Origin of the sequence: Lutibacter citreus (assembly GCF_003260195.1) — a bacterium.
GTDB classification, from domain to species: domain Bacteria; phylum Bacteroidota; class Bacteroidia; order Flavobacteriales; family Flavobacteriaceae; genus Lutibacter; species Lutibacter citreus.
The window spans coordinates 115,344-230,686 of sequence record NZ_QEIH01000001.1 but is presented as its reverse complement, the minus strand read 5'-3'; the positions used below and the strand labels follow the sequence as shown (position 1 = coordinate 230,686).

Annotated in this window: 97 protein-coding genes (1 of these 97 only partly in view); 49 read left to right on the top strand and 48 right to left on the bottom strand. The window is 30.0% G+C overall.

Annotated features, from left to right (window positions below; translation table 11 throughout):
• The 3 genes from DAD81_RS00865 to DAD81_RS00855 form a co-directional block, all read left to right on the top strand.
• Positions 1 to 1,121: the 3' end of a sialate O-acetylesterase gene (locus tag DAD81_RS00865; RefSeq protein WP_111706335.1), read on the top strand. 2,125 nt of this gene lie to the left of the window's left edge; only the last 1,121 of its 3,246 coding nucleotides appear in the window; its start codon lies beyond the left edge, outside the window; the stop codon is at positions 1,119 to 1,121.
• A 93-nt stretch (positions 1,122 to 1,214) separates the two neighbouring features.
• Positions 1,215 to 3,803, top strand: a complete 2,589-nt coding sequence (locus tag DAD81_RS00860; RefSeq protein ID WP_111706334.1) for a phosphoenolpyruvate carboxylase — start codon at positions 1,215 to 1,217, stop codon at positions 3,801 to 3,803.
• Positions 3,804 to 3,808: 5 nt separating this feature from the next.
• On the top strand, positions 3,809 to 4,324 hold the full coding sequence (locus tag DAD81_RS00855; protein WP_111706333.1) for a DinB family protein: 516 nt from the start codon (positions 3,809 to 3,811) through the stop codon (positions 4,322 to 4,324).
• Positions 4,325 to 4,407: 83 nt separating this feature from the next.
• Here the strand turns inward: DAD81_RS00855 and DAD81_RS00850 are convergent, their stop codons facing one another.
• The 8 genes from DAD81_RS00850 to DAD81_RS00815 all read right to left on the bottom strand — a co-directional run bounded on the left by DAD81_RS00850 (position 4,408) and on the right by DAD81_RS00815 (position 19,095).
• Positions 4,408 to 4,752 (bottom strand): hypothetical protein, encoded by a 345-nt coding sequence (locus tag DAD81_RS00850; protein ID WP_179950005.1) that lies wholly within the window; start codon positions 4,750 to 4,752, stop codon positions 4,408 to 4,410.
• Between the two features lie 41 nt (positions 4,753 to 4,793).
• Entirely contained in the window at positions 4,794 to 5,708 is a 915-nt protein-coding gene (locus tag DAD81_RS00845; RefSeq protein ID WP_111706331.1) for a hypothetical protein, read from the bottom strand.
• Positions 5,709 to 5,782: 74 nt separating this feature from the next.
• Entirely contained in the window at positions 5,783 to 14,353 is an 8,571-nt protein-coding gene (locus tag DAD81_RS00840) for a LamG-like jellyroll fold domain-containing protein (RefSeq protein WP_111706330.1), read from the bottom strand.
• 10 nt (positions 14,354 to 14,363) lie between these two features.
• A complete protein-coding gene (locus tag DAD81_RS00835) occupies positions 14,364 to 15,263 on the bottom strand; it encodes a phage tail protein (protein ID WP_111706329.1) in 900 nt (299 codons plus the stop codon).
• 60 nt (positions 15,264 to 15,323) lie between these two features.
• Entirely contained in the window at positions 15,324 to 15,989 is a 666-nt protein-coding gene (locus DAD81_RS00830; protein WP_111706328.1) for an ANTAR domain-containing protein, read from the bottom strand.
• 134 nt (positions 15,990 to 16,123) lie between these two features.
• Positions 16,124 to 16,768, bottom strand: a complete 645-nt coding sequence (locus tag DAD81_RS00825) for a response regulator (RefSeq protein WP_245949159.1) — start codon at positions 16,766 to 16,768, stop codon at positions 16,124 to 16,126.
• A 2-nt stretch (positions 16,769 to 16,770) separates the two neighbouring features.
• On the bottom strand, positions 16,771 to 18,792 hold the full coding sequence (locus tag DAD81_RS00820) for a sensor histidine kinase (RefSeq protein ID WP_111706327.1): 2,022 nt from the start codon (positions 18,790 to 18,792) through the stop codon (positions 16,771 to 16,773).
• Between the two features lie 102 nt (positions 18,793 to 18,894).
• Positions 18,895 to 19,095: a helix-turn-helix transcriptional regulator gene (locus tag DAD81_RS00815; protein WP_111706326.1), complete on the bottom strand. Its 201-nt coding sequence runs from the start codon at positions 19,093 to 19,095 to the stop codon at positions 18,895 to 18,897.
• Positions 19,096 to 19,240: 145 nt separating this feature from the next.
• On the opposite strand from DAD81_RS00815, the gene DAD81_RS00810 reads away from it, so the two are divergent.
• The 3 genes from DAD81_RS00810 (at position 19,241) to DAD81_RS00800 (ending at position 22,184) form a co-directional block, all read left to right on the top strand.
• The gene (locus DAD81_RS00810; RefSeq protein WP_111706325.1) at positions 19,241 to 19,549 is read left to right on the top strand and encodes a hypothetical protein; all 309 of its coding nucleotides are present in this window, start codon (positions 19,241 to 19,243) and stop codon (positions 19,547 to 19,549) included.
• A complete protein-coding gene (locus DAD81_RS00805; RefSeq protein ID WP_111706324.1) occupies positions 19,542 to 20,576 on the top strand; it encodes a LacI family DNA-binding transcriptional regulator in 1,035 nt (344 codons plus the stop codon). The genes DAD81_RS00810 and DAD81_RS00805 overlap by 8 nt, the downstream gene beginning before the upstream one ends.
• Positions 20,577 to 20,648: 72 nt before the next feature.
• Positions 20,649 to 22,184 (top strand): YifB family Mg chelatase-like AAA ATPase, encoded by a 1,536-nt coding sequence (locus DAD81_RS00800; protein WP_111706323.1) that lies wholly within the window; start codon positions 20,649 to 20,651, stop codon positions 22,182 to 22,184.
• Positions 22,185 to 22,471: 287 nt separating this feature from the next.
• Here the strand turns inward: DAD81_RS00800 and DAD81_RS00795 are convergent, their stop codons facing one another.
• The 3 genes from DAD81_RS00795 to ahcY form a co-directional block, all read right to left on the bottom strand.
• Positions 22,472 to 23,314, bottom strand: a complete 843-nt coding sequence (locus DAD81_RS00795; protein ID WP_394340144.1) for a DMT family transporter — start codon at positions 23,312 to 23,314, stop codon at positions 22,472 to 22,474.
• A gap of 322 nt (positions 23,315 to 23,636) precedes the next feature.
• Entirely contained in the window at positions 23,637 to 24,431 is a 795-nt protein-coding gene (locus DAD81_RS00790) for a universal stress protein (protein ID WP_111706322.1), read from the bottom strand.
• Positions 24,432 to 24,469: 38 nt separating this feature from the next.
• Positions 24,470 to 25,786, bottom strand: a complete 1,317-nt coding sequence (ahcY, locus tag DAD81_RS00785; RefSeq protein ID WP_111706751.1) for an adenosylhomocysteinase — start codon at positions 25,784 to 25,786, stop codon at positions 24,470 to 24,472.
• 87 nt (positions 25,787 to 25,873) lie between these two features.
• Here ahcY and DAD81_RS00780 point away from each other — a divergent pair, with 87 nt between their 5' ends.
• The 5 genes from DAD81_RS00780 (at position 25,874) to DAD81_RS00760 (ending at position 30,803) form a co-directional block, all read left to right on the top strand.
• On the top strand, positions 25,874 to 26,512 hold the full coding sequence (locus DAD81_RS00780) for a 4'-phosphopantetheinyl transferase family protein (RefSeq protein ID WP_111706321.1): 639 nt from the start codon (positions 25,874 to 25,876) through the stop codon (positions 26,510 to 26,512).
• 115 nt (positions 26,513 to 26,627) lie between these two features.
• Entirely contained in the window at positions 26,628 to 27,260 is a 633-nt protein-coding gene (gene pnuC / locus DAD81_RS00775; RefSeq protein ID WP_111706320.1) for a nicotinamide riboside transporter PnuC, read from the top strand.
• Positions 27,221 to 27,811 (top strand): AAA family ATPase, encoded by a 591-nt coding sequence (locus DAD81_RS00770; protein ID WP_111706319.1) that lies wholly within the window; start codon positions 27,221 to 27,223, stop codon positions 27,809 to 27,811. Before pnuC ends, DAD81_RS00770 begins: the two co-directional genes overlap by 40 nt.
• A gap of 6 nt (positions 27,812 to 27,817) precedes the next feature.
• Positions 27,818 to 28,222: an alternative ribosome rescue aminoacyl-tRNA hydrolase ArfB gene (arfB, locus tag DAD81_RS00765; protein ID WP_111706318.1), complete on the top strand. Its 405-nt coding sequence runs from the start codon at positions 27,818 to 27,820 to the stop codon at positions 28,220 to 28,222.
• A 205-nt stretch (positions 28,223 to 28,427) separates the two neighbouring features.
• A complete protein-coding gene (locus DAD81_RS00760) occupies positions 28,428 to 30,803 on the top strand; it encodes a TonB-dependent receptor (RefSeq protein ID WP_111706317.1) in 2,376 nt (791 codons plus the stop codon).
• Between the two features lie 59 nt (positions 30,804 to 30,862).
• Here the strand turns inward: DAD81_RS00760 and DAD81_RS00755 are convergent, their stop codons facing one another.
• From DAD81_RS00755 to DAD81_RS00665, 19 genes are all read right to left on the bottom strand, one after another.
• Entirely contained in the window at positions 30,863 to 31,315 is a 453-nt protein-coding gene (locus DAD81_RS00755; protein WP_111706316.1) for a hemerythrin domain-containing protein, read from the bottom strand.
• A gap of 112 nt (positions 31,316 to 31,427) precedes the next feature.
• Positions 31,428 to 31,652: a hypothetical protein gene (locus DAD81_RS00750; protein ID WP_111706315.1), complete on the bottom strand. Its 225-nt coding sequence runs from the start codon at positions 31,650 to 31,652 to the stop codon at positions 31,428 to 31,430.
• A gap of 113 nt (positions 31,653 to 31,765) precedes the next feature.
• Positions 31,766 to 31,975 (bottom strand): YgaP family membrane protein, encoded by a 210-nt coding sequence (locus DAD81_RS00745; protein WP_111706314.1) that lies wholly within the window; start codon positions 31,973 to 31,975, stop codon positions 31,766 to 31,768.
• 3 nt (positions 31,976 to 31,978) lie between these two features.
• Positions 31,979 to 32,257, bottom strand: coding sequence for a heavy-metal-associated domain-containing protein (locus DAD81_RS00740; RefSeq protein ID WP_111706313.1), 279 nt, complete (start codon positions 32,255 to 32,257; stop codon positions 31,979 to 31,981).
• Positions 32,258 to 32,468: 211 nt separating this feature from the next.
• Positions 32,469 to 33,926, bottom strand: a complete 1,458-nt coding sequence (locus tag DAD81_RS00735; protein ID WP_111706312.1) for an NAD(P)/FAD-dependent oxidoreductase — start codon at positions 33,924 to 33,926, stop codon at positions 32,469 to 32,471.
• Positions 33,927 to 33,929: 3 nt separating this feature from the next.
• A complete protein-coding gene (locus DAD81_RS00730; RefSeq protein ID WP_111706311.1) occupies positions 33,930 to 34,496 on the bottom strand; it encodes a Tll0287-like domain-containing protein in 567 nt (188 codons plus the stop codon).
• A 1-nt stretch (position 34,497) separates the two neighbouring features.
• Positions 34,498 to 34,908, bottom strand: coding sequence for a rhodanese-like domain-containing protein (locus DAD81_RS00725; protein WP_157961048.1), 411 nt, complete (start codon positions 34,906 to 34,908; stop codon positions 34,498 to 34,500).
• Positions 34,909 to 35,026: 118 nt separating this feature from the next.
• Positions 35,027 to 36,442, bottom strand: a complete 1,416-nt coding sequence (locus DAD81_RS00720) for an MBL fold metallo-hydrolase (RefSeq protein WP_111706309.1) — start codon at positions 36,440 to 36,442, stop codon at positions 35,027 to 35,029.
• A gap of 109 nt (positions 36,443 to 36,551) precedes the next feature.
• Positions 36,552 to 38,288, bottom strand: coding sequence for a SulP family inorganic anion transporter (locus tag DAD81_RS00715; RefSeq protein WP_111706308.1), 1,737 nt, complete (start codon positions 38,286 to 38,288; stop codon positions 36,552 to 36,554).
• 11 nt (positions 38,289 to 38,299) lie between these two features.
• Positions 38,300 to 40,027 (bottom strand): SulP family inorganic anion transporter, encoded by a 1,728-nt coding sequence (locus DAD81_RS00710; RefSeq protein WP_111706307.1) that lies wholly within the window; start codon positions 40,025 to 40,027, stop codon positions 38,300 to 38,302.
• A 77-nt stretch (positions 40,028 to 40,104) separates the two neighbouring features.
• Positions 40,105 to 41,127, bottom strand: coding sequence for a Holliday junction branch migration DNA helicase RuvB (gene ruvB, locus DAD81_RS00705; protein WP_111706306.1), 1,023 nt, complete (start codon positions 41,125 to 41,127; stop codon positions 40,105 to 40,107).
• Between the two features lie 73 nt (positions 41,128 to 41,200).
• Positions 41,201 to 42,952, bottom strand: a complete 1,752-nt coding sequence (locus DAD81_RS00700) for a cytochrome c oxidase subunit I (RefSeq protein WP_111706305.1) — start codon at positions 42,950 to 42,952, stop codon at positions 41,201 to 41,203.
• Between the two features lie 36 nt (positions 42,953 to 42,988).
• Positions 42,989 to 43,996 (bottom strand): cytochrome c oxidase subunit II, encoded by a 1,008-nt coding sequence (locus tag DAD81_RS00695; RefSeq protein ID WP_111706304.1) that lies wholly within the window; start codon positions 43,994 to 43,996, stop codon positions 42,989 to 42,991.
• A 92-nt stretch (positions 43,997 to 44,088) separates the two neighbouring features.
• Positions 44,089 to 45,399, bottom strand: coding sequence for a quinol:cytochrome C oxidoreductase (locus DAD81_RS00690; RefSeq protein ID WP_111706303.1), 1,311 nt, complete (start codon positions 45,397 to 45,399; stop codon positions 44,089 to 44,091).
• Between the two features lie 28 nt (positions 45,400 to 45,427).
• Positions 45,428 to 45,982, bottom strand: a complete 555-nt coding sequence (locus DAD81_RS00685; protein WP_111706302.1) for a c-type cytochrome — start codon at positions 45,980 to 45,982, stop codon at positions 45,428 to 45,430.
• An 8-nt stretch (positions 45,983 to 45,990) separates the two neighbouring features.
• Entirely contained in the window at positions 45,991 to 46,512 is a 522-nt protein-coding gene (locus DAD81_RS00680) for a DUF3341 domain-containing protein (protein WP_111706301.1), read from the bottom strand.
• Between the two features lie 11 nt (positions 46,513 to 46,523).
• On the bottom strand, positions 46,524 to 48,233 hold the full coding sequence (gene nrfD, locus DAD81_RS00675) for an NrfD/PsrC family molybdoenzyme membrane anchor subunit (protein ID WP_111706300.1): 1,710 nt from the start codon (positions 48,231 to 48,233) through the stop codon (positions 46,524 to 46,526).
• Positions 48,234 to 48,268: 35 nt separating this feature from the next.
• Complete coding sequence (locus DAD81_RS00670; RefSeq protein ID WP_111706299.1) at positions 48,269 to 51,334, bottom strand: TAT-variant-translocated molybdopterin oxidoreductase; 3,066 nt, start codon at positions 51,332 to 51,334, stop codon at positions 48,269 to 48,271.
• Between the two features lie 32 nt (positions 51,335 to 51,366).
• Positions 51,367 to 52,935 (bottom strand): c-type cytochrome, encoded by a 1,569-nt coding sequence (locus DAD81_RS00665; protein ID WP_179950003.1) that lies wholly within the window; start codon positions 52,933 to 52,935, stop codon positions 51,367 to 51,369.
• A gap of 216 nt (positions 52,936 to 53,151) precedes the next feature.
• Between DAD81_RS00665 and DAD81_RS00660 the strand changes: the two genes are divergently transcribed.
• Positions 53,152 to 53,523 (top strand): SPOR domain-containing protein, encoded by a 372-nt coding sequence (locus DAD81_RS00660; protein ID WP_111706297.1) that lies wholly within the window; start codon positions 53,152 to 53,154, stop codon positions 53,521 to 53,523.
• On the opposite strand, the gene dnaG is transcribed toward DAD81_RS00660, so the two are convergent.
• The 3 genes from dnaG to clpP all read right to left on the bottom strand — a co-directional run bounded on the left by dnaG (position 53,524) and on the right by clpP (position 57,590).
• Positions 53,524 to 55,566, bottom strand: coding sequence for a DNA primase (gene dnaG / locus DAD81_RS00655; protein ID WP_111706296.1), 2,043 nt, complete (start codon positions 55,564 to 55,566; stop codon positions 53,524 to 53,526). It lies immediately after the preceding gene.
• A gap of 107 nt (positions 55,567 to 55,673) precedes the next feature.
• On the bottom strand, positions 55,674 to 56,915 hold the full coding sequence (clpX, locus tag DAD81_RS00650) for an ATP-dependent Clp protease ATP-binding subunit ClpX (RefSeq protein ID WP_111706295.1): 1,242 nt from the start codon (positions 56,913 to 56,915) through the stop codon (positions 55,674 to 55,676).
• A gap of 15 nt (positions 56,916 to 56,930) precedes the next feature.
• Positions 56,931 to 57,590 carry an ATP-dependent Clp endopeptidase proteolytic subunit ClpP gene (clpP, locus tag DAD81_RS00645; RefSeq protein WP_111706294.1) on the bottom strand — a complete coding sequence of 220 codons (660 nt, stop codon included), beginning with the start codon at positions 57,588 to 57,590 and terminating at the stop codon, positions 56,931 to 56,933.
• A gap of 193 nt (positions 57,591 to 57,783) precedes the next feature.
• On the opposite strand from clpP, the gene DAD81_RS00640 reads away from it, so the two are divergent.
• From DAD81_RS00640 to DAD81_RS00625, 4 genes are all read left to right on the top strand, one after another.
• A complete protein-coding gene (locus DAD81_RS00640) occupies positions 57,784 to 58,290 on the top strand; it encodes a hypothetical protein (RefSeq protein ID WP_111706293.1) in 507 nt (168 codons plus the stop codon).
• 108 nt (positions 58,291 to 58,398) lie between these two features.
• Positions 58,399 to 59,997, top strand: a complete 1,599-nt coding sequence (locus DAD81_RS00635) for a M1 family metallopeptidase (RefSeq protein ID WP_111706292.1) — start codon at positions 58,399 to 58,401, stop codon at positions 59,995 to 59,997.
• A 117-nt stretch (positions 59,998 to 60,114) separates the two neighbouring features.
• The gene (locus tag DAD81_RS00630) at positions 60,115 to 61,446 is read left to right on the top strand and encodes a DEAD/DEAH box helicase (RefSeq protein ID WP_111706291.1); all 1,332 of its coding nucleotides are present in this window, start codon (positions 60,115 to 60,117) and stop codon (positions 61,444 to 61,446) included.
• A gap of 65 nt (positions 61,447 to 61,511) precedes the next feature.
• Entirely contained in the window at positions 61,512 to 63,344 is a 1,833-nt protein-coding gene (locus DAD81_RS00625) for a pyruvate kinase (protein ID WP_111706290.1), read from the top strand.
• Positions 63,345 to 63,441: 97 nt separating this feature from the next.
• On the opposite strand, the gene DAD81_RS00620 is transcribed toward DAD81_RS00625, so the two are convergent.
• The 5 genes from DAD81_RS00620 to DAD81_RS00600 all read right to left on the bottom strand — a co-directional run bounded on the left by DAD81_RS00620 (position 63,442) and on the right by DAD81_RS00600 (position 67,485).
• On the bottom strand, positions 63,442 to 63,996 hold the full coding sequence (locus DAD81_RS00620) for a metallophosphoesterase family protein (RefSeq protein ID WP_111706289.1): 555 nt from the start codon (positions 63,994 to 63,996) through the stop codon (positions 63,442 to 63,444).
• A 170-nt stretch (positions 63,997 to 64,166) separates the two neighbouring features.
• A complete protein-coding gene (tig, locus tag DAD81_RS00615; RefSeq protein ID WP_111706288.1) occupies positions 64,167 to 65,489 on the bottom strand; it encodes a trigger factor in 1,323 nt (440 codons plus the stop codon).
• Between the two features lie 93 nt (positions 65,490 to 65,582).
• Positions 65,583 to 65,936, bottom strand: a complete 354-nt coding sequence (locus DAD81_RS00610) for a phage holin family protein (protein ID WP_111706287.1) — start codon at positions 65,934 to 65,936, stop codon at positions 65,583 to 65,585.
• A gap of 54 nt (positions 65,937 to 65,990) precedes the next feature.
• Entirely contained in the window at positions 65,991 to 66,755 is a 765-nt protein-coding gene (locus DAD81_RS00605; RefSeq protein WP_111706286.1) for an alpha/beta fold hydrolase, read from the bottom strand.
• Positions 66,756 to 66,768: 13 nt separating this feature from the next.
• Entirely contained in the window at positions 66,769 to 67,485 is a 717-nt protein-coding gene (locus tag DAD81_RS00600) for a pyridoxine 5'-phosphate synthase (RefSeq protein ID WP_111706285.1), read from the bottom strand.
• Between the two features lie 99 nt (positions 67,486 to 67,584).
• Between DAD81_RS00600 and DAD81_RS00595 the strand changes: the two genes are divergently transcribed.
• The 8 genes from DAD81_RS00595 to murI all read left to right on the top strand — a co-directional run bounded on the left by DAD81_RS00595 (position 67,585) and on the right by murI (position 75,514).
• Complete coding sequence (locus tag DAD81_RS00595; protein ID WP_111706284.1) at positions 67,585 to 68,244, top strand: CBS domain-containing protein; 660 nt, start codon at positions 67,585 to 67,587, stop codon at positions 68,242 to 68,244.
• Positions 68,245 to 68,246: 2 nt separating this feature from the next.
• On the top strand, positions 68,247 to 69,128 hold the full coding sequence (locus tag DAD81_RS00590; protein ID WP_111706283.1) for an NAD kinase: 882 nt from the start codon (positions 68,247 to 68,249) through the stop codon (positions 69,126 to 69,128).
• Positions 69,129 to 69,261: 133 nt separating this feature from the next.
• A complete protein-coding gene (gene porG, locus DAD81_RS00585) occupies positions 69,262 to 69,942 on the top strand; it encodes a type IX secretion system protein PorG (protein WP_111706282.1) in 681 nt (226 codons plus the stop codon).
• Positions 69,942 to 70,694: an isoprenyl transferase gene (locus DAD81_RS00580; RefSeq protein ID WP_111706281.1), complete on the top strand. Its 753-nt coding sequence runs from the start codon at positions 69,942 to 69,944 to the stop codon at positions 70,692 to 70,694. The genes porG and DAD81_RS00580 overlap by 1 nt, the downstream gene beginning before the upstream one ends.
• Positions 70,691 to 73,246, top strand: coding sequence for an outer membrane protein assembly factor BamA (gene bamA / locus DAD81_RS00575; RefSeq protein WP_111706280.1), 2,556 nt, complete (start codon positions 70,691 to 70,693; stop codon positions 73,244 to 73,246). The genes DAD81_RS00580 and bamA overlap by 4 nt, the downstream gene beginning before the upstream one ends.
• A 67-nt stretch (positions 73,247 to 73,313) precedes the next feature.
• Positions 73,314 to 74,105, top strand: a complete 792-nt coding sequence (locus DAD81_RS00570) for an OmpH family outer membrane protein (RefSeq protein WP_111706279.1) — start codon at positions 73,314 to 73,316, stop codon at positions 74,103 to 74,105.
• 36 nt (positions 74,106 to 74,141) lie between these two features.
• Entirely contained in the window at positions 74,142 to 74,642 is a 501-nt protein-coding gene (locus DAD81_RS00565) for an OmpH family outer membrane protein (RefSeq protein ID WP_111706278.1), read from the top strand.
• A gap of 83 nt (positions 74,643 to 74,725) precedes the next feature.
• Entirely contained in the window at positions 74,726 to 75,514 is a 789-nt protein-coding gene (gene murI, locus DAD81_RS00560) for a glutamate racemase (RefSeq protein WP_111706277.1), read from the top strand.
• Positions 75,515 to 75,646: 132 nt separating this feature from the next.
• Here murI and DAD81_RS00555 read toward each other — a convergent pair whose 3' ends face one another.
• The 3 genes from DAD81_RS00555 to DAD81_RS00545 all read right to left on the bottom strand — a co-directional run bounded on the left by DAD81_RS00555 (position 75,647) and on the right by DAD81_RS00545 (position 79,209).
• Positions 75,647 to 76,159 (bottom strand): gamma carbonic anhydrase family protein, encoded by a 513-nt coding sequence (locus tag DAD81_RS00555; RefSeq protein WP_111706276.1) that lies wholly within the window; start codon positions 76,157 to 76,159, stop codon positions 75,647 to 75,649.
• Between the two features lie 50 nt (positions 76,160 to 76,209).
• A complete protein-coding gene (locus DAD81_RS00550; RefSeq protein WP_111706275.1) occupies positions 76,210 to 76,944 on the bottom strand; it encodes a LytR/AlgR family response regulator transcription factor in 735 nt (244 codons plus the stop codon).
• Positions 76,945 to 77,031: 87 nt separating this feature from the next.
• Positions 77,032 to 79,209, bottom strand: a complete 2,178-nt coding sequence (locus DAD81_RS00545; protein WP_111706274.1) for a histidine kinase — start codon at positions 79,207 to 79,209, stop codon at positions 77,032 to 77,034.
• A gap of 303 nt (positions 79,210 to 79,512) precedes the next feature.
• On the opposite strand from DAD81_RS00545, the gene DAD81_RS00540 reads away from it, so the two are divergent.
• Positions 79,513 to 80,625 (top strand): vWA domain-containing protein, encoded by a 1,113-nt coding sequence (locus tag DAD81_RS00540; protein WP_111706273.1) that lies wholly within the window; start codon positions 79,513 to 79,515, stop codon positions 80,623 to 80,625.
• Positions 80,626 to 80,656: 31 nt separating this feature from the next.
• Here the strand turns inward: DAD81_RS00540 and DAD81_RS00535 are convergent, their stop codons facing one another.
• From DAD81_RS00535 to leuC, 7 genes are all read right to left on the bottom strand, one after another.
• The gene (locus tag DAD81_RS00535; protein ID WP_111706272.1) at positions 80,657 to 81,643 is read right to left on the bottom strand and encodes a PorP/SprF family type IX secretion system membrane protein; all 987 of its coding nucleotides are present in this window, start codon (positions 81,641 to 81,643) and stop codon (positions 80,657 to 80,659) included.
• Between the two features lie 205 nt (positions 81,644 to 81,848).
• Complete coding sequence (locus DAD81_RS00530; protein ID WP_111706271.1) at positions 81,849 to 85,505, bottom strand: ABC transporter permease/M1 family aminopeptidase; 3,657 nt, start codon at positions 85,503 to 85,505, stop codon at positions 81,849 to 81,851.
• Positions 85,506 to 85,536: 31 nt separating this feature from the next.
• Complete coding sequence (locus tag DAD81_RS00525) at positions 85,537 to 86,430, bottom strand: ABC transporter ATP-binding protein (RefSeq protein ID WP_111706270.1); 894 nt, start codon at positions 86,428 to 86,430, stop codon at positions 85,537 to 85,539.
• A 178-nt stretch (positions 86,431 to 86,608) separates the two neighbouring features.
• A complete protein-coding gene (gene leuB, locus DAD81_RS00520; protein WP_111706269.1) occupies positions 86,609 to 87,664 on the bottom strand; it encodes a 3-isopropylmalate dehydrogenase in 1,056 nt (351 codons plus the stop codon).
• A 70-nt stretch (positions 87,665 to 87,734) separates the two neighbouring features.
• Positions 87,735 to 89,255, bottom strand: a complete 1,521-nt coding sequence (locus DAD81_RS00515) for an alpha-isopropylmalate synthase regulatory domain-containing protein (RefSeq protein WP_111706268.1) — start codon at positions 89,253 to 89,255, stop codon at positions 87,735 to 87,737.
• Positions 89,256 to 89,407: 152 nt separating this feature from the next.
• A complete protein-coding gene (gene leuD, locus DAD81_RS00510) occupies positions 89,408 to 90,004 on the bottom strand; it encodes a 3-isopropylmalate dehydratase small subunit (protein WP_111706267.1) in 597 nt (198 codons plus the stop codon).
• A 16-nt stretch (positions 90,005 to 90,020) separates the two neighbouring features.
• Positions 90,021 to 91,415 (bottom strand): 3-isopropylmalate dehydratase large subunit, encoded by a 1,395-nt coding sequence (gene leuC, locus DAD81_RS00505; protein WP_111706266.1) that lies wholly within the window; start codon positions 91,413 to 91,415, stop codon positions 90,021 to 90,023.
• 526 nt (positions 91,416 to 91,941) lie between these two features.
• On the opposite strand from leuC, the gene DAD81_RS00500 reads away from it, so the two are divergent.
• From DAD81_RS00500 to DAD81_RS00385, 24 genes are all read left to right on the top strand, one after another.
• Complete coding sequence (locus tag DAD81_RS00500; RefSeq protein ID WP_111706265.1) at positions 91,942 to 92,355, top strand: DUF134 domain-containing protein; 414 nt, start codon at positions 91,942 to 91,944, stop codon at positions 92,353 to 92,355.
• A 2-nt stretch (positions 92,356 to 92,357) separates the two neighbouring features.
• Entirely contained in the window at positions 92,358 to 92,708 is a 351-nt protein-coding gene (locus DAD81_RS00495) for a NifB/NifX family molybdenum-iron cluster-binding protein (protein ID WP_111706264.1), read from the top strand.
• 8 nt (positions 92,709 to 92,716) lie between these two features.
• Positions 92,717 to 93,313, top strand: a complete 597-nt coding sequence (ribA, locus tag DAD81_RS00490; protein ID WP_111706263.1) for a GTP cyclohydrolase II — start codon at positions 92,717 to 92,719, stop codon at positions 93,311 to 93,313.
• A gap of 21 nt (positions 93,314 to 93,334) precedes the next feature.
• The gene (locus DAD81_RS00485; RefSeq protein WP_111706262.1) at positions 93,335 to 93,748 is read left to right on the top strand and encodes an acyl-CoA thioesterase; all 414 of its coding nucleotides are present in this window, start codon (positions 93,335 to 93,337) and stop codon (positions 93,746 to 93,748) included.
• 1 nt (position 93,749) lies between these two features.
• Entirely contained in the window at positions 93,750 to 94,538 is a 789-nt protein-coding gene (locus tag DAD81_RS00480) for an MBL fold metallo-hydrolase (protein ID WP_111706261.1), read from the top strand.
• Positions 94,539 to 94,840: 302 nt separating this feature from the next.
• Positions 94,841 to 95,791, top strand: a complete 951-nt coding sequence (locus DAD81_RS00475) for a tRNA-dihydrouridine synthase family protein (protein ID WP_111706260.1) — start codon at positions 94,841 to 94,843, stop codon at positions 95,789 to 95,791.
• Positions 95,792 to 95,808: 17 nt separating this feature from the next.
• Positions 95,809 to 96,690, top strand: a complete 882-nt coding sequence (locus tag DAD81_RS00470) for a zinc-dependent peptidase (protein WP_111706259.1) — start codon at positions 95,809 to 95,811, stop codon at positions 96,688 to 96,690.
• 132 nt (positions 96,691 to 96,822) lie between these two features.
• Positions 96,823 to 97,887, top strand: a complete 1,065-nt coding sequence (locus DAD81_RS00465) for a hypothetical protein (RefSeq protein WP_157961046.1) — start codon at positions 96,823 to 96,825, stop codon at positions 97,885 to 97,887.
• Between the two features lie 107 nt (positions 97,888 to 97,994).
• The gene (locus DAD81_RS00460; protein WP_157961045.1) at positions 97,995 to 98,258 is read left to right on the top strand and encodes a hypothetical protein; all 264 of its coding nucleotides are present in this window, start codon (positions 97,995 to 97,997) and stop codon (positions 98,256 to 98,258) included.
• Positions 98,259 to 98,454: 196 nt separating this feature from the next.
• On the top strand, positions 98,455 to 98,910 hold the full coding sequence (locus tag DAD81_RS00455) for a hypothetical protein (RefSeq protein ID WP_111706256.1): 456 nt from the start codon (positions 98,455 to 98,457) through the stop codon (positions 98,908 to 98,910).
• A gap of 550 nt (positions 98,911 to 99,460) precedes the next feature.
• Complete coding sequence (locus DAD81_RS00450) at positions 99,461 to 100,870, top strand: alpha-L-fucosidase (protein ID WP_111706255.1); 1,410 nt, start codon at positions 99,461 to 99,463, stop codon at positions 100,868 to 100,870.
• Between the two features lie 50 nt (positions 100,871 to 100,920).
• Positions 100,921 to 103,380, top strand: a complete 2,460-nt coding sequence (locus DAD81_RS00445; RefSeq protein ID WP_111706254.1) for a sugar-binding domain-containing protein — start codon at positions 100,921 to 100,923, stop codon at positions 103,378 to 103,380.
• Between the two features lie 299 nt (positions 103,381 to 103,679).
• A complete protein-coding gene (locus DAD81_RS20795) occupies positions 103,680 to 103,883 on the top strand; it encodes a P-loop NTPase family protein (protein WP_179950002.1) in 204 nt (67 codons plus the stop codon).
• Between the two features lie 354 nt (positions 103,884 to 104,237).
• Positions 104,238 to 104,570: an ArsR/SmtB family transcription factor gene (locus tag DAD81_RS00435; protein WP_111706253.1), complete on the top strand. Its 333-nt coding sequence runs from the start codon at positions 104,238 to 104,240 to the stop codon at positions 104,568 to 104,570.
• Positions 104,571 to 104,618: 48 nt separating this feature from the next.
• Positions 104,619 to 105,086, top strand: coding sequence for a DUF6428 family protein (locus tag DAD81_RS00430; RefSeq protein WP_111706252.1), 468 nt, complete (start codon positions 104,619 to 104,621; stop codon positions 105,084 to 105,086).
• A 23-nt stretch (positions 105,087 to 105,109) separates the two neighbouring features.
• Positions 105,110 to 105,742, top strand: coding sequence for an arsenate-mycothiol transferase ArsC (locus DAD81_RS00425; protein ID WP_111706750.1), 633 nt, complete (start codon positions 105,110 to 105,112; stop codon positions 105,740 to 105,742).
• Between the two features lie 3 nt (positions 105,743 to 105,745).
• Complete coding sequence (arsB, locus tag DAD81_RS00420) at positions 105,746 to 106,792, top strand: ACR3 family arsenite efflux transporter (protein WP_111706251.1); 1,047 nt, start codon at positions 105,746 to 105,748, stop codon at positions 106,790 to 106,792.
• Positions 106,793 to 107,168: 376 nt separating this feature from the next.
• Positions 107,169 to 108,230 carry a pyridoxal-phosphate dependent enzyme gene (locus DAD81_RS00415; RefSeq protein ID WP_111706749.1) on the top strand — a complete coding sequence of 354 codons (1,062 nt, stop codon included), beginning with the start codon at positions 107,169 to 107,171 and terminating at the stop codon, positions 108,228 to 108,230.
• 86 nt (positions 108,231 to 108,316) lie between these two features.
• Positions 108,317 to 109,303 carry a DUF1611 domain-containing protein gene (locus DAD81_RS00410; protein WP_245949158.1) on the top strand — a complete coding sequence of 329 codons (987 nt, stop codon included), beginning with the start codon at positions 108,317 to 108,319 and terminating at the stop codon, positions 109,301 to 109,303.
• Positions 109,300 to 110,814, top strand: coding sequence for a hypothetical protein (locus DAD81_RS00405; RefSeq protein ID WP_111706249.1), 1,515 nt, complete (start codon positions 109,300 to 109,302; stop codon positions 110,812 to 110,814). The genes DAD81_RS00410 and DAD81_RS00405 overlap by 4 nt, the downstream gene beginning before the upstream one ends.
• Positions 110,801 to 111,601 carry a creatininase family protein gene (locus DAD81_RS00400; RefSeq protein WP_111706248.1) on the top strand — a complete coding sequence of 267 codons (801 nt, stop codon included), beginning with the start codon at positions 110,801 to 110,803 and terminating at the stop codon, positions 111,599 to 111,601. The genes DAD81_RS00405 and DAD81_RS00400 overlap by 14 nt, the downstream gene beginning before the upstream one ends.
• A gap of 1 nt (position 111,602) precedes the next feature.
• Positions 111,603 to 112,667, top strand: coding sequence for a mandelate racemase/muconate lactonizing enzyme family protein (locus tag DAD81_RS00395; RefSeq protein WP_111706247.1), 1,065 nt, complete (start codon positions 111,603 to 111,605; stop codon positions 112,665 to 112,667).
• Between the two features lie 392 nt (positions 112,668 to 113,059).
• The gene (gene corA / locus DAD81_RS00390) at positions 113,060 to 114,124 is read left to right on the top strand and encodes a magnesium/cobalt transporter CorA (RefSeq protein ID WP_111706246.1); all 1,065 of its coding nucleotides are present in this window, start codon (positions 113,060 to 113,062) and stop codon (positions 114,122 to 114,124) included.
• Positions 114,125 to 114,169: 45 nt separating this feature from the next.
• Positions 114,170 to 115,051: a mechanosensitive ion channel family protein gene (locus DAD81_RS00385; RefSeq protein WP_157961044.1), complete on the top strand. Its 882-nt coding sequence runs from the start codon at positions 114,170 to 114,172 to the stop codon at positions 115,049 to 115,051.
• The last annotated feature ends 292 nt before the right edge of the window (positions 115,052 to 115,343 follow it).

The window sequence follows — 115,343 nt, the reverse complement described above, 5'->3', positions numbered from 1 at the left end:
CTGATATTATGGCTGCAGAAGGAATACCTATTGCATTTGTTCCTACCGCCAAAGGAGGAACATCAATTTCTCAGTGGCAACCTGGAACAAATCATTCTAATGCTTCCACGCTTTACGGATCCATGAATAGACGAATTTCTGCAGTTGGAGGAAAAGTTAAAGGTATTTTATTCTTTCAAGGAGAATCAGACTCAAGCAACGGAGTTACCCAAGCAAATTATGAAACAGGTTTAAATACTTTTGTAAACACAGTTGAAAATGACTTTTCAGGAACCAAAACCCTTATAGGGCAAATTGGTCATTCTGGATTTGCTGGAAATGATAAAATTAGAGCCGGTCAAATTTCAGTTATAAACTCAAACCCCAATGCTCTTTTAGGTCCTGCAACTTATGACATAGATCTTTCTGATGGAGATACGCTTCATTTTAAATCAGACCCAGCTATGCAAGAGTTTGCAAGAAGATGGTATCTTGCTATTAACAAAGAGTTTTATTCGGGAAGTAACGGTTACGGACCAATTTTAAGTGATCCTGAGCTTGTTTATGACTCTGCATTAAATAAAATTCAATTGGTCTTTACAGATGATACTTCAACAGTAATAAATCCTGCCTCTACCGTAACTTCTAGTTCTTTTAAATTAACAAATAATGGAAATGTGGCAATTTCTGCTATTAACATTGTGAATAATACAATTGAAATTACTCCAACTAGCACTCTAAATACAGGGCAACCTATATTATTAACGTACGCTTCTTTAAATACTGCCATTAGCAAAGCTATATATGATAATGATAATTTACCTGCTCAACCTTTTTATAATAAGACCGTTAATGTAGGTACATTATCAGTGGAAAGCCTCTTATTAAATAAATCTATTACATTATATCCAAATTGTTCAACCTCAATTTTAAAATTGAAAAATAACAATGAATTTTCAATTAATAGCATTGAAATTTTCAATATTCAAGGTAGATTAATACAACAATCTGGAAGCATAAACCCTAATGATTTGTGTGAAATTGATATTTCTTATTTAAAAGATGGTTTATATTTTTTAAGAATTGGAACCAAAATAGGGAATATTACTAAAAAGTTCATTAAAGAATCAAACTTAAATTAATAACTTTTTATAACGATTTCGTTAAATTTGCATTTTAAAAGGCTTAATTTAAAAGAACCTTTCGTAATTTTCACGTCTAGAACTAAAAAAAATATGCACAAACAACCAAAATTAACAAGGTTTAACGAGAATGTTTTGTCTAAATATCAAATTTACAACAGTATATTTATGACGCTTCCATTTGATACAATTACCAAAACAGGTGTGTTGCTTCCGTTATTTCATGAGGTATGTCAAGATGGGTTTTCAAACAAAAAAAATGCAACTGAAATAGTTGAAACTTTTTTTAAGACCTATCAAAAAAGTCCATCGGAAGAAGAAAAACTAAACCTACTTTTTAAATTTATTCAATATATTGAACGTCAAGTAGTTTTATTTGACGCCATTGAAGATGCCGCATTTCCTGTTGTAAATAATATGGATGGTGTTGGAACATTAAGAAATAGTAAAGAAATGGCTGCTTTAGAAAATAAATCAGCGGCTCTTAAAAAACATTTAGAAGACTTTAAAATTCGTGTTGTTTTAACGGCTCACCCTACTCAATTTTACCCAGGAGCTGTTTTAGGTATTATAAATGACCTTACTGAAGCTATTGAAAATAATGACTTATTAGTAATAAACCAATTACTGGCTCAATTAGGAAAAACACCTTTCTTTAAAAAAGAAAAACCTTCTCCATATGATGAGGCTGTTAATTTAATTTGGTACCTAGAAAACGTATTTTATCATTCAGTATCTACTGTTTATGATTACATCCAAAGTAATATTTTTGGCGGAAAACCATTTAACAATGAAGTAATTGATCTTGGTTTCTGGCCAGGAGGTGACCGTGATGGAAATCCTTTTGTAACAACAGAAATTACATTAAATGTTGCCAAACGTTTAAAACAAACAATATTAAAAAATTATTATAGAGACGTAAGAAAACTTAAAAGAAGATTAACTTTTGATGGTGTTGAGCAAGCAATCTCTGAATTGGAAACAATATTATTTGAAAATAGTGTAAATCCTAGTAGTAATAAAATGATTCCTTTAGAATTGTTTAAAGAAAAACTTAATGGAATAAAAGAAACTTTAATTAACAAACATCAATCTTTATATATTGATGAAATTACTGATCTTATAAATAAAGTTCAAATTTTCGGTTACCACTTTGCTACTTTAGATATTAGACAAGATAGTAGAGTGCATCACAATGTATTTTCTAATATTGTTAAAACTCTACACGAAAATAGAAACACTAGCTTCCCTAAGGGATATTTAGACCTTTCAGAAGACGAGCAAATTGATATTCTTTCAAAAGTATCTAATTCTGTTGATATTTCTATATTTAAAGATGAAATGGCAGCCAAAACCTTAGGTTCTATTTATGCCATAAAAACAATTCAAGAAAACAACGGTGAAAAGGGTGCAAACCGCTATATTATAAGTAATAATCAAACTGCCGTAAATGTTATGGAAACATTTGCAATGTTTAACTTATGTGGTTTTAATCATAATATTACCGCTGATATTATTCCTCTTTTTGAAACAGTTGATGATTTAACAAATGCTGCAGATGTAATGAGAAAATTATACTCTAACTCTGCATATAAAAAACACCTAAGCGAAAGAAATAACAAACAAACAATTATGCTTGGTTTCTCTGACGGGACTAAAGATGGTGGTTATTTAATGGCTAACTGGTCTATTTTTAGAGCTAAAGAAAACTTAACAAAAATATCTAGAGAATACGGTATTAAAGTTATTTTCTTTGATGGTCGTGGTGGACCTCCAGCACGTGGTGGTGGAAAAACACATCAATTTTATGCTTCTTTAGGTCCAACAATTGAAGACGAAGAAATACAGTTAACTGTGCAAGGCCAAACTATTAGTTCTAACTTTGGTACTTTAGAATCTTCACAATACAATATTGAACAATTATTAAGTGCAGGAATTTCAAATGAATTGTTTAGCAATGCTAATCATATTATGACGAAAAAAGATTCTGAAATTATGAATGATTTAGCATTAACTAGCTACAAAGCTTATGTTGATTTTAAAAATCATCCAAAATTTATGCCTTACTTAGAGCGCATGAGTACGTTAAAATATTATGCAAAAACTAATATTGGTAGTAGACCCTCAAAACGTTCTTCATCTAGTGAATTAGAATTTTCAGATTTAAGAGCCATACCTTTTGTAGGGTCTTGGAGTCAATTAAAACAAAATGTGCCTGGTTTTTATGGTGTTGGAACTGCTTTAAAAAAGTATGAAGATAATGGGGAATTTGATAAAATAAAAGCATTTTATAAGGGGTCTGACTTCTTTAAAGCTTTAATTGGAAATAGTATGATGGCGCTTTCAAAATCATTTTTTGAATTGACTGAATATATGGCTGACGATAAAGAATTTGGAGAATTTTGGAATATTATTCATGAAGAATATTTAACTACAAAACGTTTAATTTTAAAACTATCTGATTATGATGTTTTAATGCAAAGTAACCCTGTAGGTAAAGCTTCAATTGATATTAGAGAAAACATTGTTTTACCTCTTTTAACTATTCAACAATTTGCTTTACGTAAAATACAAGAATTACAAAAAAGCGAAAATATTGATCCTGAAGAATTAAAAATTTACGAAAAAATGGTTACTAGATCTCTATTTGGAAACATTAATGCCAGTAGAAATTCCGCTTAAAAATTATGAATTCAGTAAAGTTAAGTGAAAATGAATATGCTCCATTTTATGGTAACTATATTAAAGTTTTAGGAGAAATAGAGCTTCAAAAGGCTTTAAAATCTTCTTTAAAAAATTTAATTAAAACAATTGAAGTTTTACCTGAAGAAAAATTAGCATATAGATATGATGACGGAAAGTGGACAATTAAAGAATTAATACAGCACCTTATTGATACTGAACGTATTTTAAGTTATAGAGCTTTGCGATTTTCTAGAAATGACGCATCTGAGATACTAGGTTTTAATGAAAACTGGTATGTAGATAATTCAAACGGAAATAATAGAAATATAAATGATCTTTTAAAAGAATTTAAATTAGTAAGAAAATCTACTATAGCGCTTTTTAAAAGTTTTCCTGTTGAAATGTTCACTAGACAAGGAACAGCAAATGGTAGCGATATGACAGTAAGAGCATTAGGCTTTATTATTGCAGGCCACCAAACACATCATTTAAATATTATTAAAGAAAAGTATATTTAATAGTTTATTAAATAAAGTATAAAAACCTCGATAAGATTAATTCTTATCGAGGTTTTATTATTTAAGTAACTTTATTAATATAACTACTCTACTAGCTCAAAATCCCCTTGAGAAGGAAAATAAAGACTCCATTCCAAATCCGAATTAACAACTTGTATGATGTTCGTTCCTCCTATAAAATTTACTGGAATTTTTTTTGTCCCAAGTTCTGTAAAAGTGACACTATAAAGATTACCGTTTACGGTATAATTTATTACTTCCTGAGATCTTAATTTCTCTGAATTCGATTTAATGGTTATTTGTACTGCGTACTCATTTTTTGGATCCAAACACCCATCGCCAATTAAAGTGCCATCACTATTTATAAAAACAATTTCCTGCTCAATAACTTGGTCATCATCATCTTTTGAACAGTTCACAAACAACATAAATATTACTATTACAACACTATATAATTTTAATTTCATGATTATTGTTTTAAATTAATCGTTATTTCTTTAACATTTCCTCCAACTTTAACTTTATATGTACCTGTTTCTAGATTACTAAAAACGGCCTCACCATTATGTATTGTTTGAGTTGCATATGTATTACCTTCCTTTATTAAAACAGCTTCAATTTGATTCTCTGTATATAATATTTTAATTGCCCCACCTTGGTAGCAAACTGCATCTTTTTTATAAAAAGTTGCCACTCCTTTACTTAAATTTATGGTTACTTCCCATTGCTTTAAAACAGATTGATCTTCTGAAAGCACTTGAAATTGAACTGGATTACTAAAATCAATTGAGCTATTTCCTGATTCTACATTCTCTGTTCCTTTGAATAATTTTGATCCTGAACTTATTTCAAACAAAGCATTTAAAGCGGTGACATTTTTGTCATTGTTAACATCTATAGATATTTGACTTCCTATAATTGACATGTCATTAATAGTTAGATTATTAAATTTAAAATCAATAATTTCGGCACTTGAACTTAATGAAGGGCTTGCTAAACTAAATGCTTGAAATAAGTTACCATAATGTTCATTAATTTCAAAAGTTTTTGTTTTTGCCACCTCTTTAATAACATCAATTTCTGAATCGTATATTTTAAAATTTAACACCTCACTATTTTCATTTGAAAAAACTGTTAAATAGGCATAATAACTATCTTCACTTGCCACGTATGTTAAATTTGTAACACCTCTACACTCTCCATTTACAAAAGCAGCCACTTTATCATTTGGGCTTGACAACTCATTACCATCTATATTTACAAACGCCACAAAAGACATTGTATACTGAAAATTATTCTCATTAACCGCCCAATTTGAAACTTGGCTAAAAACATTAATTCCAATAAAAAACAGTACAATGGTACTATATATTTTATTTTTCATTTTTATATTTTTTTAATAAGTAACATTTAAATAAACACGTTTAATTGTGATATTTAAATGTTACTTTTTTAATATTATTTCTTAACAACTTTACTTACCAATATGTTCTCTCCCACTTTTACTTGTAACAAATAGATTCCTGATGCAACTTTTGGTGAAATTTTCAACCAATTTGTACCCGTTTCTACTTGTTTTTCTTGAGAATACACTAATTGACTAGAAATACTAAATAGTTGAATTAATACATCTTGAGCTTCAAGAGCATTAATTTTTATTGTTAAGTCATTTTCAAATGGATTAGGAAATACATCCACTTGGTCTGAAAACATTTCCAAAACAATAGGATTTTTAACCGTACCTAGAACACTATTACTTTTAAAGCTTATTGTTTTAGTTGTAGCCTTTTTAGTGCGTCCATCTCCTATAGAGAATACTAAAGGTTCATTAATTTCTCCATAAATTGTAATAAAGTTCAACTCTTTATCATTTACAATTTGATTAATTGATTTACCTTTTAAGTTACCTTCTGAATCATAAATAAACAATTCATTAAAACCTTCAGGCAATTGAACCACTGCATTCATATTTTCAGAATACTTCATAAATGCTGATGCTATATTTGGCTGTCCATTTTCTGCACCAAACTTACTTGGCTTACCTGCACTTGATTTGGCTAAATAGTTAGGATAGCTAAATGTTTGATCTTTACTAGATTTTATCATATAACCAGTGCCTGAAACTAAATAATTTAAAGTTCCATTCCAACCATTTATTGGGTCATAAATTGCAAATAAATTTTGCGATTTAATTACATCTCCATCTACAGCATCAAAATAAGCCAATGCTTCATTTGTAGATTGATTTCCGAGTAATGGATATGGTAACCAGTTCCAATTTTCTTTAATTGGAAATGACCAATTTGAAAGATCTATAGGGGTTCCTTTTATATTTAAAGCCTGTTCATTGGCAAATTTTACTTTGTACATTTTTGAAACAGAAAGACCTCCATTTGCACTTACTGTCCCAGACCATGTACTGTTTGAAGGGACAGATGCATCTTTATAATAAGTTTCTAATTGTGATGGAGAATGACTTAACATTCTATCATCTGTTTCTAATTTTAAACTTTGTGTTAATGCATTTAAATTTGAATAATTTGAATCGTTCACATTCAAAGAAACCCAAGTCCATCCTTTATTCAATTCAATATCTTGAACCAATACATCCGAATTTTCAAAAATTATAGGAATACTTAAACTTCCTTCAACTTCGTTTTCTTTAAACGTTGTTGTTAAATCACCATCAATTTCGGCTTCAATAGTTTTTCCTTGAGAAGCATCCCAAATACTAAATACAATGTTTTCACCGTAAACATTATTACTGTAAACAGTTAAGTAAACATAATATTCTTTAAATGCCTCATTATATACTAAAGATGCGGCTCCTCTAACTTCGCCATTATAAAATGCTGCGATTTTATCATAAGAATCCTCAGAGAACTTACTATCAACTTTTATTCTTCCAACAATGTTCATACTATAATCAAAATCAGTTGGATCAAATTCCCAATCTGGTTCTGGAGCTAAAACTCTCAATTTTACTTGCATTTTTTCATCAAAACCAAAATCGGTTTGCAAGTACATATTCTCTAAATATTCACCCGCTGTCAGTTCTTTATCAATAGTTGCTTTAAGAATTATTTTACTATCTGGAGCAATGGTTCCTGAAGCACTACTTAACTTTAACCAACTTGGCACATTATTAATAGAATATGGCTGCCCACTTCCTCCTTTATTTATTAAGGTAATTTCAAATGATTTCTCTTCGCCAGTATTTTTTACAATATCAACAATTTCATTATAGCCTTCTGCAAACCAACTAACTTCGTTACGCTTTACATAAGCTGTCCAAGTTATTGGAGATTGCTGCCTGTTATTTGCACTATCAAACATTCTGTGCACCGTAATATCCAGAATCTGGCCTTCTAATGAAGCCCAATCTGTAACAACGGGTTCTAAAATCATTTGATCTCCATTAATTACTCTATTAACCTCAAATTTAATAAGTTCTCTTTCTGGTCTTATTGCTGGAACATCATCCGAATAATTCACTTCCCCACTATTCATTCCAGCTAAACTTGCAGCAATTGTTTCATTTACATCTGCATGGAAATATCTCGGTCCACTTCCATTTTCAGGATCTGGTGCATTCATTCTGGCATATAATACCAACCCAATACTTTCAACTTCAACCTCATTAAATCTATCTCTACTTATTTGTTCAACATTTCGCAAGGTATTCCACAATCTAAATTCATCAATTTTACCAGTAAATTCATTATCTACAGTTTCAACACCTGCCAAATCCATACTACCTCTTGCTCCTAACCAAATTTTATTTCCAGAAAAACCACCAATAGTAGCCATTTGATTTGAAGTAACCGGCTCTGCATCTACATACGTTCTTAACGAACCTATTCTATTAAATAATAAAGTAATGTGATGCCAATTATCATCTGCAACAGGTTCACTTGTTAATACATAGGAATTTCCTTCACTCTCAAAGGTTAACATTCCTGAACTAGTCATGTTAATTGCCCATTTATTTGCACGTTCGTTAGACTGTACAACATCAGACCCATCACCTTTACCATTTGAAAATAATGTTGCTTGTTGCCCAATTGGAGTTTTCATCCAAAATGAGATTGTTGCATCCATTTCATTTGTTAACTGTACTAAGCCTACATTATCTAATACTAAGTATTGACCATTATTAAACTCGTAAGAAGTTCCTTTTGGTTTTATATCCCAATCTGCATTAATTTGTGCGTGTTTATATCTTGCCAAATCTTTTGCAATTTCACCTCTACCCTCATCCATTGGCCAGTACCCTACTAAATTAGCTTCATTACCAATTAATTTATCATACATTTTTGCATAGGCATTTTCTAAACTTATTGTTTTATTCCACAATCTAAGTTCTTGTATATTTCCAATAAATGAATTACCTCCTATTACCAATGAGTTATTATTCGTAAAATCTACATTAGCACTGCCAGAATTACCACCAATTTCGGCATCATCTTGATAAATACTAATTTCTCCCGAACTATTTTTATGAGTAAAAGTATAATGATGATACAATCCATCATTAGCAATACTACCTTGCGCAGAAATACCTCCCAATGAAAACAAAATTTCACCATTGTTTAAACTAATATTTAAACCTCCATCTTGTTTAATAATATCGGCGGTTCCAGCAACTGTGCTATTGTTCATCCAAAACTCTAATGTAAAATCTCCTGAAGTAATTTTTGGTTTGTTAATAACAGCTGTATTGCTTTCACCTTCAAAATGCAATGAAACACTATGATTGATAGGTAACTGATTTGTTTGTCCTTTTATTTCAATAGTACTTATTGCAGAATTGTAAAAGATTGGCTCGTTAAAACTTACTTTTAAATCTTCACCTGCTCCTAAAATTCCATCTATTGGTAATGGTGTCCCAAATCTTTGCGGGCTTGTTAAATCTACCCTACCTGTAACAACTTCCGAAATATATTCGGTATCGTTAGTACACGTACTTCTTGCTCTTAATTCATATTCTCCATCTGACAATTGTAAACCAACAATATCCAACGCATAAACAAGTTCCGGACTATCAATTAATGCTATTTCAGATTCATTTGCTGCAACTGCTTCATCATAAAAATCTTGATTTGTATAATACGTTTGCAAACTTGTCCAAGTTGGAGAAGAAGCTAGTCTATATTCTAAATCTAGTTTTTTAAAACTATTAAAACTCGTATCAAAACCTGCCAATTTAATTTGTAACGGATTTACAGATTCATCAATATTATAAGCTGTTTTATTATTATATACCCAATTTGTTAATGGAGCAGTTAATTCTACTTCAGAACATGAAGGAACAAAGTGAGCAGAAATCAATGTTTCAGCAAACACATCTTCATCACATCTTGATCTTAAAACGATTTTAATATCCTCATAATCATAAACGTCAGAAATAGATTTACCCAAGGTCATAGCATACTCTACTTTTTGTCCATACGGAACAAATACTACTGTTCCATTAGGCTCTATATTTATTACTGCATTGCTTGGATTGCTTAAATTATCAACAATTAATTCAAAATAAACATCAGTTTCTGAAACACTATTATTTTCTAATAATAAAATAAACTCCGCATTATTACTCTCTGGAACATTACTTACATCAGCAACTTCAACACTAATCAATGGAAGTTCCGCCCTTTGCGTTGCATAACTTAATTCCTCTTGCTTTTCCTCTATTAATTCATTAATAACTGTTGCTTCTGGATTATAATCTGCATGATTGTAGAATATTGATCGTTCCGGACCTTCATAAGGACATGATGTTACACCTCCAATGGCACTGAAAATAGGTCCATTTCCATCAAATAAATTTACCACATCAACACTTAACAAATTATCTTTATCATTATCCTTTAACGTGTAACTAATTGTAACGGTTGACTCCTGCTCTTCAGATATTCCAGCATTTATATCTTGTTCAAAGAAACCTGTTGTAGTACTAATTAATCCTGTTGAATTAAATGCAAAACCTAATTCTGCTGCAATCCTTTCATTTATATTTAAATTAATTTCTTTTGTACTAGATGAAACAATAGAAGTCTCTATACTTCTAGTAAACTCTCCAACACCAGCATCAAACGAAATATTATCATCAAAATTAGTTTCTAATAAACTTTTAAGATTATTTGAAGCTGTCAACTTCTTATTTAAATTTGCTTCAAGCGCCGGAGTTAAATCACCATCATTAATAGCCGCAGTCAGTTCACTATTAAAATTATTTACTATACTAACTAAACCATCCTTATAAGTTGACCGATTGTTTTTTACTAAATATTTACTTTTCTCATTATCTAATATAACCTTTCTCCATAAATTCACTTGCTGTTGATATTCATTTAAAGGCTGTATTCCAGGATCATCTTCACTTACAATACCGTTTTCATAATTTGAAATAATTAATTGCAATCCAGGAATTAATGTTTCCAAAATATGTTTTTGTGAGAAAATGAAAAAAGTTTCAGATGGCTCTTCTACAAAATACATTGCTTTTTGTTTACTTACAAAAATTGTTTCACCTGCTATATTTGTTAATGGGTATGAATCCGAAGTTCCAATTATTGCTTTTGAAGTTTGAATATCATCATAAGAACCATAAAAATAATTTTTAGATTGCCCTATGTATAAATCACCATTTGAACCAACATAATCAGGATCATCGCTCGTTGAAATAGTTTGAGAAAAACTATATGATTTTGTTAAACTCTTACCATCCGTTGAAGTTCTTGATAATTCTATACCTGCTTGGACATTATCTGTTGTTTCAGTTTCTATCACTGGTCCAGCCAAACCTCCTCCGGTCTTAAACTCAACTCCCAACATTAATTTTAAATCTTCAGATTCTCCTATAGTATTATTAAATTCTGTTTCGGTAGTAAAAGTAATACTCTCGCCACTTTCAATATATGCAAAACTATTTGAACCTGGTGGATCTCTTAAAATAATATCTGGAACATCTGGAGCAGCTGTAGTAAACGTTTGGCTTCCATCAGACTGACCTCCTAATATGATTCCTTTTGGATCATAATCCTCGGCTTCATAATCAATATCATTAATTCTGTATTTTATATCAATTGTTCTGGTAAATGGACTAGAAATAGAAGGTAAACCTCCTTTAAAAGTATAAATAATTATACTTGAATCATTTGCATCTCTTTCAACAATTTCAGACCCTTCAAGAGCCAAATTATTTGTAGGTTTAAATTCTCCATCAATAATAGGCACAATATCCTCAACCGCATCGTCTCCATCATAGTTCAAATAAGGCTCAAAACTTTGCATTTCAATTTCATAATTACCAAACTGGTTGTAAACTAGAAATTCAAATCCTTGTGTACTTATTTTTTCCCCATTTACATCTACCTCTGCTTCAGAAGTTTGATTTAAAACTCTAAGTACTGGTGTTGATCTATAAACAAAACTCTTTTCGTAATGATAAGGTTCTCCAAATTCAAAACTACCATCTGGATATTCAAATTGAGGTATTGTTAATTCCCCTACTTTTGAAAGATTTACTTTTTCATCTGCTTTTAATAGCGAGATATTATCATCATTATATACAATTCTTAAACCATTTAATTGGTTTATAGTATATTTCAACGGCATTACGGATTTCCTGTACTCTCCAGTTAAAATATTTGTAGTGAAATTAAACTCTGTTTCAAGCTCACTTTCAGTTGATCCAGGAGGAATATAACCTAATTTAATAGCAGCTTGCCCAATGTTATTTAAGGCACTAATGGTTATAGTTTCTGGATCCCCATCTGCTCCTGTAATTTGTTTTTGAAATAAACCTTGGTCACCAAAACCAATAGGTTTGGCAGCTTCAACACTCCCTCCAACTACTTTACCAACCAATGTAACCCTTGTACTATCCACAAAAATTACGGCTTCATTTGAGTCTTCGAAAAACTCTTTAAATGTACCAGGTTCCGCAGGAAATCTACCTTCATATTTAAAATTATGCCCTGTTTTTTTCACTGAAATATAGTGATTTCCTATTGGTACTTCTATATCAAAATATCCATATACACCATCTTTAGATTCAGATACAACTGGCAAATTATTTTCATTTAACACAATATTACCATCAATATATACATTTACATCATCTGAGTAAATTGTAGCATACTTATCATACCTATCTGTCACTTCATTATACCAATATTCACCTTTCGATAATTTTCCATCACTTAAGGTTTCATAGTAATTATAGCCTTCTCCTATTATTTTAGAAGCTGGAATATATGCATCTGGATCAGTTGTTTCTACAAAAGATTTAAAAACGCCTCTGGTATCATATAAAATTTTACCTTTAAAACTAAATGAAGAAATATCTGTAAAATCAATTTTATTTACAACTTCAGAACCTTGCCCAAGAAAAACTAATTGCTGTCCTGGCTCAAACTGATGAACACCATATAAAGGTGTTATATTAAAAGACTCTCCAGTTCCAGAATAAGGTATGGAAGTAATTTCATAATTTCCATTAATATCTGTAACTCCTAAAATTCCTAATTGATCAGATGTTGGAAAATTGCCAGATCCTTTTGCCCATAGTACTTTGTCAGCTAAATCAGTTGAAGGCTCCCATAATTCTCCATGGTTTTTATTATAATTAAACCCATCTCTAGATAAATCGTAGGCATAAGATCCTACTTTTTCATTGGCACTTAAATAAGTAACCATTCTAGAATCATTACCACTAATATATCTCGAATAATCTGTTCTTATAGTTGTAGGATCTAAAGCTTCTTTCCAAATCCTTATTTCATCTATAAAAGAATCGTTTTGCCCTCCAACGTATAAATGATTCCATTCTGTAGGCCCCCCCCCAATATTCAAAATATTGGTTTGAGTAGGTATGGTTAATTCGAAATTTAACGGTAAATAATTATCATCTTCTTCAAGAAGTTCTCCATTTGCTGTATTTATTTGTAGCTTATAATCATTTGTTATAGCCCTCCCATTTATGTATAATAATGGAACTTTCCCATTTTCCATTACTACTGAAAAATGAACAAAACTGCTATTAAAATTTGACACAGGTATCATAATGTCATCTCCTCTTGAACTTATTTTTCCTGAAGGATAATAATTATGTAATTCATATTTACTTCCACCAATGTTTACAGAAAGTTTATTTGAGGTATTTAATAAGTTAACTTTAACATCAATAGCGTTGGGAGCTAAATTTGCAAGTTGAAATATATTAATAGGAGTACCCGAATCATTTGTAAATTCATTTTCAGGTTTTACCCAGGCTTGAAATGTTGTGGCATTTGTAATTAGATTACTTAACTCTTCTATTTTTATAGTACTGGTTGCTGGGACATTTAATGAACTCCCTTCGCTAATACTACTGCCATCTGAACTTGCCTTTACAATAACATCTTTAACAGGGTTCCCTCCTTTATAACTAATATTACCTGTAACAACAGCTGTTGGGTTTCTATAACCAATACCAGTAATATAATTATTGTACAAACTTTCAACATCATTAACTCCTTCAGCAACTACTTTATACTCATACAATACACCACCCTCTACATATTTATCTTCATATGTAGTCTCACTTTTAGATACACTTGCAACAAAATCATATTTGTTGGCTACATCTTCAGTATTATTAGCATATTCTCTAAATTCTCTACGATAAATTTTTATACTGCTTATTAAATTGAAATTAGCTCTTAAATCCCAGTTAATTAGTATTTTATCTCCAAAAAACCCTTTTGAAACATCAAACGCCCCTTCTTTTTCCGTAAATGTTGGAAATAAATACAAAATATCCCAAGGAAAACGAATATCCAACGGATTGGTATAACGCTCGAAAGAAGGATTGCTTATACGTTCTACACTGTTATCTCCTAAATAAGGAACACCTACCTGTATGGTAAAACCCTTATTTTGAACAGCTTGCGAAACAGGAACTATCTTAGCCCCAGTATCGTTTTGTGCCCATAGCCCTGTCACCAGCAACCATAGGCCAAAAGTTATAATTATTTTTTTCATAATTATAACTTTATAGTTTTATAATATAGTTTACCCCATGGTTTACCGGTCGTGTCTCTGTTGTTCCAGCATCTCCTGTTCTACCAGTTATTGTATGATTGTGTGCACCATCAAAGTTAGGGGTTGTACGGTCAGAGTCTCGGTGTCTAAAATCATTATCAAGCTGATCCTGATCATCGCCATTGTCATCTCCCATATGTTGTCTCCATCTATCTTTATATGTATGATGGTGTTCTCCTCCCTCTTCAGTATCTAATGTCCCTTTATCATGATCATGCTCTTTAAAGCCTTCTCCTTGAGGAGCATTTAAAGCGGGCCCAGACAAGCCATTTTCAGGGCTTATACCTGTTCCTCTTAAAAACATCCCTTGTAAATTTGGCACATTAGTTGCACCTCCCAAAAACTCTTTTAAATTATTCCCTTTATCTCCAATCGAAGCAAAAGTTTGCCCTTTACATAATACCCAACCCGGTGGCTCACTATCACCCAAATAAGGCATAATAGACCCCGTAGGAACCCCATTATTTGCCGAAATAGCGTAAGGCACATGTTTCAACGGTTCATTGCTAATTTCAGTTAAAGGTGAACCCGCTTCAATTTTTAACCACATCTGAAAATTAGCAAAATCTGAATTTTTTTCAGGATCTACATCTAATACATACGAGAATACACCAAATGCATCTGTTTTTAAGTTTGGATCATCAGAAAACACTGTAAATTCTGTATTGCTATCTGTATAGTAAATAGTGAATAAAAAAGGTATCAAATCTCCCGTTGTTATGGCAGTATTATTGTTATCTCTAGCAATACCTTGTACGGCAATACCAGCTTGTGATGCAGAAGTTTGTGCATAATTTGTTGTAAAAGTAAACAACATTAAAAGTGAAAGTAAAAGTAATTTTGATTTCATGAGTAGTAGTTTTGGTTAATAAGTATTTTTAAATTTTAAATATGAGCTTGCACATAATAGCTACGTAGTACAACGTAAAGAAAAAGCCTTTAAAATATCATTATTTTTTATGCACCATTCCTTTAAACTAATTTGCTGATGCGTTAAATTTAATTTTAATGCAATCTCTTTTAAATTTCTATTTAATAGTACTGATGCATTTGAATCTTGATTAATATCTTTCGTTTTTTTTGTAGCTGCTAAGTCTAATAAAATAGCTATCTCATAATTAGAAAGTGACTCCATAGTTTTCATCATTTTATTATTGAATTTTTTAAATCTTTGCTCTATCAAGTTCCAAAACCAATTTTTGGATTTATGCAAATGAGATAATACTTTAAGTAGAGTTTTAACACTCATGTTGCAATAAAAAACTTCGTTAATTTTTACAAACTGAAGTGGCTCAAACATTGGTAACTCTCTTGTTTTAAGCACTACAATAAATTGAGTTTTAACTTCTTTGCTTTTTGCTGTTTTTATAATATCAAAAGCAGAAAGGAACGGTAATTCAGCTTCAATAATGGCTACTTTGGGTTGATAGCGTAATATAAATTCTAATGCTTCTATACCAGCTACTGATTGTTGTTCAATTAAATAACCATTTTCTGTTAACCCAATAGTTAAACCAAGCGCATAGTTTCTATTACTATGAGCTACAAATAAAGTATGTTGTTGCTTCTCTTGCATCTGATATGCAAGATATTACGTTAAAGTATATTAGGAAATAAGAGTTAATACGTAATCTATACGTGGTACTACGTAGTGCTAACGAAATATTTTTGAAAAAAATTAATTATAAAACTAATAACGCCTTATTCAATTTATAAATTTAAAATGATATTTTTATTTATAAATGCCCAATTAGTTAAGGAATTCGTAGATGCCTTTAAATCTAATTTTTCAATTATATTACTTCTGTGTTTTTCTATTGTTCTTGCGGATACATTTAATTTTTCTGCGATATGCTTTGTTGATACCTGCTTGGAAATGTATTTTAATATTACAACTTCTGATGCTGATAAAAATTGTAATTTTTGAAGTTGACTAGACGCATTTTCAATTGAATTATTTTGTATTGAAGGACTAAAATATTCACATTTATTTATTACCGCTTTTATGCATTTTTCTATTTCTAGAAAAGAATCTTCTTTTAATAAATAGCCTTTAATTTGAAGCGATTTTGCTTGCATTATATAGCTAGATTCTTTATGGAAAGTTTGTATTATAAACTGTGTTGCTGATTTTTTATCAGTTGCCATTTTTACAACTTCAAAACCAGATAATAAAGGCATATCTACATCTAAAATTGCTAATGTTGGCTTCAATTTTAATACTAACTCTAAAGCACTTAAACCATTTTCTGCCTTACCAATTACGTGGTAACCATTTTCTGTAAGCTCTTCAAAAAGGCCCTTTAATAACATTGGATGATCATCTGCAATAATTATTGAAATTTTCTTTTTCATTATCATTTCTTTGGGATTATTAATTCAATAACTGTTCCTTCTCCTTGCTTAGTTTTAATAGCTAATTTAGAATTAATTATTTTAGACCGTTCTAAAATTGTTTTCATACCTAAACTAGTATTTTCTTTTTTAATTTTAAAAAAATCAAAGCCTTTTCCGTTATCCTCTATCGTCATTTTTATAAAGCTAGCATTGTTCACTATAGTAACAAAAACAGTTGTGGCAGCCGCATGTTTTACAATATTATTTAATGCTTCTTGTAAAATCCTATATAAATGAAGTTGAGTTTCTTTATTTAAATTTTCGTCAATATTCTCTATATCATTGGTAAAAAACATATTGGTATGTTCATCAACTTCATTAACTAAAGCAATTATTGCTGATGTGATTCCTAGCTGTTCAATAGTAGATGGATGCAACCCTTTTGAAATATTTCTTAATTCATTTAAAGTACTATCAGCTAATTCATCCATTTCAGTAATTCCAAATAATTTTATTTTCTTTGTTAGTAACATTAATTTTTGACCAACACTATCATGTAATTCTCTTGATAATCTTGTACTCTCATTTTCTTTAACCTCTATCAAGTTTTGTAAAAACTTTTCCTGTAATTTTTGTTTTCTTTTAGCAGTATTTCTAGACCTATATAACATAATAAAACCAAAAACCGAGACAAGTCCCGTACCTCCAAACAACAACCATTGATTTTTTACTTTGTTCTTTTCATTTAACAGCATAATATGCTCAACTTGATTTTCAATTTTAAAATCTCTTTTTTTTGTTTCAAAGAAGGTTTGGTAATAGCTTAATCCATTTATTTTTTGAACACTTGAAACAGAATCTTTGATGGCATAATAATTATTTAGGTGAAAATTTGCTTCAGCTTTATTACCAAGAGCTTTGTAAACTTTTGATAAAAACTTTTCTGCATCTTGAATTCCTTCGGGCTTATTATCCTTTATTTTTGAAGCTAAGTGCTCCTTCGCTAATTTTAGAGATTTTTGATAATTACCTTTTGCAAAAGCCACATATTTTAAAACCTCTAAATAGTTTCCATTATTTAACTCATTTGTATATAAAATTTTATTGGCTTCAATTTCTTGCAAATATTTCTCTAAGCTATTTAAATCTCTACCTTCTGAATATGCCACTATTAATTTACAAATAATAACAGGACGCATATAAAAATCATTATTTGATTTTTCATGAAACTCTAACGATATTAATAAATTAGCAATACATTCTTTTAACTTTCCAACTCTTCTAAAATCCTCTGCTCCATTATAATACAAAGACACTAAGTTCCTATAACCGTTAATTTTCTTAGCCAATATAATTGCTTCTTCACGCTCTAACTCAGCAACTTCATAAAAAGCATTTTTACTGTATAAATTAGCTAATGAATTTTTAGCGGCAATTATGTTAAACGTATCTTTTTCCTTTTGAAATAATTTTTCTGCATTCTGCAATTCAATAGATGCTTCTGGAAAATTTCCTATATCTGAATGAGTATAACCCATATACAAATTAATAAGCCCTAAAAGCCAATAATTTTCAGATTTTTTAGCGTATTTTTTGGCTATATCATAATTTTTTAAAGCGGATTTAAAATCTCCCAGAAAAAAATAACTGTCAGCACCATTTAAATACAATCTTGCCAAAAAATAATTATTATTAATTGGTAATTTTTTTTCTATAAATTGTTTAAAAATTGCTAATCCTTCTTTTGGTTTGTTAACAATGCCATTTTTATAATAAATAAAATCAGCTGTTCTATTTGTTGCAATACTTATAGAATCTAACTGTAAAGCATAATGTATTGTAGCTTTTACAATTGAATCGTATTTTAAACTAGTTTTATAGTTTATTGTTGAACATAAACTATCCATAAGTTTGAGTTTCTCTCCTTTTTCAGACAATTCAATTTTTTCTCTTAAATAATTTACTTTAAGCAAAATTTCTGAATCTTGAGCCGTAAGAATAATACTAAAAAATAGGGAGAAAAATAGAAAATTATGCTTCATAGAGGTTTTGAATGTAATACAAATATATTTCTTAAAATATTAAATATCAGTTTTTTATATAAAACCTCTAAAAACAAATTAATAAATAGCTATAAAATGCTCCTAATCTTTACCATCTAAAAAGAAAATTTCATTCACTGGTTTTTTAAATATTTCCGATATTTTTAAAGCCAAAACCGTTGAAGGCACATACTTATTTAATTCCATAGCATTTATAGTTTGCCTACTTACGCTAATCATTTCGGCAAGTTTGGCTTGGGTTAAGTTATGTATTGCTCGTTCAACTTTTATTAAATTCCTCATATTAAGTTGTAACTTTTTTTTAAAATAATGCTACATTTATGCTTAAATGTAATCTTTCTTTTACTTTTAGACAAGTTATTCTTACTATCTCCTTTTCGTAAAAAATCATTACCTTTGCATAACCTAAAAAAATCGTACATTTTTAATGCAGATTTTAAAAAAAATAGCACTCTTTTTTATTGCCTTTATAGCTTTTGTTATAATTGGTGGGTTTGCACTTTATAATTACCTTAAGCTAAGTCACATAGGTTCACAGAAATTGGCTGAACTTAAAAATAAATTTAGAAACAATATTATTACCGTGCTGGCCGGCCAATTTGGGAATCTATTTTGTAATTATAATAGCTATAATGCTAAAATTTACAACAAAGGTGAATTCAGAAAAATACGATTAAACAAACAGGAAGTCAGAATAAATTCAACCAACCTAACTATTATACCTAAAAATGGCTAAAAGAATAACCATAAAGCAGATTGCACAAGCATTACACGTATCAATTTCTACTGTATCAAAAGCTTTAAATGACAGTTATGAAATTAGTGATGAAACTAAAAGTAAAATACAGGAATATGCTAAATTACACAAGTATAAACCCAACACGCTTGCCTTAAGTTTACAAAACAAAAAGACAAAAACCATTGGTATAATTATTCCAAATATACTTACGTACTATTTTGCACGTGTTTTACGAGGAATAGAAAAAGTTGCTACAGAAAAAGGATACAATATTATTACCTGTATTACCAATGAATCTTATAAAAAGGAAGTAGACACTATGGAAATGCTTTCAAATGGAACTATTGATGGTTTTATTGCTTGTATTTCTGTTGAAACATTACAATTGGAAAACTTTGACCATTTTCATGATATTTTAGATGAAGAAACTCCAATAGTTTTATATGATAGAGTTCACAAAAATATTAATTGTGATAAAGTTGTTACAGACAACATAAAAAGTGCTTATAAAGCAACTCGCTATTTAATGAAATCAGATTGTAAAAACATTGCACTAATTTCAACATCTGAATATTTAAGTATTAATAAATTTAGAGTTAAAGGATATTTAAAAGCATTAACTAAATACGGTATAACACCAAACGAAAATTTAATTATTAGACAAGACGGTGAGGAAAATATAATGGAACGTATTAATAATATGCTTGATAATAATAAAGTTGATGGTATTTTTACTGTTGATGAAGTTTCTGGAGCCCTCACAACACAAGTTCTAAATAAGCGAGGAATTAAAATACCTGAAGAAATTTCAATAATTGGTTTTACAAATGGTATGCTATCTAGATATGGATCACCTCCACTAACAAGTGTTAACCGTTTTGCCCACACCACAGGTGAAGTTGCAGCAACAAGACTTATAGACAAATTAGAAGGTAATATTAAATTTGACGATATTAAAACTGAAATTATTAGAACCGAACTAGTTGAAAGAGATTCTACAAAAAAACTTTTTATAAAATTTTAAGTTAAAAATTATAGATTTTAATTAAAACCGAAACATTAAAACATTTTTTCTATTTTTATAAAAAAAGAAAAAATGCTAGTTAAAGTTTTTGGAAGTGCAGTATTTGGTGTTGAAGCTACAACAATCACTGTTGAAGTAAATATAGATAAAGGAATTGGATACCATTTAGTAGGTCTACCAGATAATGCTGTAAAAGAAAGTAGCTATCGTATTTCTGCCGCTCTTAATAATATTAGATATAAACTCCCAGGAAAAAAAATAACCATTAATATGGCCCCTGCAGATCTTCGAAAAGAAGGCTCTGCATATGATTTAACCCTAGCTATTGGAATTCTCGGAGCTTCAAACCAAATTAAATCTGAAAAAATCGGGGATTATATAATTATGGGTGAACTTTCTCTAGATGGAAGTTTACAACCTATAAAAGGCGCATTACCAATTGCAATTAAAGCAAGAGAAGAAGGTTTTAAAGGCTTTATTTTACCAAAACAAAATGCTAAAGAAGCAGCCATTGTAAATGACATACAGGTTTTTGGAGTTGAAAACATTAAAGAAGTAATTGATTTTTTTGATGAAAAAGAAACCTTAACACCAACCATAATTGATACAAGAGCAGAATTTTATAAAAATTTAGACAACCCTGAATTTGATTTTGCCGATGTAAAAGGACAAGAATCAGTAAAACGCGCCATGGAAATTGCTGCTTCTGGAGGACACAATATAATTTTAGTAGGACCTCCCGGAAGTGGAAAAACCATGCTAAGTAAAAGACTTCCTTCTATTTTACCTCCAATGACTCTTCAAGAAGCGTTAGAAACAACAAAAATTCACTCTGTTGTTGGAAAAATTAAAGAAAATGGATTAATGTGTCAGCGTCCATTTCGTTCTCCTCATCACACAATTTCAGATGTTGCTTTAGTTGGTGGAGGCCAATATCCTCAGCCAGGTGAAATTTCAATGTCACATAACGGTGTACTATTTTTAGATGAATTGCCTGAGTTTAAACGAACAGTATTAGAAGTAATGCGACAACCTTTAGAAGATAGAGAAGTAACTATTTCTAGAGCAAGATTTACCGTAACATACCCAAGTAGTTTTATGTTAGTGGCCAGTATGAATCCTAGCCCAAGTGGTTATTTTAATGATCCTGACGCTCCCGTAACTTCTTCTCCTGCAGAAATGCAACGCTATTTAAGTAAAATCTCAGGTCCGCTTTTAGATAGAATAGACATTCACATTGAAGTGAACCCAGTACCTTTTGAAAAACTATCTGATGAACAATTAGCTGAGCCAAGTAAATCTATAAGAGAACGTGTTACAAAAGCAAGAGAAAAACAATCTGAACGTTTTTTAGAAATTGGAAACGTACATTATAATGCTCAAATGAGTGTAAAACAAATTCGTAAGTTTTGCAAACTTAGTGAAGAAAGTAAAACTCTATTAAAAAATGCGATGGAACGCTTAAACTTATCCGCCAGAGCATATGATAGAATATTAAAAGTTTCTAGAACTATTGCAGACTTGGAAGGTGTTAAAAATATTTCTTCTGACCATATTGCAGAAGCAATACAATATAGAAGTTTAGATAGAGAAGGTTGGCTTGGTTAAACTATTCAAATAAAAAAGGGGGGTATTCCCCCTCCTAAAAATAGGGCAACTACCCTCAGATAACATTACTTCCCTTTGTATATTTACATCATAGAAAAAGATTTATTTATTTTTGATTATTAGGGGAAATTGCAAAATAAAAAAACCACTCAATTATTGAGTGGTTTTTTTAGCTTAAAATAATATTCTAAATTTTATAAATTACCTATTAAAACCAATTACAGAATTATTCTTTCAAAATCTACCTCAACCGTTCTTAGTGAAAATAAAAATATTCCATATTAAAACTAACCTTCTTTTCTCTTTAAATAAATATTATACACTAACCCAATTAAGATTAAAAACACCCCTAACAAAGTCCATAAGTTATAAATTTCATCAAACCAAAAAGCCCCAATAATAATCATAAAAACTACTTCTAAATACTTTAATGGGGCGATTACATTTGTCTCATGAGACTGAAATGCTTTTGTCATATATAATTGACCAACATATCCAAAAACACCTAAACTTAATAAAAGAAGCCATTCTACTTTATTTGGGGTTTTCCAATTATTGATAGACATAATTCCTCCAAACAAAAACGCCATAATCATAAAATAATTAATGATAACTAGTGAATTTTCTGTATCACGGATTTTACGAATTATAACAAATATTAAACCTAAAAAAATTGCGGATAGAATAATTAATAGTAATCCAATAGAATTTACATCTACACCAAAACCTTTAATAATTAAAACACCTATAAACGCTATTAAAAATAGCAACCATTGCATTGGTTTTACTTTTTCTTTCAAAAAAATAAATGCAAAAATTGCGGCAAAAATTGGAGATGTATATCTTAATGAAACCGCAGTTCCTACAGCTAAATAATTAAGAGATTGAAAGAAACAAGTTAGCGATATTACACCTGCAATTCCTCTAAGTAGTAACAATTTTTTATTGTTTCCTAAAAACGGGATTTTATGTTTTATAATTAATGGAATTGTAAATAACAAAGTTCCTATTGATCTAAAAAAAACAATCTGATACGCGCTAAAATCATTTAAATATTTTACAACTGTATTCATTAGCGCAAATGCTATAACACTAAAAATCATATAAAAAATTGCTGTTGAGTTTTTCATGTGTATATATTATTCTTTTAACGTCATTTGCGATTCCCTTAATGATATTTTGTTAGGGGATAATTTTTTTAACATGTTCATTTCACTAAAAAATATTTCATACTATTTAATTGAATTTTAAACACATTGCGAAAATAGTAATTTCTCATTTAATTTTTAAACAAGTAAAAAACCTGTTTTAAGTTGGTTAACATAGTAAACCTAAAATGTGGAATGATCTCATTTAACTATTAGGAAACTGTTCTCAAATAAAAAAACCACTCAACAAATTGAGTGGTTTTTTTATTTGAGAACGTTATTCTTTTTTTACTAAAATAAGCTTTTATAAATTCCCTCTTAAAACTAAGAGCGGGATTCTACTTTCAAAATCTATTTTTTTAATTCGCTTTTTCTCCCATAATTTTGAGAAAAATCCTCGCTTACGTCTAATAACACACAATAAATCTGGGTTTACATCATTTAAATGCTTTAACACACCTTGATAAACAGTAGCATTTTCAGTTTTTATAACTGAATCTGCAATTGCATTAAAATCTTTATGCAAAATATTGTCTTTTTCTTTATTATTTGAAGTAATCACATGAAGTAAATTAACTTTAGATTTAAAGATACTAACCAAATCGTGTAAAGGATCTAACACCCCTCCTCTTTTTATTAATCCAGAACGAACACCTAATAAAATGGTCTTATACGGTTTAAATTGATATCCTTTTGGTATAATAAGAACAGGAAATTCCATTCTTTTAACAATTTCACCAACAACTGGACCAATATAAACTGAAGAATCTGGACTCGTATAATTAGCAGATGAAACAATAAGATCAACATCTAAAGCTTTAGATACTATTTGAATTACATTTGAAATTTCACCTTTAAAAACCTTTGATATAATTTCAACGTTTTTTTTATCTACATTTTCAAGTATTCTTCTTAATTCTTCTTTTGCTTCACTTTCAATAATATCATCTACTTTTTTAAGAATCCCAGTAGTTTTTACAGATCCAAAAACTTGAATTACATAAATTCTTGAATTTGAAACTGAGGCCAAATCTATGGCATATTGCAATGTATCAACCGAATTTTCAATATTACCTAGTGGAACTAAAATTCTTTTCATAAAATTTAATATTACTTAATTTAATTTTTAAAACAACATTAATATCTATAATACTCTGGCTTAAATGGCCCTTCTACTGTTACACCAATATATTCCGCTTGGTCTTCACGTAAAGTTTCTAGTTCAACTCCTATTTTAGCTAAGTGTAAACGTGCAACTTTTTCATCTAAATGTTTTGGCAACATATAAACTTCATTCTTATAAGCTTCTCTATTATTCCAAAGTTCTAATTGAGCCAATGTTTGGTTAGTAAATGAATTACTCATCACAAAACTTGGGTGACCTGTAGCACAACCTAAATTAACTAAACGTCCTTCAGCTAAAACAACAATATCTTTTCCGTTAATATTATATTTATCAACTTGTGGCTTAATAGTATCTTTTGTATTTCCGTGATTTTTATTTAACCAAGCCATATCAATTTCATTATCAAAATGCCCAATATTACATACAATTACTTTATCTTTCATTGCTTCGAAATGATGACCTTGAATAATATCTTTATTTCCTGTAGTAGTAATAATAATATCAGAATTACCAACAACAGTTTCTAATCTCTTCACTTCAAAACCATCCATTGCAGCTTGTAATGCACAAATAGGATCTATTTCTGTTACAGTTACAATAGAACCTGCTCCTTTAAAAGAAGCTGCAGTTCCTTTACCAACATCACCATAACCACAAACTGTTACACGTTTTCCTGCTAACATAATATCTGTTGCTCTTCTAATAGCATCAACAGCACTTTCTCTACATCCGTATTTATTATCAAATTTAGATTTAGTAACGGAATCATTTACGTTAATTGCTGGCATTGGTAATGTTCCCGCCTTCATTCTGTCGTATAAACGGTGAACTCCTGTAGTAGTTTCTTCAGATAAACCATTAATTCCTGCAGCTAATTCAGGATATCTATCTAACACCATATTTGTTAAATCTCCACCATCATCTAAAATTAAGTTTAATGGCTTTTTCTCTTCTCCAAAAAATAATGTTTGCTCAATACACCAGTCAAATTCTTCTTCACTTAAACCTTTCCATGCGTATACTGATACTCCTGCAGCAGCAATTGCCGCAGCAGCTTGATCTTGTGTAGAGAAAATATTACAAGAACTCCAAGTTACCTCAGCACCTAAATCTACTAAAGTTTCAATTAAAACAGCAGTTTGAATTGTCATATGCAAACAACCAGCTATTCTTGCTCCAGCCAAAGGCTTTTGTCCTTTATATTCTTCTCTTAAACTCATTAAACCTGGCATTTCTGCTTCAGCTAATTCAATTTCTTTTCGTCCCCAATCTGCAAGATTGATGTCTTTTACCTTATATTTTACGTAAGTTGATGTTTCTGAACTCATATTTATTAAATTTGTAATGTTATTTAAAACAAGTTTAAATAATGTTTTAAAGTTTTGCAAAAGTACAAAATACATTTTAGATTATAAATGCCTTTATATAAAACAATTAAACCAAATAAGCACACAACAATATATGTGTGGAAAATTGAAGCTTCGCTTTGTGAACTTTCAAAAGAAATTGAATTAAATGAAAGAAGTAAAAAAAGATTGCTCTCAATGAAAAGTAAACTGCACCAACGTGGTTTTTTAAGCGTTAGACATTTACTTCGTGAAGCTGGTTATACTGACTTTGATTTATACTATAATGAAAATGGAAAACCGCATTTAAAAGATGGAAAAAATATTTCCATAACACACTCATTTAATTTTTCAGCAATTATAATTAGTGATTCCGAAGTTGGTATTGACATAGAAATGAATAGAGAAAAAATAAAAATTATTCAACATAAATTTGTCAATTTTGAAAGTGGTTTTATTCATCAAGATGATGATTACATTCAACAATTAACTGTAATTTGGGGAGCAAAAGAAAGTTTGTATAAAATTTATCCGCACGGTGGATTGACTTTTAAAAATGATATTGACATTAATTCATTCCAAATAATAGACAAAAAAACTACTGGATTTATAAAAGCCGAAGACTGGCAAAAAAGTTACAACATTTACTTTGAGCAGGTTGAGAATTTCACTTTAGTTTATGCTATAGATCCTTTATCTAATGACTAAAAATATTTTAGCCAGCTATACAGGAATCTTCAAAAAAATAACTAACAAATACTTATTATAACGGAGTAAATTTGGGAGTAATTGACACTGCTTTTGAAAAATATATAATATAATTATGAACGATTTGTTTAACACCTTATTTGGCCAATACAGTAATTATGAAACTATTGATATTGCACTTGAAATAATAGCTGTAATATTTGGATTTCTATCCGTTTGGTATTCCAAAAACAATAAAATATGGGTGTTTCCAACAGGTATGGTAAGTACAATAATATTTGTGTATTTATTGCTAAAATGGGGATTACTTGGTGACATGATGATTAACGCTTACTATTTTATAATGAGTGTTTATGGTTGGTATATTTGGACCAGAAAAGTTGATGCTTCTCACAATACTCTTATTTCTAAAACTACAAAAAAAGAAAAAATAACATCGGTATTTATATTTATTTCAACATTACTTTTTGTATTTATTGTTTATAAAAGTTTTGATAAATGGACCAGTTGGGTTGCCTATGTTGATACTATTACAACAGCCATATTTTTTGTAGGGATGTGGTTAATGGCAAAAAGAAAACTTGAAAACTGGACATATTGGATTATTGGAGACCTAATTTCTGCTCCTTTATATTTCTATAAAGGTTTTACATTTACAAGTTTTCAATATCTTATATTTACAATAATTGCAATTTCAGGTTATTTATCATGGAGAAAGATCTTAAACAAAAATCAACTAACATCATAAAAATAGTTTTATTTGGTCCAGAAAGCACCGGTAAAACAACAATTTCAAGAAAATTAGCTCGTCATTATCATACTGTTTGGGTGCAGGAATATGCACGTGAATATTTACAAAAAAAATGGAATAACAAACGTAAATTATGCGAAAGCAGTGATCAACTTCCAATTGCCTTTGGACAAATGAAATTAGAAAATAAACTTTCTAAAAAGGCTGATAAAGTGCAAATATGCGATACTGATCTCTTGGAAACTGTTGTTTATTTTGAAAATTATTACGAAAAATCGATTGATCCCAAATTAAAAGAAGCTGCATTAAAAAATCATTATGATTTGTATTTATTAACTTATATTGATACACCTTGGGAAGCTGACGACATTAGAGAAAACCCTCATCAACGAAAAGAAATGTTTAACATTTTTGAAGCTACATTAATAAAATACAACAAACCATATATTTTACTAAAAGGTGATTTAAATACGCGTTTAAAGACTGCCATTAAAGAAATTGATCAACTTTTAAAAGAAAAAGCACAACTTCAAAACTCTACAAAATAAATTAGTTTGGACACTAAAAAAATCATACAAGAACTAGAATTTAAAGCCGTTAGAAGTAGCGGAGCTGGAGGACAACATGTTAATAAAGTTTCTTCAAAAATCGAACTCTTCTTTAATATTGAAAATTCTAATGGTTTAACTTCTGAAGAAAAAGAAATTCTTGAAAAAAAATTAGGTCATAAAATCTCTAAAGAAAACGTACTTATATTAACTTGTTCAGAAAGTAGAAGTCAGCATAAAAATAAAGATCTAGTTATAAAAAAACTATTCGATTTACTTAAAAAAAGCTTGCTAAAACCTAAAAAAAGGAAGCCCACAAAACCAAGTAAATCAAGCATAAAAAAACGTTTAGAAAAAAAGAAAAAACACGCTTTTAAAAAGGCTTATAGAAAGAAGCCTAATTTTGAATAAAATATTTTTTGCTTTTTTCTAAAATTTATTTGTAATATTGCACCATCTCAAAAGGGGTGCCGAAAACGGCTGAGATCAAACCCATTGAACCTGAACAGGTAATGCTGTTAAGGGAAGATAAAAGCACAATAGTGCTGTGGTAAACAGTTAATTATTCAAATCATCGATTAATTACCTCTTTTTACATCGTTTTATTTTATAAAAAATGAAACAATTTTTAAAACAGAACCTTAAAAAAGCAAAGATACTAGTAGCTTTTTTAATTATTTCAAACAATGTATTTGCACAAGAACAATTTACTATTTATGGAAAAGTAGTTGACAAGCAAGAACCAATTCCTGGAGCCAGTATTTTAGTTAAAGGAACTAACCTAGGTACTTCCAGTGACTTTGATGGGAATTTTAGCCTATCACTTAAAAAAGGTGAATACACATTAATTGTTAAAGCTTTAAGTGAACCTAAAGAAGTTGTAGTTAACTTAAACAAAAACACTTCTATAACTGTAGACTTATCAAATAGTTTTGTAAAATTAGATGAAGTTTTAGTATCTGCTGTTAGAGTTAAATCAACATCTCCAGTTACACACAGTAACATAACAAAAGAAGATTTAGAAAATCGTAATTTAGGACAAGATATTCCTGTTCTATTAAATTACTTACCTTCTGTTACAAGTTCTTCAGATGCAGGTGCTGGTGTTGGTTATACGTATATTAGAGTACGTGGTTCTGACGCTACAAGAATTAACGTTACGTTAAATGGAATACCTTATAATGATACGGAAAGTCAAGGTACATTTTGGGTAAATTTAGGTGATTTTACATCCTCAACTCAAAGTATTCAATTGCAACGTGGTATTGGAACTTCTACAAATGGTGCTGGTGCTTTTGGAGCCAGTTTAAACTTGCTAACCGATGCTATTTCAGAGAATTCTTACGGAGAAATAAGTAGCGCAATAGGATCTTACAACACCTATAAAAATACAGTTAAATTTAGCACTGGAAAAATTAATGATCACATTGAAATTGCAGGTCGTCTTTCAAAAATTAGTTCTGATGGATACGTAGATAGAGCCTCTTCTGATCTAAAGTCATACTTTTTACAAGGTTCTTATGTAGACGATAATACATTAATTAAGGCCATAATTTTTGGTAATAAAGAAAAAACTTACCAAGCTTGGTATGGTTTAAGTAAAGAAGAACTAAAAGAGGATAGAAGACAGAACCCTTACACTTATGATAATGAAACTGATAATTACTGGCAAGATCATTATCAATTACATTGGAACGAGAAATTAAACGAAAATTGGTCAACAAATCTAGGACTAAATTATACTAAAGGAAAAGGATATTTTGAGCAATCTAAAGAAGGTAGTGCGGTATCAAAATACAATAATATTGTAGAAGCTACTGGAGTAGATTGGTATGGAACACCGGCTACTGATTTAATTGTGAGAAGATGGTTAGATAATGATTTTTATGTCTTAAATTTTAATACAAATTACAAAAAAGAAGGTTACGAAGTTATTACTGGGGTTTCAGCAAGTAATTATAAAGGAGACCATTTTGGAGAAGTAATTTGGGCAAGAAAATTTGCTGATGATGCAAACGTAAGAGATCGTTATTATTTTAGTGACGCTACAAAAAACGAATTTAGTATTTACTCTAAAGCATCATTTAAACTAAATGAAAATTTAAGTGGATTAGTTGATTTACAAGGAAGATTTGTTAATTATAAAACTGATGGATTAACGTCAGCCAGAGATAATTTAAACATTGATAAATCTTATAGTTTTTTCAACCCTAAGTTTGGTTTAACTTACAAAATAAACAATATAAACAGTATTTACACTTCTTTTGCTAGAGCAAATAGAGAACCTAATAGAGATGATTTTAAAAATGGTTCTAATGTTAAAAATGAAACATTAAATGATTTTGAATTAGGTTGGCGTTTAAATAATAAAACTATTAGCTTAAATACAAACATGTATTATATGCAATACAAAAATCAATTAATTCAAACTGGAGGATTAAATGATGTTGGAGACTATTTAAGAGAAAATATTGAAGACAGTTATAGACTTGGCTTGGAGATTGATGCCAACATTAAAATCTCTAATAAGCTCTCTATTAGTCCAAACTTTACGTTAAGTTCTAATAAAATTAAAAACTTTATTCTAGAAAGAGATGATGTTACCGAAAATATTGGAACAACTAATATTGCATTTTCTCCAAATATTATTTCAGGAAACTCCATAAACTACCAACCAATTAAAAATTTAACTATTAACTTTTTATCAAAATTTGTAGGTGAACAATACCTGAGCAATACAGATACTAAAACCTCAAAATTAGATAGTTATTTTACAAGTGATCTAAATTTAACCTATAAAATAAATCCAAAATCAATATTTAAATCAATTGTATTTTCTGGAGTTATAAACAATGTATTCAATAAAGAATATGTAGATAGAGGATATACTTTTTTAGATAATTGGTCTACTCCTGGAAATTCATTTGAAGTTCAAGGATATTATCCACAAGCTACAAGAAACTTTTTAATAGGAGCAACTTTTAAGTTTTGATAAAAAATTACTATGAAGAAGAAGAAACCTGAACATTAATTTTGTTCAGGTTTTTTTTATTATTTCCAAAAGACATCGCTTAAATTATCTTGAAATTTTTCAACCCTATGAAACTTTTCAATCATTTCAAGTTCTTCTTTATTTGCTTTACTTTGAATTTCATTAAATAAAATACGCTCCTCAAAACGGACATGAGATTTTAATTGCACTTGAATCTCTTTCAATGAATTTTCAATATTATAAGTATCTGTAAATAAATTCAATAACAATTTATGCTGATCCAACGCTTTAATTATAAGTTCATGATTACTACCTAAAATAGGAAAAACATATTTTTCTTCTAGTTGAAAATGTTCCAAAATATGAGTATTATAAAACCAATCAACATATTTTTTTATTCTCTCTGTTGCGACTCCTTTTGAAAATCCTTTTTGAATTTTTAAACAAAGTGATAATGCTTGATAATGATCTTTTGAATATTCTTGTAAAGAATGATGTCTTTTTATTCCCATACTAATCTATATTTCCCTTAATATACAATTAAATTCATTTAAGAATATTACACACAATCTATTTAATAGTAATTACATTTAAATTTTAAAAAATAAAACTTTTTATAATTCCTTATACCTCTACACCTTTTAGAATTAAAGAAGACATCTTTCTGTCTGTTTTTTCAAAACTATAGGCATTTGCTCCAACCAATGTCCAGGCCTGGTGATAATAATGCATATCCGAAGGCTCAATAACTCCTATTTTTAGTGCAGGATCTTTCTTTTTTAACATTGAGGAAACCTTAATCCCTGCTGTTTCACCTCCTATTACGATTACTTGAAAATGTTTTAACATAGGTAAGTATATTATTAAAATTTGTAATTATATAATTAAGAAAATTATATAAAAAAACCTATTTAGTGTGACTTAAATCACTCTAAATAGGTTTTAACAAAATTTTAATTTTTCTATTCTTTTAAATCACAAGTATTCACCTTAAAAATTGAATATAATGGACATTTCCCTACCAATGTAGTTATTAATAATATCGCTGAAATGATATATAGTAAAACTTTTAACCAAGTAGTTTCAATATCAGTTGATAAAGCAAAATACCCTATTGCTACTCCTAAAATCATTCTAACTATTCTATCTGTACTTCCTAAATTTAATTTCATAATTTATTCAGATTTTGATGTCATTCTTCCCGTAGCGCAACTTACAAAAGATTTAGCCTTATGAATTAGTGTATTTGCATCTCCAATTTCAGGATAACCCATTTCAGATAATTTTTGTTTAACAGTGTCTAAGACAACTTCGTTGTCAATATCAACAATCACCATTGAAGTTTCTAACTCAACATTAACCGTTTTAACACCTTCAATTCCTTCCAACCCTTTTTTTATGGAACTCACACATCCGCCACACTTTAAGTTTACTATTTCTATAATTTTTTTCATTATTATTAAATTTTAAATCAATTAATTAGTCGTGTTTAGGAATGTCCCTTTACAACTATCTTCATGACTTTCAAATTTAACTTAAAAAAATTAAAAATTTGAAACAAAAAGAAGGATCTCATAAATTTAACCATTCTTGTAGGTTCTGTTCCATAAGACATATTGCTATATGGAATATTTTTATTTAAACTTTCACTCATAACTTAAAATTTTATTCAGGAATTAACCACCAAAATGGTTTTGCTTTTGCTTTGTAAATAAACATATAATGCATAAATAACTTCATCCAATGACCGGCTGTTCCTACAACTCCAACTGTATCATTTATATCTCTTCCCCATTTAGGATATTTCTCCCAGTCTTGCACTATGGGATTTACGGTCATAACTGCCGCTTGTCCCTTACGAATTCCATAACCTGCAGAAACAATACATGCCGCACCCATTTTAGCCATTGAAGCCTCATGAGGGTGGTCTGTTTTTCCCGTTTTTATTTGATGAATAATATTTTGGGCTACTATTTTACCAATTACTCCAGAAGGCATTCCTGTACGTGGTGGAGTTGGAAATATTTTTGTGCCATTTGGGCTTTGCATTGGCTTAGACATTGAGTGTGGTGGTGCAAATGCAATACCTGCTGCATATATATTTTTATATTCCACACTTTGATATATTAAAGGCCAATCTTTTGCTTTCCATTCTTCATATGGTTTTGTAGTATAATCTGCATCTACTTTCATCATTCCATTCCCTGCAAAAACATCACTACTAATATCATTTCCATGTTTCCCATACGCTTTCATTCCTGCTCCAGCAAAACCTGGGATTAACATTGCAAAATCAAATTCTTGAGTTTTCAATTCTCCTTCCAAATTTTCATAATGCACAATTCCTTTTTCAACTTTTGAAACTCCAGCCTGTTTAATCCAACGAATGCCATATTCTTTTAAGAGAGATTCTGTAAATATTTTAGTTGGTGTTATATAGCCATTACGTTTTACATAGGCTCCACCCATTCCAAAATCCCCTAATTCATATTCATTGGTAATCCACCATAAATCAGCTAAATGATTTAATTTTCTTTTATTTACCTCAAACGCAATATTTAGGATATACTCAAAAGCTGCTCCTTGACAAGTTGCCAAAGGGTGCCCGGTACCCACTAAAAAAGTTTGTTTCTCACCATTCTCCATTTTTTTAAATGACTCTTGTAAATTACTCCAAGCATTTGCAGCGTGATCATAAGTACAAACAGATTGTGTGAATTTTTTAGGCCCTAAACCTTCAGTGGCTTCAAAATTTAATTTTGGTCCAGTTGCATTTATTAAATAATCATATGTTACTTTTTCAACTACATCTTTCTGTTCTTCAGAAACATATTTAATAGTTACAAAACCCTTCTCATTTTCAGCATCACCTTCCGGATTAATTGAAACTCCCAATGCTTGCTTATAATCTACTCCTAATTTTTTATAAACTGGCGCCAATTTAAACTTCACCTGATCCGGAGTCATTAAACCTACTCCTACCCAAATATTGGAAGGAACCCATTGAAAATTACTATTGGGAGAAACTATCACAACTTCATGTCCCTTTTTTAAGTATTTACTTAAATAAGAAACCGCTGTATGCCCCGAAATTCCAGCTCCTAAAACAACAACTTTAGCCATAATTTATTTATTAAACGTTATACTCCATACTCCTCTAATATCACCTTCACTATATCCTGTAGCAATATCAAACGGATATATTGATTTTATAATTGAATCTGTTTTAATTGACATTGTTTCATTTACTTTTCCATGGCATGTTAAACATTTAGCTTGAATTTTAATTGGAGCATAAAAATGTTTATTATTATCGGCATCAATTTCAATAACCGGATTTATTTCTTTATTATGAGATTTAAGATCTTTATACATTTCAATAATTTCTAACTCTCTAATTGTAGGTTCAATCTTACAACTCCTTAATTGATCAGATGATCTTTTAATTATAGCATTGTGCTCTTTGGAAAGTTTTGCTAAAATGTTTCTTGCTTCTTCTTTACAAAAAGGAACTGCTTTAGCTGTTCCTCCTTCCTTCATTTGAGTCATTAAATTAGCATTTAACTCATTAAAAGAAGCTTGAGCAATTGCTTTTCCTTTTGTGGTATACTCTTGTTTTTCTTTTTCTGAAAAACCGCTATCGCAAGCAACTAAACTTATAAGGAAAGAAAATAATAGTACTTTATTTAACATCTTATTTAACTATTTTTAATTTATTTTTAAACCAATTAGTAATCCCTCCATTCAAATCATAAATTTCAGTAAACCCAATCTTTGCCATTTTTCTTGAAGCTGCAGAAGTTCTATTACCCGATCGGCAATAAATAAATATTGGTTCTGAAGTTTTGTATATTGAAACCTTCTCTAAAAAGTCTTTATCATACATATTTATATTTACAGCTCCTTCAATATGACCTTGTTTAAATTCAAGCGGAGTTCTTATATCAATCAATGTGTTATTTTCTAATTTATTTTTAAACTCTAGAGGTGTTACAAGATTAATTTCCCCACTTTGAGTGACTGTTTTTTTTGGTTGTGAATTTGTACAACTTAAACTTACAGTAACAAGAAAAAGTAATATTGTTAATTTCAAATATATTTTCATTTTATTCATTTTATACAAAGGTAGTTTACACAGTATATGTTCTAGTAACTAAAGTTACTAAAATAAAAAAAAGGGAGTTATATAACTCCCTTTTTTTTATTTTAGTAATTAAGAACATTTATAATAATGTAGTAGGACATACGTAATCTGTAAGTTTTACTCCTGTATCTTTTATATCTTTAAACCCACCTCTTACATCCGTTACATTTTTAACACCATTGGCCATAAAAATAGATGCGGCAATTAAAGATCTATAACCACTTGCACAATGCAATGTATACGCCTTATTAGTATTAATTTCTACAAAATTAGAATGAATAGTATCTAAAGGAAAATTCTCAACCCCTTCTACATGCTCCGACAAATATTCAGACTCTTTTCTTACATCTAATGGAGCTTCTATTTTCCCAGCTTTTAACTTATTTGCAAATTCAACTGCAGAAATAGAATTAATTTTATCAACTTCGTGGCCAGCTGCTATCCAAGAATGAATTCCTCCTCTTAAATAACCCAAAGTATTATCATACCCTACTCGTGAAAACCGAGTAACAACTTCATGCTCTCTTCCTTCTTCTGCAATAAAAATTATTTTTTGATTAATATTTTTTATTAATCCACCAACCCAAGGGGCAAAACCACCTTCAACTCCTATATACCAAGCTCCTGGAACAGTTCCTTCTTCTGTAAAAATTTCTTTTGCTCTTGTATCAATAACCAAAACATCGTCCAGCAGGCTCATTTCTTTAAACGAATCAGCGTCAATTGGAGTTGTTCCTCTTGCTAAAATAGCATCAATCCCTAGATTTATTCCTTTATTCATTCTAACATTATTTCCAAAGTACTGTGGTGCAGGTTTTAAACCTTTAGTTACTTCTTCAATAAATTCTTCTTTTGTCATGTCTGCTCTTAAAGCATAATTTGTTTTCTTTTGATTTCCTAGTGTATCAAATGTTTCTGAACTCATGTTTTTACCACAAGCTGAACCCGCTCCATGGTTTGGATAAACTATTGTATCATCAGGAAGAATCATTATTTTATTTCTTAATGACTCAAACAAATGTCCTGCTAAATCTTCTTGAGTTAAATCTGATTTCACCGCCAAATCTGGTCTTCCTACATCTCCAATAAATAAACAATCACCTGTAAACACATATGGAGTTTTTCCTTTTTCATCAATTAATAAATATGAAGAAGATTCCATAGTATGCCCTGGTGTATGTAATAGTTGAAGCGTAAGATTTCCTATCTTAAACTTTTCACCATCAACAGCTTGATGAATTTTGTAATTAGGTTTTGCATTAGGACCAAAAACAATAGTTGCTCCTGTTTTTTTTGCTAAATCAACCTGTCCAGAAACAAAATCAGCATGAAAGTGTGTTAAAAACACATATTTAATTTTAACTCCATCTGCTTTCGCCATTTCTATATATGGTTCCGTTTCTCTTAAAGGATCAATAATTGCTGCTTCTCCATTTGAGTGGATATAGTAAGCCATTTCAGCCAAGCAGCCCGTAAATAATTGTTCTACTTTCATAATTATCTGATTTTATATTAATTATAACTAGTTGTATTATCTCAAAGCTACAAGATTCTTTATGCTTTTTTGTAACTCAGATTACATAATAATCAAACTTTTAGTTTCCTTAATGGTTTGTTTGTTTAATATATTTAGAATATTTAGGTTCAATATTCATATCTTTTTTACGTTTCTCAAAATTATTAACAGCCTCATGAATACCCATAAAGCAATTGATATATCCAATTTTACTCATAATTCCACTTTTATCCAATACATCTCTAACTGGCCCTTTCATTCCGCTAAAAACAATTTCAACACCTACACTCTTATAGTGCTTAATTAAATCTTTTAACATATAAACTCCTGAACTATCAATACTGTTAATACTCTCTCCGTCTATTATTATTAGTTTTAATTTTTTTCCTTTTACTATAACAAATTCTTCTAATTTATCTTTAAAATAGGCTACGTTAGCAAAATAAATTTGAGCATCAAATCGTAAAATTAATATGTCTTCATTTATTTTTAAAAGACCATCAAACCTATCAACGTTTCTATAAAAATGGGTATTAGGAATTTGTCCTAAAATTGCAACATGAGGTTTTGCACTTCTATAAATTAACATTGCTAAAGAAAGAATAATACCTATTAAAACCCCTTCCTTTATCCCAATAGTTGCAGTAACTATTAAGGTTATATTTAAAATTACTAATTCTCTTTTTGAATATCTTAACAATTGTTTTGGCACAGAAAAGTCCAACAAACTATAAACTGCTACAACAATTATTGCTCCTAAAACAGCCTTTGGTAAATAAAAGAAAACAGGTGTTAAAAACAGTAATGTTATTCCTACAATTAAACTAGAAATTATAGCAGCTAAAGGTGTTTTTGCCCCCGCTTGGTTATTAACAGCTGTTCTTGCCAAGCCCCCTGTTGATGGATATGATTGAAAAAAAGACCCTACAATATTCCCTAAACCTATGGCTATTAATTCTTGATTGGGATTTACCTTATAATTATTATGTTTTAATTCAATTGCCTTTGCTACTGAAATAGCTTCTAAAAAAGCAATAAAAGATAGAGTTAATGCAATAGGAAATAATTCAATCAGTGTATTTTTTTCAAATTTAGGAATAGTAAATTCAGGCAATCCTTTTGGAATATCTCCCAATATTTGAACTCCTAATTGTTCTAAATGAAATACTCTAACCAATACAATTCCTAAAACCACAACTACTAAGGCGGAAGGAATTTTAGTTTTCAAGCGTTTTAAAAAAATCAAAATAAATATTGAACCTACACCTATTGCAAAAGTAATCCAATTTATTCCTTTAACCTGTTGAAATACGTCAAGAGCTAATGTCTGAATTTTATTATCTCGCATTATTGGAACACCCAATAAATGTTTTAATTGATTTAAACCAATAATTAATGCTGCCGCTGATGTGAATCCACTTATAACTGGTCTTGATAAAAAATTAACTAAAAAACCCAATTTAAAAAAGCCAAAAACAACTTGTAAAAACCCTATCATAAAAGCCAATAATATCGCAAATTCAATAAAATTTTCAGTACCTATTTGTGCTAAAGTTGCTACTCCAGATGCAACAATTAAAGAATCCATTGCTGCAGGACCAACTGCTAATTGACGTGACGTTCCAAAAATAGCATATGCAATTTGCGGAATCATTGCTGTGTATAACCCATAAATTGGAGGTAAACCAGCAATCATAGCATATGCAATTCCTTGAGGTATTAGCATAATTCCCACTGTTAATCCTGCCCCTAAATCACCTTTAAACCATTCTTTTTTATAATTTGGCAACCAATCAAGTATTGGTATATATTTTTTAAAATTCATCTTCTAAATTTTTATTTACATTCATTAAAAATTTTTGTAGAACATGTTGCGCAAATAGAAGGGTCTAATTTTTTATAAATAGAAGCTATTGCTGTATTTTTATCTTTAAAGAAATTTTTAGTTCCAATCGTTTCTATAAATCCCCCTTTTTTTAAAATATCTTGACTAATAATTTTCAATCCAACAAAATAAATGGCCCCACCTCTTTTTTCCCACTTTTGAGCTTCTTGTGATAACCATTCTGCACCCGCTAAATCAATAAAATTAATACCTGTTGAAATAATTAATAAATTTTTACTTTCGTCATTTTCATATAAATCTGCAAAAAAATCTGAAATTACTTCTATAGCTCCAAAATAAATAGAGCCATCAATTCTTATTATTTTTAATTGAGGACACTCTTTAGTTGTCTTATCTCTAATTTTATAAATAAACTTATTATTTATATTTTTTCCAAAAACGGCTATATGTGGTTGTGATGTTTTTTCTAAATAGAAAAATAATGATATTAAAATACCTGAGAATAGTGCTGTTTCCAATTGAAAAAATAATGTTCCTAGTAAAGTAACCGCTAAAACAATAAATTCCCTTTTACTACTTTTTATAATTTTTTTAATATGGTAAACATCTATTAAACTGTAACCAATCATTAAAATAATTCCTCCCATTGCAGGTTTTGGTAAATAAGAAGCATATTCCGCAAAAAACAGTACTACTATCATTAAACCTATTGCAGCAACTATTGCTGAAAATGGAGTTTTAGCTCCTGCTTGAAAATTTACACTTGATCTAGTAAATGAACCTGAACTAACATATGAAGAGAAAAAACTTGAAATGATATTTGTTAAACCTTGACCTATAAATTCTTGATTATTATCTAATTTTTGATGAGAATGAAGTGCTATTGATCTTCCTATAGAAACTGCCTCAACCAAACCAAGTAAAGCTAATATTACTGCACCTGAACTTAGCATATACATGTTTTCAAAATTAAAATCTGGAATTTCAAACGGTGGTAAATTAGATGGTACAAAACCAACAGTTTCAATACCTAAACTTTCACCTCCAATTAATAAAGTTATAACACTTCCCAAAATCATTGCTATTAGCATATGTAATTTTGAAATAACTTTAATAAATTTTTTTATAATTATTGCTACTAGTAATGTCCCCAAAGCAACCGCTAATACATAAAAATTAGTTTCCTCAATATGAGAAACTATATATTTTAATATTTGATAAAATGAACTCCCTAATGGAACTTTAATACCAAAAACGTGTTGTAATTGTTTTACAGCAATTAATATACCTGCACCTGCCGCAAAACCTATTACTACAGAATTTGAAACAAAATTCACCAATTTCCCCATCTTAGCCAATCCCATTAATAACTTAATGACTCCAGCCATAAATGAAATTAAAATCGCTAATGAAATATAAGCCTGTAATTCGGTTTCAGGGTTTACGTATTTACTAATTATTGCAAATAATACAATTGAACTTGTTGTTGTTGGTCCGGAAATTAAATGGTATGAAGATCCAAATAAAGCTGCAATAACTGGAGTAATCATTGCTGTATAAAAACCATAAACTGGAGGTAAACCTGCAATCATAGCAAATGCTACAGCCATAGGAATAACAACAATTGTTCCCGTTAATCCCGCTATTAAATCACTTTTCCATGTATTTTTTACAAGCGGTAACCAATTTAAAAAAGGAAATATCTTATTTAAACTCATATGTTGAAATTAAGAGTTTTAATTTACGTAAAAATACGATGATAAAAAACAAAGAATGTGATCCAAGTCACAATTAACTAAAATAACTCTCCTTGGGATTTCCCCTTGGTTCTTCCCAAATGTTTATAAGCTAACTCTGTTACTTCTCTTCCTCTTGGAGTTCTCATAATAAACCCTTGTTGAATTAAAAATGGCTCATAAACTTCTTCAATAGTTTCAGAATTTTCACTTACTGCTGTTGAAAGTGTACTTATTCCTACTGGACCACCTTTAAACTTATCAATAATAGTTGTTAAAATCTTATTATCCATTTCATCAAGACCATGGGCATCCACATTTAACGCATTTAATGCATATTTTGCTATTTCAATATTTATAGACCCATTTCCTTTTATCTGAGCAAAATCTCTAACTCTTCTAAGCAATGCATTTGCAATTCTTGGAGTTCCTCTACTTCTACCTGCAATTTCTATAGCTGACTCCATAGAGATTGGAACTTTTAAGATTGTAGCGCTTCGTTGCACTATTGTAGTTAACAGTTCTGTGTTATAATACTGTAATCTACTACTTATTCCAAAACGAGCTCTCATAGGAGCTGTTAATAACCCTGAACGCGTTGTTGCACCAATTAAAGTAAATGGTTCTAAATCTATTTGTACAGTTCTTGCATTTGGCCCAGATTCAATCATAATATCAATCCGATAATCTTCCATTGCAGAATACAAGTATTCTTCAACTATTGGACTTAACCTGTGAATTTCATCAATAAATAAAACATCTCGTTCACTTAGGTTAGTAAGCAGCCCTGCTAAATCACCTGGTTTATCTAAAACCGGACCCGAAGTTATTTTTAACCCAACTTCTAATTCATTTGAAAGTATATGAGCTAAAGTAGTTTTACCTAAACCTGGAGGACCATGAAACAATGTATGATCTAAAGCTTCTCCTCTTAAATTTGCAGCTTCAACAAATATCTTTAAATTCTCTAAAACCTGATCTTGACCAGTAAAATCTTCAAAACTTAAAGGCCTTAATTTTTTTTCAACATCCAATTCCTCGGAAGAGAAATGTTCTTTTTCTGGATTTAGGTTTTCGTTCATATAAACAAAGATAGTTGAAATAAAAAACCTTTCTAAAATATTAGAAAGGTTTTAATTATATATGTTTTTGAAATTAAGATTCTTCTTCTCCTTCTTTTAAAGGTGTAATTTGAGTAACATAATCTTCCTCTTGTCCTGGTTTACTATAATCATAAGCCCAACGGTGTACTTCAGGAATTTTACCTGGCCAATTTCCATGTACATGTTCAATTGGAGTTGTCCATTCTAAAGTATTAGCCTTCCAAGGATTTTGAGTTGCTTTTTTCCCTTTATAAATACTAATAAAGAAATTCGCTAAGAAAATTATTTGAGCAGCACCTCCCATAATTGCAAACATTGTAATTACAATATTTACATCTGCAACATCATCAAACAAAGGAAAAGCTGTATTAGAATAATATCTACGTGGTAAACCTGCTAAACCAACAAAATGCATTGGGAAGAAAACCCCATAAGCAGCAACAACAGTTATCCAAAAATGCCAATAACCTAATGTTTTATTCATCATTCTACCATACATTTTAGGAAACCAGTGATATACCCCAGCAAACATTCCATAAATTGCAGATACCCCCATTACTAAATGGAAATGAGCAACCACAAAATATGTATCATGCACATTAATATCTAAAGCGCTATCTCCAAGAACAATACCTGTTAAACCACCAGAAATAAATGTTGAAACAAATCCAATTGAAAAGAGCATTGCTGTATTCATTTGAATGTTTCCTTTCCACATGGTCGTTATCCAGTTAAAGGCTTTTACAGCTGAAGGAATTGCAATTAATAATGTTGTAAATGTAAATACAGAACCTAAAAATGGATTCATACCTGAAACAAACATATGGTGTCCCCATACAATTGTAGATAAAAATGCAATTGCTATAATAGAACCAATCATAGCTCTATACCCAAAAATTGGTTTACGCGAGTTACACGCAATAACTTCTGAAACAATTCCCATTGCAGGTAGTATAACTATATAAACTTCAGGGTGTCCTAAAAACCAAAATAAGTGTTCAAATAAAACTGGTGAACCTCCTTGATAATGCAATACTTCTCCTTGAATAAATATGTCTGATAAATAAAATGATGTACCAAAACTTCTATCGAAAATTAACAATAGAGCTGCAGACAACAATACTGGAAAAGAAACTACACCAATAATAGCGGTAACAAAAAATGCCCAGATTGTTAATGGTAACCTCGTCATTTTCATTCCAACGGTTCTTAAATTTAAAACAGTTACAATATAATTTAATGCTCCCATTAATGAAGATGCAATAAAAATTGCCATAGAAATTAACCAAAGAGTCATTCCCATTCCTGAACCAGGAATTGCTTGAGGTAGCGCACTTAAAGGTGGGTAGATTGTCCAACCTGCAGAAGCCGGTCCAGCTTCAACAAATAAAGAAATTACCATTATTATACTTGATAAAAAGAATAACCAATAAGACACCATATTTAAAAATCCGGATGCCATATCTCTAGCTCCAATTTGCAATGGAATCAATAAATTACTAAATGTTCCACTCAAACCTGCAGTTAACACGAAAAACACCATAATGGTACCGTGAATAGTAACTATTGCAAGGTAGATGTCTGGTGACATAACACCTCCATCTTGATGATGACCTAAAAAAGCTTCAATTATTGAAAATGATTTTTCTGGCCAGGCTATTTGTAAACGAAATAACATAGACATAAAAACTCCAATTACCCCCATGAAAATACCTGTTACCAAATATTGTTTAGAGATCATTTTATGATCAGTACTAAAAACGTACTTTGTTATAAAAGTTTCTTTATGATGATGATCTGACATATTTTATTTTTTTAGTAAAGTAGTAAGTAGTTAGTTTTATTGAACAACTTGTGCCATAGTTTTTTGACTATTTAACCAAGTGTTAAATTGAGATTCCTCTTCAACAACAATTTTCATTTGCATGTTATAATGTGAAGAACCACAAATTTTATTACATAATAACAAATAATCAAACTCATAAGGATCTTCTCCTTTTTCAGTTCTAATTTTATTTATATTATTAACTTTAGTAATCGTTTTTTCATTCAATCTCATTTCTTCAGTAGTTAATGAAGGCGTGAATGCAAATTGTGTAACCATTCCAGGAACACAATTCATTTGAGCTCTAAAATGAGGCATAAATGCAGAGTGCAATACATCTTGAGAACGAAATTTAAAAATAACTTTACGTCCTTTTGGTAAATGTAATTCTCTAGTAGGAATGTCATCCAAAGCATTTTTATCAGTCATATCAACACCCATAGTGTTAATACCTTTTATATTTCTAACATTAGCTAAACCAAGTTCATTGTCTTCACCCGCATATCTGGCCTCCCACTGGAACTGTTTTGCATATACTTCAACAATAAGTGGATCTTCTGCATCTGATGCATCCATTACATCTATCCAAACAGATAAACCATAAAGCACTAGTCCTGCAAGTACTACAGCAGGAATAATAGTCCAAATCATTTCTAATTTGTGGCTATCCGCATAAAATAATGCCTTTCTACCATTTACTCCTCTATATTTAAAAGCAAAATAGAATAGTAAAAATTGAGTTATTGCTTGAACAACTAGAATTAAGATCATTGTAACGGCGTACAACGTATCATATCTTTCACCTTCAACTGAGGCAGCATCTGGTAATAGAATTGATGAATATTTTACAAAACAAAATATCATCAATCCATAAAAGAAAATTCCAAAAACTGCAAATAAAACTCCTTGCGTATTGTTATCTTTTTCAGTTGCAATAACCCCTTTTAATTTGAGAATACTCGCAACTTGCCATATGGCTACGGCAATAACTATTGCCAGTAAAATATAAAGTAATGCTGTCATTTGTTGATTTTGATTTTTTTAGTGGTGTCAAATATAAAAAAAATCCTGAATTTATAACAATTCAGGACTTTTTTATAAGTGTTTTTTCAATTTTAATAGTGAAATTGTTCGCTTTCTTTAATAAATGGATTTCCTTTCGCTAAAAGTGGTGCTTTTGTTAAGGTTGTGAATACTACATATATAAATAATCCTAACACTAACATTACTGAACTTATTTCTGAAATTCCAATGAACCATTGATCACCTACAGTTGCCGGCATAACCATTACAAAAATGTCTATGTAATGACCAATTAATATAATTATTCCTGTACAAACTATAAACCAGTTTACACGTTTAAAATCACTATTCATTAAAACTAATAAAGGAAAAACAAAATTCAAAACAACCATTCCTAAAAATGGAATCTTATATTCATTAAATCTTGAAACAAAATATGTTACTTCTTCTGGAATATCAGCATACCATATTAACATAAATTGAGAGAACCATAAATATGTCCAGAAAATACTAAATCCAAACATAAACTTAGCTAAATCGTGTAAGTGACTATTATTTACAAATTCTAAATATCCTTTTCCTTTTAAATATATTGAAACTAGTGCTATTGTCGTAATTGCAGATACAATCATACTTGCAAATACATACCATCCAAACAATGTACTAAACCAATGTGGGTCTAAAGACATAATCCAATCCCAAGACATCATAGATTCTGAAACTAAGAAGAATACTAAGAACGCTGCTGAACTTTTGAATAATTTTATATAATTTTTATTATCACTAGCATTATCTTGAGCTAATGTTAACTTTCTTGAATATTGACGGTATAAAATCCATCCTGCAATATAAATTACAGCTCTTAATAAAAAGAAAGGTACATTTAAATATCCTGCCTTATTTTGAATTAACTCATCATTTGATACAACATCTGCATCCATCCATATAAATAAATGATTCATATGTAATGATGATAATACAAAAAAGACAAATAATAATACTGCTCCCACTGGTAAGTAACCTGTAATTGCTTCCATTACTCTAAATAATACAACTGGCCAACCTGCCTGAGATGCATGTTGAATTGCGTAAAAAGCTAATGTTGCCAATGATATCATAAAAAAGAAAAACAATGCAACATATAGTGCTGACCAAGGTTTATTTTTTAAATAATGATATGCATGTTCTGCATGTGTATCATCTGAATGAGCTTCAGCATGATTATCAGAATCGTGAGTTGTTGCTACTCCAGTATCTTCATGTGCATCATGACTTTCTTGCAACATAATTTTAACATCTTCTACTGAACTTGGTGTAGACAAAAAACCGTAAGCAACACCTAATAGACCTACAATCATTAAGGCAAATGAAAATGTTTTTAATTTACTTGAAAAGGTATACATATTAATAAATTCTATCTTAGTAAAAGTGTTATTTTAATAATTCTGCTCTAAGCTGTTGAACATACATCGTAACTTGCCAACGCTCTTTTGATGTTAATTGAGACGCATGAGATCCCATCATATTTCTACCATGCATTATAACATAGTGAATACTTCCTTCAGTTACATCTCTATCTTTATAATTAGGAACACCTAAAAACTTATCTCTTTTAACCAAGGTTCCATCACCAGCTCCCGTTTTTCCATGACAAGAAATACAGTAAATATTATACATTTTCTTACCATTCTCTAAATTAGTATCATTCACCTTTAAAGGATTTTTAGAGTCTAATTTTGCAGCTTCGTAACCTTCATTTGTATTCTCGTAATCATATGGTACTTGACCTCTTGCGATAGTTCCTTCAATAGGAGTTTGAGAAGTTAAACCATTTGCATAATTTGGATTAGGACTGTAAGTCTCATATCCAACCGATTTATACATATCAGGCATATATTGATAATTTGGCTTTGTCTTATCACCCCAACAAGATGATAATGTAAATATAAAAGCCAATGCTATTGTTATTTTTAAAATGTTTCTCATTTTAATTTTTACTTTTCAGTTACTTTAATTTCAACAGTTCCTGTGTTTTCTAAAAACGAAACTAATGATGCTACATTTCCTTCAACTAATACCTCCATAACAAACATGTCGTCAGTAGTTCTAGGATCAGGATTCTCTGCTTTTTTAAATGGCCATAATCTACTTCTCATATAAAAGGTAATAACCATTAAATGGGCAGCAAAAAATACGGTTAATTCAAACATAATTGGAACAAACGATGGCATATTTAAAAAGAAACTAAAACTTGGTTTCCCTCCAATATCTTGAGGCCATTGTTCAATCATCATATAATTCATCATCCAGATAGCAAATGAAAATCCAACACATCCGTACATAAATGCTGTAATTGCAATTCTGGTACCTTTTAAACCCATTGCTTTATCCAAACCGTGAACAGGAAATGGTGTATAAATTTCTTCAATATGATGTTTGGCTGCACGTACTTCTTTTACGGCATCCATTAGAACATCATCATCATTATACATTGCTTGTATTACTTTTGAGCTCATAATTACTCTTATTATTTTTTTAAGTTTTTAGCTTGCCCTGCCCAATCATCACGCTTTGCTCTACCTTTAAATGAATCTAATAAAGAATCTAATAAATCATATTCTTTATCTGTCATTTTACTCACTTGGTCAAAACTATAAATACCTATATTATTTAATATTCCTTCTAATTTAGGTCCTACACCACTTATTAATTTTAAATCATCAGCAGTTTGTGTAGCTTTATCAAATGCCCCTAAACTTCCTAATAAAACATTTTTTTGCTCACTAGTATTTTTAATAATTTCTTTCGTAGGCTTAACTGATTTTACAATTTTAGCTGGTGCTGGATTTTTACCTCCTGCATCTCTAAATAATTTGTAACTCTCTCCAGAAGCTTTCAATATAGATTTTACTTCAGCTTGAGCAATTACGGGGAATGTTCTTGCATATAATAAAAATAGCACAAAGAAAAATCCAATAGTTCCAACATATATACCAATATCAACAAATGTTGGAGAGAACATAGTCCAAGATGATGGTAAGTAATCTCTATGTAATGATGTTACTATAATTACAAATCTCTCAAACCACATTCCAATATTTACTACAATTGAAATAATAAATGAGAATGTAATACTTTGTCTTAATTTTTTAGACCACATAAATTGAGGAGAGAACACATTACAACTCATCATTAATAAATATGCCCACCAATAAGGTCCAGTAGCTCTATTTAAAAATGCATATTGTTCATATTCAACACCTGAATACCAAGCAATAAATAACTCCGTTATATAAGCACAACCTACTATAGAACCAGTAATCATAATTACTATGTTCATTAATTCAATATGTTGTTTTGTAATATATGCTTCTAAGTTTGATACCTTTCTCATAATAATAAGTAAGGTATTTACCATTGCAAATCCAGAGAATACCGCTCCAGCAACAAAATATGGAGGGAATATTGTTGTATGCCAACCAGGAATAACAGAGGTAGCAAAATCAAAAGATACAATTGTATGTACAGAAAGTACTAAAGGTGTAGCTAAACCTGCTAACACCAAAGAAACTTCTTCAAAACGTTGCCAGTCTTTTGCTCTACCTGTCCAACCAAAACTTAATAAACTATAAATTTTCTTTTGAAATGGTTTTACAGCTCTATCACGTAACATCGCAAAATCAGGTAATAAACCAGTCCACCAGAAAACAAGTGAAACAGATAAATAAGTTGAAATTGCAAATACATCCCATAATAAAGGAGAGTTAAAGTTTGTCCAAAGTGTTCCAAATTGATTTGGGATTGGTAATACAAAATGTGCATTCCACACACGTCCCATATGAATTACTGGAAATAAACCTGCTTGAACCACTGAGAAAATTGTCATTGCTTCAGCAGAACGGTTAATACCCATTCTCCATTTTTGACGGAATAACAACAATACAGCGGAAATTAATGTACCGGCGTGACCAATACCTACCCACCATACAAAGTTGGTTATATCCCAGGCCCAACCCACGGTTTTATTTAAACCCCAAACTCCAATTCCTGTTCCAATAGTGTACATAATTGAACCAACACCCCAAAGGAATGCTAAAAGTGCAATTGTAAAAACTGTCCACCATAATTTATTTGCTTTACCTTCAACTGGGGCTGCTACTTCAACAGTAATGTCATGGTAGCTTTTATTCCCAACAATTAACGGTCTTCTAATAGGTGCTTCGTAATGAGACGACATAATCTAATCTAATTATTATCTTTTATTAATATTTTTTATGCTTCCTTAGTATTTCTAACTTTTACATGATAAACCACATTTGGTTTTGTGCCAATATGCTCTAGTAAATGATATGCTCTTTTATCTTCTGCTAAACTTGCTACAGTATCTTCTTTCTTATTTACATCACCAAACACCATCGCTCCAGTTGAACAAGCATTTGAACATGCTGTTTCAAACTCATTTGTATTAACAGGTCTTCCTTCTTTTTTAGCTTTTAGAATTGTTGCCTGTGTCATTTGAATACACATTGAGCATTTCTCCATTACACCACGAGAACGAACAGTAACATCTGGGTTTAAAACCATTTTACCTAAATCATCATTCATATTGTAATCAAACTCACTATTATTAGGATACTCGAACCAGTTAAATCTACGTACTTTATATGGACAGTTATTTGCACAATAACGAGTACCAACACATCTATTATACGCCATATGATTTTGACCTTGACGACCATGTGATGTAGCCGCTACAGGACAAACTGTCTCACAAGGTGCGTGATTACAGTGCTGACACATAACTGGTTGAAAGGCAACTGAAGGGTTATCAGAAGGATGTTCTAATTCCTCCATAGTTTTTTTGTAACCAAAAGGTCCCTCTCCTGTTTTTTCTTTCATCTCATTATCCCCCGCAAAGTCTTCTTCGTGAGAATAATATCTATCAATACGCAACCAGTGCATATCTCTTGATTTTCTAATTTCATCTTTTCCAACTACAGGTACATTGTTTTCAGCGTGACAAGCAACTACACAAGCACCACAACCTGTACAAGCATTTAAATCTATAGATAAATTAAAATGATGCCCTATTGATCTATCAAAAGAATCCCATAAATCTACTGTTGTAGCTTCTACTTCGTTATGGTCTAAAGAAACCATAGGAACTTTATTCCATTCTTTTGAATCTAAATTATTATAATCTTCAATAGTAGTTTCTTTAATAATATCACCCCTACCCATTAAAGTATTTTGTAATTGAACACAAGCATATTCATGCTCACCTTCTACAACTTTAATAGTTACATCTGGTTGGTAATTATTAAACCCTTTATAAAATTGGTAAGCATTCTTACCAGTTTGCATTTCAGTTTTTAAACCTTGTTTACGTCCGTAACCAAGAGCTATACCTAAAGAACCTTTAGCTTGCCCCGGTTGAATTAACGCAGGCAATACTTCTGAAATTCCGTTTACAGTAATTTCAACTAAGCTTCCGTTTAAACCTCCATTTGCAACATTATAATTTTCTACTCCTATTGCATCAGCATCAACTCTAGAAATAGTTAGGTAATTATCCCAAGAAGTTCTTGTTATTGGATCTGGCAATTCTTGTAACCAAGGATTGTTAGCCATTTGACCATCACCTAATCCTGTTTTTGTATATAATGAAAGCTCATATTCACTTCCTTTAATTTTACTTAATTCAGAACCTGCTTCATCAATATTAACTTCATTAAAAACAACTTCTTCTTGCTCTGTAACTTCTGCAGTAAAAACACCATCGTGTAAAGCTTGATTCCAAGACTTACCTCCTAAAATATCTGTATTCCAAGATTCTTTTAAGAAATCATAATAGCTAACCGAGCTTCCAGTCCATTTTAACAATGACTCTTGAAACTGACGCGTATTAAATAATGGTTTTATTGTTGGCTGAGTTAAACTGTAACTACCTTTTTTGATAACTACATCTCCCCAAGATTCTAAGTAATGTGGAGTTGCCAAAGCATATTGAACCACATTTGCTGTTTCATTATCTTGAGTTGAAAATGCAACTGATAATTTCACTTTCTTCAAACCTTCAACAAAATCAGCTGAATTTGGTAATGTATAAACTGGATTAGAATTATTAATAACAATTGCTCCAATTTTTCCAGCTTTCATATCTGAAATTAATTGAGCCACTGCTTTATCATCTCCTTTTCTAATATTCTTAGTGGTTACAACATCAATAACCTCACTTGCAATATGCTTGTTTATAGCCAAGGCTAATAATTGAGCATTTTTATCTTGCAATCCCGTTACTATAACCGCTTTAGGTCCTGCAGCTTTTATCTCTGCTGTTATTTTTACAATTAAGTTATTTAAAGCAGAAGCCTCTTTTGTAGCTATACCTTTAACAACTGCATTGTATAATTTTATAAGTGCTAAATTTTGTTCAGATGGCTTAACCATTAAACGAGTATCAGCATTTGCACCTGATAATGTCATATTAGATTCAACTTGAATATGACGAGACATTTTACCATTTTTAGGTACACGCCCTTTAGCATATCCAGCATCAAATCCCCCTCCTTGCCAATCTCCTAAGAAATCTGCTCCAATAGAAACTATTAAATCTGCTTTCTCTAAATTATAGTCTGGTAACCCTCTTGACCCGTACATTTCTTCAAATGCATCTAAAGCAGCTGATTCAGAAACCGCATCATAAACAACGTGACTTACATTACCATAAGTTTCATTAAATTTATTTATTAATTTATTAGTTGAAGGACTAGCACAAGTCCCTGTTAATACAGCAATAGGTAAACCTAATTCCTTAACTTCATTTAATTTTGAAATTATTTGACTATCTGCATCTGACCAAGAGATATTAGAACCATTTGATTTTGGATCTTTCAATCGAAGACTATCATACAATGATAGAACTGAAGCTTGCACACGAGCATTTGTACTTCCTCCTGCTTCTTTATTTGGTTCAATTTTTATTGGACGTCCTTCTCTAACTTTTACTAAAATATTTGCAAAATCAAAACCATCTGCCATTGTAGTAGCATAATATTCCGCTACACCAGGAATAATATCATCTGGTTTAATTACATAAGGAATTGTCTTAACAACTGGACCTTCACAAGCAGCTAATGATGCTGCAGCTGTAGTAAATCCAACATATTTTAAAAAGTCTCTACGTGTTGTTGATGAAGCCTCTAAATTTTCTTTATCACCTAAAAAATGATCAGTAGGAATTTCCTCAACAAACTCGTTTTGTTTTAACGTATCAACAATAGAGCTATTTGTATTAAGCTCTTCAACACTTTTCCAGTATTTTTTGTTTGATGCCATTTTATATCTTATTATTTACTTCGTAATTACTATTAATAGTGACATTTACCACATTCTAAACCTCCCATTTGAGCTTCAGTCACTTTCTCTACACCGTACTTTTTAGCTAATTGATCGTGAATATTTTTATAATATCCATTTTCAGTCATATCTACTTCAGTTGTTCTATGACAGTCAATACACCAACCCATTGTTAATGGAGAGTATTGATACATATCATGCATTTCCTCTACTGGTCCGTGACATTTCTGACAAGCTAAACCTGCAACTGTTACGTGTTGAGAGTGATTATAGTACGCAAAATCTGCCAAGTTGTGAATTCTAACCCATTCAATAGGTTTTTCTTCATAGCCTTCAATATATTGCACATTTTCTTTATCCCAACCAACAGCATCGTATATTTTTTGAATTTCATTATCTAGATCTTCTTTTGAATGACCTCCAAATAATTCACCGTTATATTCTGAAATTGATTTATGACAGTTCATACAAACATTTGCTGTAGGCACACCTGATGTCTTACTATGTTTTGCGGAAGAGTGACAGTATTGACAATCAATTTTATTATCACCTGCGTGAACCGCATGTGAAAACGCAATTGGTTGAATTGGCTGATAACCTTCGTTTACATCAATTTGTAACAACCATCCAAACAACAACCAAGCACCTAGTAATAATCCAAATATTACAGCTAAGAAACGTAAGAAAGGGTTAAAAATCATTGATTTCAACATACTTTCTGTAGACTCTTCACCCTCAACAACTTTCTTATTAGTTGTTGCTGCAACTATAATAGATAGCAATAAAAATGCTAGAATTGTTAATACAAGAGATGTTAAAACACCAATTCCTGGATTTTCAAATATCTCGACATCCGTAGATGATGAAGTAGCTGCTACTGCAGGTTTCACATCTCCAACTGCTAAATATTTTAAAAGATTATCTAAATCCTCATCCGATAGTTGAGGAAATGGAGTCATTGCGGCTGGTGTACTTTCTTGAACCTCTTTGGCTAATTTATCTCCTGAAGCAACAAGAGCGTTATTATCCTTAATCCAAGCTTTTAACCAATCGGCCTCACGTTTATCTGTGATTTTTAATAACTCAGGACCAATTAACTTACCTTCTAGCTTATGACAAGCAGCACAATTAGTCTTAAAAATTTGTTTTCCAATTTCTACACCTGGATCAACCTCCTGAGCTACAGTGGCTGTTTCTTTTGATGCTGGCTCACCTTTCGTGTAAGCCAAAATATCAATAATATCCTGATCAGATAAATGTGGATTAGGAGTCATTGGCAATTTATTGTTTTCTTCGAAAACCTGAATTGCTAATTTGTCTCCTGACTTGATCATTCCTGGACTATCTTTAATCCAAGAAATTAGCCAATCTTGTTCTCTTCTTTCCGTAACTCCTTTTAATGCAGGACCTACTAATTTTTTATCTAATTTATGACAAGCCGCACATGTAGACTTGAAGAGTTTCTCTCCATTAGCTACATTACCATCTTGCGCTGATAAATTAAGTGAAAATAATAAAAGGAAAGCAAGACTATTAACGACTAATCTTGATAATGGACTGTGTTGTTTCACACTTTTCATACTTAAAAAAAATCTTTTCTTTCTTGTTTGGTACAATATTTTCATGAGATAAATAATGACAAAAGTCATTATTTCAAATGATTTTGACAAAAGTACTATTTAAATGCAGAACACAAAATGTAAAAATTGTGTTAAAGTTAATTTATAACGATTCTAAATAGTGAATTATGCATTTCAATTGAATTGATTATTATAAATTTGAAAAAAATTACGAATATGAAGCTATCACTCAATAAATTTCACATTACCTTTTTATTAATTGTAGTTTTAGGTATAACAACAAGTTACGCTCAAAATTCCAATGCTAAAATTAATGAATTAATTGAACAAAAAAGAAATTTCAACAAAAATAATAAGACTACACTTGTATTTAAAATTCAATTATACAATGGTTCTGAAACCGAAGCTTATAAAATTAAAAATAATTTTATAACTGAATATCCAGAGTATAATGCTAAAATTATATACAAATCACCTGAATGGAAGACTCAAGTTGGAGATTTTGAAACCCGTTTAGAAGCTGATAGGATTTTACTAATTATTAAAGAAAATTTTTCAGGAGCAATTGTACTTGAAGACTACATCTAATTAAACCACCCTATTTAACCTCTCTGAAAGACGTTGTTTTAGGGTGTTATAGTTCATTATAGATTCTAAAATGGATTCTCGGTTATTTTCCTCTTCAATATCTTTTATTAAAGAATAAATTTTATCTTCAATTAAAACTCTACGTAAATTATAAATAGCATCTAATACCATTTTTGATAATTCACCTTCATTTTCTTTAGTTTTAACCTCAATATCTTTGGCTTGCCAATCACTTAACACATATTTTTCATCGTCCATTAATATATTAGTTACTAAAGATGAAATTTTAGAATCGGGATTATTCACTAAAATATCAACTGATATATTTTCTGACTGATTTAATTGACTTATTATTTCGTAATATATTTGTTTAAATATTTCATCTGTAAATTCAACTTCATCTTCTTGAAGATTTAAATAAATCTCTTTTGAAATTACATTCTGAAAATATTCCTTTTTCATTACTTGTAATCCATTTCCTTGTTCCTCTCCTTCTTCAATAAAATCCTCAAATTCAACCTCTTTATTTCCATAAAGCAATAAAATTTTAATAATTTCAAGTTCATACTTTCTAAGATTATTAGGCTTTTCATCTTGCGCTGTTTTTTGAACTTGAACCATTTCTGGATACAAAACATTCATTGGAGGCTCGTTGGGGTCAGCCGCTAAATTATTCTGATTACTTCTTCCTGCAGTTTTACCTCTATTATTTTTTGAAGCCTCTCTTTTGGTTTTATTATCAATTTGAGCTAACTCATTAAATAACACATTTTCTGAAATATCCATTATTCGTGAACATTCCTGAATGTAGACTTCTCTTTGTATTCTATCGGGTATTTTAGAAATACTTACTACAATATCTCTTATTAGTCCAGCTTTTTTTACAGGATCGTTTTGGGCTTCCTCCATTAATAAAGAAACCTTAAAATTTATAAAATCCTGACTATTATTTTCTAAATAATTTTTTAGTTCTTCTTTACTTACTTTTTTAGAATAACTATCTGGATCATCTCCATCAGGAAACATTAAAACCCGAACATTCATACCTTGTTCTAGAATTAAATCAATCCCTCTTATTGATGCTCTAATTCCTGCAGCATCCCCATCAAATAGTATTGTAATATTACTGGTTAATCTATTTATTAAACGAATTTGATTTTCTGTAAGCGCCGTACCGGAAGACGCTACAACATTTTCAATGCCTGATTGATGCAAAGAAATTACATCTGTATATCCTTCAACTAAATAACAATTATCCTCACGTGCAATGGTTTGCTTTGCGTAATGTATTCCATAAAGCACATTACTTTTATGGTAAATATCACTATCTGGTGAGTTTAAATATTTTGCAGCTTTTTTATCTGTTATTAAAATTCTACCTCCAAACCCAAGTACCCTACCGCTCATACTGTGAATAGGAAACATAACTCGACCTTTAAAACGGTCGAACTGCTTAGCTCTACCACCATCATTTTTAACAATAGATAACCCTGTAGATTCTAAATATTTTAAATTATATCCTTTATTTAAAGCTTCTGAAGTAAAAGCTTCCCACTCATTTAATGAATATCCTAGTTGAAACTTTTTAATAGTTTCTTCGGTATAACCTCTTTCTTTAAAATAGCTTAAACCAATAGCCTTACCTTGGCCATCTTCAAATAAATTTTTATGAAAATAATCACGCGCATATTCAGAAACCAAAAACATACTTTCTCGCTCATCGGCTTGTTGTTTCTGCTCATCGGTTTGTTCCAACTCATCAATTTCAATATTGTATTTTTTCGCTAAATATCTTATAGCTTCTGGATAGGTATAGTGCTCTTGTTCCATTAAAAAAGAAACAACATTACCTCCTTTACCCGTACTAAAATCTTTCCAGATTTGTTTTACTGGAGACACCATAAAAGATGGTGTTCGTTCTTCAGAAAATGGACTTAACCCTTTAAAGTTACTTCCAGATTTTTTCAATTGAACAAATTCGCCAATTACCTCCTCTACTCGAGCAGTTTCAAAAACTCTATCTATGGTTTCTCTTGAGATCAATTAATTATATCTTGTTTTAAAAGTTTTCTAAATTACAAATTTTAGACAAAAAAATCACCCATAAAATTATATGGGTGATTAAAATAGTAAATTTTTTATTAATTACTTTAAGAAGCTGCTTTTAGCTTTTTTAAAGTAGACTTATTAATCTTGTTCTCAGCGTATTTATCAGTCACCTTCAATTCTGTTTCCTCACTTCCAGGAAGTTCAAACATTGCATCTGTTAAAATAGCTTCACATAATGATCTTAATCCTCTGGCTCCTAATTTATACTCAACTGCCTTTTCAACTATATACATTAATGCTTTTTCATTAATTGAAAATTTAATACCGTCCATTTCAAATAACTTCTGATATTGTTTAATAATTGAGTTTTTTGGCTCAGTTAAAATTGCTCTTAAAGTATCAGCATCCAAAGGATTCATATGAGTTAAAGCAGGTAAACGCCCAATAATTTCAGGAATTAACCCGAATGATTTTAAATCACTTGGAATAATATACTGTAGCATATTATTTGTATCTACTTTTGTTTCTTTTATTGATGCACTATACCCAACTGCTTGTCTGTTTAAACGCTTTCCTATTATTTTATCAATTCCAGAAAAAGCTCCTCCAGCAATAAATAAAATATTTTTAGTATCTACTTCAATAAACTTTTGATCAGGGTGCTTTCTACCTCCTTTTGGCGGAACATTAACAACAGAACCTTCTAATAATTTTAATAAAGCTTGTTGAACTCCTTCTCCAGAAACATCTCTTGTTATTGATGGGTTATCACCTTTACGAGCAATTTTATCAATTTCATCAATAAAAACAATTCCTCTTTCAGCTTTAGTCACATCATAATCAGCCGCCTGCAATAATCTTGTTAAAATAGTTTCAACATCCTCACCAACATAACCAGCTTCTGTTAATACAGTTGCATCAACAATACAAAAAGGTACATTTAACATGCGTGCAATTGTACGCGCAATTAAGGTTTTTCCTGTACCAGTTTCACCAACTAGAATAATATTACTTTTTTCAATTTCAATATCATCCTCATCTTTAGTATCAGGCTGCAACAATCTTTTATAATGATTATATACCGCAACAGACATTACTTTTTTTGCCTGATCTTGACCAATCATATATTGATCAATAAACTCTTTTATCTCTTTAGGTTTTTTTAAAGTCAATTCCGCAGAAAGTGAAGATGAAGAATTTTCTGCTATTTCTTCCATCACTATCCCATGGGCTTGTTCAATACATTTATCACAAATATGCGCATCTAAACCCGCAATTAACAAATCCGTTTCTGGTTTTTTCCTTCCACAAAACGAACATTCTAAAACTTCTTCCTTCGCCATAAATACAATCTAATATTACTTTCTTATCAAAATTTCATCAATCATTCCGTACTCTTTAGCCTCATCAGCTTTCATCCAATAGTCTCTATCAGAGTCTGCATGAACTTTCTCCATAGATTGTCCAGAGTGTTTTGAAATTATTTGATACAATTCATCTTTTAATTTTAAAATTTCACGAGCAGTAATTTCAATATCACTAGCTTGCCCTTGAGCACCACCTAATGGTTGGTGAATCATTACTCTTGAATGAGGTAATGCTGAACGCTTACCTTTTGTCCCTGCACACATTAAAACTGCTCCCATTGAAGCTGCCATACCCGTACAAATTGTGGCTACATCTGGCTTAATAAATTGCATTGTATCATACATTCCTAAACCAGCATATACACTTCCTCCAGGAGAATTTATATAAATTGATATATCTTTTGAATTATCAACACTCTCTAAAAATAATAACTGAGCTTGAATAATATTAGCAACATAATCATCAATTGCAGTTCCTAAGAAAATAATTCTATCCATCATTAAACGTGAAAACACATCCATTTGCGCTACGTTTAGCTGACGCTCTTCAATAATATAAGGTGTAACACTGCTAACTAATTTATCGTAGTGCATGCTACTAATTCCTTGTTGCTTAGTTGCAAACTTTTTAAATTCTTTTCCGTAATCCATTTTATAGGTTTTATAAAATTAAGTGTGTAAAGATAAGGAGTATTTATGAATTTTATGCTTTATATATTTCTAGACTGATTTAGAATGATTTTATATAACAGTAATTTAACAAAATAACCCGCTTTTTATTATGCATGCATAACAATATTGAATATCTTTAAGGTAAAATTAGAATTAATTTAAATTAGACACAATGAAATCGAAAATATTATTATTCTTCTTAATTGTTTTTACAATTAGCATTTACGCTCAAGAATATGAAAACGGAACAATTGTAACTACGCACTACGATACTATAATTAATGTAAAAATTAAAAAAATTAACGATGCAAAAAGTTTATTACATTTAACTTACATTGACCAAAACGGAGATGAACAAACTCCTAAAATTGAAACTATAAAACACTATAAAAGAGGAAATGACATTTTTTGTAGAATTTATAACTCTGGTGAAATGATTCTTGCAAAAAAAGTTGTTCAAGGAAAAAAATTGAACCTTTACGAAAGATACCCTAATGGCGGCAAAACTTATTATGTTGAAAAAGTTTACGACGAACTAATTAAAGTACCTTCTTCAAGTAAAAAATTTAAAAAAGTTCTGGGATCATTTTTAAAAGATGCTCCAAAAATATCAACCCAAATTATTTCAAAAGATTTGGATGACATATTTAAAATTGTGAACCTTTATAATCAAAGTTAAAGGTTATAGTTTAATTGTCGAGGTCTGAAAGTAAGAATACTTTCAGACCTTTTTTGTTTTAATAAATCCTCAATTTAAGTATCTTTGAAAACCCTAAATAATTTTTAAATGAACTTTTTTACCAAATTAACCTTTTTCCTAATAGGATTTTCAACATACGTTTCAGCACAATCCTACACAGATAGATTTAATACTCTTGATGTACAAAACTATAAATTAAACCTTACTGTAAACGATTCAACAAATGTTATTGAATCTACAATGGAAGTCTCTATTAAATTTAAAAAACTTGTTGACACTTTTGATTTAGATTTAGTTTCAAAAGATTCTACCAATTTTGGTATGCAAGTAGATTCTGTTTATCAAAATAAAATCCCTGTTGAATTCAGTCAAAAAAACAATAAACTAACAATACAAACAAAACATGTATTTCCAAGATTACCCTATAGATTTACTATAAAATATAGCGGAATACCAAAAGACGGTCTGGTGATCTCTAAAAACCTTTATGGAGATAGAACTTTCTTTGGAGATAATTGGCCAAATAGAGCTCAAAATTGGTTTCCTTGTGTAGATCATCCTTCAGACAAAGCAACTATTGAATATATCATAAAAGCTCCCAATCATTATCAGGTAATTGCCAATGGATTTCAAATTGAAGAAACTAATTTAACAAACAATCTAAAAGAATATCATTACAAAACTGAGGTTCCTTTACCAACAAAAGTAATGGTAATTGGAATTGCAAAATTTGCCGTTCAAAATATAGGAGAAACTCATAATATCCCTGTTTCAACTTGGGTATATCCGCAAACTAAAGAAGAAGGATTTAATGATTTCTCAATTGCAAAAGATATTTTAGCTTTTTATATAGAAAATATAGGAGATTATCCTTTTTTAAAATTGGCAAACGTACAATCTAAAACACGTTTTGGAGGCATGGAAAATGCTGGAAATATTTTTTATTTCGAAAAATCTGTTACAGGAAAACAAGAACATAAAGATTTAATTGCACATGAAATTGCCCACCAATGGTTTGGAAATTCAGCAACTGAAATAGATTGGTCTCATTTATGGTTAAGTGAAGGTTTTGCAACATATTTTACAGATTTATATATTCTTAAAAGTGATGGTGAAGAAGCTTTTAACAAAAGATTAGATGAAGAAAGACAAAAGATTTTTAACTTTTATAAAGTACAACAAACTCCTGTTCTTGATAACAAAACAAACAATTATATGAGTTTATTAAATCCTAACACTTACCAAAAAGGAGCTTGGGTTTTACATATGCTTAAAAACAAGGTTGGTGAAGAAAATTTTTGGAAAGGAATTAAAACCTATTATGATTTTTACAAGTTTAAGAATGCTTCTACAAACGATTTTAAAAATGTGATGACTCAAACATCTGGTAAAAATTTAGATGTATTCTTTTCTCAATGGCTTCAAAAAACTGGACATCCAATATTAAAAACTAATTGGATTTATGGAAATTCAAAATTGAGAATTATTATTGAACAAACTCAAAATACCATTTTTCAATTTCCACTTGATTTAGAACTCATATACTCTGATGGTTCTTCAGAAATTAAAACTGTTGAAGTTACAACTCAAAAAGAACCTCTTGTTGTAGAAACTAAAAACCTAAATATTAAAAAAATTAACTACGACCCAAACAATAAATTACTTTTTGAAATGGCTTCTAAATAGCCAATAAAATATATTTATTAGATTAAAAAATATTCAGTTTAATAAACGGATTAGGGAATAATAAAGTTATAATCTTTCAAGTATAATTTTAGCACTATATTTGCAAAAACTAAAAAAATGACCTTTTCTGATTTAAATTTAAATACGCCTTTACTTAAAGTTCTTGACGAAATGGGGTTTATAACACCAACTCCTATTCAAGAAAAAGCATTTTCTGTTATTATGAGCAGTAGAGATGTTGTTGGTATTGCACAAACAGGAACTGGTAAAACATTTGCTTATTTATTACCAATATTAAGACAACTTAAATATTCTGAACAAAAATACCCTCGTGTTTTAATCATTGTTCCAACACGTGAATTAGTTGTTCAGGTTGTTGAAGAAATTAAAAATTTAACACCTTATATTAATGTTCGCTTTGCAGGAGTGTACGGAGGTACAAACCTAAATAAGCAAAAACAGTTAGTGTATGAAGGTCAAGATATTATAGTTGCCACACCTGGTAGATTATTAGATTTAGCGTTAGATGGTGTTTTAAAATTAAAGCAAATACAGAAATTAGTTATTGATGAAGTTGATGAAATGATGAATTTAGGATTTAGATCTCAATTAATTACGTTATTAGATTTACTGCCTAAAAAACGACAAAACATTTTATTTTCTGCAACATTAACCAGTGAAGTAAATAATTTATTAGACGACTTTTTTAAATCGCCTGTAAAAATTGAAGTTGCTGCTAGTGGAAGTCCTTTAGATACTATTAAACAATTAGCTTACCCTATACCAAATTTTTACACAAAAGTTAACTATTTAGTAGATTTACTTAAAGACAAAGAGACTTTTAATAAAGTTTTAGTGTTTGTGAAAAACAAAAAACAAGCAAATATTTTATATGAAGAATTAGAATTAGCATTGCCAAATGATGCAGATGTAATTCATTCTAATAAAACTCAAAACTACAGGTTACGTTCAGTTAAAAATTTTGAAATGGGATTTTTCAACGTTTTAATTGCTACCGATATTATTGCTCGTGGTTTAGATTTAACAAATGTTAGTCACGTTATTAATTTTGATATTCCTAAAGAGCCCGAAAATTATATCCATAGAATAGGAAGAACTGGAAGAGCAGAACAAGAAGGAATTGCAATTTCATTTTTTAATGAAGAAGAAGCCGAATATTTAGGTGAAATTGAATTATTAATGAATACTGAAATTGATGTAATAGATTTACCTGAAAGCATTAAAATATCAACCAAAATGATTGATGAAGAAATGCCAAATGTTGATCCTGAATACCAAGGTCAGAAAAAAACTATATCTGAACCTAGCGGAGCTGCTTTTCACGAGAAAAAAGAAAAAAATCAAAAGAAAAACCTTGGAGGTTCTTACAGAAGAGAAATAGCAAAAAAATATAAAAAACCTAAAACAAGAGGTCAAAAAAGAAAATAATTTCTTTTCAAATACTATTTATTTTAACGGTTTATTATTGTAATTTTATAAGTTAAATTATAATTATGCTTTTTCCAAAAGACAAACTACTTAAAATTCATAATCATATAGATCTTGTACTAGCAAAATTATATGAATACGAAATTAGATATGAAGCACAAATAAAAAATGTGCATCCTAAATATTCTAAAAGCGCAAAAAACTTAATTCATTATTTGGCTTTAAGAAGTTTTAACGTTGATGAATTTCAAAATAAACTTTCAGAAATTGGATTACCTAATTCAGGAGGCTCAGAATTAAGTATACTCCATAATTTACTCAATTTTAAAACCATAGTAAACAGCTTACTTAAAATTGATGACTCAGTTACCCCTATACCTTTTTTAACAAATAAAGAAGCTAAAAAATTACTTAAAAATAATTCGAAAGCACTTTTTGGACTTAAAAAAAACAATAGAAAAACAAGTATAATGGTAACTCAACCTACCATAGCTGCCGAAGATAAAGAATTTACAACTCTACTTTTAGATTTAGGTATGAATTGCGCACGTATTAATTGCGCTCACGATAATGAAGACGTTTGGTCTAAAATAATCACTAATATTAAAGAAGTAGAAGATAGCTGTAAAATAATGATGGATTTAGGAGGTCCAAAACTAAGAACTGGAAAAATGAAACCAGGTCATAAAGTAGTGCGTATAAAGCCGCAACGTAATACTTTGGGCCAAGTTACCGTTCCTGCAAAAATATGGCTTGCCCCTTATGCTACTCTCCCTCCTAAAGGAGAACTAGCAGATGCTATAATCCCTGTAAACAAAAAATGGCTTAAAAAAACCAAAAAAGGTTCGTTTATTATATTTAAAGACTCTAGAAATAAAAAATGTAGAATAAATATTGATACTATTGAAGGAAATGGAAGATGGGGTTCCTGTTCCGATTCAGCATTTGTAACCACAGGTACTCTTTTAAATGTTTTTTTAGAGAATAAATCAACCTCTGAAATTCACAGTGTACATGAATTATTACCTTTAGAAGAAGTAATTTTCTTATTTGAAGGTGATTTATTAAGAATAGATAAAGCTCCAATTCTGGGTGAGCCAAAAACTTATAATGAAGATGGTACACTTAAAGAAATAGCCCATATCTCTTGTACATTACCTGAAATATTTAATTACCTACAGCCCAATGAATTGGTTTATTTTGATGATGGAAAAATTGAAGGAATTGTAAAGGAAGTAAAGTCTGATTATCTAATAATTGAAATTACCAGTACCAAAAAAAATGGAGGAAAATTAAAAGCAGATAAAGGTATAAACCTACCTAATAGCAAATTAAAAATTAACGGTTTAACCGAAAAAGATAAAGTTGATTTAAAATTTGTTGCTAAACATGCAGATACCGTTAATTTTTCTTTTGTAAATAATAAAAAAGACGTTGAAGATTTATTAACTGAATTTAAAAAATTAAATGCTCATTTAGGTATTATTTTGAAAATTGAAACACAAGAATCTTTTAAAAATTTACCTAGTATATTACTAAAAGCAATGGAGAACTACCCAGTTGGAGTAATGATTGCTCGCGGAGATTTAGCTATTGAAACTGGTTGGAAAAACTTTGCTATAATTCAAGAAGAAATTTTACAATTGTGTGAAGCTGCACATTTACCTGATATTTGGGCAACCCAAGTTTTAGAAAACCTTGCTAAAAAGGGTATCCCAACTAGGGCAGAAATAACAGATGCTGCAATGGCACAACGTGCAGAATGTGTAATGTTAAATAAAGGACCATATATTGAAAAAGCCGTGAAAATGCTCGATAAAATACTGAGAAGAATGGAGAAAATTCAGAAGAAAAAGAGAACTATTTTACCTAAGCTTGAATATTCTGAAGACTTATAAATTATACATACCTTAATTATAAAACAAAAAAAGCCTTTTCAAATTTGAAAAGGCTTTTTAATATATATTGTTAATAATTCTTCTATTTAGCCTTTTGTTAATCTATTTTCTTATTACTCATTTTTAAACTATCTATTATTGCTTTAGTAGCATTATCTATGGTGTCTATCTCTTTTTTACTTTTTCCAATTGTAGAAAACCTATAACTTCCGCTAGGTAATTCTCCTCTAAACATCTCAAAATGGTTAGTACCAAATTTACTATCAAATTCTTTTAAGAAATCATCAATTTCCTTGTCAGACCATTTTTCCGTTCTACTTTTAACAGAAAACTCATTAAATTTTTTAGCCATTATACCTTCTTTAGAGTTCTGATATTTTGTAAATGCGGCAACCATAGCTTCAAATTCCTCTAAAGATTTCATTTCAGTAAAATCAACAGATGTTTTTTTATTAGATAATCCTTTTTTATTATCGTCGCTAATATTACTTACAGAGAACGATCCTTCATCTAAATTGTATTTTTCTAGTATGGCTCTAACCTTTTCAGGAGTAACTTCATTCGTAAACTGAAGTTCTTGTTTTTCTTTATTATCACATCCGTTTAAACAAATGCAAATAAATAATAAAATTAAATAATTAAGATTTTTCATGTTTTTTATTTTTCAATTCATAACAATTTTTAATTTATAAGATTCTAAATTAAAAAAAAAACGACTTACATAAACACACTATAATAAAACTCTAACATACAATTGATAAAATTAATAACAAAAAAAGCCTCTGCAAATTGCAGAGGCTTTTTAATATATGATAATGAATTCTATTTGTAAACTTCTTTTACAAAATCTTCGTAGTTCATTTCTTTAACTTTAAAAGTAATTTTCTCTTTATAAAAAGCTAATAATTTTTGACTAATCAATTGCTCTTGCAAACGTTTAGCTTCATCTTGATTACTTAATACACGTTGTACAATATCATCCAATTCTTTTTCTTCTGGATTTAATTGCCCGTATTGAGCCATTTGAGCTTTTACAAAACCTTTTGCAAAATCTTTTAACTCTTCAAAATCAAGTTTTATATCATTATCTTTTAAAACTTTACCTTCAATTAATTGGTAACGTAATCCTTTTTCAGATTTTTCATATTCTTCAGAAGCTTGTTCTGGAGATAATGGATTTTCACCTGCAACAGCTATCCATTTTTTTAAGAAATCTGCAGGTAAATCAAATTTAGTATTTTCAACTAAATATTCAGTTACAGCGTTTAATAATTGTTGATCTGCTTGTGTTTGGAATTGTTTTTCAGCATCTTCCTTAATTTTTTCTTTTAACTCCTCCTCAGACTTAACAACATCAGGTCCAAAAACTTTATCAAATAATTCTTGATTTACTTCAGCAAGTTCAGTTACATTAATTTCTTCAACAGTAAAAGTTAAAGGAATATCTAAACCGTGAATTTCATCATGACCTAATCCTAAAGCTCCCATTAATTTATGATCGTCATCAAATAATCCTTTAGAATTTAATTCAATAACATCTCCTATTTTAGCTCCAATAAATATCTTTTGATTAGACTTACCTTTAATATCAGATAATTCAATACTAGATTTTTTATCAATTCCTTTTTCTTCATTAGCAAAAGAACCAGCAATAACTACACCTTCTTCAACAACTTCTTTAGGAACCAATTTCCCAAAACGTTTTTGAATATTTGCAACTTCTTTACTTAATAATTCTTCGTCTGCAACAATATTATATTGAGTAATTTTCTCTTTTGCTTCTAAGTTTACTTCAAATTGAGGCGCTAAACCTAATTCAAATTCAAACGAATAATCTTCAGTATCCCAAGAAAAATCTTCTTGCATTTTAGGTAATGGATTTCCTAAAACATCTAATTTTTCTTCTACTAAATAATTATTTAATGATTCTTGTAATAATTTATTTACCTCATCAATCATTATAGATTTTCCATATTGTTTTTTCACCATTCCCATTGGAACAAGTCCTTTTCTAAAACCTGGAATATCCGCTTTTTTACGATAGTCTTGTAATATCGTTTCTACCTTATCTTGGTAATCAGCAGCTGAAATTTCAACTTTCACAACTGCATTTAATGCATCAACATTTTCTTTAGTAATATTCATTTTATGTTGTTTTTAACTTAAATCATTCAAAATTGGGTGCAAAAGTACTACTTTTTTAATCACCTAACAAACATTTAACCCGTTCAATTTCAACTATTTTTCTTTATTTTCTTTTAAAAATGAATACAAAATAGATTGAAACAGAGACAATAGCAAACTAAAAAGCAATGCTACCCAAAAACCCGAAACCACAAATCCAGAAACAAAGTAACCTGCCAGCATTATTATTACTGCATTAATAACTAATAAGAACAACCCTAATGTTAAAATTGTGGCTGGCAATGTGAAAAATATAAGTATTGGTTTTACGGTTATACGCAATAGCCCTAATACAACAGCTACTATTATTGCGCTTTTATAACCTTCTGTTAATGAAATTCCCGGCAAAAATTCAGCAATTACAACTACTGCTATTGCCGTTAATAATATTTTTAAAATTGTTTTCATAATATAAATTTATAATATGCTAACAATTTAACTATAATTATGCCAATTATTTAATTACTCTAAAAAGGTGACAACTTCATCATAAAACTGAGTAGGATTCTCAGCATGAAGCCAATGCCCTGCATTTTTGACAGTTATAATTTTTGAATTTGGAAAATGAGCATCAATCAATCCTTCATCTTCTTTCTCAATATAATTTGAGTTTTCACCTTTTAAAAATAAGGTATCTCCTTCAAAATTTGTAAAAGATGGCAAGGCTTCTCCTATTTCACTATTATTATCTGTTAAACTTTGAAGATTAAACCTAAACGCTAGTTTATTCTTTGTTTTATGGTATACATTTTTTAATAAAAACTGAAGTATTCCGGGCTCTTTAATGTAAATTTTTAATATTTCCTCAACTTTTTTTCGAGTATCCTGAATCTCAAAATTCACCACATTTAAGGCTGCTAAAATATATTCGTGATGAGGCTTGTAATATTTTGGGGCTATATCAGCAACAATTAATTTATTTAATAATTCTGGGTAATTTACAGCAAAAAGCATTGCCACTTTACCTCCCATTGAATGCCCAAGTATATTTACTTTCTGTAAACCCTTATCAACTATATAATTGTATAAATCTTCAACTAATAACTCATAATCAAATTCATCTGAATGAAAACTTCTCCCATGATTTCTTTGATCTATAATATGAACTTCAAATTTTACAGCAAACTTATTAGCTAAAGTTTTCCAATTGTCGCTCATTCCTAAATATCCATGTAAAATAAGCAAAGGTTCCCCTTTACCAATTATGGTTGAATGTAATAGTTCCATATTCCAAAATTTTTTAAAGCTTTAATCTGTGTTTATACATATTTATTACATTTTCTAAACCAAGATAAAGAGATTCCGTAATTAATGCATGTCCTATTGAAACCTCCTTTAAATTAGGAATGTTTTCAGCAAAGAATTTTATATTGTCTAAACTTAAATCGTGTCCAGCATTAATACCCAAACCTAACTTTGTAGCTAAAACGGCACCGTTTGTATAAGGTTTTATAGCTTCTTTATTTCCTAATGAATATTGCGTTGCAAAATCTTCGGTATACAATTCAACTCTATCTGCACCAGTTTCAGCTGCTCCTTCAATCATTTTTAAATCTGGATCAACAAAAATAGAGGTTCTTATTCCTTTAGATTTAAATTCAGAAATTATTTCCTGTAAAAAAGATTTATTAGTTATTGTATCCCAACCAGCATTTGATGTAACAGCATCTACCCCATCAGGAACTAATGTTACTTGAGTTGGATTGACATCTAGCACCAAATCCATAAACTTTTTAATTGGGTTCCCTTCTATATTAAATTCTGTTGTAACAATTTTCTTTAAATCATATGCATCTTTATATCTTATATGACGTTCATCAGGCCTTGGATGAATTGTAATTCCTTCGGCTCCAAAAGCCTCAATATCAGTTGATACTTTAACCACATTTGGAAAATCTGCTCCTCTAGAATTTCTTAATGTTGCAATTTTATTAACATTTACACTTAATTTTGTCATACTTAAAATCTTAATAATTTAACTCAGTTTGCAAATTTACGAACTAAGAATATGTTTTTGGTTTTATTTTTGATTAATTTGTAGTATAAAAGTAAGCCAATGGATATAACCTCATTCATATTAAAAGAATTCCCACCTTTAACTTTAGAATCTAAAGTTTCAGATGTAAAATCTTTTTTTAGCTCAAATGAATATTCTCATTTTCCTATAGTTAAGAATAATCTATTAATTGGATTAATTTCACGTACAGATATTTTATCTATTGATGAAGACGATAAAGAGATTGGGTACTTTCAATATTTATTTAGTTTATTTCTTACTGAAGAAATAAATAATGTATTGGATTTAATAAAAGTATTTGCCTCTAACGAAGCTAACTTAATACCCGTTGTTAATTCTAGTAAAAAATATATTGGCTATTTTGATTTAATTGACATTTTACATATTTACAATGAAACACCTTTTTTAAATGAAGAAGGCGTAGTTTTAAGGCTTGAAAAAGAAATTACTGATTTTTCGTTTAGTCAAGTATGCCAAATTATTGAATCGAATAGCGGCAAAGTTTTAGGAATTTTTATTTCTGAAAAAAATGCAACTACTGTAAAAATAATAATAAAATTCACTTCTCAGGATGTGAATGAAATTATTCAAGCATTTAGAAGATACGAGTATACAATTCTATCTAATCATGAAGAAGATTATTATTTAGAAGATTTAAAAGAACGCTCAGAATACTTACAGAAATACCTAAATATTTAAGAATGAAAGTTGCCGTATATGCTCAATTTTATAAAAGTGAAGACAAACCTTATATAACTGAACTATTTGATGTTTTAAACAAAAACAACATTGAAGTACTAATAGAAGACAATTATTATTCAGAACTTAAAAATCATATAAAAATTAATAACTACAAAACCTTTACTACCTATAAGGATTTAAATAATTCATTTGATTTTATATTTACAATTGGTGGTGATGGTACAATATTAAGAGCTGTTACATTTATAAGGTCTTCAAATATTCCAATAGTTGGTATTAATACAGGAAGACTTGGTTTTTTAGCTACAATTCAAAAAGAAAATATTTTAAAAGCTGTTGAATTATTAATAAAAAAAGAATACGAATTAAAGGAACGCACCCTTTTAAGTGTTTCAACATCGCCTAATATAGAAAGTTTAGCCTCAATTAATTTTGCTTTAAATGAAGTTTCAGTAAGCAGGAAAAACACGGCCTCTATGATTACCATAAAAACATTTTTAGATGGCGAATTTTTAAATTCATATTGGGCAGATGGCTTAATAATCTCTACACCAACAGGCTCTACAGGGTATTCTCTAAGCTGCGGAGGACCAATTATAACACCTCACGCAAAAAGTTTTGTTTTAACTCCAATTGCCCCACACAATCTAAATGCAAGACCTCTTGTTGTGCCAGATGAAACAAACATCAGGTTTACTGTTACTGGTAGGGAAAATGAATTTTTCTTATCATTAGACTCTAGAATTACAACAATAAATAATCATTCAGAGATTACCGTTCAAAAAGCTGATTTTAATTTAAAAATGGTTCAGTTTAACGAGCAAACCTTTTTAAAAACATTGAGAGAAAAACTACTTTGGGGTCAGGATACACGTAACTAACTCAAAATATATCACATACAATAGATACTTAATTTTACCACAATAATTATATATATAAAGAGTTTATCAAAAAAGACTTTGTTTAACTTCTAAAAGCAAATAGATTTATTTATATTTGCACGCTATTTTATATATGAAAAGAATAATTTTTCTTATCGCACTTGTCTGTTTAACAACAACTTCACATTCTCAAATAAATGAAGTAGGTATTATTTTGGGAGGAAGTAATTATATTGGTGATATAGGTTCTGAAACCTATATTAACCCAAATAGTCTTATGGGAGGGGTTATTTACAAAAAGAATATAAACCCTAGAGTTGCTCTAAGAGGAACATTTACTATGTCTCAATTAGTAGCAGACGATGCAGATTCTAATAATAGTTATAGAAATTTAAGAGCACTTAAATTTAAAAACAGCATTAAAGAATTGGCTCTTGGTATGGAGTTTAATTATTTTGAATATAATTTAGATGATTACAAAAAAACACGCACACCCTATATATTAGTTGAAATAGCTGCATTTAATTATAGCACTATTGTAAGCGGTACAGATCCGTCCAACTATGAATACGAATCAAAAACATCATTTTCAGTTCCATTTGGAGTTGGATATAAATCTAAATTATTTGGAGATTTTGCTATAGCCTTTGAAGTGAGAGCTAGATATACTTTTGAAGATGATTTAGATTATAATAATCCAAAAATAAAAGCCCTAACTTTTGGTAACCCAAACAGCAATGATTGGTACGTTTTTAGTGGCTTTTCTTTAGTTTACTCTTTTGGAAGACCTCCCTGTTACTCAACCCCTTACTAATGGAAAATTTAAAAGCCCAAATATTAAAAAATAAAGTTCCAACTCATCTTGCTATAATTATGGATGGTAACGGACGTTGGGCCAAGCAAAAAAATGAACCAAGAATTTTTGGACATAAAAACGGTGTTAATTCAGTTCGTGAAGTAATTGAAGCTTCTGGAGATTTAGGAATCAAATATTTAACACTATATGCTTTTTCTACAGAAAATTGGAATCGTCCAAAATTAGAAGTCAAAACATTAATGAGCTTACTTGTCTCATCTCTTAAAAAAGAACTTAAATCTCTTCAAGAAAATAACATTAAACTTGGTACAATTGGAAACCTAAATGATTTACCTAAAAGTGCTCAAAAAGAGTTAAAAGAAGTTAAAGAAAAAACAAAAAACAATACCGCATTAACACTAACAATAGCTTTAAGTTATGGGGCGCGCGATGAAATTGTTAATGTTATCAAAAATATATCAAAAAAAGTTGTTAATAATCAATTAGCCATTGAAGAAATTAACGAAAATATTATTAATAATCATTTATATACGTTTTCTTTGCCAGATGTTGATTTTTTAATTCGAACAAGTGGCGAACAAAGAATTAGCAATTTTTTATTGTGGCAAATTGCATACGCCGAATTGTATTTTACAAATACACTTTGGCCTGATTTTAAAAAAGAAAATCTATACAATGCCGTTTTGGAATATCAGAACAGAGAAAGAAGGTTTGGAAAAACAAGCGAACAAATTGAAAAAAATCAATGAATAATTTTAAAATAGCTCTTTTACTTTTTTCAATTATTTTTAGTTTTAACTCGTTATATGCGCAGGAAGAACAAAAAAATAATGATAAAAATGTTGAAAATACGAATTCTGAAGTAAAACAAGACTCTATTACTCCTATCGATTTAAATACTGCTTTTATAAAAGAAAGGTCGTATGAATTAGGAGGAATGAAAGTTAACGGTCTTATTAAATTTGAAGAACAAACTGTTAGAGTTTTTAGTGGCCTTAAGGTTGGTCAGGAAATTAAACTCCCAGGAGACAAGTTAACTAGTGCTTTAAAGAAATTATACGAAACCAAGCAATTTAGTAATGTTGAAGTGTTTATTGCTAAAATAGACGGAAACGTTGCTTACTTAGAGTTTGATGTTGAAGAACTTCCTCAGTTAAATAATATTACCATTTCTGGAGTAAAAGAAGGTAAAGCTAAAGAGCTTAAAAAAGATGCCGAACTTAAAAAAGGGGCAATGGTTACAGACAACTTAGTTGTAACTACTTCAAATTACTTTAAAAAGAAATACCAAGAAAAAGGATTTCTAAAAACAAAAGTTACTTTAAATACCAAAAAAGATACTTCTGAAGTAAATGCTGTTGATATGTTAATTCATATTGATAAAGGAGAAAAAATTAAAATAAAAAACATCACTTTTGAAGGTAATGAAGCTTTTTCAGGTAAAAAATTGCGTAAAGCAATGAAAAACACCAAAAAGAAAATGTTAGGAAGATTTTGGAAAGGATCTAAATACATTGAAGCTGATTTTAAAGAAGATTTAGAAAGTTTAATAGATGCATACAGCCAAAGAGGACATAGAGATGCAAGAATTGTTGATCACTCATTAACTTGGAATGATGACAATACATTAAACTTAAATCTTAAAGTTGAAGAAGGGAAAAAATATATTTTTGGAGATATTAAATTTATTGGAAACAGTAAATATACAGATGAACAACTTCAAAGAGTATTAAGAATTGAAAAAGGAGATACATACAACGGTAAAGTTTTAAAAGAAAGAGTTACCGGAGATGGATCACCAGATTCTGAAGATATTGCAACTGTTTATCAAAATAATGGTTATTTATTTTCACGTGTTTTACCTGTTGAAACAAGAGTAAATAATGATTCTATTGATGTTGAAATTAGAATATACGAAGATCAACAAACTAAAATAAGAAAAGTTACCGTAAACGGTAATGATAGAACTAATGACCACGTAATTTATCGTGAAATTGCAACTAAACCAGGTTATTTATATAGTAAAGCTGATATTATTAGAACAATTAGAGAGATTGGTCAATTAGGTTTCTTTGATGCCGAAGCTATTACTCCAGACATAAAACCAAATCACAGTGATAAAACTGTAGATATTGATTATCAAGTTGCTGAAAAAGGATCTAGTCAAATAGAACTGCAAGGTGGTTATGGAGGAGGATCATTTATAGGAACTCTTGGTTTATCTTTTAATAACTTTTCTACTAGAAATATATTCAATAAAAAGGCATATAAACCATTACCAATGGGTGATGGACAAACATTAGCTTTAAGATTACAAAAAAGTAGATATTATACAACTTCAAGTTTCTCATTTACTGAACCTTGGCTTGGTGGTAAAAAACCAAGATCTTTATCATTTTCAATATACAATTCTAAACAATTTAAATACGATTATTACACCAATAAAGTAGATAAAGATCAGCGTTTAAATATTGTAGGTGCTTCTATTGGATTGGGACAACGTTTAAAATGGCCAGATAACTATTTTACATTATCTCAGAGTATTAGCTACCAATTATATGATTTAAAAGATTATCCAATTTCAACTTTTTCATTTTCAACAGGAAAATCAAACAATTTAGCATATAACATAACTTTAGGTAGAAGTTCTGCCGGACCAAACCCAATATTTCCAAAATCTGGGTCTGATTTTAGTATAGGAGCCAAAATAACTTTCCCATATTCATTAGTAAATAATAAAGATTATGAAACTATTGATGATCAAGAAAAATACAAATGGTTGGAATATTATAAAGCTAGCTTTAAAGGAAAATGGTATACTGCTTTAACTAAAGATCTTGTTTTAATGTCTAATGCAGAGTTCGGCTTTTTAGGTAACTATAATAAAAAATTAGGTGATTCGCCTTTTGAAAGATTTTTTGTTGGTGGTGATGGTATGGCTTCTTATCAATTAGATGGTAGAGAAACTATAGCCTTAAGAGGTTATGAAAACGGACAACTATCTACATCTGCAGGTGGAACAATTTATAATAAATTTCAAATGGAACTTCGTTATCCAATAACCTTAAAACCATCAGCTTCAATTTATGCTCTTGGATTTGTAGAGGCTGGTAATTCATATGATGGGTTTAGTAATTTTAATCCTTTTGAAATGAAAAGATCCGCGGGATTAGGTTTAAGAATTTTTATGCCTGCTTTTGGATTATTAGGTATTGATTTTGCTCACGGTTTTGATCCTGCTCTTGGAGGAACTGAAAAATCAGGTTGGCAAACTCACTTTATAATTGGACAACAATTTTAATGTAAATCTGTTATATTTGTAAATGAAATTTTAAATTGGCACGATTTTTTCTAAATACATAATAGTTATGATCAAAAAAGTTCTTTTATCAACACTTTTAATAATAAGCATATCTGCTATAGCTCAGAGATCTCAAAGAATAGGCTATATAGATATGGAATATATTTTAGAAAATATACCTGAATATAATGAGGCTCAATCTCAGATTAACAGTAAAGCTTTAAATTGGCAAATAAATATAGAAAAACAGCAAAAAGAAATTGACGATTTAAAAACTGAGCTAAATATTGAAAAAGCTTTAATGACTAAGGAATTAATTTTGGATAAAGAAGAAGATATTCAAATTAAAACTTTAGAATTAAAAAAATTGCAAGATTCATATTTTGGTGTTAATGGAGATTTATTTGTACTAAGACAGCAAACTGTTCAACCAATTCAGGACTTGATTTATAACGCTATTCAAGATATTGCCGTAAAAAGAAAATACGACTTTGTTCTTGATAAATCAACGGATTTAATAATGTTATATACAAACAAACAATATGACATTAGCGAACTGGTAATTAGAAGTATTACGCAAACAAAAAAAGTAACTGCTGCTAAAGAAAAACAAGAAGGGAAAAAAACTAACCCAAATGGAGTAAAACCACAGTCTGGCTCTCTTGAATTAAACAAAGTTAAAAAAGATGCACCAGATGATTTAAAAGTGCGCGATACTAAGAGAGAAGAACTAAAAAGAAAAATTGAAGAAAAAAGAGCTTTACAATTAAAAAAACGTGAAGAACTTAAAAAAGCTATTGAAGCTAAAAGATTAAAGAGAATACAGGAAATAGAAGACGCTAAAAACAAAGAAGACTAACAAACAAGAATAATTAATTTAAATAACAAGAATAAAATGAAACAGTTTAGAACATTATTATTAATTGCAATAATTACTTTAGGATTTAATTCAGCTCAAGCTCAAACTAAAGTAGGACATATAAGCACAGATTTATTATTAAGTCTAATGCCAGAAACAAAAGCATTAAATGCTGACTTAGAAAAATTGAGTAAAACTTATGAAACTGAATTAAAATCTGAGAATGATAAACTTGCAGCGAAATTAAAAAAATACGAAGCTGAAGTTAAAACTCAAACTGCTGAAGTAAATCAACAAAGACAAGCTGAAGTTCAACAAGATCAACAAAAATTATATCAATCTTCTCAAATTGCTCAAGAAGACATTAGAAAAAAGAGAGATGAAAAATTAAAACCAATCTTAGAAAAAGCAAGAAAAGCTATTGAAGATGTTGCTAAAGATCAAGGTTTTACATATGTTTTAGATGCTGCAAGTATTATAGTTGCTAATGGTACTGATTTATTACCTGCTGTTAAAACAAAATTAGGTATTCAATAAAATACTACATTCATATAAAATTAAATCCCGCAATAGCGGGATTTTTTTATACTTTTATATTTCAAAAAACAAGTTTATTAAACGTGAACAATCTACCCATTGGCTTATTTGATTCTGGTATTGGAGGAACTTCCATTTGGAAAGAAGTTATTAAATTACTACCAAATGAAAACACTATTTATTTAGCTGATAGTAAGAATGCTCCTTATGGAGAAAAATCCTCAGATGAAATTCTTGCTTTAAGTATTAAAAATACAGAGCTTTTAATTACAAAAGGATGCAAATTAATTATTATAGCCTGTAATACTGCTACAACTAATGCTATAGAATATTTACGTAAAAACTACAACATTCCTTTTATTGGTATAGAGCCTGCCATTAAGCCTGCTGCCCTATTAAGTAAAACTGGAGCTATAGGCGTTTTAGCTACCAAAGGAACGCTTACAAGCAAACTTTTTGAAAAAACAACTAAAGAATACGCTAACAACATAACTCACATTGAACAAGATGGAGAAGGCTTGGTTTCTTTAATTGAACAGGGGAAATTAAATTCACCTGAAATTAAACAATTACTTGAAATTTATATAAAACCAATGCTAACCTATAATATTGATCATTTAGTTTTGGGTTGCACACATTATCCTTATTTAATTCCTCAAATAAAAAATATTGTTGGTGATAAGGTTAAAATAATTGATTCTGGAGAAGCCGTTGCAAAACAAACAAAAGCAATTTTAGAAAAAATTCATTTAAATATTGAAGTTAAAACTGCAGTTTCTCATCAGTTTTATATTAATATTAATAAAACTGTTCTTCAAAATATATTAAATGATGTTACAGTAAATTTTAATGTTGAAGAATTAGAATTTTAGTTAGCAATTAGATTTACTAATTACTAACTAAAATGCGTCAAGGATTGAAGGGCCGTCCTTTTTTTGATTTTTATACAGATAAATATCTAAAAAAGATATAATGAAAAGCCTGACCCAATGGGTAACGCTCAATTACTCTTTATACCAACCTGAATATTTTACATAATTATTAGCTATTCTATCAATTTCACCAGAAATTAATTCTTGACTAATATCTTTAACTTTTTTAGCCGGAATACCAGCATAAATTGTTCCCGATTCCACGTGAGTTCCTTTAGTTACAACTGCTCCTGCAGCAATAATTGAATTACTTTCAACAACACAATCGTCCATAACAATAGACCCCATACCTATTAAAACATTATCGTGAATTGTGCAGCCATGCACCATTGCATTGTGCCCAATAGAAACATTATTCCCTATATTTGTTGGGTGTTTTTGGTACGTTGCATGTATAACAGCTCCATCCTGAACATTTACCTTGTTTCCCAATTTAATGTAGTGTACATCGCCACGAATAACGGCATTATACCAAATACTACATTGATCTCCCATTGAAACCTCTCCAATAATCACACAATTTTCTGCTAAAAAGCAATCATCACCAAATTGTGGTTTGTTTCCGTTTAATTCTTTTATAATCATTGTATTATTTTTTTTAATTTTTAAATCATTTCAACCCAGCACAAAAACATTTACTTAAAAAATGCTAACAATTCTCCTTTTTTAGATGAAGAAACCGAGAGCTCTTTACCATTTGTTAGTACAACGCTTCCACCCTTTCCTTTTTTATAATTTGTAACATAATTTATGTTTACCAAATAGGATTTATGGATACGTGCAAAGCTACTTTCTTTTAAAATTTCTTCAAAATATTTAAGCGTTTTACTTACTAATTTTTTATGCTCATTCTGCAAAAATATATGCGTATAATTATCATCTGCCTTACAATATAAAATGTCTTTAATTTCTAAAACCTCAAAACCATCTTGAGTTGGAATGGTAATTTTTTTAGTATCAGTAATGGTTTTAGGTATTAAAACCGTGTTTTGTAAATCATTTTCTTTAGCTTTTACCTCAACCACATAATCTACCGCTTTTATTAACTCATCTATTGAAATTGGTTTCAATAAATAATAGGACGCATGCTTATTTAAAGCCTCTATTGCATATTGATTATATGCTGTTACAAAAATAGTTTCAAAAGTATGATTACCAACTTTTTCTAATAAATCAAAAGCATTACCATAAGGCATTTCTACATCTAAAAAAACAAGATCTAAGTCGTTACTTTTAATTAAAACCAGTGCTTCATCAACATTTTCTGCTTCCCCTAAAACAGTTACTTGAGGACAATATTTTTTAATATAATTTTTAAGTATTTCTCTACTTGTTTTTTCATCTTCAACAATTATAGCTTTCAATTTCATGTGTCTTTATTATTTTTTTTAGCGGCCACCTGCAGTTCGCTATTAATAATTTCGTTGAGTATAAACTTTTGAACATGCTCGTTTCATTTAATCTTTTTTTAGTGTTAACACCACTTTTGTACCTGTACTATCAGTGTTCAAATCTTCAATAAATACATCAACTTTATCACTATACATTTCGTTTAAAATGGCAACACGTTTTTTAATATTATCCATTCCTTTAGATTGTTGTTTTTGTTGATTGGCTGTTTTTAATTCTTTAGATTTTTTTCGTCCAATACCATCATCCGAGATTTCAATACAAATGCTTTCTTCATTTTTTTGATGAAAAGCAACCTTTAAAAATCCCTTTTCTTTTTTGTAACGCAAACCGTGCCAAACCGCATTTTCAATATATGGTTGCAATAACATTGGTGGAATTTGATACTCACTAATTTTTAAATTCTCATCTATTTCAACTTTATAGTCAAATTTATCCTTAAAACGTGAATGTTCTAATTTCATATACAATTCCAACAATTCAATTTCTTTGGAAAGTGGAATAAAATCTTCTTCGGAATTGTTTAAAACATTACGCATTAATGTAGAAAAATCGGTTAAATATCTATTAGCCGTTCGTTCATCGTTTTGTGCAATAAAACTATTTACAGAATTTAGTGCATTAAAAATAAAGTGAGGATTCATTTGACTTCTTAACGATTTTAAAGCTAATAAGTTATTAGCCAATCTTCGCTGTTTATTGCTTTTATACATAAAATAAATTGCAGCCAACAACAGCAATAAACCTCCAATTAACGAGTAAATTATTAAACGCTGACGTTTGTAATTTTCAACAGTAACTTGTTGTTCGCTTTCATATAATTTATAATTACTCTCTGTTAATTCTCTATCTTTTTCTAAACTATTTATTCTGTTTTGTTTCTCTCCTAAAGTCTTATTTATAGTAACTGCAGCTTCAATTTCCTTTTCTTTCTTTTTGTATAAAATATCAACCAAGCTCACATATTCCTGATAATTGGAAAGTGCTTTTTTATAATCTCCAACATTCTTATAAATTTCTGAAAGTTGTTCAACAGCTTCTTTTTTTGTTTCAATATCTGAAGCCTTATCCGCATCATTTTTACTTTTTTCTAAATAACCTATAGCTTTTGTAAACGATTTCTTTTTAGCATAAGCATTACCAATATCTAAATTTAATTGCTGTACAGAAATCTCTTCATCATCCTCAAATTCAGTATTAACTTTATTCAAATTAGCCGCTTCTAAATCTTGAAGTGTCTGTTTTTTTAATTCAATTTCTTTATCAAAATTTTGCTGATCTCTGTATTGATTTGCGACTGAATTTGTAATTGCAGCTCGCTTATTTAAAGTAGCCTTTTTTGATACCTCAATGGTATTATTTAAATACATATTTGCTTCAGAAACCTTACCTTGCAATCTAGAAACCTCAGCTAATTTAGGATTTAATATTGTTACCTTTTGAGTGTAGTTATTAGCTTTTGCAAAGGTTAGCGCTTGGTTAAAATTAGTTTCTGAATTCACATAATCTTTTAGATTTAGATAATTATCTCCAATTGTTTCGTACACTTCAATTTTTTGTAAAGAAGTCTTCTTTTTATTTAAAATTGAATTTAAAATTGTGTTACTTTCATTAAAATCACCTTCAAAAGTTAATGCTTTTGCTAATTTTAATTTTACAGAAGTATCACTTTTATTGCTAAGTGAAGTTTTATAATTACTAACCGCTAAATCATATTGTTTTAAATTAACATAAACATCACCTAAAACTTCATATGCATTTGCAATATTTATTGAATTCCCTCTTTTTGAGGTTTGAGATTTCAACGCATTCTCTATAAACTCAATACTTTTAAACGGATCTCTTTTTTTATAAAATTGCGCTGAATCTAACTGAATTAAAAAATCATTTTCTGGTTCTTTACTCGTTTTTGAAATGTATCTGTTAGAATTATCTTCTATTTTATATTCCGAACTTCCATCGTACACATACGTATTTATTAGCACGCCATTTTTACTTAACTCAATAGTATCTCCTTCACCAGCTTCAATAGTAAACTCACCATTTATATTGGTTTTAGTAGTTCTATTTGAACCTTGTACTCTAACCGTAATATCATTCAGCCTATTTCCGTTTTCATCGGCAACAAAATCCGAGTAATAATTAGATTTATTATTCTTTTCTTGAGCATTTACATGAAATGTAAGAACAATAAGAAATAACAATAAAATGGATTTTAATTTCATGTATTTATAATATTATTTTCAACAGTCATATACTGTTTGCTAATTTTAATACCGCTTAATGAGAAACTTTCTAGCCTACTCGTTTCATTTTACTAATTTGTTCTGTAAAACTACATACTTTAAAGCATTAAATAAAACGTTGTCATCTTAAAAACAGCTGAAAACGGGTATTTAAACACCTTAAAATACGCTTTCACTCATTTATAGGTGCTGTTTACTCAATTAGAAAATAGCGCTGCTCATTCTTAGTTTTTTCAAAAAAAGGTTGTACTTACTTTTACCTTTAATTTAAACCAGAATATTATGAAAACGCTTTTAAAATTATTAATCATCACACTAACCATCTCAACTTTTACTTGTAATGCTAATAATCCAGAAGCAAAACAGCAAATTAAAGTTGCACTATTATTAGACACCAGTAATAGTATGGACGGACTTATTAACCAAGCTAAAACACAGCTTTGGGAAATTGTAAACGAATTATCGTATGCCAAATGCGGCACAAATCAACCAGACTTACAAATTGCCTTATATGAATATGGAAATGATGGTTTAGAACAATCTGACGGCTTTATAAGACAAGTTTTAAACTTTAGTGAAGACTTAGATGTAATTTCAGAAAAATTATTTGCTCTTAGAACAAATGGAGGCAGTGAATACTGTGGACAAGTAATAAACACTTCATTAAAAAACTTAGCTTGGGGAACTAATAAAAACGACCTAAAAATAATTTTTATTGCAGGTAATGAACCGTTCACCCAAGGAAAATTAAGTTATAAAGAAGCTGCTTCTTTAGCAAATGAAAAAGATGTTACTGTAAACACTATTTTTTGTGGAAACTACGAAAATGGAATTTCAGGAAAATGGCAAGAAGGTGCTCATTTAACAAAAGGGGATTATATGACTATTGACCATAATAAAGAAATTGTTCACATTAAAACTCCTTATGATAAAGTTATTATTGAATTAAATAATAAATTAAACAAAACCTATATTAGTTATGGCGCTGAAGGTTATAACAAACAAAAACTACAGTATGAACAAGATTCAAAAGCTGAAGAATTAAATGACGAAGTTGTAGTTAAAAGAGCAGTTAGTAAAAGTAGTAGAATGTATAAAAACTCAAGCTGGGATTTGGTAGATGCCGCAAAAAGTAAAAAAATGAATTATGATGATATGAATAAAAAATATTTGCCAAAACATCTACAAAACAAATCTAACATAGAGTTAAAAAAATATGTAGAAACCAAACAAAAAGAGCGTATTATAATTCAAGAAAAAATTCAAGAATTAAATGTTCAAAGAAAAAAATACGTTGCAACAAAACAAGCCACTTCAAAAAACAACGATTTAGAAAATGCCTTAATCGGTTCTATTAAAAAACAAGCTATGAAAAAGAATTTTAGTTGGAAGTAATCCCACTTTTAATAATGAAAGAGGTAAAACGCTAAAACATTCTATTTGTTTTACCGCCTCTTTCATTCCAAAACCTTCTTGGGCTAAAGCATCCAAAATTAAAACCAAGTGTAATTTGATGGTAACTTCCATCGTCAAATAAAATATCACCAGTTTGTTTTGTATAAGTATAAGAGAACATATATTTATCAAAATTCACTCCAACAATAGGAGTTAAATAATTTAATTGCTCCGTATTTACACCATCAAATCCTCTTCTATATGAAAAAGCAGCCCAAAGCTTCGCATTTTCCAATTCTTTATAAACTTTAAAATTGAAATCAATAAATTTCTCATTTGTTCTTTCAATATACTGAACCATAATAGAAGGTTCAAACTCTACTCCACTTCCTTCATAATAATCAAAATAATAGCCCAAAGACAATAAATACCTTCTTAAATTTAATGATTCATAATCATCATTATATAAATTTCTTGCTGTAAGCATTATATTCTTAATAGTCAAATATGAAAAGAAATCCATATTGTGATAAGCCATACTAACATCGGCATTAAAATAACCAGAACTTTGTACTATTTGAGAAATAACCGGGTCTGGAATTTCAAATGAAGTTTCATCTAATTTATTATTTACAACCATCATAGAAATACCAAAAGATAATTGTTTATAATCTTCAAGCCTCCCTAAATCTAAATGATAGGCATAAGAACCTTGAAGCCCTTGTCTACTATGATATCCATTTTGATCATTAAAAATTATAAATCCTAAACCTCCTTTTTGACCAAATTTTGTATGAAAATTTAATGTTTGTAAAGATGGTGCATCTTGTACTCCGCTCCATTGATTTCTTACAGTTAATCGTACTTTACTACAATCCCTAAAACCTGCTGCAGAAGGATGCACTAAAAATACATTATCAGATAAATAATCCGAATATATTGGAAGTGTTTCCTGAGCTTCAACTTTAATTGAAACAATTAAAAACCAAAGAAAAATTATAACCCCTAAATTTTTCATCTATAAAACTATAAAATCAAATATACTAATAATATATATATAACAATTTTTATAAAAAAGTGTTCGATTTTTGTTGAAAAAATAAATTAAAACCAACTCATAATTTTGCGAGTATTATCCTTTTTAAAACCACTTTAATACAATTGAAATTGAATAACATAATAATAACCTAACAGGTTTTAAAGCCTGCTAGGTTTAAATATCATTAAAGCTCTCGCCTATTATCTTCAGAATTATTATCTATTAATTTATTGTAAGGATCTACACCTACTTCCGTTGGTTTTTTATCTACAATAATGCTTACTTTATTGTTTATTGACGTTATTTTATGCTTCTTCAAGTAAAGTTCAACCTCTTCTTTTTCACCATCAATTTCTTCCTCATAAAAAACACCAACTTCAACATAATCTTTTAATGGAAGTGACATTATTGGTTTTTTCATTTTTTCGGTTTTATAAGAAAGAGTATCTCCAACTTTATCTCCATACAAACGCTTTCCTTTATCGCTAACTCTATATTTACTAACATTAAACTCAATATCTACCTGAAATTTTCCATTTTCTAATTCCGTAGTTTCAACATCTACAACTCTATTTTTATAAAGTGTAATTGTTTCAAACATATCTTTAATTACATATTTTAAAGAATCTGGAGTTGCTTGTTTAATATAATCAACCATTTCAATTGAAGTGGTATAAGGTGCTTCTTGAAACTTTACCTTTTCAACATATTTTTTTATAGCTGAATTTAAATTTTCTTCACCTAAATAATCACTTAATGCATAAAAAACCAGTGAACCTTTTTTATAATGAATGTACATTTGACCATCATTATACATTAACGGACTTTCTCGTTTCTTTTCAACAGTTCTACCTTTTAAATAATCATCTAATGCTTCTTTTAAATACTTACGCATTTTCTTTTTTCCATGTTGATGCTCTAGTACTTTTAATTTCACATAATCAGCCATACTTTCAGATAGCATTGTAGCTCCTTTTACATCGGCTCCAATTACTTGATGCGCCCACCATTGATGTGCTAATTCGTGTACCGTTATTGCAAAACCATAATCAACTCCTCCTTTATCAGAATCATCAACATCTGCAATAAAACCTACACCCTCAGAAAAAGGAATTGTATTTGGAAATGATTGAGCAAAACTTCCTTCCGTTCTAGGAAACTCAACAATTCTAACTTGTTTGTGTTGATAAGGACTAAAATTTTTAGAATTATAATCTAAAGAAGCTTTCATACCTTCTAACATTCTGTCTAAATTATATTCGTGTCCTTTGTGGTAATAAATTTCTAAATTAACATCGTTCCAAGTATCTTTTTTCACTTCATATCTAGCGGAATTAAATGCGTAAAAATTCAAGATTTTACTATCCATTTTATAATGAAAATAGCGTCTTTCACCTTCTACCCATTCTTTTTGTAAATAACCTGGAGCAATTGCAATTTGATCTTTAGAAGTACTTACAGTTGCTTCAAAATCAATCCAATCAGAATCTTTTGAAATATAAGTATCTCCTAATGCTGTAGAATCAGTTGGAAATGGTCTTAATTCATTTTTAGGCAACTCATATTTTTCACGAATTTTATCATCTCTTAACTCTCCTCCACTTGCGTAACCCAAAGAAGGGAATAACACTTTATTATTAATAAATGTTCCGTTTTCTTTTACGTCTGAATGAATTCGAAGAAATGTATTTGGTTTATTTTTAACTTCAAAAGTTAACGATAAACTATCACCAGGTAACAAAACTTGTTCTAATTTATAAATATCAAAATTATGAATGGTATCTTCTAAAACTAACTTATTCTTCTTATTAAAAGTAAAAGTGCTCGGATAATTATTATGATTCAATAAAATACTATCAATTTTTTCTGAAGATTTATTAATCATAATATATGTACCTGTTGCTTTAAAATCTAATTCTTTTGGAAAAATATCCATCGCAACATTTACAGCAACAATTCTAGGCTGTGTTTTGTTTTCAAACTTTTTATATTTCTTCTCCCATTCAACTTGTAATAATTCCCGTTCTTTTATTGAAACTCTATCATTTAATACATTATTCTCATAATAAATTCTATAACCTATTGCTAAAAAAGCTACTAAAAATATTACAAATCCAATTTTATAAACCCCTTTAAATCTAGATTTAGCAATTGATAATCGTTCTTTAAAAGAATGTGGTAATCCTCTAACCCAAAACAATGCTGAAATAATAAGTAGTACAAGTCCCGCAAAAATCCAATAAATTTTATAAAACATATAGCTACTAAAAAATGCTCCATAACCATTCATATCTGAATAAGAATAACCCGGTCCTTGATTGTATTTAAATATAGATTGTTCTATCCCTACTAATCTTAAAAATGGTAAACCTATAGAAATTACTAATAATATAAATAACCCTAAATAAGCATTGCCAACTAATGTTTGAATGAATAATGCCAAGAATGCCCAAACAGCAAAATAAACAAATTTTATAATTAATAATTCATACAAGTATTGGTCTATTTCAAAATTATAATAACCTCTATAAATTTGAAAAATAATACCACCAACCATAATTACAAATAGTAATACTAATTGCATTTTTAATAAAGCAACAAATTTAGATAGTAACAAAGTCCAATTTGGAATTGGAGTAACATCAATTAAATGATTAAATTTTGCAACTTTTGCTCTTTGAACAAGTACGCCTGCATATAAAAAAGTAAGTATATTTATAAATAATGAAAAAGTACTCCCAGGATACAATAACATTTGCCAAGTAGTTGGATACGTTTTTGTACCTGAAATCTCGCCTAAAGAAATAGACATTATTAAAATAAAAATAAGCCCTACCAGTAAAATACTTAAAAACGGCCAGCTTTTTATAATAAATTTAAAATCTATATTTGATAGTTTCCACGTTGTTTTTAAATTTTGAAAAAATGAATAATCATACGATACTTTTGGAAGTTCAATCTTAGTAATTCCTCCAAAATTACTTTTTGTTACACGTTCAGCCTTTTGTTTTTTAAAGCTAAATGATGCTGCGTTTTGACTAAACGAAAAATATTTAAATACCAAACCAAAAATAACTGCAGCAATTGCCAACCACAATAAACGATTGTAAATAACAACTCCTTTAACAGGAAGTAACAAGTCGTTTTGCTCAGCAACAGTCCAATAACGTGTATAATAATTAGCTGCTTGACCTCCAAATGGATCTAACATAGCCGAAATTAACCTATTATCAATATCATTTAATAAGCTTTCTGAAACACCTTGAATTAACATTAACATTACAACAACAATAAACCCTGCTGAAATGTTTCGAGTAAAAGTTACTGTTGCAAATACAATTGAACCAAACAAAAATACATTTGGAATTATATAAATAAAATACGCTTGTAAGTACGCTGTAAATCTAAAATCACCAATAATTTCAGCATTTGTACCTGGCAACCTAAATCCTATAAACATTCCCAAGCCAATAATTAGTACAATTAGTGTAACTATTAAAAATGAGCTTAAAAATTTACCAAATAGGTAATCCTTTTTTGTAAATGGATATGAGTATAAAATGGTATGCATTTCACTTTTAAAATCTCTAAAAATGGATACACCAATTATTGAAGGAAACAAAAAATAAATTAAAATGGTTAACCCATTAAACATTCCATTTAAGTTTTTGGGAGAATTCACTATTTTTGAAGAACCTACGCTTACCGTAAGCGAGTCAAAAATACCAGCTGAACTGGCTGAAACAAATAGTGCTATTACAAAAAAGATAGCTAAGTATATATAAAATGATGGTTTCTTAAACCAATATTTTAATTCGTGTTTAAATATTGTTGTAAACATATATGTACGTTTTAATTGTTAAAAAAGAACCTTATTCTGAAACTAAATTTGCTTCATCTTCTTTCAATGCAATAAAATATACATCGTCTAACTGAGGTATTACCTCTTTAAAATCTTCAGCTGGTTTTTCTGTAGCATGAACTCTTATGTTTAAGGTATTATCTTGATTATAATTGGATGATAACACATTAAAATTTGCTTCCATCAACTCCAATTCATCACGTTCAATTACTTTAGTCCAAATTTGACCTTTTACTTCTTCCGTACATGTTGTTGGAGTTGTTTGTTTTAAAATTCTCCCTCCATTTACAATTACCATTTCATTGCATAATTCTTTTACATCGTCAACAATATGTGTTGAAAATATAACGGTACAATTTGTACCAACTTCACGTAATACATTTAAAAACCTGTGACGTTCTGCTGGATCTAAACCTGCAGTTGGTTCATCAACAATAATTAATTTTGGATTGTTTAATAATAATTGAGCAATTCCAAACCGTTGCTTCATTCCGCCAGAATAACCTGCAACATGTTTTTTTCTAACTTCATATAAATTTGTAATTTCTAATACTTCCTTTACTAATTTAGTTCTATCTTCTTTTGACGCAACCCCTTTTAAAGTAGCGAAATAATCTAATAATTCTTCTGCAGACATTTTTGGATATACCCCAAAAGATTGTGGTAAATATCCCAACACTCTTCTTAACGCCATATTATCTTCCAAAACATTAATATCGCCAAAAGTGATGGTTCCTGAATCTGGACTTTGCAAAGTAGCAATAGTTCGCATTAAAGATGATTTTCCTGCTCCGTTTGGACCTAAAAGACCGAACATTCCAGTTCCAATTTCAAGACTTAAATTATCTATCGCTTTCACTCCGTTTTTATAAGTTTTGGATAGATTTTGAATAATTAATTTCATAGAATTATTTTTTATATTTTAATACCACAAGATAAGTATCTTCAACTTATAATGTGGTATTAAAAATAATTTATACAAAAAAAACTGTCTAAAAAGTAAAGCTTACGTTAACCTGAAATTATTTCAGAATTACGCTCTTTTTACTTCTTAGACAGTTTAAATAAAATATAAAAATTGACTATACGTTAGCTGCTAACCAATCTCCTACTTCTTTTGTTCCATAAGCTTTACCTCCATCTGCTAAATCTTCAGTTACAATACCTTCATTTAAGGCTTTGTTTACAGCTTCTCTAATTGCTTTTCCTTCTTCTTGTAAACCAAAGTTTTCAAACATCATTGCTGCAGATAAAACTGTAGCCATTGGGTTTGCAATATTTAATCCTGTTGCTTGTGGGTAAGAACCGTGAATTGGCTCAAATAAACCAATATCAGAACCTAAAGATGCCGATGGCATTAATCCCATAGAACCTGAAATTACAGAAGCTTCATCAGTTAAAATATCTCCAAATAAGTTTTCAGTAATTAAAACATCATAACTATTTGGCCATTGTACTAAACGCATAGCAACCGCATCTACAAATTCATAAGTAACCTCAACTTCTGGATAATCTTTCTCCATTGCTTGCACAGTTTCTCTCCATAAACGAGATGTTTCTAAAACGTTAGCTTTATCAACACAACATAATTTTTTAGAACGCGTCATCGCTAATTCAAAACCTTTTACAGCTAAACGTTTTACTTCCGCTCTTGTATAAACACAGTTATCATAAGCTGTTTCTCCATCATCTCTTCGTCCTTTTTCTCCAAAGTAAATACCTCCAGTTAATTCTCTTAAGAAAACTAAATCTGTACCTTCAATACGTTCTCTTTTTAAAGGAGATTTCTCTAATAATGAAGGAAATGTAAATGTAGGACGTACGTTAGCAAACAATCCTAAAGCTTTACGCATTTTTAATAAACCTTGCTCTGGACGAACTTTTGCAGAAGGATCATTATCAAAACGAGGATGTCCAATTGCTCCAAATAAAACAGCATCAGAACTTTTACAAATTTCGTGTGTTTCATCTGGGTAAGGTTCACCAACTGCATCAATAGCAGCAGCACCAGTTAATGCTGGTTTCCAATTAATTTCATGATTAAATTTAGTTGCAACTACATCACAAACTTTTACTGCCTGATCAATTACTTCTGGTCCAATTCCATCTCCAGCTAAAAGTGCTATATTTAATTTCATTATTCTATAATTTTATGTTGTTTTTTATTTTTCATATTAAATACCTTAAAATTAGTTTCAATCTTTAAAACTAGCAGATATTTAACATTTTTTGAGTTGCTTTTATTGCAGACACTGTTTGGTCGCAATCTAAACCTCGTGTTATAAATTTATTGGTTTCACTTTGCCAAGTAATAATAGTTTCACAAAGTGCTGCAGAAGTACTTCCCGGAGGTATACGAACGGCATAATCAACCAAATTAGGCATTGTTAACTTTTTCTTTTTATAAATCTTTCTTAAAGCATTCATAAAAGCATCAAATTGACCATCACCTTCAGAGAGTTCTTCAAACAATTCACCATCAATTTTAACAGCAACAGTTGTAGAAGGTTTTAACCCTTTTGAATGTGTTAAAACATAAGATTCAACCGTAATTCGTTCTTCATACAAATTACTGTCCAATACATCAGATATTATATATGGTAAATCCTCTTTTGTAACCAACTCTTTTTTATCACCTAGCTCTATAATACGCTGGGTAACTTTTAATAAATCAACTTGATCTAATTCTAAACCAAGTTCTTGTAAATTCTTTTCAATATTTGCTTTTCCTGATGTTTTCCCTAAAGCATACTTACGTTTTCTACCAAAACGTTCAGGCATTAAATCGTTAAAATATAAATTATTTTTATTGTCTCCATCCGCATGTATACCAGCAGTTTGAGTAAAAACATTATCTCCTACAATAGGTTTATTTGAAGGAATTCTAACTCCCGAAAAAGTTTCAATAATTTTACTTACCGAATATAATGAAGTTTCTTTTACTTGAATTTCAACCTCATCCTTAAAGAAATCATTTATAACAGCAACAACACTTGCCATTGGCGCATTTCCTGCGCGTTCACCCATTCCATTAACAGTTAAATGCAATCCTCTAGCTCCTGCTTTTATAGATTCCATAACGTTTGCCACACTTAAATCATAATCATTATGTGCGTGAAAATCGAAATGCGTATTTGGATATTTAGCCGTTATTTGTGAAAAATAATCAAACGTTTCATAGTGTGTTAATACTCCTAAAGTATCAGGTAGTAAAATTCTTTCTAAAGGAAGTGTATTTAGAAAGTCTAAAAATTGAAAAACATATTCTGGTGAATTATGCATTCCATTACTCCAATCTTCTAAGTAAACATTGGTTTTAATTCCTTCTTTTTGAGCTAATTCAACAACATCTTTAATTTCAGAAAAATGTTGTTCAGGTGTTTTCTTTAATTGATGTTTTAAATGATTTAAAGATCCTTTGGTTAATAAATTCTGAACTTTAGCTCCAGCTTTTTTCATCCATTCTATAGATCTTCCATCATCAACAAAAGTTAACATTTCAACCCTGTCAATATATCCATTATTGCTCGCCCAATTTGTTATGGCTTTAACAGCTTGAAATTCACCTTCAGAAACTCTAGCGGAAGCTACTTCAATTCTATCAACATTTAACTCTTCCAAAAGCAGTTTTGCAATGGTTAGTTTTTCTGCTGAAGGAAATGAAACTCCTGATGTTTGTTCACCATCACGGAGCGTAGTATCCATTATTTCAATTTTTCTCTTTGACATATTATTAAAACAATTGTTTTAAATTTAAAGTTCGTCAACCTGAACTTGTTTCAGGTTCCCATTCTGTTTGTTCATCTGTATGATGAGATACTGAATCAAGTTCAGCATAACGGGTTTAAAACTTTTTAGACAGCTTTACTGTAACTCTATAATTAAAAAGGTCTTTTTTCAGCAAAGTCTTTTATCTCCTCTTTCATTTTTGATAAATAATCTATATCATCAAAACCATTTAACATATTTTCTTTCTTGTATCCGTTAATATCAAAAGATTCTTTTTCTCCTGTTACCAATAAAGTAATAGTTTGCTTTTGTAAATCTATTTCAAGTTCTGTTTTTGGGTCTGCTTCAATTGCTTTATAGATTTTATCTAAAAACTCAGCACTTACCTGAACCGGTAATACACCAATATTTAAACAGTTTCCTCTAAAAATATCTGCAAAGAAACTAGAAACTACACAACGGAATCCATAATCATACACCGCCCAAGCAGCGTGCTCTCTTGAAGAACCTGAACCGAAGTTTTTACCTCCAACTAATATTTTCCCAGAATACATTGGGTTGTTTAATACAAATTGTTCTTTTGGTGTATTATCTGGATTGTATCTCCAATCTCTAAATAAATTATCACCAAATCCTTTACGCTCTGTTGCTTTTAAGAAACGAGCTGGTATTATTTGATCTGTATCTACGTTTTCAATTGGTAATGGAACCGCAGAACTTTTTAATATTTCGAATTTATCGTAAGCCATTTTAGTAGTTTTAAAATTATAAAAGTGTTCTTGGATCAGTTACAACTCCTGTTACTGCTGTAGCAGCTGCAACTAGTGGACTTGCCAATAATGTTTTTGATCCTGGTCCTTGACGTCCTTCAAAGTTTCTGTTTGAAGTACTTACTGCTACTTTACCTGCAGGAACTTTATCATCGTTCATTGCTAAACAAGCTGAACAACCTGGTTCACGCAGTACAAATCCAGCTTCGTGGAAAATATCTAATAAACCTTCTTCTTTTATTTTTGCTTCAACAATATGAGAACCTGGTACTAACCAAGCTGTAATATTATCTGCTTTTTTTCTTCCTTTTACTATAGATGCAAATGCTCTAAAATCTTCAATTCTACCATTGGTACAACTTCCAATAAAAACATAATCTACATGTTTCCCTATCATAGTATCACCTTCAGAAAACCCCATATAATCTAGAGATTTTTTATAAGTAGCTGCTCCTCCTTCAACTTGATCAGCAGTTGGAATATTGTTTGATATTCCTGTACCCATACCTGGATTTGTTCCGTAAGTAATCATCGGTTCAATATCAGAAGCACTAAAAGTTAATTCTTTATCAAAAACTGCATCTTCATCAGTTTTAAGTGTTTCCCAATAAGCCATTGCTTTATCCCAATCTGCACCTTTTGGAGCAAATAAACGTCCATTAACATACTCAAATGTTTTCTCATCTGGAGCAATAATACCTCCACGAGCACCCATTTCAATACTTAAGTTACAAACAGTCATACGACCTTCCATAGACATTTGTTTGAATACATCACCTGCATACTCAACAAAATAACCAGTTGCACCAGAAGTAGTTAACTTAGAAATAATGTACAATGCAACATCTTTTGGTGTAACTCCTAAACCAAGTTCTCCAGTAATGTTAATTCTCATTTTCTTTGGTTTTGGCTGCATAATACATTGCGAACTCAATACCATTTCAACTTCAGAAGTACCAATACCAAAGGCAATTGCTCCAAAAGCACCGTGTGTAGATGTATGTGAATCTCCACAAACAATAGTTGCTCCTGGTAATGTAATTCCATATTCTGGACCTACAACATGCACAATTCCATTTTTTTCATCACCTAATCCCCAATGAGAAATTCCATATTCAGCAGAATTTTCTTCTAAGGCTTTTAATTGATTTGCCGATAACGGATCTTCAACAGGTAAATGTTGGTTAATTGTTGGTGTATTATGATCTGCAGTAGCAAAGGTACGCCCTGAAAATAATACTGAATTATTTCTTTCTTTCAACCCTAAAAAAGCTACAGGACTTGTAACTTCATGAATTAAATGTCTATCAATAAAAAACACATCTGGTCCATCCTTAATTTTACGTACCACATGTGAATCCCAAACTTTGTCAAATAATGTAGAACTCATATTTTATATCTAAATTTTTATCTATACTAATTAAGAGCCGTTTAATTGGCCCTATTTTTGAATTTGCAAATTTACAAAATAATGAGCATTTTTTTAAGTTAAATTACAGAAACTCCTTTATTATTATAAGATTTAAATGTTTTTGTGATATTATTTACACTTTAATTAAAAAAGTTAATATAATAACCCTCAAAATAAATATCTTTTATCCAATCTACTTTTTCAGCCCTTAAATTCACGTTAAATTTTACCTACATGTAATTTCCATGAAATTATTTGCAATACTAATTTTAAGCTTAAAAAGGCTAAAAATTGCGTAAATTAACAACGTTTAAGCAAAAAATAACAGCTATTTTCCACTTCTAAATCAAAAATACTTCTAAAAACATTAGTACTTCTAAAAGCATTAGTACTTCTAAATAAGATTAACAGCTCAAAAAGCTTATTCGAGTTTCTAATTTTTATTATGAGAATATTCTCACTATCTTTGTATTGGAATTAAAAAATATATTTATACATACTGTAAATGCCACCTAAAAAAAAACTTAGAAAAATAGTTGCTCCGCCAGATTTTAAGGGATTTAAACCTTATGGCACTACCAAAGAATCTATTGACTCTATTGATTTGTTTTATGAAGAGTATGAAGCCATAAAATTAGCAGATTACAAACTGATGACTCATTTAGAGGCTAGTAAATTAATGGGAATATCTAGAGCAACTTTTGCCAGAATTTACGAAACTGGAAGAAGAAAAATTGCCAAAGCATTGGTTGAAACACTTCAAATTAAAACTGTTTTTGGGAATGTAGCTTTAGATAAAAGCTGGTATTTATGTAATAACTGTGAAGCAAAATTCACCATTCCAAAAACTATTAATAACCATATTTGTCCAATGTGTACTTCAACAAATTTTGAGACAACCACAAATTTAAATTCTTAAAAATGAAAACAATTATCACTTCAACTGGAAATGACACAAAATCTCAATTCGACTTGCGATTTGGTCGAGCACCCTATTTTTGTTTGATTGATGACAACAACTTAGATGAAATTGAATTTCATAATAACTACTTTCCATACTCAAACAACAAAGCAGGAGTTAGTGCAGCAGAAAAAGCCTTAAATCTAAAAGTTGGCAAAATTATCTCTGGTGAATTTGGGCATCAAGCAAAAGAAGTTTTAGACAATAATAATGTTCAAATAGTAATGATAAATAATGAAAATTGCACTGTAGCAGAAATTATTGATCGTTTAAAAAATAATGAAAATTTGAGCAAATTAATTTCCAATTAACAAGAAACATGAACACAACATTATTAAATTTAATTAAAGGCGAAAGAGTAAAATTACCAACTAAATTTGGGGATTTTGAATTGATTGTTTTTAAAGATAAAGAATCTGGTCTTGAACATATTGCCATTATAAAAGGAACTAGTAATTTAAAAGGAGATTGGTTAACACGCGTACATTCTGCATGTGCTACTGGAGATTTATTTGGTTCATTACGCTGCGATTGTGGTGAACAATTGGCAAGATCTTTACAACTAATTGAAAAAAACGGAAAAGGTATTTTAATTTATCTAATGCAAGAAGGACGCGGAATAGGACTTTTAAATAAAATTAAAGCGTACAAACTTCAAGAAAATGGCATGGATACTGTTGATGCAAATCTTAAACTAGGATTTAAGCCAGATGAAAGAAACTATGATATTGCTGCATCAATTTTAAAAACACTAAATATTTCTGAAATTAATTTATTAACCAATAATCCTGATAAAGTTTTAAAACTTGAAGAGAACGGTATTCAAATTAAAAAAAGAGTTCCATTAAAAATCACCCCTAATACGCACAACATAAAATACTTTGAAACTAAAGTTTCAAAAATGGGACATTTATAAAATGTTAAACACATATAAATCATGATAACTCACAAATTACAATTGAGATCAAGATATAATGAAGTGGATCAAATGGGATATATTTATCATTCAAACTATGTAAATTATTGTCACCAAGCACGCACAGAGTTATTAAGAAAACTAGGAATTGAAGATAAAATACTTGAAGATAATAAAATTATGCTTCCAGTAATTTCATTTGATATTAAATACTTAAAACCTGCTTTTTATGATGATTTACTTACTATAAAAACAATAATAAAAGAAATCCCTACTGTAAGATTTAATTTTGAATTTGAAATATTTAACATTTCTGGAGATAAAATTGTTAGCGCAAATACAACCGTTGTTTTTGTTGATTCAAAAACCCGTTTACCAAAAAAAACACCAGATTTTATTCTTAAAAAACTTACCACTAATTTCAACTTAAATTAAAATGAAACTAACCGTACTTACTGAAAATTGTGCAGGGAAAAAATTTGAAGCTGAACACGGGCTATCTTATTTGATAGAACACAATAACAATAAAATTCTGTTTGATACTGGTGCAACTGATGTGTTTTTAAAAAACGCAAAACTTTTAAATATAGATATTGAAAATGATATAGATACCGTTGTATTAAGTCATGGACATTGGGATCACGGAGGTGGATTAAAATATCTTAAAGATAAAACCTTAATTACACATCCGTCATCTTTTATAAAAAGATACCGTAAAAAAGACAAATCTCCCATTGGATTAACTTTAAGTGATGAAGAATTAAACGAAAAATTTAAAATAATTAAATCTAGCAAACCATATATTATAAATGATAGCATGATTTTTTTAGGTGAAATTCCTAGACTCAATAATTTTGAAGCCAAAACCACATCTTTTATAGATAGTAGACGTGAACCTGACTTTGTGCCAGATGATTCTGCTTTGGTGCTTTTAAACAAAGATGAAATTATTATAGTTACTGGTTGTTCACATTCAGGAATCTGTAATATTATAGATTATGCTCAGAAAAAATTTAAAAGATCAAAAATAAAAGCAGTTATTGGAGGTTTTCATTTAAAAAATAACGATGCTCAAACACAAGAAACAATTCGTTTTTTAAAAAAATGTAAAATTTCTAAAATATTTCCATCCCACTGCACAGCTGAACCAGCTATTGAAGCATTTCAGAAAGAATTTAAGTTTAAACGCTTAAAAACAGGTATGACACTTGAATTTTGGAAATAAACAATTTAATGCAATAGTTCATTATTATTTTTTTATAAGTTAAACGTTACTTATACTTCAACTCTGCTCAGTAACATGTCTCTGAGCAGAGTTTTTACATGTTATTCTTAGCCAAAACAAGGAATCTTATAAATTACAAAACTGTAAATTCTTCATTCCTATCCTCAGCCTTCAGACTGAATTTATAACTATTATTTTTAAGCTTGTTACACTAGTTTTATTTTGGTTAATTTTGCCCAAAAACCAAATAACTAGAAAAAACTTTTGAACCCTTTTCAAGTTAAAAGGAGAATTATAACAAAATGAACTATAAATTACTATCATCTCCTTTACAGGGATTTACAGATTTCCGATTTAGAAATGCTTTTAATGAGTATTTTGGCGGCATTGATACTTTTTATTCTCCTTACATTCGGCTAAATGGAAAACGAATTATTAAACCTGCATATGAACGAGATATTTTACCCGAAAACAATAAAGGGCTAGAAGTAATTCCTCAGGTTATAACCAATGATGCAGATGAATTTTTATTTGTTGCAAAGTACGTTCAGCAATTTGGCTATAAAGAATTAAACTGGAATTTAGGCTGCCCATACCCTATGGTTACAAAATGCGGAATGGGTTCTGGGCTTATAAATAGTCCAGAAAAGATTGATGGTATTTTAAATAAAATTCATTCTGAAAGCGATATTCTTGTTTCTATGAAAATGCGTTTAGGTTACGAAAACAGCCAAGAAATTTTAAATGTTTTTCCTGTTTTAGATAAGTACCCTCTTAAAAACATTGCCATTCATGCACGTATTGGAAAACAATTGTACAAAGGTGGTGTAGATTTAGTTTCTTTTCAAAACTGTGTTAACGCTGCAAATCATAAATTATACTATAACGGCGATATTACATCGGTTACAAAATTTAAAGAATTGCAAGAACGCTTTCCAACAATTGACCATTGGATGATTGGTAGAGGCCTTATTTCTGATCCTTTTTTGCCAAATATGATTAAAAACGACACCTTAATATATCCCGAAAATAAAATTAAAGTATTTTCAAAATTTCATGATATACTATATCAAGGTTATAGTGAATCTTTATCTGGAAATACACATTTACTGCTAAAAATGTATCATTTATGGGAATATTTTGCGCCTCTTTTTCCTAACACTCCAAAAGGTTTAAAACTGATTAAAAAAGCTTCAAATATTAAAAAATATGAAGCTGCAGTTGCCCAAATTTTAGACAATGAAAACCACTAAATAATCAAACAATTTTTATGACTCCATTTATAACCATTATTGTAATATCTACCATTATAATTTTTATTTGGAAACGTAAAAACGGCAATACTTGGAAAAAACCTACAAAACCTTTCCCAAAGGAATGGAGAATTATTTTAGCGGAAAACGTAACCTTTTATAATTCATTAACTAAAACCGAACAAACAAAATTTGAATATCAAACACAAGAATTCTTACTAAATTGTAGAATAACAGGTATTAAAACTACAGTTAATTTAACCGATGAAATTCTTGTAGCTTCCAGTGCCGTAATTCCGGTTTTTGGCTTTGATAATTGGAAATATTCCAATATAAATGAAGTACTTATTTACCCAAACTCATTTAATAAAGAGTTTAAATTAGAAGGTAAAGATCGTTCTATTTTAGGAATGGTTGGCACTGGTTATATGGATGGTGTTATGATACTTTCAAAACAAGCATTGCAACACGGTTTTAAAAACGAATCCGATAAAAAAAACACAGCTATACACGAGTTTGTTCATTTAATTGATAAAACTGGCGGAGCAATTGATGGTATTCCAACCGTACTTATGGAAAAGCAATATGCCATCCCGTGGATTGATTTAATTAATAAAAAAATTGAAGATATTTACCAAGGAAATTCCGACATAAACCCATACGGAGGAACCAACAAAGCTGAATTTTTCTCAGTAATTAGTGAATACTTTTTTGAACGACCAAAACTACTTGAAAGAAAACACCCAGAATTATACGTATTGTTAGAAAAAATATTTAAACAAGATATGGCTGCCAGAAATTTAAACAAAAAAGTGGTTAAAATAGAACGCAACAGCCCTTGCCCTTGCAATAGTGGTCAAAAGTTTAAAAAATGTTGTGGAAGCACTCATTTTAGTTAAAATAAAAAACGAAGAATACAAACTCATTTTTTTTATTTAAATTTGAAATACTACTATGAAATTACGAAAATATTAGTATTTAATTATTGTTATCCCGCCTTAATTGTGGGATATGTGCATAAAATAAACCATATGAAAAATATAATATTTGCAATCTTCATTTTCACATCTGCATTATGTAATGCTCAAAACTACTCGTTTGTTCCAGATAGTTTACATCTAATTTCTTATGAGGAATTAATGAAAAATCCACCGTCGAATGTGGAATTAGTGTATTATGAAAACGGAACACTAACAACATTTAAAGATGTTATTCCATTAGTGATGCAGAAAAAATTGACACCTCAAATGTTTGTTGACAAGGATGGAAATTATAAGATACTTGTTGTTGTTAAAGCTGAAGTAAAAACAGAAAATATTACCATAGCCTATGAAGGCATGCCAGAAACATTGAAGAAATTAGGATATTCGTTTGGGAACTCAAAAAGCGATACAATAGTACTTATTACACAAGGGGGTCCTTTCCCTAGATTGTTTACGGATGAAGTGAAAGCTATTTTTAAGGATAATGGAGGAATTAATGAAAACAAATACTTCATTATAAATAGTCATCAAGCCCAGACTATAGAACCTCAAATGAGGTTAGAGGAAGAAATTTCGTTTGAACAAGCCAAATTGTTGGGAATAAAATCTTCCGAAATGTTAAATGAGCTTGTTAGTTATTTTAAGTCTGAAAATAAAAAGGTCTTTATTGTAGGTATTTCGTATGGTTGTTTTGCAGGGCAAGACTATATTTCCAAGTTTGGTAATATTGCAGACGGATATCTACTGATGGTAGGTAGGTTAGATATAGCGGAAGAAGTTTGGAGAGCATATTCTGAAGGAATTGACGCTGGTTTCAAAGAAGATGCTATTAGTACAAAGGTGGAGCAAAAAGCTGAGGATTTAATGATGATTAATTCACACAAGATTGCTGCAGCTTATGGTTATAAGCGATATTCCGAATTGTTAAAAAACACCGACCTATCCAATCTTATTTATTATCATGCCTTGAAAGATGCGAATGTTGGGAAACTAACTGCAGATGAAATTGAATTCCTTAATACTAAAGGTGCTAATGTTATTGGGTTTGATGATGTGCATACAGCGTGGAGGAAACATTTGAAGGAAGCTTTGGAATTGCTATTAGCAAAATAACTTTAATCAATGTTACTCTTTAAAACAATATATATAGTACATAGCTTCCTATCGTCAGCTACAACACCATATACTAAAGGTTATATGCAAGCCGATTTGAAAATTCTATGATAAAAAGATTATTACAAATATCATTCTTCATTCTAACAATAAGTTGCAGTAATTTGAGTCCAAATAAATATCAAGTTAAATCAACAAAAGAAAATATTGAGTGTTATAAAAACCTAATTGATTTAATTGAAAATGATAGTTTTATAAAGCAAAATATTACTGATTTACGGAATAATAAATTAAGAGGCGAATTGACAAAATGGAGTGTTGATTTAGGTAATAATTGGACCTATGAAATAACACATAGTTTGAGATCTTAAAGAATAATTATTTCTGCATATAACAACGGGTTTATTTCATTGCTTGGTTAGTTAATCGCACAACAAGCCTCTGGCAACAAAAATGTTTAAGATTTTAATTAACTTTGAGCTAATACAATCAACAAACAATTTACTACGTCCAAAAAATCATAATTCAAAAGAATTAACTGAATTTAATTAAAACATCTGAATTAAAATGAAAATAAAATCTTTATTCTTAATCTTTACATTAGTAATATTTTCATGTAAAACTTCAGAGAAAGCTAATGAAAATAATATTTCAGTTAATACAACTAACAACATAAATGCAAGATTAATTGTTTGTTCTGGATTATCAGAAAAGAATATTCCTTTAAATAATCTAAAAGAAATTAACGTAAAAGAAGGCGGAAAAATCTCTCTTTATGTTAAATGGTTTAACCTAACTGATAAAAGCTACGTAACTTCAATGGATTTCTTAGATGTTGATGGTAATTATTTAGTACAAAGCAGTGAATACAAGTTTAAACCTCGAAAAAAAAGCCATAATACTTGGAATTCAAGAACGTTTAGAAAAATACTTATACCTGAAGGAGTTGTAAAAATTAGAATAAATCTAGACCAAAATATTATTCTAGAACGTGAAATATACATTAAATACATTACTGAATAAAATATTTGATATTACATTTTTTTTAGCTTTATAGTAATTAAAACTAAAAAGATGCTTAGAAATATTCTGTCCTTAATTTTAATACAATGGTCTAGTTCACGAAGTTTATTAAACTAAAGAAACTTCATTCTCTATAAGAGTGCATACTGGAATAAATAATGTTGAATACACTATCTTTTTTAATAATATAGATTTTACAGAAACGGAAATAGACTTCATAAAACAACAATTAGATTTAGCTATTATAACTCTCAATTTAATTAAATAACTATAGCCAACAGAGGGTGTAATTTATAGCTTGGTTTAAGCTACTTAAAAAATACTTACAAGGCTTTTTATTCGGTATTTATTCACTAAATTAGTTGTTTAAAAATACTAAAAACCAAACACTAGCCCACTGTAACATATTTACCAAAACATACGACTGAATTAAAAATTGAATGAATAAAGCCGTTAAATACACACTTATTACAGTTGGAATAAACCTTTTAATTGCAATTTTAATTTTTCTCTGGATTTTAGCAGCTTATCAAAACAAAATATAATAACTATGAAATTATTTAAAACAATTTTAATCTTTACGCTTTCTATTTGTCTGTTTTCTTGCACAGAGCAAACCGAAAAGAAAGAAATAGTAGCAGAGCAATTTAAACCAGAATGGTCTTCATTACACAAACATCAAACACCTCAGTGGTTAGTAGATGGTAAATTTGGTATTTATAGTCATTGGGGAGTTTGGACAATTCAATATGCCGAAGGATATATGGGGAGTGGAGCTTTACCTTTAGATGAAGCCATTTCTAAGTTTACTGCAAAAAAGTTTGATCCCGCTCATTGGGCAAAACTTTTTAAAAATGCTGGAGCTAAATTTGGAGGACCTGTAGGTTGGCACGGAAGTAAATACTTACATTGGGACAGTGAGCTTACAGAATATAACTCGGTTAATATGTTACCTCATAGAGATATTGTTGGCGAATCGGCTCGTGAAATGCGTAAACAAGGGTTAAAAACCTTTATATCATTGCATTGGGAAATGGATAATGACAAATGGATTGATTACGGTAAAGAAGTTGTAGATAAATACCATCCAGATTTATTTTGGGTAGATGCTGGTTTTGGAGGTACTAAAGCTGCAAATCACGAAAAAGTATTGAATCGCTCAAAGTACATTGGTGAAGGAAAATCTAGTAGAAGATCTGTAAGCGATAAACATCAACGTGAATTTTTATCCTATTATTACAATGATGCTTTAAAACAAAATAAAGAAGTAGAATTTATTTACAAGTCATATGATATACCTCCAGGTGTTGGTATGCGTGACCTAGAAAATGGCTTATTAGACCATACTGCTTATGATGTTTGGATGACAGATATGGATATGAATATATGTCCAGATTGGGAAACTCACGGATGGTTTTACCGTGATGGTATTCCTTTACGTGATGCCAATAATATTATTGACATGTTAGTTGATGTGGTTAGTAAAAATGGAGTTATGTCATTAAATGTTCCCCCATTAGCTGACGGATCTTTTTCAACTGAAATTGAAAATATCCTTCTTAGTGTAGGAGAATGGTTAAAAATTAATGGAGAAGCCATTTATGAATCAACACCTTGGGTGATTTTTGGAGAAGGTCCTGTTGACATTGATTCAGGCAACTATATTTTTCATCATAACGAGCATTTCGGAAAATATAAGTTCTCTGAAAAAGACATTCGTTTTACAACAAATAAAGAGTTTCTATATGCAATTAGCCTTGGAGTTCCTGATAAATCAATTACAATAAAAGCATTAAATACAAATTTTAAAATGCACGATGGGTTTATTAAAAACGTGAGCATTGTTGGATATCCTGGTAAAGTTAATTGGACTCATAACGAAGAAGGATTAACCGTGGAAATACCTAATAATTTAAATGCAAAACACGCGGTAACTTTTAAAATTTCAACTCAACAGTAATCTCAATTAAATAAATACTCTAATCACTTAGCTCAATACAATTAACACTAATGAAATTATTTTATAGCATAAGTCTACTATTATTTTTGCTACTTTTAAATGGTTGCTCAAAACCAATTGAGAATGTAAAAGCAAATACTAAAGAAAATTTTGATTTTGACTGGAAGTTTTATGCAGGAGAAATTGAAAATGCAGAATCAAAAGACTTTGATGATTCAGAATGGAGAACGGTAAACCTTCCTCACGATTGGAGTATTGAAGGGGATTTCAGCAAAAATAACCCTTCGTTTTCTCGTGGAGGCTGGTTACCAACAGGAAAAGTAGTTTATAGAAAATCATTTACAGTTCCTGCCAATCAAAAAAATAAACGTTTGGTTATTTATTTTGATGGTGCATACCGTAATTCAGAAGTTTATATAAACGGACATTTATTAGGAAAACGACCATTTGGTTACATTGCTTTTCATTATGATATGACTCAATATATCAATTTTGGGAAAGAAAATGTAATTACTGTAAAACTCGATAATTCAGAGCAACCAGGATCACGCTGGTATACGGGAACTGGAATCTATCGTCATGTTCATTTAATTACAACAGATAAATTGTATGTGCCAATATGGGGAAATTATATTGTTCCAAAAAACGTTTCAAAAGAAGTAGCAACAATAGCTGTTGAAACTACTATTCAAAATGATTTCAATAAAAATATAGAATATGAAATTGTAACTTCTGTTATAGATAAAAATGGTTTAGTCGTTTCTTCAAAAAAAGAAACTAAAACTATTGAAGCAAATAATTCCAGTATTTATAAATCTTCTCTAGAAATTGAAAATCCAATTTTATGGAATACTGAAAACCCGTATTTATATTCAGTAAAGACAGAATTAATTTCTAACAAAAAAATTATTTATGCTAAAACCATCAAAACAGGTATAAGAAAACTAGCATTTAACCACACAGAGGGTTTCAAACTTAATGACAAAGCAATTAAATTAAAAGGAGTTTGTTTACATCATGATGGAGGACCATTAGGTGCGGCAGTTCATAAAAGAACTATTGAACGACAGCTAGAAAAATTACGTGAGATGGGGTGTAATGCTGTGCGTACAGCTCACAATCCTTTTTCAGAAGAGTTTTTGAATCTTTGTGATGAAATGGGCTTTTTAGTAATGAATGAAGCTTTTGATGAATGGGAAAGACCAAAAAAACCTGCTACTACACAAGATGGAAAAAAGAAAAAATTAACGGTACACAAATATGCACATCTTTTTAAAAAATGGGCAGATAGAGACTTAACAGATTTTATACTTCGTGATAGAAATCATCCATCAGTAATTATGTGGAGTATTGGAAATGAAATTGATCAAATGCGTGACGAAACAGGGATAGCAATAGGCAAACGTTTGGTTGACATTGTTCATAAGTATGACTATCGTCCTGCAACAAATGGAGTACACGGTTATTGGGATTCCAAACGTCCAAATCAAGAAGCCGCTGCTACAAGTGATATTTACGGTTACAACTATATAACCCAAGACCGTTTGAACTGGGAAAGAGAACAGTTTCCAAATGTAATGGCAGTAATAACAGAACATGAATCTGCTCAATCATTTTATCCTCGTTCAACTTATTTATACGAAAAACAAAAGGAAGAATGGTGGAATAAACTGAAGTACAAATATGATGACGCGTTTAACTGGGCTGAAAAAAGAGATATTCGTGGTGAGGCAGGTATGGAAGCTTGGAGATTAGTAAAAGAAAGTCCTTATGTAATGGGAATATTTATTTGGACTGGCTGGGATTACATAGGTGAAACTATTCCATTTGGTTGGCCTGCACGTTCATCCTCTTTTGCACCAATTGACTTGGCTGGATTTCCAAAAGACGGCTATTATTTCTATCAAAGTCAATGGTCTAACAAACCAATGGTTCATCTATTTCCACATTGGAATTTAGAAGGAATGGAAGGTAAAGAAGTCGCTGTTTACAGCTATACCAACGGAGATGAAGTAGAATTATTTCAAGATGGAAAATCTTTAGGAAAGCAAAAAAATAATATCAATGGTGTTGAATATCAAACTTGGAATGTAGTTTATAAACCAGGAACATTGAAGGCTGTGTCCTATAAAAACGGAAAAATAATTGCAGAAAAAGTAGTTAAAACAGCAGGAAAACCATCAAAAATAAAAGTTGACACCAGAAAAACTAAGTTAAAAGCAAATGGACAAGACCTAATTTATGTTGAATGTACCATTTTAGATAAAGACGGAAATGAAGTACCAACGGCCAATAATTTATTAAAGTTTGAAGTTGAAGGTCCTGCAACCATTGCAGGAGTTGGAAATGGTGATAATATGGGATTAGAACCTTTTAAAGCGAAACAACGTTCAGCGTTTAATGGTAAATGCTTAGCAATTATTCAATCTACTAGAGAAGCTGGAAATATTAACGTTAAAATAACTTCCGAAGGATTGGAAACAACCGTTATTAATCTGAAAAGTAACTAAAATGAAGTTTTTTTTATAACGCCTTTATTGTTATCAATTGTTGAAAATTTGGTTATATGTGCTAAAAAAGCCCTTGAAAATTCAGTGAACTAAAATTACTTACCAATGAAAAAAACTAAAACAAGCCTTCCATTTATTTAGTCAAACATTTAAAAGTCTATTTTTAGCAACTTAAACACCTTTAAAGTCTAACTAAAAAGTTTATTTAAATTATAGAATTAAAAATCAAAAACCTAAACAAGACCTACTCAAACGGTGTTCAAGCTTTAAAAGACGTTACACCTAACATTCCTCAAGGAATGTTAGGTCTTTTAGTACCTATCGGAGCAGGAAAATCATCATTATTGAGAACTTTAGTAACATTCCAACAAGCCGATTTTGGTCCTGCAATGTTGGGTGATTTAGATGTTTTAAAAGACAAAGCCGAAGTAGAAAAAATTAGACAAAATTTACTTTCAGAAGGTAAAACTGGAAAATATTTAAATTATCTATTGAAAAAATAGTGCTTGTGATTTTTATAATTTTAATTGCGCTCTCCATAAATAACTGGCACGAATTAAAGAAAGATAGAAATATTTTTAAATAAGCTTAAATCAAATTTAAAAACAGATAAAGATGCTTATGAAAGCATTATTAATAAAGACGATTCTACGAAAAGCAGATTAATGAAATTGAAACACTTACCAATTTATTAAATCAAGAAATAAAATAACAACAGAACAACACTACACTTAAAAATTGATTAATTCAGTATAATACATTAAAAAATAAAAGAATTAATTTTTGCCAACGCTGATAAAATATTATGAATATTAAAAGTTTAATCGTAATATTGCAATGTAATAATAAAGAATAAAATGGGACTAGCTAAAACTGAAATGTTTACCGACCAACAAAATGAAATTTCACTTTATGCAAAAGTTTTCGGACATCCTGCAAGAGTTTCAATTTTACAACACTTATTTAAAATAAACTCTTGTGTGTGCGGAGATTTAGTAACCGAAATTGGGTTGGCGCAACCTACAATTTCACAACATTTAAAAGAACTTAAACAATTAGGTTTAATAAAAGGAAATGTAGAAGGAACATCTGTTTGCTATTGTATTCACAAGGAAAATTGGACTACAATGAAAACTGTAATGTTCAAATTTCTTGATCAAGACCTAACAAAACAACAAGATTGCTGTTAAAAAAATTTGAAGAGATTAATCGTATAATCGCAATAAACAAATACAACTATGAAATTATCAAAAGTTAAATTAATATTAGAAGAATTAGAAACCATAGGTTTTCAATTACCAAATGGAGAATTAGTACCTAACCACTTTCACGTTACAGAAGTTGGAAAAATCACAAAGCATTTTATTGATTGTGGTGGAACGGTAAGAAACGAAGAAGTAGTAAACTTTCAACTTTGGAACGCAAACGACTATGATCACAGATTACATCCAGAAAAACTATTGAATATTATTGAGCTTTCTGAAAAGTTTTTAAAAATTGAAGATTTAGAAATTGAAGTAGAATATCAGGCTGAAACCATTGGAAAATTCGGACTTGATTTTAACGGGAAATATTTCTTACTAACAAATAAACAAACTGATTGTTTGGCCAAAGATAAGTGTGAAATCCCATTAAAAAAGACAAAAGTAAAACTGTCTGACCTGAATGAAGAATCTTGTTGTTCGCCAGATGGAAACTGTTGCTAAAAGATAATAAAAAATTAATAAAAATGAAAAAAAAACAATCAACCTTATTTTCAGAAATAGAAAAATTAATTAGTGAATTAAACCCTCTTTCTATTTCTAATGAACGTAAAACAGTTTTACAACCATTAACAGAATTCATTCAGTCAAAGGTTTCAAATAATCAAGAAATTAATATCAACTTTATCTGTACTCATAATTCTAGAAGAAGTCATTTATCTCAAGTTTGGGCGCAAACAATGGCCAATTACTTTAATATTAAAAACGTTTATTGTTATTCAGGCGGTACAGAAGCTACAGCACTTTTTCCAATGGCTGCAGAAACTTTGAGAAATTCAGGATTTAAAATCAAAACAATTTCAGAAAACAACAATCCTATTTACAGTATAAAATATGCAGATAATGCACATCCAATTATCGGGTTTTCTAAAAAACTAGATGATGATTTTAATCCAAAATCTGAATTTGCAGCAATTCTAACTTGTTCGCAAGCCGATGGGGCTTGTCCGTTTATTGCCGGTGCAGAAAAACGCATACCAATTACTTTTGAAGATCCAAAAGCATTTGACAACACACCTCAACAAGCTGAAAAATACAAGGAAAGAAGTTTACAGATTGCCACTGAATTATTTTACGTTTTCTCTCAAATAAACTCATAAAAAATGGCAACAAAAAAACTAAGTTTTCTTGACAGAAATTTAACTTTGTGGATATTTGTAGCAATGGGATTAGGGGTTGGTCTTGGGTATTTTACACCTTCATTTCCTAACATTATAAATTCTTTTAGCAGCGGAACCACTAATATACCAATTGCAATTGGTTTAATATTAATGATGTACCCACCATTGGCAAAGGTGAATTACGCACTGTTACCAAAGGTTTTTAGAAATACAAAAATCTTATCTATTTCACTTATTTTAAATTGGATTGTGGGCCCCGTTTTAATGTTTTTTTTAGCAATTACATTTTTACGTGATTATCCCGAATATATGGTTGGGCTTATTTTAATCGGTTTGGCACGTTGCATTGCAATGGTATTAGTTTGGAACGATCTTGCAGAAGGAAGTAGCGAATATGGTGCTGGTTTAGTTGCTTTAAACAGTATTTTTCAAGTTTTTGCATACAGCTTTTACGCTTGGCTTTTTATAACGGTACTACCTCCCTATTTTGGTTTTGAAGGAGCTATTGTTGATATTTCAATAAGTACAATTGCTGAAAGTGTCGCAATTTATTTAGGAATTCCGTTTGTATTGGGGGTTTTTAGTCGATTAATTTTAGTTAAATTAAAAGGAGAAGATTGGTACACAAAAAAATTTATCCCTACAATTTCTCCATTAACATTAATTGCACTGTTATTTACAATTATAGTTATGTTCTCATTAAAAGGAGAATTAATTGTTGAAATTCCTATGGATGTTTTAATTATTGCAGTTCCATTACTTATCTATTTTACGTTAATGTTTATCATTGGTTTTTTCTTTACCAAAGCAACAGGAGCAGCATATGATAAAACAGCTGCAGTTGCTTTTACAGCAGCAGGAAATAATTTTGAATTAGCAATTGCTGTTGCTATTGCAGTATTTGGACTAAATTCTGGACAAGCATTTACAGGTGTAATTGGTCCATTAATTGAAGTTCCTGCATTAATTATACTAGTTCGAGTTTCCTTTTGGTTACGTAAAAAATATTATAAAAAAGCCATCGTGTAAAGCAATATAAATTTGCAATTCAAATGAGCCAACGTTGGTAATTTTTTAAAAAAATCCGCACACAATATTGGTAATCATTGCACAAAGCTCTCAAATTATAAAACACAACTCAAAAGCTCCTTTTTAAGGGGCTTTTGTTTTTTTAGAATAGTATTAGAATTTTACTTTTTTTAAGGTTACTACCCCTTTATTTGAAGTACAAAAAGAGCTTTATCTCACTATTTACAATGCCCTCTTTCGGTCCATTTTCAGAACATAAAATAAAATAAAATTCACATGATAATCTAAAACAAAAAATGTAATTTAGATGTAATAATAACAATTGAAGAGGGGTTATTTAACAGACATAATTTAGCTTCAATTTTAAATGATTGTAATGAACATTCTTGACGGTATTAAATCAGCCGATATAAAAATCACTAAAGAAGTTAAGAATCTTAGTGATATGGTAAAAAACCCAAACCTTTCTATTATAGATAGGATTGAATCTTTTGAAGATATTATGTCCCTTGAAATTGGTGACACCTCCCTCAAAAGAGCCCGTAACCTTGAAAGAGAACTTGACATCAGGCAATTATATATTAAATATGAAGGAGAAAATCCTTCAGGCACACAAAAAGACCGTATTGCTTTTGCTCAAGTACACGATGCACTCCGCAGAGATTTTAAAATCATTTCATTAGCAACCTGTGGTAATTATGGTGTAGCTGTAGCATATGCCGCTTTTTTAGCGGGAATGCATTGTAAAATCTTTATTCCAGAAACATATCATACAGAACGCTTAAAAGAAATGGAAGTTTTTAATGCTGAAATCATTAGACTTCCCGGTACATACGAAGATACAGTTACACAATCAAGTAAATTGGCATTGCAAGCCGAATGGTACGATGCTAACCCTGGAGGTGTAAATACTTCATTGCAAATTAAAGCTTATTCTGAAATTGCAAATGAAATTTATGACGAATTACATGATGCTCCAAAATATATTGCTGCACCTGTATCCAATGGAACCTTATTAGCGGGAATTTATCGTGGGTTTGTAAGCCTTCATAAACGTGGAAAAACATCCAGAATCCCAATTTTTATTGCTGGATCATCTGCTTATAAAAACCCAATTATCTCTTCTTTTAAATCAGGTTTAGATACTTGTAAAGATATTGATCCAAAACTAATAAAGGAAACTGCTGTAAACGAGCCATTAATTAACTGGCACAGTTTTGATGGGGATGAAGCACTTTATGCCATTAATAATTCAAATGGTGAGGCGCATCATATAAGTGATAAAAAAATGAAGGATATGAGCACTTATCTCCATAGAAAAGAAGGTTATAGAATTTTACCGGCTTCAACATCCGGTCTTATTGCCTTGCTGCAGATCCATAAAGAAAATGAAATGATAAACGACAGATATGTCGCAATTTTAACCGGTAAATACTAAAAATGAAAAAAACAATTGATGGTAAAGCATTGATCTACGCCGATGGCGGGTTCAATACCCCTAATGGTAAAACAGCACACGGTCTTGTGCGCTTCACCGAAAGATATGAAGTAGTAGGTGTTCTTGATCATAAGTATGCAGGTAAGGATGCGGGATTGGTCCTCGATGGCAAAAAGAATGACATCCCAATCTTTAAAAATTTAAAAGAGGCTTTATCAAAACTTCCTGCATCAGATAAACCTAAATCATTGGTAATTGGTCTTGCTCCCGACGGTGGACGCTTACCCATTGAAGCAAAAGATACAATTAAGGAATCATTGCAATTGGGAATGAATGTAGACAGTGGCCTACATGATTTTTTATACAAAGACTCCGAACTGATGGCAATTGCAGAAAAAAATAATTGCAGAGTGAGAGATGTACGCAGAACACCAGACCGAGATCAATTACATTTCTTTACTGGGAAAATTGAAGAAGTAAACTGCTTAAAAATTGCCTTGCTAGGAACAGATTCCGCTGTTGGAAAAAGAACAACGGCATGGATTATTGTACATGCTTTCAGAAAAGCAAATTTAAAATCAGAAATGGCAGGAACTGGGCAAACAGCATGGATGCAGGGTGCAAAATATTCAATGATTATGGATAGCTGCATCAACGATTTTGTTTCGGGAGAAATAGAACATGCTGTTTACGAAGCATGGAAAAATGAATCTCCAGATCTTATTGTTATTGAAGGACAAGGAAGCCTAATGAACCCCGCATATCCTGGTGGATTTGAAATTTTGGCAGCCGGAAGACCCGATTATGTGATCATACAGCATGCTCCAAAACGAATGGAATATGATGGATTTCCAGGTTACGTTTTACATTCAATAAAAGAACAAATTAATGCTATTGAAACTATTTCTGGTAAAAAGGTAATTGCAATCACGGTGAACCATGAAGACATGAGTAAAGATGAAATATTACCTGCGTGTAAAAAATTAACAGAAGAAACAGGATTACCTGCGTATGACGTTCTAGAATATGGAGCTGAGGAATTGGTTAAATTATTAAAGTCCTATTTAAAATGATCACGCTTGAATCGTTTAAAGTGCTTCGAAAACTTTCAGTAAAAAATATTTATATAGAGTCAAAAAAAGTGAAGGCATCCTATTTGGTTGAAAAATATTCAGGAGAAACAACTTCTTTTGAATTGATCTACTCTTACGACCATTCATATTTCAATAAAAAAAATCCAGAAGATATCAACTTGGCTTCTATAATGTTGGCACAAGTTGCTTTAAATTATGGATTATTCTTTGAAACTATAGAATTTGATGGTTTATACGATAACACTGATCAACGGTTTCTTAAAGACATGATGGAAAACACTTCTCGCGAGATCTTAACTAACAAATTGCTCATTAAAAATGAATTTCTAAAACCACCTTTTGATACACTAAAAGTTGAAAAAAGAGATCACTACACACAGGCAAAAATACAATTTACAAACACCCAATTTGAAAATACAATATTAGCGAAAGCCCCATCTGAGAACGATTTAAATAAATATGCAATACTAAGCAGCGGAGGAAAGGATAGTTTACTAACCTATGGAATTATAAAAGAAATAGGAGAACCTTATCCTGTTTTTATAAATGAAGCTGGAAGACATTGGTTCACAGCCGTAAACTCCCATAGATATTACAAAACTATAGAACCAAATACATCTAAACCTTGGTGTAATAGTGACCGTTTGTTCAATTGGATGCTAAAGCAATTACCCTTTATAAAGGAAAATTACGCAAGTATTAGAGCAGATGACTATCCGGTAAGACTTTGGACTGTAGCTGTTTTTCTGTTTGGAGCACTTCCAATTGCACAAAAAAAAGGAATTGGAAACATTTTAATTGGAGACGAATATGATTCTACAGTAAAAGGAAACCTTAATGGAATTTCTCATTACTCAGGGCTATATGACCAGAGCAAATATTTTGATAATACTATGACACGTTATTTTAAAAATAAAGGATGGAATATTTACCAATATTCTATACTTAGAAGCTTATCAGAATTACTTATAATGAAAATTTTAACTAAACGATACCCTGAGCTTCAAGAACACCAAGTATCTTGTCATGCTGCACATGAGCTAAACGGAAAAATGTATCCTTGTGGTAAATGTGAAAAATGCAGGAGAATTATTGGAATGTTAAAGGCACTTGATGAAAACCCCGAGAAATGCGGTTACAACGAAAAACAGATCGCTGATGGTTTAAAAGACCTAGAGAAAAGGTCTGTAAAACAAATAGGAAGTGATGCTGGCCATTTATATTATCTATTATTCAAAAAGAACCTTATAGAACACAATGAATTTACTTCCAAAGTATCTAAAGAGCATCCTGAGATTATGAAATTAAGATTTGACAAGGAAAGAAGCAACTTAGAAGATATACCTTACCATATCCGAACGCCTCTTTTTTCAATCTTAAAACAATATTCTGACGGGGTAGTAAAAAGAGTAAATAACCGTTGGATTGAACAAACTATGGACAACAATTTTTTAAATGAAGTAAACTATAAATTTAATGACCAAAAATAAAAAATATCCTGAATATATGTGGGCAACTTTAACATGGCCCGAAATTGAAGAACGATTAAAACTAGTAGATACAGCAATTTTACCTTGTGGCGCTATAGAACAACATGGTCCGCACCTGCCTTTAGATGTCGATTTTTTTGATGCTGATTATATGGCTCGTAAAGTAGCTGAGGCTTGTGAGGACCCCAAACCTTTTGTGTTGCCTCCTATTCCTTATGGTGTATCATATCATCACAGCGGTTTTAAAGGAACACTCTCTGTTACAAACAACGCTTTATCTGCCCTTATCTATGATCTTGGAATGAGCCTGGCACATAATGGAATAAAAAAAATTGTTATTCTAAATGGCCATGGAGATAACGTACCCACTCTTACATATGCCGCACAGATGATTAATCGTGATGCAAAAATATTTGTTTGTGTTGAAACAGGTGAAACAAGTGATGTGGACTTATATGATTTGATAGATACTCATAACGACATTCATGCAGGAGAAATTGAAACAAGTACCACTTTAGCTATTAGACCTGAACTGGTGGATATGGAAAAGGCTGTAGACGGCACTCTAGATTTGGATAATGAATATCTTGATTATACCTCTGATAGAGGTGTGAGCTGGTATGTACATACAGAATGTTTAAGCACCTCAGGAGTAATGGGGAATGCTACCAAAGCTACCGCAGAAAAAGGTCATAAAATGTGGGAAATTATGATTCATAAAATGGCTGAATTTGTAGAAACCATTAAAAATACACCTAACGATAAATTATATCAAAACAGGTACTAAAATGAAGATAACATCCATTGAGTATTTTAGGTTGGATATGCCTTTGGCTGTCCCTTACAAGATTGCCTATGAAACGGTAAACAAAACCTCTAATATTATTCTAAAAATAAACACTAATAGAGGTATTACAGGTTGGGGATGTGCTGCACCAGACATTGAAGTAACTGGTGAAACACCTGAAGATGTAATTTATAATATTGAAAATATAATTATTAGTTTACTAAAAAATCAATCTCCGTTTCATATTGCACGTTATACGCATCAATTAAAAACATTGTGTCCTAATTCCTCTTCTACTATTGCAATGGTGGATATGGCATTATTTGATTTAATGGCACGGCAGGCAAAATTGCCGCTATATCAACTACTTGGAGGTTATAGAAACGAGATTCCAACCAGTATCACTATTGGTATTTTACCGTTAGATGATACAATACAAGAAGCAAGAAATTTCCTAAATAAGGGTTTTACTATTCTTAAACTAAAAGGAGGTGTAAACTTAACGGAAGATATAGAGAAAGTAATGAAGTTACGTGAAACACTCGGTAATGAGTTTTTATTGCGGTATGATGCCAATCAGGGATATACACCAGAAGAAGCTGTAGAGTTTATTGATAAAACTAGAAGTGCTAAAATAGAAATTCTGGAACAGCCTACAAAACAGACCAAAGAAGCGCACTTAGGTGAAGTAACCAAAAACGTTCATGTACCTGTAATGGCAGATGAGAGTATTAAAACGTTGAAAGACGCGTTTAGATTGGCGAGCAATGAATTAATTGATATGGTAAATATAAAGATTATGAAAGTGGGAGGCATTCTTGAATCACAACACATTAACTCTGTAGCAAAATCTGCAGGAATGGAAGTTATGGTGGGTTGCATTGATGAATGTGCTATCGGAATTTCAGCAGGTCTGCATTTTGCATTAAGTAAACCTAATATTGAATACGCCGACTTAGATGGACACCTTGATTTATTGGACGATCCTTTTACTGATTTATTTGAACTAAAAAAGGGAATACTATATCCTTCAAATTATTATGGTTTAGGAAAAATAAAACTATAACTTATTGAGAAAACTACTTCGCCAATTAAAACTATTTTGTATTTTAAAATTCGGATACAGATTTTCTACTAATTTCATCACCCAATAACAAAAAAAATGCTCCCATTCCTATTTCAGAAATGATTGTCTCTTAAGTATAAGAAACTTGTTCTCTCTAAATTAATTCCTTACTTTAGTAAGTAATAGATACCCATATGGGAACATAAAGTACACATAAAAAATTGCTTAATTCAATAAATAAAATGTGTTTAAAGTATAAAACTTAAACATAAAAAAATGTGTTTTCAAATCCAATACTTTTCAAGCTTAAACAGGTTTTGGGGCATTTTAAAAATTATTTGTAACAAAAACATGAAAACTAAACTCTCAAATATCTATTAGGACACTTAAAAATGGCAAGATTTATAAAAAAGAAGAAAAAAGAAATTGGATTATCACCCGATGAACTAATTTTTAGAGGACAAAAAAAAGCAGACCAAGTATTACTAAGAATTATTGATTTTGATTCCGAAAATTTAACTGAAGAAGATGTTAAAACGGTAAAAGAAATTAGTGAGTTCCAATATAAGAATACAGTTACTTGGTTAAATGTTGATGGTCTTCATAATACATCAATAATGCACGAAATAACCTCTTCATTTAATCTTGACTCTTTAGCTATGGCTGAAGTTTTAAATACAGAAGCAAGACCAAGAATTATTGAATATGATAATTGCACCTTAATAACAGCTAAAATGTTAAGGGTAGATGAAACCACAGGAAAAACCCTTGTAGAAAACCTAAGTTTAATACTAACTAAAACTGTTTTATTTTCTTTTCAAGAACAAAAAGGTGATGTATTTGAACCAGTAAGAGAAAGAATAAGAAAGCAAAAGAAGAGAATTCGTAATGGAGGAACTGATTATTTAACCTTTGCATTATTAGACATTGTAGTTGATAATTATTTATACGTAATTAGTGTTTTGGGAGAAAAGATTGAAACCTTAGAGGAAAACCTTCTTCTTAACCCAAATCAAAATATTATTAATGAAATTAATAATTACAAACGAGAATTAAACTTTTTGCGTAAAAGCATAAAACCTGCTAAAGAAATGATTTTTTCATTAGCAAAAACAGATTCTGACTTTATTACTGATAGCACCTATGTGCATTTTAAAGAACTTGAGGATAATATTAGTCAGGCCAATGATGCTACAGACAATTACCGTGAAATATTATCAGACCAACTAAACATTTATCATACAACAATAAGTAGTAAGCTAAATGATATAATGAAATTTCTAACCGTATTTTCGGTAATATTTATTCCATTAACTTTTATAGCTGGAATTTATGGAACTAACTTTGAGTATATTCCAGAACTTACTTATAAATACAGCTATTTTATAATGTGGATTGCAATGATAATAGTTGCAATAAGTATGCTGTTATTCTTTAAAAAGAAAAAATGGTTCTAATTAAATATATTGCCAAACAATTTATTAATTCAAAAAAAATATTTAATGAATATAGACTTCAACAAGATTTTTAGTGATTATTTTGAACAAATAAGCACTCTAATTCCAAATGTAATTACAGGAATATTAATTTTAATAATAGCCATAACACTAGGGAAAATAGTTTATAAAATTATTGAAAAAACAACACAAAAAAGATGGCAAGATAATATTATGTCAAATTTTTTGGCACAAGTTATAAAGTGGTCCTTTTACCTATTTGGATTAATAATGGCATTAAACGTTATTGGTTTTACAAGTGTTGCAAGTACAGTTTTTGCAGGAGCTGGTGTTAGTGCAATAGTATTTGGTTTTGCATTTAAAGACATTGGAGAAAATTTTTTAGCCGGAATAATTTTAGCACTAAAACGCCCTTTTGAAATTGGAGATATTATTGAAGTTGGAGGAGATAAAGGTACCGTAAAAGATCTTGAATTAAGAACAACACACCTAAGGAACGCTGAGGGTAAGGATATTTACATTCCAAATTCATCTATATTAAAAAATACATTAATTAATTATACTAAGGATGGATTTCTTAGAATTAACTTTATGGTTGGTATTGCGCCTGAGTGTGATATTGATAAAACCCGTTTGTTAATATTAGATTACCTAAAAACTAATAAAACTATTCTAAAATCTCCAATACCTAGTGTTTTGGTTCAAGAATTAGGAGAATTTACAACCGATATTCAAGTGCTTTTTTGGGTAGATCTTTTAGTTAATAAAAATTTACCAGACACCTATTTAGGTCATAATACAAGAAGTAAAGCAATTACAGATGTTAAAAGAATTTTAGATGAAAACAACATTGAAATGCCTTCACAAGTTATAGAACATAAAATGTATAGACAAAATAAAATAACGATTCAAAATAGCTCGAATTAAATATCAAAAAAACAATTGATTTATAACTTATGTTGCTTTTTAGCCATTTAAAGAAAGTGCACAATGAATAAACTTACTTTTATTTAAATATTTAGAGCATTATTTATTGCAAATTACAGACTAATTTACTAATAATTATCTAGGTTTCTATTTAACTTGTGTTAAGTAAACCATAATTATTAACACCTATAAAAGACTTAAGTCCTCTCAAAATCTTAATATCTGTTAAAGTTGGTTAAAATAGGTTAAAGATACCCAAGAAATTATTCTAGATACAAAAAAAGCACTTGAT

Bases quoted from the DNA above. Each gene is read 5' to 3' on its own strand.
- DAD81_RS00860 (WP_111706334.1), top strand. From the start codon at position 1,215: ATGCACAAACAACCAAAATTAACAAGGTTTAACGAGAATGTTTTGTCT.
- DAD81_RS00855 (WP_111706333.1), top strand. From the start codon at position 3,809: ATGAATTCAGTAAAGTTAAGTGAAAATGAATATGCTCCATTTTATGGT.
- DAD81_RS00850 (WP_179950005.1), bottom strand. From the start codon at position 4,752: ATGTTGTTTGTGAACTGTTCAAAAGATGATGATGACCAAGTTATTGAG.
- DAD81_RS00845 (WP_111706331.1), bottom strand. From the start codon at position 5,708: ATGAAAAATAAAATATATAGTACCATTGTACTGTTTTTTATTGGAATT.
- DAD81_RS00840 (WP_111706330.1), bottom strand. From the start codon at position 14,353: ATGAAAAAAATAATTATAACTTTTGGCCTATGGTTGCTGGTGACAGGG.
- DAD81_RS00835 (WP_111706329.1), bottom strand. From the start codon at position 15,263: ATGAAATCAAAATTACTTTTACTTTCACTTTTAATGTTGTTTACTTTT.
- DAD81_RS00830 (WP_111706328.1), bottom strand. From the start codon at position 15,989: ATGCAAGAGAAGCAACAACATACTTTATTTGTAGCTCATAGTAATAGA.
- DAD81_RS00825 (WP_245949159.1), bottom strand. From the start codon at position 16,768: ATGAAAAAGAAAATTTCAATAATTATTGCAGATGATCATCCAATGTTA.
- DAD81_RS00820 (WP_111706327.1), bottom strand. From the start codon at position 18,792: ATGAAGCATAATTTTCTATTTTTCTCCCTATTTTTTAGTATTATTCTT.
- DAD81_RS00815 (WP_111706326.1), bottom strand. From the start codon at position 19,095: ATGAGGAATTTAATAAAAGTTGAACGAGCAATACATAACTTAACCCAA.
- DAD81_RS00810 (WP_111706325.1), top strand. From the start codon at position 19,241: ATGCAGATTTTAAAAAAAATAGCACTCTTTTTTATTGCCTTTATAGCT.
- DAD81_RS00805 (WP_111706324.1), top strand. From the start codon at position 19,542: ATGGCTAAAAGAATAACCATAAAGCAGATTGCACAAGCATTACACGTA.
- DAD81_RS00800 (WP_111706323.1), top strand. From the start codon at position 20,649: ATGCTAGTTAAAGTTTTTGGAAGTGCAGTATTTGGTGTTGAAGCTACA.
- DAD81_RS00795 (WP_394340144.1), bottom strand. From the start codon at position 23,314: ATGAAAAACTCAACAGCAATTTTTTATATGATTTTTAGTGTTATAGCA.
- DAD81_RS00790 (WP_111706322.1), bottom strand. From the start codon at position 24,431: ATGAAAAGAATTTTAGTTCCACTAGGTAATATTGAAAATTCGGTTGAT.
- ahcY (WP_111706751.1), bottom strand. From the start codon at position 25,786: ATGAGTTCAGAAACATCAACTTACGTAAAATATAAGGTAAAAGACATC.
- DAD81_RS00780 (WP_111706321.1), top strand. From the start codon at position 25,874: ATGCCTTTATATAAAACAATTAAACCAAATAAGCACACAACAATATAT.
- pnuC (WP_111706320.1), top strand. From the start codon at position 26,628: ATGAACGATTTGTTTAACACCTTATTTGGCCAATACAGTAATTATGAA.
- DAD81_RS00770 (WP_111706319.1), top strand. From the start codon at position 27,221: ATGGAGAAAGATCTTAAACAAAAATCAACTAACATCATAAAAATAGTT.
- DAD81_RS00760 (WP_111706317.1), top strand. From the start codon at position 28,428: ATGAAACAATTTTTAAAACAGAACCTTAAAAAAGCAAAGATACTAGTA.
- DAD81_RS00755 (WP_111706316.1), bottom strand. From the start codon at position 31,315: ATGGGAATAAAAAGACATCATTCTTTACAAGAATATTCAAAAGATCAT.
- DAD81_RS00750 (WP_111706315.1), bottom strand. From the start codon at position 31,652: ATGTTAAAACATTTTCAAGTAATCGTAATAGGAGGTGAAACAGCAGGG.
- DAD81_RS00745 (WP_111706314.1), bottom strand. From the start codon at position 31,975: ATGAAATTAAATTTAGGAAGTACAGATAGAATAGTTAGAATGATTTTA.
- DAD81_RS00740 (WP_111706313.1), bottom strand. From the start codon at position 32,257: ATGAAAAAAATTATAGAAATAGTAAACTTAAAGTGTGGCGGATGTGTG.
- DAD81_RS00735 (WP_111706312.1), bottom strand. From the start codon at position 33,926: ATGGCTAAAGTTGTTGTTTTAGGAGCTGGAATTTCGGGGCATACAGCG.
- DAD81_RS00730 (WP_111706311.1), bottom strand. From the start codon at position 34,496: ATGTTAAATAAAGTACTATTATTTTCTTTCCTTATAAGTTTAGTTGCT.
- DAD81_RS00725 (WP_157961048.1), bottom strand. From the start codon at position 34,908: ATGAAAATATATTTGAAATTAACAATATTACTTTTTCTTGTTACTGTA.
- DAD81_RS00720 (WP_111706309.1), bottom strand. From the start codon at position 36,442: ATGAAAGTAGAACAATTATTTACGGGCTGCTTGGCTGAAATGGCTTAC.
- DAD81_RS00715 (WP_111706308.1), bottom strand. From the start codon at position 38,288: ATGAATTTTAAAAAATATATACCAATACTTGATTGGTTGCCAAATTAT.
- DAD81_RS00710 (WP_111706307.1), bottom strand. From the start codon at position 40,027: ATGAGTTTAAATAAGATATTTCCTTTTTTAAATTGGTTACCGCTTGTA.
- ruvB (WP_111706306.1), bottom strand. From the start codon at position 41,127: ATGAACGAAAACCTAAATCCAGAAAAAGAACATTTCTCTTCCGAGGAA.
- DAD81_RS00700 (WP_111706305.1), bottom strand. From the start codon at position 42,952: ATGTCAGATCATCATCATAAAGAAACTTTTATAACAAAGTACGTTTTT.
- DAD81_RS00695 (WP_111706304.1), bottom strand. From the start codon at position 43,996: ATGACAGCATTACTTTATATTTTACTGGCAATAGTTATTGCCGTAGCC.
- DAD81_RS00690 (WP_111706303.1), bottom strand. From the start codon at position 45,399: ATGTATACCTTTTCAAGTAAATTAAAAACATTTTCATTTGCCTTAATG.
- DAD81_RS00685 (WP_111706302.1), bottom strand. From the start codon at position 45,982: ATGAGAAACATTTTAAAAATAACAATAGCATTGGCTTTTATATTTACA.
- DAD81_RS00680 (WP_111706301.1), bottom strand. From the start codon at position 46,512: ATGAGCTCAAAAGTAATACAAGCAATGTATAATGATGATGATGTTCTA.
- nrfD (WP_111706300.1), bottom strand. From the start codon at position 48,233: ATGTCGTCTCATTACGAAGCACCTATTAGAAGACCGTTAATTGTTGGG.
- DAD81_RS00670 (WP_111706299.1), bottom strand. From the start codon at position 51,334: ATGGCATCAAACAAAAAATACTGGAAAAGTGTTGAAGAGCTTAATACA.
- DAD81_RS00665 (WP_179950003.1), bottom strand. From the start codon at position 52,935: ATGAAAAGTGTGAAACAACACAGTCCATTATCAAGATTAGTCGTTAAT.
- DAD81_RS00660 (WP_111706297.1), top strand. From the start codon at position 53,152: ATGAAGCTATCACTCAATAAATTTCACATTACCTTTTTATTAATTGTA.
- clpX (WP_111706295.1), bottom strand. From the start codon at position 56,915: ATGGCGAAGGAAGAAGTTTTAGAATGTTCGTTTTGTGGAAGGAAAAAA.
- clpP (WP_111706294.1), bottom strand. From the start codon at position 57,590: ATGGATTACGGAAAAGAATTTAAAAAGTTTGCAACTAAGCAACAAGGA.
- DAD81_RS00640 (WP_111706293.1), top strand. From the start codon at position 57,784: ATGAAATCGAAAATATTATTATTCTTCTTAATTGTTTTTACAATTAGC.
- DAD81_RS00635 (WP_111706292.1), top strand. From the start codon at position 58,399: ATGAACTTTTTTACCAAATTAACCTTTTTCCTAATAGGATTTTCAACA.
- DAD81_RS00630 (WP_111706291.1), top strand. From the start codon at position 60,115: ATGACCTTTTCTGATTTAAATTTAAATACGCCTTTACTTAAAGTTCTT.
- DAD81_RS00625 (WP_111706290.1), top strand. From the start codon at position 61,512: ATGCTTTTTCCAAAAGACAAACTACTTAAAATTCATAATCATATAGAT.
- DAD81_RS00620 (WP_111706289.1), bottom strand. From the start codon at position 63,996: ATGAAAAATCTTAATTATTTAATTTTATTATTTATTTGCATTTGTTTA.
- tig (WP_111706288.1), bottom strand. From the start codon at position 65,489: ATGAATATTACTAAAGAAAATGTTGATGCATTAAATGCAGTTGTGAAA.
- DAD81_RS00610 (WP_111706287.1), bottom strand. From the start codon at position 65,936: ATGAAAACAATTTTAAAAATATTATTAACGGCAATAGCAGTAGTTGTA.
- DAD81_RS00605 (WP_111706286.1), bottom strand. From the start codon at position 66,755: ATGGAACTATTACATTCAACCATAATTGGTAAAGGGGAACCTTTGCTT.
- DAD81_RS00600 (WP_111706285.1), bottom strand. From the start codon at position 67,485: ATGACAAAATTAAGTGTAAATGTTAATAAAATTGCAACATTAAGAAAT.
- DAD81_RS00595 (WP_111706284.1), top strand. From the start codon at position 67,585: ATGGATATAACCTCATTCATATTAAAAGAATTCCCACCTTTAACTTTA.
- DAD81_RS00590 (WP_111706283.1), top strand. From the start codon at position 68,247: ATGAAAGTTGCCGTATATGCTCAATTTTATAAAAGTGAAGACAAACCT.
- porG (WP_111706282.1), top strand. From the start codon at position 69,262: ATGAAAAGAATAATTTTTCTTATCGCACTTGTCTGTTTAACAACAACT.
- DAD81_RS00580 (WP_111706281.1), top strand. From the start codon at position 69,942: ATGGAAAATTTAAAAGCCCAAATATTAAAAAATAAAGTTCCAACTCAT.
- bamA (WP_111706280.1), top strand. From the start codon at position 70,691: ATGAATAATTTTAAAATAGCTCTTTTACTTTTTTCAATTATTTTTAGT.
- DAD81_RS00570 (WP_111706279.1), top strand. From the start codon at position 73,314: ATGATCAAAAAAGTTCTTTTATCAACACTTTTAATAATAAGCATATCT.
- DAD81_RS00565 (WP_111706278.1), top strand. From the start codon at position 74,142: ATGAAACAGTTTAGAACATTATTATTAATTGCAATAATTACTTTAGGA.
- DAD81_RS00555 (WP_111706276.1), bottom strand. From the start codon at position 76,159: ATGATTATAAAAGAATTAAACGGAAACAAACCACAATTTGGTGATGAT.
- DAD81_RS00550 (WP_111706275.1), bottom strand. From the start codon at position 76,944: ATGAAATTGAAAGCTATAATTGTTGAAGATGAAAAAACAAGTAGAGAA.
- DAD81_RS00545 (WP_111706274.1), bottom strand. From the start codon at position 79,209: ATGAAATTAAAATCCATTTTATTGTTATTTCTTATTGTTCTTACATTT.
- DAD81_RS00540 (WP_111706273.1), top strand. From the start codon at position 79,513: ATGAAAACGCTTTTAAAATTATTAATCATCACACTAACCATCTCAACT.
- DAD81_RS00535 (WP_111706272.1), bottom strand. From the start codon at position 81,643: ATGAAAAATTTAGGGGTTATAATTTTTCTTTGGTTTTTAATTGTTTCA.
- DAD81_RS00530 (WP_111706271.1), bottom strand. From the start codon at position 85,505: ATGTTTACAACAATATTTAAACACGAATTAAAATATTGGTTTAAGAAA.
- DAD81_RS00525 (WP_111706270.1), bottom strand. From the start codon at position 86,430: ATGAAATTAATTATTCAAAATCTATCCAAAACTTATAAAAACGGAGTG.
- leuB (WP_111706269.1), bottom strand. From the start codon at position 87,664: ATGAAATTAAATATAGCACTTTTAGCTGGAGATGGAATTGGACCAGAA.
- DAD81_RS00515 (WP_111706268.1), bottom strand. From the start codon at position 89,255: ATGTCAAAGAGAAAAATTGAAATAATGGATACTACGCTCCGTGATGGT.
- leuD (WP_111706267.1), bottom strand. From the start codon at position 90,004: ATGGCTTACGATAAATTCGAAATATTAAAAAGTTCTGCGGTTCCATTA.
- leuC (WP_111706266.1), bottom strand. From the start codon at position 91,415: ATGAGTTCTACATTATTTGACAAAGTTTGGGATTCACATGTGGTACGT.
- DAD81_RS00500 (WP_111706265.1), top strand. From the start codon at position 91,942: ATGCCACCTAAAAAAAAACTTAGAAAAATAGTTGCTCCGCCAGATTTT.
- DAD81_RS00495 (WP_111706264.1), top strand. From the start codon at position 92,358: ATGAAAACAATTATCACTTCAACTGGAAATGACACAAAATCTCAATTC.
- ribA (WP_111706263.1), top strand. From the start codon at position 92,717: ATGAACACAACATTATTAAATTTAATTAAAGGCGAAAGAGTAAAATTA.
- DAD81_RS00485 (WP_111706262.1), top strand. From the start codon at position 93,335: ATGATAACTCACAAATTACAATTGAGATCAAGATATAATGAAGTGGAT.
- DAD81_RS00480 (WP_111706261.1), top strand. From the start codon at position 93,750: ATGAAACTAACCGTACTTACTGAAAATTGTGCAGGGAAAAAATTTGAA.
- DAD81_RS00475 (WP_111706260.1), top strand. From the start codon at position 94,841: ATGAACTATAAATTACTATCATCTCCTTTACAGGGATTTACAGATTTC.
- DAD81_RS00470 (WP_111706259.1), top strand. From the start codon at position 95,809: ATGACTCCATTTATAACCATTATTGTAATATCTACCATTATAATTTTT.
- DAD81_RS00465 (WP_157961046.1), top strand. From the start codon at position 96,823: ATGAAAAATATAATATTTGCAATCTTCATTTTCACATCTGCATTATGT.
- DAD81_RS00460 (WP_157961045.1), top strand. From the start codon at position 97,995: ATGATAAAAAGATTATTACAAATATCATTCTTCATTCTAACAATAAGT.
- DAD81_RS00455 (WP_111706256.1), top strand. From the start codon at position 98,455: ATGAAAATAAAATCTTTATTCTTAATCTTTACATTAGTAATATTTTCA.
- DAD81_RS00450 (WP_111706255.1), top strand. From the start codon at position 99,461: ATGAAATTATTTAAAACAATTTTAATCTTTACGCTTTCTATTTGTCTG.
- DAD81_RS00445 (WP_111706254.1), top strand. From the start codon at position 100,921: ATGAAATTATTTTATAGCATAAGTCTACTATTATTTTTGCTACTTTTA.
- DAD81_RS20795 (WP_179950002.1), top strand. From the start codon at position 103,680: ATGTTAGGTCTTTTAGTACCTATCGGAGCAGGAAAATCATCATTATTG.
- DAD81_RS00435 (WP_111706253.1), top strand. From the start codon at position 104,238: ATGGGACTAGCTAAAACTGAAATGTTTACCGACCAACAAAATGAAATT.
- DAD81_RS00430 (WP_111706252.1), top strand. From the start codon at position 104,619: ATGAAATTATCAAAAGTTAAATTAATATTAGAAGAATTAGAAACCATA.
- DAD81_RS00425 (WP_111706750.1), top strand. From the start codon at position 105,110: ATGAAAAAAAAACAATCAACCTTATTTTCAGAAATAGAAAAATTAATT.
- arsB (WP_111706251.1), top strand. From the start codon at position 105,746: ATGGCAACAAAAAAACTAAGTTTTCTTGACAGAAATTTAACTTTGTGG.
- DAD81_RS00415 (WP_111706749.1), top strand. From the start codon at position 107,169: ATGAACATTCTTGACGGTATTAAATCAGCCGATATAAAAATCACTAAA.
- DAD81_RS00405 (WP_111706249.1), top strand. From the start codon at position 109,300: ATGATCACGCTTGAATCGTTTAAAGTGCTTCGAAAACTTTCAGTAAAA.
- DAD81_RS00400 (WP_111706248.1), top strand. From the start codon at position 110,801: ATGACCAAAAATAAAAAATATCCTGAATATATGTGGGCAACTTTAACA.
- DAD81_RS00395 (WP_111706247.1), top strand. From the start codon at position 111,603: ATGAAGATAACATCCATTGAGTATTTTAGGTTGGATATGCCTTTGGCT.
- corA (WP_111706246.1), top strand. From the start codon at position 113,060: ATGGCAAGATTTATAAAAAAGAAGAAAAAAGAAATTGGATTATCACCC.
- DAD81_RS00385 (WP_157961044.1), top strand. From the start codon at position 114,170: ATGAATATAGACTTCAACAAGATTTTTAGTGATTATTTTGAACAAATA.